Here is a 115,343-nt window from a genome sequence, read left to right on the forward strand (position 1 = left end):
AGTTAGAAATGAGTTAGAAATGAAAGGCGTATGCACAGCCGGACCTAAAGCCATTCAGCTCATAGATGAGCATTTAGCCGCCATCGCAACCCCCATCGGAATTCCTTATACACAACAGATCGAGGAAACACCCTGGCTGCGCTTTGCACTCAATCCATTTCCGGAACTATTTCAACCGGGTTTCGATAATGCCCAGGCAAAAGTAAAGGACGCCTTCTTCCGACAACCTCTTACAGACAAACAGATTGCGACCGCCTTCAAGTATCTTACTGCGAAAGCAAATGTAGGAGGAGGATTAGGCATGGCCACCTATGGAGGCAAAGTGAATACGATTACGCCTGACGCCACCGCATCGGTGCAGCGGGATTGCATTCTTGATGTTGCCTGCAACGCAGGCTGGGGCGACCCAACAGGCGAAGCACCTACTCTTGCCTGGATCCGTGCTTTTTATATGGAACTTTTTGAGGAGTCCGGCGGCGTACCTGTTCCCAATGAACAAACAGATGGCTGCATGATCAATCATCCAGATACGGATCTCGCCAATCCGGAATGGAACAAGTCAGGCGTTCCATGGCATACCCTGTATTACAAAACGAATTATCCACGACTGCAGGACGTGAAACGCAAATGGGATCCGTTGAACATATTTTATCATGCCTTGTCTATACAGGCGGGCGACCAGCAGCAACGATGACTCTTTGTTACTAAAGAACAAATGCTGTACGTTTGCAGCAAGAGAAACTACCGTTTAAATTACCCTCATGTCTTCAATACATATCAGAAGAGCACAGCTTTCAGATGCAAAACAACTAAGTGATTTGATCTGTGAGAATGCCGAAAAACTCCTGAAGCCTCATTATAATAATGAGCAATGGAATATATTTATCAAATACTATTCAGCGCAGGTGTTGAGCGAAAAGATAGCCAGCCAAACGGTATTTTGTGCCGAAAGAGACGGCCAGATAATAGGTACCGCCGCACTTGACGGCGATTTTGTGGTTGGTTTTTATACACGATTACAACATGTCAACCAGGGAATAGGCAAACAATTGATGACCTATCTGGAAACTTATGCGCAAAGTAAAGGCTTATCAACGCTGCAATTGGCGGCATCACCGGAGGGCCTGGCCTTTTATTATAAAAATGGCTGGCAAAAGGTAAAAGACTTTACGATTGAACACTATGGAGTAGGTTTTGCCGAAACATTAATGAGCAAACAAATATTGTAAAGCAGGCATAGATGGTGACAGGCTGAATATCTGTTTTTGACGTTCCTAAAAACATTAACTTCCGGGCCCAAGAGGAGACCTCCTTTAAATTAACGAAAAGCTATTTCTAATATGAGTAGAGCTATACAGCCTGAATCGCAAAACATCACCGACATCACGAACAACAACACCATATTTGTAGTTTGGAAGTTTAAGGAAGATATGGCCATAAAACCAGCCTTCGAAAAGCTCTGTGGCCTGGTCGCCAATCTCAATCATTCCTTTACCATACGGGTACCTGATGCACGTGCGAGTTGTATAATGGCCATTGGATATGAGGCCTGGATAAAGTTATCCTTACCACTCCCCGTCCCGAGAGAACTGAAAAATTTTGAACCGTTGGGAGGCTCAAAACATACAGCTGTGGCAACTCCGGGAGACCTGCACTTTCACTTGCGGTCAACAGATATGTCCGTTTGCTTTGATATGCTCACGGCTATCACTGAGGTGTTATACCCCGTTGCCGATTGTTTGGAAGAAATACATGGATTCAGATATTGGGATGGCCGTTCCATTCTTGGCTTTGTGGATGGCACAGAAAACCCTGTTGGTAATGACCGGCAGCGCTTTGCCCTGGTTGGTGACGAGGATCCCCTTTATAAAGGAGGAAGCTATCTTTTTGTCCAGAAATACCTGCACAATATGAGAGGCTGGACAAAGCTGTCTACCGAAGAACAGGAGAAAGCAATTGGTCGTTATAAAATGAGCGATATTGAGATGCCTGATGATATAAAGCCCGATAACTCGCATAGCGCCTTAGCCAGTCTGGACGATGAACAAGGTAATGAGTTGAAAATACTGAGAGATAACATGCCTTTTGGGAATCCCGCGAAAAATGAAGTGGGCACCTATTTTATTGCGTATGCAAACACATTTGGTACTACCTACAAAATGCTGGAACGTATGTTTATTGGAGTGCCCGCAGGTAATTATGACAGGATACTGGATTTCAGTACCGCACATACCGGTAGTCTCTTCTTTGCTCCGTCAATGGATATACTGGATCAATATACTGCGGATGTCAGCGCGTGATTTTAAAGAGAAACAAAGATAAAGAGTTGCCTCGCGATGCCAGCCTATCATATAACTCAAAAATAGCTTCGGAAGTTTTATTGCGGGCATGACTTGTTTGCCAGGTATTCCAAATACCTCTTCGGCGAACAGCCATGCCCCGCCTTCTTAAGTGCTAACGCTGGTCGTCAATTACTACTTCAAAGAATAATTCACCTGATCTGATTGCTAAAAATCCGATCGCTTTTTCATAGCAATCCCCCGTAAAAAATGAAGAAGAAAAATCAATGCTGTCCTCCATGCTGGGCTGAATACTATGAGCAGTAAGCCAAAATCCATCTATACCTAACAAACATATTTTTTCTTCTTTACACGCCAGCACAAATGCTATTACATTTTCCCTTGAATAGAGATATATCCCTCCTCTTTCTAATGCACTTTCTGTAAATATTCGTTCTGCCTTATTCATGAAATAGATGGGATTACTGATGATGATACCCAATATTCAATTTATCTCCCACACACTGCTATTGTATTTCTAAATTATTATTATTACTTTCAAATTACGAAAATAAAAAAGCGTTATTCCACGTATAAAAAAGACCTTGTATATAATTATCACCAAAATTCCTAACTTTTAATTCATTCATTTTCAATTAAGTTTAGCTAGACTATACTATTCTATACTACGTAGTCTTAAAAATGACAATTATTACATTTAATTAAACTAAACATAACCTGGAGTTAACAGACAAATCCAGATTACGCCCTATCATTGCACTCGATTTCATAAACAGTTGTCTATGTCGATTTGCAGATGCTTCAAACCATAATCATTTTTCTTCTTTGATTCAACAAAGATCTGTGCATTGCACAAAATAGGATTCAGAAAACAACCAACCAGCCCTTCTATGTATAATAATTGGGATGATCGCTGTCATAAGTAATGATATCCGGCTGGCTATACCTTTATTCATTTTCATTTTTCATATTAAGCATCACAAAGTTTTGCCAATGAACATTCGGTTTCTCTTCATGGTAGTTGTATGGCTTTCATGCGTTAGCCTTTCCCGTGCTAATGCGCCATACCATCGTATTTATGACAAGGTTATCCTTCAGGAACCTGTCAAGGGAGTGGTTATAGGCCAGGATGGCACACCGATACCCGGCGCCACAGTCAGATCGCTTTCCACGAAAAAAGTAACGACTACGAATGCACGTGGTGAGTTTACGCTACCCGCATCTCAGGGCGAAAAAATTGTCATCTCATTCATCGGTTACAACCAACAGGAAGTAACGGTCAATGGTACGTCGCTGCGCATTACGCTGGCGACCAGCAACAGCCAGTTGGGTGAGGTTGTAGTGGTAGGTTACGGCAGTCAAACCAAAGCCGATGTAACAGGTGCTTTGACCCAGTTAAAAGCAGATAATATTAAACAAGGTGCCAACATCTCCGTGGACAACCTGCTGCAAGGCCGCGTATCAGGTGTACGCATTGCGCAGTCCAGCGGTGAGCCTGGCGCAGGTGTTGACGTATTTATCCGCGGTGCCGGCTCCATCAGGAGTGGTAGCACACCTCTTTTCGTTGTGGATGGTGTACCATTAAGCAACGATGTGGTAAGCGCAGGTGGCCCTGATTTCGGTTTGGGTAGCTCTGAGCCAAAGAACCCACTGAACTTTCTCAATACAAGCGACATTGAAACTGTTACCGTTTTGAAAGATGCATCCGCAGCATCCATCTACGGTGCCAGGGGCTCCAACGGCGTGGTATTGATCACCACCAAACGTGGTAAAAAAGGAGAAGCCGGTAGCTTGACCTACGATATGTATGTAGGTACCTCGGCTGTGATCAAAAAACTCGATGTACTGAATGCAGACGAATACCGCAAAGCACTGGTGAATCCAGCCTATGATCATGGCGGCAATACTGACTGGCAGGATGTGATCTTCCGCAATGGCTTTGTGCAGAACCACAACCTCTCATTTGCCAAATCTACTGCTAACGGTAGTTTCCTCGCGTCTTTATCCCGCATGGACCAGAATGGGATCGTAGAAAACAGCAGCTTCAAAAGAACTACTGCAAGGGTGAATGCCGAAGAATCCTTCTTTGACGACAAACGCCTCACCGTTAAAATGAACCTGACCGCCAGCAATATTGACGAAACAGGTATACCTAACGGTAACACCGCAGGTTCAGACGGACAGCTGCTTATACATGCGCTGATGGCCAATCCAACAAGATCGCTCCGCGACTCCACCGGTAATTTTACCAACTTCAACATGAATGCCCACTACAATCCGGCTTACCTGTTGAGCATCTATGATGATAAAACCAACACCTTCCGCGTACTGGGTAATATGGAGGCCAGCCTGCGCCTGTTCAAAGGACTGAATTACCGCTTCAACGTTGGTATTGACAAGTCCACTTCAGAGCGTAACACCACTATCTACCCGAACGTAACGGATCGCACGCCCAATGGCGCCTACGTGCAAAACAATCTGAAATCATTAAGCACATTACTGGAACATTACCTCACGTACAACCTGGTTGTTGACAAACACCAGATAGAAGTACTGGGTGGTTTCTCTTACCAGAAGTTCAAATTCGCGGGTACCGCTTTCGGTATGCAGAACATCGCCAAACAAGGACAAGGTGTTCCTCCTGAGTTCAATCCCGGCTACTCAGGAATCCCCACCAACCCTAGCGGATTCGCACAGGAAAATGAGCTGCAATCCTACTTTGGTCGTGTGAACTATAATTACGACAACAAATACCTCCTTACCGCCTCTCTGCGTGCTGATGGTTCTACCCGGTTTGGTGGTGATAACAAGTACGGATACTTCCCATCGTTTGCATTAGGCTGGACCTTGTCGAAGGAAAATTTCATGAAAAAAATTCATGCTATCCGCGACTTGAAACTCCGCGCCAGCTGGGGACAAACAGGTAACCAGGAAGTACCTAACAAGATCACACAGGCCAGCTACTCCTTATCATCCGGTGCCGGCTACTACCTGTACGACAATTACGCACTGGTAAATGGTGTTACCGTAAACCGTACCGCCAACCCTAAACTTAAATGGGAACTGGTAGAACAACTCAACTTCGGACTTGACTTCGACCTTTTCGATGGTAAAGTGTACGGATCATTGGATTACTATAACAAAACCACTAAGGATCCTATCCTGAACATTCCTTCTGAGCCACTCAGCCCTACCACCACGGTGTGGAAGAATGTCGACGCACGCATCATCAACAAAGGCTTCGAATTCATGTTAGGTACGCAGCTGATCAGCACCAGAAATTTATCATGGTCTGCTGACGTGAACGGTGCAACGCTGTCAAACACTATCAAAGACCTTCCGGTGTCTGAGCTTTACTCAGGCAGCATCTCCGGTCCTGGTCTTTCTGGTGTAAATGCCAACATCTACAAGAATGGTTATGCAGCAGGTTCCTTCTTCATGCTGAAGCACCTGGGTTATGACAAGGATGGTAAAGATATTTTTGAAGATAAAACCGGCGATGGCGTTATCAACTCAAACGACAGACAGATCTTCCAGGGCGCTATACCTAAATTCAACTTCGGTCTTAACAGCCAGTTGCGTTATATGAAGTTTGACCTCGCAGTTTCCTTCATCGGCCAAACCGGTGGTTACCTGGTGAATAATACTGCGCTTGATCTGAACATCAACAGCCTGGCCTCCGACCGTAACGTGCTGAAAAAATACTTTGACGCTAAGGCAAATACTTCTAACGCAGTACAACTGTCTTCCCTGTACCTGGAAAAATCGGACTTCATCCGTCTGAATAATCTCCGCCTGGGATACACCCTTACTGTGAAACAATTGCCATGGCTGCAATCATTAAACATCTATGCAAGTGCCCAGAACCTGTTTACCATCACTGGCTATTCAGGATTCGATCCACTGGTGAATACCACCAAGAACGTGGGAGGAAACCAGTCCCTGGGTGTTGATTATGCCACCTATCCAGCTGCTAAAACATACCTGTTAGGTGCAACGGTTAAATTTTAATACATCGAAATATGAGAATCAATTCATCAAGACTATATAAACTAACCTGCGCTTCTCTCCTTGTGGGCCTGATGGGCTGTACCAACCTGCACGAACAGGTGATCGATGAGGTGCTCGGTTCCAACAATTCAAATCCTGAAAATGCAATAGCCGCAGCATACGGTCAATTGGGCGATGCTACGTTTGTAGATCATGGTAACGTGTTTGCATTACAGGAGTATTCAACAGATGAAGCGCTACTCCCCACCCGTGGTAGCGACTGGGGTGATGGTGGTGTTTGGCGTGCCATCCATGAGTTTACCTGGGGCCCCGACAATTCCGTGGTTACCAACACCTGGAATAACCTGAACAATGGTATCACCAAGTCACTGACGGCTATCAGCACCATCAACAGCAAACAGGATTTCACCAACAAAGCCCTGTTCCTGGCAGAAGCGAGAGGGTTACTGGCTTTTTACACCTACCATACACTGGACCTTTTCGGTCAGGCGCCCTACCGCGATCCTAACGTGGTAAATGCACCTTTACAGGTAAGGAAAGCAGCAACTACCATCGATGATCTTATCAAAGAAGTAGAATCACTCATCCCTAACCTGGCCGAATTACGCCAACAGAATACACACAACGGCAGGTTCACCAAACAGGCTGCATACGCATTACTCGCAGATATGTACCTGAACCGCGCGGTGTTCAAGAACCGTACTGCTGCTACCTTCGACTTCAAAGAGAAAGCAGTGGACAACGATGGTTCAGATATGGACAAGGTGATCAAGTATACTTCCCTGCTGATTTCAAACAGCCAATTTCAGCTGGAAAGCAACTTCTTCAAAAATTTTGATATTGATAACAGCGGCAGACCAGAATTGATTTTTGTGGTAACGCAGGTGCTCAATACACTACGCAACGGCGACAACGATTTCGCCTACATGTGCATGGAAAGGAACCAGAAACCTTCTCCTGTTAACCGTGGTACCAACGCATCCTGCATCACTCCCGAGTTTTACGCTACCTGGGATGGCAACCATAGTGATCCCCGTTTTCAGCGCCACTACCAGTATGCTGATGGTACCTGGTTCATGAACGATGGTACAGACGTGAGCGTACCCGGCACTACCTTCGTGTTAAGCGCCAGAACGCTGTCATGGTTCCATTTCAACCGTGGACTCCAGGTAGGCCAGCAATACGGTCCTAACCTGTTGCCTTCCGGTGATTTTGAACGCACTCCTGATGGACGTATCAAAGTGATAAAACTCAACTGTGAAAAAAACACTACCCTGCCAATGGACTTTACACCGGCGCTTAACTTCGCCAACCCAGCCCAGGCCGTTTTCACACAGGCAGAAATCAATCGCGGCGTACGCCCCTTCAAGTTCGAATTCGATCCGGAAAAAGATAATGGTTCCAGCAATGTAGATATCCCGCTTTACCGCCTGGGAGGCATGTATTGCATGCGTGCTGAAGCTTATTTCCGTAACGGTCAGACCGGTCTTGCCCTGGCAGACGTTAACAAGTTACGTACGAGCAGAACACGTGAGGCACTCTATAACAATGCCCCTGGCGTTGCCCTCACTGCCCTGACGGAGCAAACGCTTTACAATGAAACAGGCTACGAGATGTATTGGGAAATGTACAGAAGAAAGGCCGCCATCCGGTTTGGCAAATTCGATGCCGCCGGTACAGCTAAGGCTGCGTCACAACCTTTCCGCCGGATCTTCCCGATCCCGCAGTCTACGTTGGACGCTTCAAAAGCATTTACTCAAAATCCTAACTACTAAGTGTATCTGAAATAAACAACACATTAATAAACAAATACGCCGTCTCGGAAATGAGACGGCGTATTTGCGTTTCAGGAGGGATTATTTTTCAGGATTATGAATATTGTAAAGTAACCAATCCTTTATTGTCTGATGGATGGTAGAAAACGTACAACATTCCACCCATAAATATATGCTTGTGGGTGGGGATAATTTGCCCAAAATATAATCCGGAAATCTGCAGTACAAAATCATAACTGCTGTAATCGAATCTATCCTGGAGCCAGTTGGGCCTACCTCCTATCTTATCTTCTACATCTTCAGAAAACTCATCTTCATCCGTTTCGATATCTTCATTTAATTCCAGCCTTTTAATATCATGAATAGGATATTCAAACTCCTGTCTCGGCGCTGCAGCAAAATGAGCAATGACAGTCCCTGTTTCTCTGCCTCTGGCCATGTCGATGGCGCATTCAATATCATCTTTTGCATAGGGGCAAAATATGGACAGCACCTGGTCTTCCGGGATTACAATATCACATTGCGCCTTCAACAATTGGGAAGATAAGGATGCTACAAATAACATTTTCCTGCTGTGACGATCTATCGGCCATTCTATAGCTTCCGGTAACAAAGCGCTACCACCAATTTTGCTGTGCTCCTGGTCATCTGCATCGCCCTCATATCCGATATAACTTGCCATCTGATTTAATTTAGGTTAACGTCTTTTTTTTATTTACACTAAAACGAATATAATTAATAAACCGTGGCCACCAGACATCCCAATTCTATAATTTCTCTGCTACATATTTTACCAGCTGAAGTACCGCATCCCAACCTTCATTGGCTTCTTTAAACTGGTAATCCGACATTTCATAATTGATTTCCTCTATCGCCGAAACGGTTGTCCCTGCCCCATTTTTTTCAAACCGATACGTTATCACTGAAAGTAATCGATCTTTATCTTTGAGGTCAACCAGGCTATGCTTCAACAATTTTTCCGGTTCCAATTCAAGAATTGTTCCGTTCGTATAAAGGCTGCTTCCTTTTCCTTTCCATCCAAATGAGCTACCAACTTTCCATTTAGAAACATATTCACCCCCCATTTGCCTTGTTATTGCGGGATCCGTAAAAACGCTCCAAACTTTTTTTGTTGATGCGTTGATGTCAATCACCTTTTTAACAACTGGTTTGTCCATAGATGTTATCTGTTTTGTGTTTTTATAACTACTGCGTCAGTCAGAAGCGGTAAAATACTCAACCTAATCTGGCGCAAAATCATTTAAAGTTATGAGATAAATAAGAACGGCCGCCATTACAGCAGCCGTTTTTATTTATTTAGTACTATGAATTTCTCACTGATCTATATCGAATTTCTCTGAGGTTCCACAGAAAAATTAATCATTCTGACTGCATTATTACTGCACTCGCACCTGCAGGCATTTGTCAGATAAACATCCTTTAAACCACCTTTGCCTCTCATGGGGAAAAGTAATTACCACACAGGGTGCAACTGATGACATCCGTGAATCGGCCGAAGGTTTTACCAGATGAAAGGTATCAGCTTACGGGTTTGTTGCTGATATACCTCATAAGTACCAGGGAAAACATCCCTTAGCAATACTTCTTCATCATTTATTTTCAGACACAACGCCAACGTATATATGCAGGTAACTACTATAGCTGCCAGTCCCCCTGTTACCAGGCAGGTGCCTGCCAACGCTGTAAGAAAGCCCGAATAAATAGGATGCCTGACCAGGCGATAAGGCCCCTCTACAATTAACTCATGCCCTTGTTTTGCGGTAACTCCCCCACTCCAGTTCCGGCCCAGTATAGTACGCGACCAGATGCATACGCCAACACCGGCCATACATATCAGGGCACCTATTCCCTGCAACAGGTAATGGGCAGGAATAATACGGCCCGCAAAACCACCATGTACAAATAAGGGGAGATAGAGTAACGTAAAGATGAGCACATACCCAAGTGTGCCCAGGTAACGCTGCCGTGCGGTTCGTCCCTGGATATTTTTTAAGGTTTTATTACGGAGCAGCAACCAGTAGCTACAAAACACTACCCAGCAACAAATAGTCGCCCAGGTGAATATGGTTATATTTTCAGTCATAACAGGGGATCATAAATGGTCATATGAAAATACGGGATATTCCTATAAATGATCTGTTCATTTCATTCAGTCCCCAAATAGTACCGGTTCATCTGGCAACAGAAAGCCGTATATTAGGCCGATATAAATATGTTATGCTATCTCCTAAAATCAAAAGAAACATAACCCGGATCATTCCTTTCGGTGCGATATGGCTGATCTTTGGTATAGTTTATTCTCAGCTCGAAAGGGGGTTGCTTGGCAGGCTGCAATATTATCCTTCTACTGAAAATCCCTATAATTTCACCAGAAACTTTTTTGTTATACCTGTCTTTGCGCTTTTCACTGGGCTATTAATTGGAACGGTTGAAATCCTGTGGTTCAATAAATTTTTTATAAAAGAAAGCTTTAGCAAAAAGATTTTCTGCAAAACAATCATTTACCTGGCAACAACTATATTATTTCTTATTACCATCAATATCATCTCAAGTTGCCTCGAACTGAAGACCACCTTTTTTGACAAGCGGGTTTGGGACAATACCGGGGCATTCTTTTCGGACTACTCGGTTGTTAGTTTTGCCGTGTATATGGCCGCGGTCATTATCGGCTCACAATTTTATACGGAGATGAGCGAAAATATCGGGCAGGTAGTACTATTTAATTTTTTCACCGGTAAGTATCACCGCCCGAAAGAAGAAGAGCGGATTTTTATGTTTTTAGACATGAAATCTTCCACCCGGATAGCCGAACACTTAGGTCATGTCAGGTACTTCGAAATGCTCAAAGCGTATTACGCCGATTTATCAGATCCCATCATTCAATATTCAGGGGAAATCTATCAATATGTAGGCGATGAAATCGTCGTTTCCTGGAATCTAAAAAACGGGCTGAATAACCATAACTGTATCCAATGCTTTTTTGCCATGAAAGCAGCCATCAGTAAGCAAACCGACAGGTATCAGGAGGAATTCGGATTATTACCTGCGTTCAAAGCAGGGTTTCACCTGGGAAAAGTAACCACAGGAGAAATAGGTGTTATAAAAAAGGAAATCATCTTTACGGGTGATGTACTCAATACCACTGCCCGGATACAAGGACTTTGCAATACTTACAAAGTTGATATACTTATTTCTGATAAGCTGATAAAAAAGCTCGACCTCAGTACTGAATTTCAAACTAAATCATTAGGTGAAAATGAGTTAAGAGGAAGAGATGAAAAGGTCGAACTATTTACAATTGGCAGCGCCAACTAAATATAATTTCAACAAAAATTATAAGATACTAATGGAATCCTTTCTTATCGATACGCTTCAACAATTGGTCCCCATCAGTAAAGAAGATAAAGTCATTTATAAAGACCTCTTCCAGGTAAAACATTACAGAAAGGGTGATTTCTTTCTACAAGAAGGGCAGCTGTGTAAATATATGGGCTTAATTGAATCCGGCTTGATGCGTCATTATATCAACCAGGATGGCTGGGAAAGGACTTTTTCGTTTGTGAACGAAAAAAGATTTCTGACTAACTATGAAAGCTTTACAACGCAGACTCCTTCCTCAAGGATAATACAGGCATTAGAAGATACCATTATACACGTTGCCACCTTTGAAAGCTTTGAATATTTCTATGAGCACACGAAATCCGGTGACAAAATCGGACGATTAGTACTGGGAATGGTGCTTATAAAGCTTGAAAAAGAATTGACTTCTTTCTATACCGATACGCCTGAACAACGATACCAGAAATTTATCGAGGAATACCCCGACCTGCAGCAACGCATCTCTCAATACCATATTGCCTCATTTGTAGGTGTAAAGCCACCTTCTCTTAGCCGTATCCGCAAAAGAATTATTGAAAACAGATAATTTCTTCACCGAGGTGAATGGAATTCTATTTTTCTCTTCTGAACTTTGCATTCATAAAAAAATGATCACAATGATTGCAAAATATCTTTGGGAGACAGGTTCATTTATTATTGCGGCCATGGGTATCCTCCACCTTCGGGCTACCCTTTTTACAAATGCCTTGCATCCACGAAATGAAAAACTGATAACGGCAATGGAGGTTTCTCCATTGATTTTAACAGAAAAACTCACCATGTGGAAATCATGGGTCGGCTTCAATGCCACCCATAGTATTGGGGCAATTTTCCTGGGCATCATCAATTTCTACCTGGCATTCAGGTATTTTGAAATTTTGCAGTCAGACTCCTTCTTCTTTTTATTTTCCATTCTTATCATAGCATTTTATGTTTGGGTAGCAAAAAAATACTGGTTTAAAACCGTTCTTATATTACTTTCAATAGTATTAGGCTGCTTTATTACTTCCTCCATATTGACGATCATAAAATGATGCCATAGCGGATACTTTACAGGCCCTCCCCCATAGTGGGCGATTTATATATTATTAAAGCAATCAGGTATGACAGTAGAGCTGGCACTCCAGGACTTTTACAAAAAACACAATTATGGCACAGAAGGCGGAATATATGAGAAATATGCCTGGATAAAATTTGGCTTTTTTTCAATCCCGGTACTCAATGTTGAAAGCAGGCGTAAAAATGTTTATTTACACGATATAAACCATATCGTTACTGGCTACGATACCACCTGGAAAGGCGAAAGTGCTATCTCTGCCTGGGAAATCGCTTCGGGCGGCTGGAAAAATATCTATGTTATCTGGATCATGGCGTTATGGGCCATAGGGCTAGGTGTACTGTTTTATCCAGTGAGCACATTAAAGGCATTTAAACAGGGACTAACGATGAAAAACGCAATGACCTGCGGTTTAACAAAACCCGAAATGTACCAGTTATCTGTGGCCGATTTGCGGAATATATGGAGCAACAAGACAGGCAACAATAGCAATCCGTTCGTTTGGATGACGATTAGTCTTTGTGTGTTTGCGCTACCTTTCATCATTGGAATATTATCTATCTGGATAATTGTGACGTTATTTTGATCCAAAACAAGAAAGCCGCTATTGGTTAGGAGATCCGGGGTTCCCACTTATATCCTATGCTTGCCTCGCCACTTTTTAACACACCAGATTTCTTATTTTTGAAATCGATCACCAACACTTTATCCAGAAATAATACATTGCCCTATGGTACAAAACTCAAACCTTTTGATATATGCCCTAAGGTTATTCAGGAGTTGCCATGGCCGGTTTTTGGGTCAGAAAATAAGCTACTGCTAAATTAGGTATCCAGCACCACCACGCTACAACCATATAGGCAAAGTTACCAAACATGATATGCAGAAAAGGCATCCAGCCTCTTAAAGTAACGGCCGCAAAGCAACAGGCATAGCTATAAATCATCATATTTCTATGTTGTACCACTTGCCTGTTCCTAATGCGGATGTATGCCATTAAAGTGGTATAAAACCAAATAACGCTTAAACTCATAAAGCCCAAAGCTACAGGAAGACCTCCCGTTGCGTAAAAAGCGATATTAAATCCCGCAAGCGAGCTTAATAAAACGGCCATTACATATAACTTGCCGATTCCCCTGTGGAGCTTTATATTTTTGCTTCTGATTTTGGGGCTAAATTGTATCCAGCCGATCAGTATAGCAAGCCCGCCGAAGATGATGTGCACATACAGGCTCAGGTACCAGAAGGGATTAAGAAAAAGCTCATCGGGTTTGGCTTTCAATATACCCGGCATCTCCCCGGCCGAAAAGAACAGAATTGGATAAAGCCCCATAATTACCGACAACACGGCCAATAGTATCCATAACAACTTTTTTACCATCTTATTTTTTTAGTAGCAAAGGAAGCAGGTATTCCTCTTTGGGACGCTCCAAAAGGTAAGATGGTCTCTCTGTACGCAACTTTTGCACGTTCCAAAAGGTAGGTTGGCCCCTTTTACTCACATCTGATGCCCCAATTGTATTTTCTCCTGTTGGCAGAATTCTTTGGGAGACAGGCCCGTTGCCTTTTTGAAATTCCGGTTGAAAGAGGTCTTTGAATTGAATCCCACCTCAAAAGCAAGGGAAAGGAGCGTAAATTTGCCATTTTCGGGCAATACAGCTATCCGCTGAAATTCTTTTACGCGGAAGTCATTGATATAATCGTAAAAATTCCTTTGCTCCATGGAATTAATTACCTGGGACAGGGTATTGCTGTGAACACCCAACCGCCCTGCCAGTCCATCCAGATTTAGTTCGGGGTCTTTAAACAGTTCTTCTGTCTGCATTAACAGTGTCAATTCCTTATGCACTTTTGACATCTGTTCAGGTCCGACCGACGTTTTGATGTATTTGGTTTTTTCACTACCAATGGTTACGCTGCTACAGCCAGGATCAGCGTCATTTTCGTCTTCTTCCGAATCACTGAGCGCTATACTATCAGTACCTATCAATTGACTATTCACCATTCTATTGGTGAATATACCCACTTGTTTTATTCCGAAATATCCAATAAACAGAATGAATAAATCAACCAGCATGAAGGTAGAAATATCATTCCCGAATATAACGGATAGCCATATGGCCCCCATTCCAATCGTGAGGTAAACCAACCAGTTCAGATTGATTTTCTCTGTGTAAGAAAATTGTTTTGAGATATTTATGCTGTGCTTCTTTAATAAAATCAATGATAAGACTACGTAAATAATACCAGAAGGTATAATGGGGAAGCGTATAATTGAAATGAGTTTTTCATATCCAAGCCCATGATGTTGATAAACATTGATTTTATAGGCAAAAGTCCGGATAAAGAAGCCGGATAACAAGAGGTAGGCTATGGTTGCAGGAATAAAATGGATAAACCAGTGCAGCCTTTTATTTCTTTGATCGACTAAAGTAGCAATATACAAATACAAAAAAGGACCATGAATAAGTGGCAATGGAATTTCAATACCCAGAAAATACGGGAATTCAACATACATTCCGGAAATCAGCAGGTGATAGCACAACAAATGGAGAGCAATCAGGGCTAACCATAATGCTAAAATAAAATCAGCGGTTGATTTGYCCCTTTTTGTAAAAAGTAGCAACGCAAGAAATACAGAGATAATTATTCCCGTTATATGAAACATCTTTTTTAAATTTATGCAAACCCACCTTCCATGCCATCGATTAAAAATAGCGCTTTTTGATTAAAGCTGGTTGGAAGCGATTTAAACCAAAAAGGAAAAGGGGCAAACCTTTCTGAAAAAGATTTGTCCCTTATAGTGCCCACCGGAACCCGAACATAAACATCCCTGTAAACAGGTATACGCTCATTGTATTTCCTACTTTGAGCATACCGCTAAAATCTATAGATTGCTATCTAAAACAGGTTTAAAAACCGAAGTAATCCTTCTATTAAGACCTGATCAGGATTTTGCACATCGATTTATTTTAAATTTGTAATTTCAAAAACTACAATGAAAGCACAGCTATTCCTATTGCATTTCGCTGGTGGAAATGTATATTCTTTCCGCTATCTGACGCCACTACTGAAAGGGTTTGATGTTATTCCAGTAGAACTTCCGGGTAGAGGAAAAAGAATGGCGTCGCCCCTGTTGCACGATTTTGGATTAGCTGTGGATGACATATACCAACAGATCAGTACCATGAGGAATGGTACCCCCTTTATCATATTCGGACATAGCCTGGGTGCCTACCTCGCACTGGCTGTTGCACAGCGCCTGGAAAAACACCATCAACCTCCCGCGTTTCTTTTCACCAGCGGCAATGCAGGGCCTGGCATCCGGGAAACGGACGACTGGCATCTGTTGGGAAATGAGGATTTTATTGAAAAACTGACAGCACTCGGTGGCATACCAGAGGAATTTCTCGCTGATAAAGACCTCATGAGTTATTATTTGCCTATCCTCAAAGCGGATTTTGAACTGGCAGAAAAAAATACTTTCGACCCTTTTGTTATAAATGTACCTATCTACGCCATGATGGGAAATCAGGAAGAAAATGCCGGTAAAATCAGCAATTGGCAAAGATTTACCAATGCCCCCTTTTACCACAGCATCTTCGAAGGCGGGCACTTCTTCATTCACGATCATCCGGAAAAAATTGCCGGTATTATCAATGTTTATTGCAATGACCTTACTTCTGCTGCCACATAAATGTTACCTGGAAGAATATGTCCGGCGCAGAGGAAAGCATTCGCATTAAATGCGCATCAATATCTTTATCCGGCAACAGGTACTTATTAGTAACTGCTGTCCGGCATTTTTCCATTAATAGAATTGATAGAGATTATTTTTTTGCCGATAGCATATTTTAGCAGTCCCACGGTTGATTTGATATCCAGTTTCTCTTTCATATCCTGCCTTATTTTTTCTATCGATCGAATGCTGAGGAAAACCTCATTTGCAATTTCCCTGTTACTTTTTTCCTCCCACAATAACTGTAGTACCCTTTTTTCTCTTTCAGTAAGGGAGATTAAATCAGCGGCAGTATAAACCCTTTCATTGTTTTGCTTATTCCAATATAAAGCCTCTGTAAACAATCTGTTACGGTGAATCTTTCCTTCTGACAGTGCCGAGATTGCCTGAAGTAATTCCGCAGGATCATCCATCTTTGAAACATAGCCATGAATACCTATTTCCAGCAATTCGCTGATATGGGCAACATCCATAGATTTTGATAACACAAGAATCTTGACATTGGGATACTCAGTCCGGATGGCTTCCAGCAATTCAAGTGCATTGGGCTGATAAATGAATATATCTATCAACAAAATGTTGATATCAAAATCATTCAGCTTCTTAAAAAGGTCGACCGGTTCTGAAACGTGGAAAACAACATTGATCGTTTCATGCTCTCCGAGATAGTTTTTTAAAATTTTACTCAACAGGGTACGTTCATCAACTAGCGCTAAATTGATGGCTTTTAGTGACATAGGACCTAGAATTATGCGGTTCAAACAAATCCGGTTAACACTTGTATAATCAATATACAAATTAAGATTTAAACTGCAAATATTTTTTACAGTTTTTGAAACCGACGCTTTCTTTACAACCCGCCTGGCCCATCTCCATTCGAATCAACGGCCTTTGACCGATTCTGCACGAGGGGTTTCTTCCATATTTATATTAGTGGGTATTTCATTTTTACTTTTGTTTTGATTCGCTGCTTTTTTCTTAAGCTTTCTGATGTTGCTGATAAACAACATAAAAGCCCGGTTCCATGCAAAATAATCAATGTAAAATTTAATTACCGGGTATAGCAGAACAGAAATTAATTTTTTTGCCCTGAACTCATGTGACTCCTCGGGCGCTTTCCATAATAAATTCAGGCACCAGCCGAGTTGTACTACATAAATAGAAACCAGCAACAGCAGCAGGTAAATACCACCGGCAATGCCGCAAACCACGGCAATAACAGGAAACAAGAGCAGAAATACGAGCGAAGAGAAATCTACAATGGTGATCATACCGATGCGGCTGAATTTCCAGATCTCACTGAAATAATAATTCCTTTCTTTATAGAATGTTTCCAGGTACCCTATGTTCCATCTGATTCTTTGCGTGATCAGCGCCCGGTCGGACAAGGGTGGCCTTGTTAAGGCCAGCACGGTATTGAGGTAAAAGGTTTTATAGCCCATCTTCAACCCTATTAAAGTGGCCTCTCTGTCTTCCCCACTACGGAGCCCGCTGTGTTGCCGATAGATAGCCACCAGCGCCTCACGGCGATAACAACTGCCTGCTCCGGGCATCACCCGTGTGCTTTGCTCTTTCTCATGATAACGGTAAATACTGCGATGCAAAGAATATTCAAGCTGCTGGTAGAGAAAGATATTCCCCGATCCTTCAAAAGGAAGCATCCTGAAATAACACCCCATCAGCACATCATCACTTCTGAAGCCGTCAAATACAGCCGGCAGTTTCTCCAGACCGTTAATATCAGTATCAAAGTCCGACAATACCACAAACTCATGAGAAATAGATAAGGTGGTCAGAAAAAGCGCCCCTACCTTATTGGCATTCGGATATACAGATGCCAGATAAAAAGCACCAGGATTTACAGCCAGGAAAAGGTTCATTTTTTCAAGACTATCATTCGTTGATCCGTCATCAATCAAGATGATATCCAATTGTTCCCGGTGTTTGTCTGCCAGCATTTTAAAATATTCCAGACGCTGCTCAAAATCTTTATCAGCACCCTCATTGTACTGAGGAATAAGCATGGCGATCCTTCGGTCGGTAGCGGGTTCACTCGTCATCCATTCTAATTTGACGGCGCTATTATTTAAAGACTTCATAGAATAAATTATATAATGAATCTTAAGGTTTAGCCAATTGCGGGAAAGATGCCTGCTGCCATAACAGGGGCTTCCAGCCCCTAACGGTGATCAGATCCCGGAAAACCCCTTCCCTGATCGTAAAAAAACCGGGCTTCAGCCAGGAGGAATGCTGATCCCTTCCATACTCTTTCTTCCGGTTTCCGGTGCTTTCAGCACAATTTTGAGCAGGAACAACGGTAGGTATGTTCTGACGGATTTTCAGTGAGGCACTTAAATGGATGTCTTCTCCGGAGTTAAATGTACTTGGCCATATCGCCCAGAAATCGCGTATCCAGCGGGACCGGATAAAGTAGCTGTTACATGCAAAGTCAACAACGGTATCTTCCTCGCAGCAGTTCATTTCTGCCGATTCATTCCCATCTCCTACAAAATATTTCTCCGGATCGGGATACTCTCCCTTCTCTGGCACAAAAATACCTTTGGGGATAATCCTTCCACTGCAACCAATAACAGCATTTAACGCCGCGCACTTCTGGTGGCTCAGTTCAAGCCATCGTTTACCAGGCACAATATCATCATCGATCAGCCACGTATATTCACTGGTTACATGGCTGGCAATACTGAAACGTCCGAAGTACTTTAAATTCTTATCAGACCTGATAAGAAATATGGCGGGAAACCTCTCCCTGAAGCGGTTTACCAACTGAATGATATCAATATGATCTTCATAATGAATGATCCATATTTCAGATGGAAGTGCCGTCTGCAATAATATTGCATCCAGTTGTTCCTCCAGGTAAAGTCTTTTCCAAACAGTGATGATATCAGTTACTGGTAAGCTCTTCATAAGATTATTTAAAAAATAATTCAGGATGCAGCAGGAAATTCTTCCAACAACCCAATCGCCAGCAGCCATTGCATGGCTTCCAGGAACCGTTCTCTCAGCACTTCTTTGACCGCATCCAGGTTTTCCACCTCCAATCCGGCAATAAGCATGTTAATATTCTCCTCGTCCTGCCGCTCTACAAAAGATATTATTATTGCTGCCACTTCATCTACCGTTGCTGGTGTAATGAATTGATCAACATAGAGTCTTCGTATATCCAGCCGTTGAATCTGCACCTGGTTAAAGTTGTCGATACGCATGAAGTACGACAATGAGCCGTATTCGGTGAGCAGCTCCTGCAGCACGGCAGCCGACACCTTTTCTGTCAGGTCAATCACCGGTTCCCGTTTGAGAATAAAAAACCTGTCAGACACCACCAGTCTAAGCGACAGCAATTGGCTGCGGGAAATCTGAAATACTTTATCCACCCGTTGCCCATACAGGATATCATCGTCTACAGGACGGCCCTGCGATTCTCTAAGTCTGTTACCCGCCCTTTCCCGCTCCAGCATTTCCTGCACAAGCGCCCAGTTATTATCTGTATCCGGACGGGCCTTTTTCAAGGTTGTTACAAAGTCCTGTAACTGCGGTGGATAAAGGGGCGGCTCCTGGAGTAAAAAAGTATTCGTTTCCGGTTGAAAATGTTTTTTCAGCAGATTCAGTGTTTCTTTATAATTCTTCTGTACCAGTATCCGGTTTACGATTGGCTGATCAATCTGAACATTCGCATTTATCAGAGAGCCACCGGATAGAGACGACTCTTCCCCACTATGGACACGTGGCAGCATCAGGGAAGGAGATGCACTTTTGTCTGCTATCTTTAGCAAAGCATAACCAATGCCGGCAATCCCCGTAAAAAAGCGCCTGTCAGTTCCGCTGCTTATCATCTGCATGAGCTGCTCTTCAAGTGTGGCACCTATTCTTTTTGCGGCTTGCAGCCAATCAGGATTACCAGAGATGTTGTATGCCTCCCGGAATCCCAACGCATGGCCAGCCATTCCATAGTACAAATTGCTGGGAATATCTTCTGACAATAACACTTCCGGCAATGTCGCCATCCTGTGTTCTTCCGCGGCAACCGGCACTATATTCAATGCAGCGGCATGCATGTTAACGAGCATATCACTGATGTTTCCGAGATTACCCGATGCCACTATACCCACTTTCCTGCTGCCCTCCCTGCTTAAAATACCTTTCGCCAACGACAGTAAAACATTATTGCCGCTATACCTGCCCAATTCGAGGCAACACAGGGCAATCGCCGAACGATCACTCATCCAGACCATCTCCTGATCGTCTTCAAAAAAATCATATGGCCAGTAAACATCCGACTCGCCCATATTGGCCTTATTGATCAGGTCCATTGTGCACTGCGTGATATGTGTCATCAGCCATTCCTCTCTGATCTCCGTATACAGATCGAGGTAAAACAATATCAGACCCGACAATCCATTTACGATCCCTTTGTTATCAAATATTTTCAGGTTGCCGGCATCTTTGTCCCAGTGTTTCTTCACTATTCCGGTACATTTATCCAGCCAGCTCTGCTCCTTTGTTACCCGGTACAACTGAAGATATAAGTAAGGTAATCCTGAGCGTCCGTTTACCAGGCTGTAGTTATTCGATCTATTGCGAAGCGTGTACAGTTCCAGCGCATGCAGATGACGGCTTATATCTGCTAAGATCTGCTGCTCGCCGGTATACCGGTAGAGCTCAAGCGCAAAAAGATGCCATCCCAGGCTACCATAGCCTATGCTGTCGGGTTTTGGGGTATGCCCATGCAAATCCGGAGATATCATTTCTTTATCATCGGCAGAAAAGCGATTGTAGACATACAACAGTTTTTCTGTTATATCAGTATAAACAGACTCCATTTTACTTTTTTTTAGATTTCTGCATCAGCGATTAGCTTATTTATCTTACTATAGTACGCGGGATAATTTTCCCACAACCTCCATTTCAGCGTGGCATAGGACAACAAGTCCCTTTTATAGAAACTCACGCAGTGAACGAGGCCCCTGTTTTGTTCTGCCATATGAAAGTATCCTATGTCAGGTGGCAGGCTAGGTGTTGCCGGAAGCAGATATCCAATATCCACCCCGCAGTGTTTGGCATAGGAATAGAAAATCACCTGCTCACAAACGACGCTGAAGTTTCCGGCATTCTCCCTGATCATACTATCCAGGTCCTTTTTATTATTATCCAGGAAAGAAAATACTTCCCGGACATAATTCTGTATAAACGGGATATTATTACCCCCAAGAATACCAGCGTTGGCAGAAGGTGAAAACCCCTGATCATACAAGGGCTGGAAGTATTCAGGAACATGCGAAAAAGTATCACATACGGCTAGGAAGGATTCAGAATAGCCCTGACCTTTTTCTTCAAGATTCTGCGCTACAAGGGACGCGTTTACGATATCATCCTCAAACGGTTTCCAGATAAACACGTCACTGTCCACGTGTATAAATGGCTCCTGCTGTAAACCATAAGCATATACTTTTCCCATTGTCCACAGGCCGGCATCGAATCTGTTTAATTCATCAAGGGCTACTGTTACCTTGGTGTAGGGAAGATTCAGTTTGTCGATCAGTATTTCTTTACCCCATTCGTCGGTTACCAGCTCCACACTATCATAATATTTCCGCAGTTGCAGGCAGCTAAGCGCCCAGCTGTAGTAATTCAGGCTGCGATGGAGCCAACCGCCATTAAACCGTGCATCTACCAACTGGGAGTTGGATTGCCGGGAAGGTTTAGACCAGAAACTTTGAACTATTTTCATTGAGATTAGAAGTTGATTCAGGTATTTTATTTGCTGTTTTCTCCGCCGTTGCCTCCCTGATGAGCGCCAGGGCCAGGGATTTCGAGGAATCAATAACCGGTATATTTTCCAGTCCCTCTTCCTGAAGGATCAGCGAAAGCTCTGTACATCCCAGAATGATGGCATCAACTGCCTGCCTCCTGAAGAATTGCAACGCCTTTTTCAGTAATGCATTTACTTTAGGGCTGATCTTCACGGAATGGGCTTTAATGCCGAAATCGGGGTCATATATCATCCTGTGAATAACAGTATGCTGAAAGGCTGGATCCGGCATTATTGCTTCAAGACCACATTTCTGCAGCAACTCCTGGTACACGCCCGACTTGTAAGTGCCGTCTGTAGCCATCACCCCAATCCTTCGCGCACCCGGATAATGTTCTTCAATCCGCCTGCATACTTCGGAGATCATGTTTACAAGTTTTATGGGGCTGTTTGTTTTCTGCAATTCGTCAAGTATAACATCATAAATTCTTGAGCAGTGCGCGGTATTGCAGGCTATTCCTATCACACCGGCACCCGCCATTTCCAGCCGGTTGATAACCTTTGCTATAGTGAAGGCGGGATTTACCGGTTCATGTCCTTCCAGGAAAGATGTTCTGTCTACAATATGAGAAGGAAACGACATCAGTATAGTTGACAGATGTTGCTGATCACTCAGCGCTTTGGTATGGTACAGAATACGCTCAAATAAAGCCACACCAGCCTGTGGCCCCATCCCTCCTACTATTCCGATTACATTGTTTTCTTTCATGTTTCCCATGGCAGATTTTTATAGAATTTCCCTGAGCAGATGACGAAGGCAGGCCTCTTGTTCCCACATAAATTTTTCCACGATGTCCGCAGGGATAATAGCATTGTTATACATCATTTTGAGCCGGCAGGCATCCGTATAAACATCAAGGAATACGGCCACCTCCTCGTAAACGGCCGATCCTTCTGTATCGTGGCTCACGATACCGGATCCTCCCCCGGGGCCAATAGCACGTGATGTTTCAGAAACGGTAAAGAAAACCGGTACTGCCCCGCCAAGAGGAATAGCGGATTCATAGTCCAATATTTCGAAAGGGTATACACAATGCTTGGCCAGATGCGACAACTGCCTGTCTATATATTGCAGCCATGCAGCAGGGCTTTTATTCTCCAGTATATCAAAATAACAAACCCCACCGGCTGCCAGCCAGCCAATCACACTTTTAAATATTCCATCTGTTCGCCTGTATGCAGGGATATCAAAAACAAATTTTTCCTGGCCACATAGCTTATGGAAAGCGAGAATAAAACCTGCCAGGAAAACAGAATGAAGATTGCTGTTCCGATTGTTTTTGTATTCAAATACCTGTTTGATAGTTTCGCTGGAATAATCAAAACAGATAGCACCTGCCTGATTAAAACTATATCTCCTGACCACGCTGCCCAGAAAACGCCTATCGTAAAAAGGTAAGCTGAAGACCCTGCGTTTCACCTCCTGTACCTTTCTCAACTGTCGATCCTGATATGTTTTCCACGCTTGCGCATCAATAAAACGGAACCGGGGAAACGCTTCCTTCAACTGCAGCGACCAGTAATGCCGGTGAGCATCGCCCAGAGCAGAGTTCAGCAGCTTCTGTTCAAATGCAACATAGGTCCTGTATTGGGGTTGTTCTGTATCCGAAAGTCCGCTTTCTCCGTACATCAACTGCCCCCATATACGTACGGCATCCGCCTTGAATATCTGAACAGAAATGTTATCAAAAATCAGGTGATGAAATATAAAAACGATGTCAAATTTCTCCCCCGCTGTTTTGAATACGGCGATCCGTAACATCGGTCCGAATTCGAAATTGAAAGGCATATAAGACAGCAACAGCATCTTATTACCTGTAAACAATTCCCTTTCCGCAGGGCTACTCCCGGATAGATCGTAGTAGTTGAAGCCAACATGGAATTTTTCCGGATCATGTATTATTTGTTTCAGGCTGCCTCCGATCACCTGGAGGGTGGTCCTGAAAATTTCGTGGCGCAGTACCAACAGGTCGATGGTTTTCTGGAAAACATCACGATCAAAACTGTCCAGCGAAAAATCGACAGTTATATTCAGTGGATAATGATCTTCTCTGATCTTATACAGCATCCATTCCCGTTTTTGTACAAAACCGGTTTCCAGTATCTCCGTTTTTATTCCTGTTTCCATAAGGTGATTCAGCATTGCTTCAGATATTGAGGTATTGATATGCTACAGTTGCTACAGAATATCCCTGCAGATGATATTTTTTCTTGACCATATGCTGTACTGATGTGTTTCGCCGATAGTGGAATGGCCATGTAAATCCAGTACTGTCTGATGGTATACGCTGAACATGCCTACTTTCCAGAACAGTTCTGTTCCGTCCAGATCCGGTGCCACGTGCTGAATATGATAATGAACAAAAGCACGTTTTCCTGCAGTGGCATATACTTTCATCGACATCAGCAACAGTGCTGTATTCAGGTGATCGTTATGATCATCCGGATTGATGTTATTATCATACTCCGGAAAATTCAGCACAATAGGGCTATCGTCTTTCATACGTCCTGCCTGTAGTTCCCTGTTAATGATATTGTCAAGCAGCCTGCCTATTTCAGAAAAACTGCTAAAGCAATTGAGCCCATCCACGGAATGAATTTGTCCGATACTATTCCCACGCAATTTCGAGAGACTTTGAAAACCATACCGGGCAAAGCCTTCACCATATGGACCGCCGTCGGGTAGTCGCAGAAAATAGATACTGCAATGGGCCGCCTGTGTCCGGAAAATTTTCTTTTTGTTCACCATTATATATCCACCGAGCAACTGCTTTCCTATGTCATGGCTTATTCTGAATTTCAGTGAATTGACAGCCCCCGCTTCGCGGGCACGCCAGTACTTTCTTCCATCTCCTGCATCGCCGGCTGTTGTGTGTATAATTAATGTTCTGCAACCGGGGTCGTTGATATCAATGCTGATATGGGGGTCCATAAATAATTGCCAGTCGTCCTGGTGGGCAACGACATATACAGCCATCCTGTTGTACATGGTGGAATGATTAACAAAAAAAGTAGTGGTTACATTTAGCCGATAACGATCTGCTGCTTTTCAGATAAATAAGCAGAGAGCATTTCGATAGTAGGATATTGATATAAATATTTCAACGRCACAGTAATGCCGAATGCCTCATTCAACTCAGACAGCAGCACCGGCGCAATAAGGGAGTTGCCTCCCAGTTCAAAGAAACTGCTGGTAGTACTGATTTTCTCCTTTTCTATACTTAACACGGTAGACCACATTCCGGTGAGTTTTTCTTCTAGTGTTGTGGCAGGAGCGGTATACGCTTCTGTGGTCACTATCTCCGGTTCTGCCGCCACCTCCTGCCGGTATACCCACTTCTTCAGTCTTTCCTGTAAGTCAGTGGCAGATACCGCAATTCTGGACATCTCTTTTAATTTCAATACAATATTCAACGCTTCCCACAATTCACTGCTGTCGATAACGTTAGTGGGGGTGCCATCAAAATTCAGACCATCGAGATCAACGCATACCCAGTTTAAAAGACGTCCCTTTCTCCTGTAGGCATCGATGTAATAGTCCATAAAAATATTTGCCGGGGCATAGGCACCAAAACCAAGTCCACCTAAAACGACAGCCAATGAAGAGATGATGATACAGAAATCCGGATTTCTGCTTTCCATCAATTCCCTCAGTACCTGTAACCCCGTTATCTTGGGCAAAAATTGTTCATAGAAATCATTTCTCTGCAACTCGGTGAGCGACTGCACTGCATTGCCTCCCACTAATCCGGCGGCATGAATCACGCCATTAACAGGTCCGAACCTTTTCTCCGCCCGGGTCACCGCATTGCGCATGGCAACAGCATCGGCCACATCGCAGGACAGGTACAATACTTCACCACCTTCCTGTTGCAGCGCCTGCAGTTGTTTTACTTTCTTCCTGATTTCTGCGTTGAAGCCATCATCATCCAATATTCCCTCCCACAATTCAGCCGGTGGTATTTCCGTTCGGCCTAACAAGATCACTTTTGCACGCAGGTTTCTCAGCAGATACCCGGAGATGGTGACACCCAGATTCCCGAGGCCGCCGGTAATCAGATAAACGCCTTCTTCCCTGAATCCTCTTCCAGGCATTTCCGGTTCTGCCATCACCGGCTCATAAATCTGTTCCCATCTTTGCCCCTGTCGCAGGCTAATCACTTTACCGGTATTTCCGGTGCATACTTCCTGATAAAGTTGCTGTACATAGGCTACATTCATCTCCTCCATGCAAATGTCTATATGACCGGTTTCGATAAACGGGAACTCCTGCGCAATGATCCGCAACAACCCCAGCGACATAGATTTTACGCCGGATGTTTTGTTACTGCCCAATACAGGATGCAGATCGCTGGTCAGCACAATGATCTTCTTCCTGTCAATTCCTCTCTGCGCATGGTATTGACGGGCTATTTCCAACAAGCCGAAAAAGAAGATGTTACCTGCAGGAATGGAAAATTCATTCACTTGTTTCCTGGTGATTCCCCAGCAATAGATGATACGATGAGGCAGCAATCCGTAGTCAGATAAACTGGAGAATAACTGTCTGTATCCWTCTTCATCATTCGGATTCAGCTCATATAGATGGGAAGATTCTTCCTGGTAGCTGTCTGCCATTCGAACGTAAACAACTTCTCCTTTATCTTCTTTTATTTTTTTGATCAGCCGGTGACTAATTCCGCAGGAGTCGGCAAATATCAGCGTGCATCCACTGCTTCTATGTGCGGTATTTACAGCAGGCAGCGGCAGCAATTTCCAGGTAGGCGTATAAAACCACCGGGAAATGTCCTGCTTCTTCTGCACATAGCTCTTTTGCATCATTCCCGACAACACCTTAAACACATCGACATTAGCCAGATGCTCCGTTTTATCAAAAGAATAGGCAGGCAATGATATTTTCCTGCAGTTGTTATCCTGGTTCAGCGCCTCCCAGTTGGGCTCAATGCCATGCAACCACGACTCTCCAACAGCCTGCAGCAGGTAGCTTACATCGTTTACAGCTTCCTGTGGCGTACGCACCAGGTTAATGACCTTATGTCCTTTCTTCTTGCCGATATGCGACCGTACAAATGTGCTCAGCACTTTTCCTGGCCCCACTTCTATGCATATCATATTTTTTTCTTTCAGAAGGGTATCCAGCCCGCGGGAGAACTGAACCGTATTGCGCAGGTGTTTACCCCAGTACGCAGCATCTGTAATTTCCTTATCCTTTAAAATTCTCCCGGAAAGATTTGAAATAATGGGAATAGTAGAAGGCCGGAGTGTAATTTTTCTTACTTCATTTTCAAATTCCTCCAGCATTTCATCCATCATGGAGGAGTGAAATGCGTGAGAAGTCCGGATGTTCCTTACAGGATGTCCTTCTTCCTTCATACAGGTGGCAAATTCACTGATCGCTTGTTCCGGCCCTGATACCACGCATAATTCCGAGCTGTTCACGGCGGCGAGGGAAATGCCTTTGTGGCTTTTAAGAAATGGCTTGAGATCAGCCTCCGATAAGGAGATGCCCAACATCGCGCCCCGGTCCACCTGCTGCATCAGCTGTCCTCTTCTGATGACCAGCTTCAATGCTTCTGCCAATGAAAAAACGCCTCCTATGCAGGCGGCTACATATTCACCCAGGCTGTGGCCTATCATCAGATCGGGGACAATGCCCCATGACATGATYAGTCTGGCAAGTGCGTACTCTATAACGAACAATGCCGGCTGCGTATACTGTGTATCGTCTATATCGCTCACCGTAGAATCATCAGTACATGAAAACAGGATGTGATACAAATCCCTTTCAAGCTCACTGCTGCATATTTCCAGGCAACGCACTATCTCCGCTCTGAATACGGGTTCATCTTCGTAGAGATCCCGGCACATATCTCTGTATTGGGCGCCCTGTCCGGGAAACATAAATGCTACCGGAGGCTTTACATCCGCAGCAGTGGTATCTGTCAGCGGTTCCGTTTTGATTCCATCCAGCAGCTCCACTGCCTCCGGGATATCTTTACATACCAGCATTTTCCGGTATCTGAAAGCAGCCCTTCCCGTTTGAAGCGTATAGGCGGTATCCGTGAGTGATGTATTTTTGTTGGCCGCCAGGAACTGCCCCAGTTTCCTGATATTTCCTTCCAGTGCTGAAGGACTTTTTGCAGAAAACGGCAATAGGCGGAAACGGCTTTTTTCCGCTTGCGCAGGCGCTGCAACCGGCGCTTCCTCTATGACCATGTGGACATTGGTTCCACCAATACCAAATGAGCTTATTCCCGCCCGCAATGGTCCTGCTTCATTACTCCATTCTTTCAGCACCGTGTTTACATAAAAAGGGCCATTGCTGAAATTGATCTGTGGATTAGGTGTTTTAAAATGGAGGCTGGGAGGAAGTTGTTTATGCTGTAATGATAATACTACTTTTATCAGGCCGGCTACTCCTGCCGCCACATCAAGGTGTCCAATATTTGTTTTGACAGACCCGATAGCGCAATATTTTTCATCACCTTTTCCAAATACATTATTCAGCGCTTCCACCTCCACCGGATCGCCCAGCCGGGTACCGGTACCATGGGTTTCCAGGTAAGTGATTGTTTCTAAAGGTACCCGGGCCATTTTGGTGGCCATTACAATTGCCCCCACCTGTCCGTCAATTCCGGGAGCAGTATATCCCACTTTACCAGCGCCGTCATTATTGATACCTGTGCCTTTGATGACGGCCAGTATATTGTCTTTGTCTTCCAGTGCGTTTTTCAGTCTTTTCAGGACTACGATACCAACGCCTTCACCGCCAACCGTTCCACTTGCCTCCGCATCAAAAGCACGGCAATGGCCATCTGCAGAAAGGATCATGCCTTCACGGTGAATATATCCCCGTTTGGAAAAGTTCCTGATGGATACGCCGCCCGCCAGCGCCATTGAACATTCGCCCAGCAATAAACTGTTGCAGGCCTGGTGAACGGCTACCAGCGAAGTAGAACAGGCCGTATTGAGAAAAACAGAAGGACCACGCAGGTTGAACTGATAAGATATTTTCGAACTGGTATATTGCACATTCGTCAGGAACTCGCTGAAGTATTGGTCAGACAGAAAACGATTGTTGGTCAGGGTGGAATAGTTTTGCCAGTTGACATCAGAAGTCGCGCCGGCAAAAAGTGCTACCCGGCCCTTGTAATTATTGATATTGTATCCGGCATCTTCTATGGCCGCCCATACGCACTGATGCAATACCCGCATCTGTGGATCCATCATGTTTGCTTCATCTGGCCGGTAATCAAAAAATGCTGCATCAAACTGCCCCTTGTTTTTCAAATATGCATTGGCCCGAACATAGTCCGGACGATCAATCAAAGCAGTATCAATTTCTTCTTCCAGAAGTTCTTCCCGGGTAAAATGACTGATAGATTCAACGCCGTTTTTCAGGTTCTCCCAGAATGCCTGTATATCTTCCGCACCGGGGAATTGGCCGGCCATACCGATTATGGCAATTTCATACCCCGTATATTTATTATCCATACCTGGCTGATTTTGGTATTTTATCTGCTTAATAAATTCAGAAAGTCCCCGCGATCTTCAAATTCCTTTTCCATCTCCGACGTTTTTTTATCACCATTTACGATGAAGTCCGCCATTAAAGAAATATTGGATAGCCGGAAGGTATTTGCCACAGAGATATTAACATTCATTGCCTCATTCACCAGTCTGTTTAACTGAATTATTTTTAGTGAATGACCACCCAGATCAAAGAAGTTAGCATAGATGCTGATTTTGTCACTGTTGATATTCAGCACCCGGGACCAGATTTCTACCAGCTTTGACTGTATGTTTGTTTCAGGCTTCGCATAACTGTCGGTGATTTCTACATCTGGTTCCGGCAGCGCTTTTTTGTCCAGCTTACCATTTGGATTCAGCGGCAGGCTTTTTAAATGAACATAATATGCGGGCACCATATGCCCGGGTAATTTGGCTGCCAGGAAGCTTCTCAGTACGGTTACTGGTATCTCCTCTTCTGCTGTATAGTAGGCCGACAAATGCTCATTGCCGTATTTCTTCACCGGCAATACTACCGCATCCTTCACCATAGGGTGACTTGTAAGGTTGTTGGTTATTTCGGACAGCTCAATCCGGAATCCGCGTATCTTCACCTGATCATCATTTCTGCCGGTGAATTCGATACTGCCTTCCGGTAGCCATTTTCCCAGATCTCCTGTACGATAAATCAGCCGCTGCTCATCGAAAGGATTCTTTATAAACTTCTCTGCTGTCAACTGACTGTTGTTCAGGTATCCATTTCCCACGCATACCCCGCCGATATAGATATCTCCAGTTACTCCCACTGGCACTGGTTTCAGATCCCGGTCCAGTATATACAACTGTGTATTATATGCCGCTTTCCCGATCGGGATGCTTTTGGCTTTTTCGAGTTCGTAGTCAGACAGTTCATGCCAGGACACCACATCCGTGCACTCAGTGGGACCATACGAATTAATGATGATGGCATTATAATAAGCCGATTTACGCCAGCCATCCAGTTCCCTGGTATGGATAGGTTCTCCGCCCAGCACCACTTGCCTGAGCGGCTGCAGATTCCGGAAGTGGGAATACTCTTCTTCTTCCAATAGCGGATAAAATGCGCTGGGAGCAAGATTTACTATTGTTACGCCTTCCCTTTTGATTGTTTCGGCAATGGCATTATACTCCAGATGCAATTTTTCAGACAGGCATAAAGGTGCGCCGACTGCCAGCGGAGAGAAAATATTCTTTTGTGCCAGGTCAAAACTTACCGGCGCAAGCAACAACATAACGTCTGCAGGCGTCAGTTTCAACTTATCACGATACCATTCTATCAGATTGGTAAATGAATGATGTCTGATCATGGCTCCTTTGGGAACACCGGTAGAACCAGAAGTATAGATTACGTAGATCAGGTCATCGGGGCCTGTTATTTTCTCCGGATTAAAATCCGGCTGTCCGGCGATAAAATTTCTCTCCGCAATGATGGAAACCAATGGCACCCCGGTATCCCGGCTACTATTTGTCTGTAAGCCTATGATGGCCTTCAATCCGCTGTTGGTCGTCAAGAGCTGTATACGTTCCTCGGGATAGTTTGGGTCGATAGGCACATACGCCGCACCCGCTTTCAGTATCGCCAGGATACTGATAATAAGACTTTCTGTCCTGGGCAGCATCACCCCTATAAGGTCATTTGGTTTTATATCGAGTTTCTCCCTCAGATAATGCGCCAGCTTATTGACAGTTGTGTTTAATGTCTGATAGGAAATCCTGGTTTCTTCACAGATAATAGCTGTATTGGCAGGTGTGCGCAATACCTGTTCTTCAAACAGGTCAATCACTGTTTTGTCTGCAGCATAACTCACTTTTGTATTGTTGAATCCATACAGCACCTGTTCCCTTTCGGCTTCAGACAATATGTCGATATCAGTGATGTTTACAAACGGATTCGCCAATACGGCGTTGATAATACGATGAAAACAGACCATAAATTTTTCGATGGTTCCGGCTTTGAAAATGGAGGTCGCATATTCCAGGCTCAGTTTCATTGTTTCCGTTTGTTCGGTTACCGTTAAGGTAAGATCAAACTTGGCGACACCAGGCTCAAAGCTGCAGGGCTGCAGGGTAAGGCCCGGCATTTCCAGGTAGGCTGGTTCAAAATTATTGTAGGCAAATAATACATCGAACAGCGGATTCCGGCTGGTATCTCTTTCTACTCTCAGTTGCTCCACCAGCTCTTCATAAGGATAGTACTGATGCGCAAAACACTGTAGTGCACGTGCTTTCACAACAGCCAGCAGCTCTTTGAAGCTAAGCGCTCCTTTCACCTCATTTCTCAGCACGAGGGTGTTGGCAAACATACCGAACATATTGGCGAGATCGGGATGCTGACGGCCGGCGGTAACTGATCCGATAACAATATCCTGTTGATTGGAGAGTTTACTGAGCAATACATTGAAGAGCGACAACATCACCATGAACATGGTGGCGCCGTCCTGTTCTGCGATGGTTCTCAATCCCGCAGTTGTTGTTGCATCTATTTCAATAGTCACAGAGCTGCCGCTATATTCCTTAATGAGCGGCCGTGGAAAATCAGCAGGTAATTCAAGGCGGCCGGGCACTTCTATGAACTCATCCACCCAGTATTGTTTATGGGCGGACATGAATTGCTGTTGTGCAGGAGATTGTTGCCACTCCGCAAAATCCTTGTATTGCAAAGGCAATGGTGGCAACACTTCCTCATTGTAGATAGCCATAAAGTCCCTTATCAGTATTCCTGCCGACACCCCATCAGATGCAATATGATGCATGTCTACCACGAGCACATGCTCATCCGGCCCGACGTTGATCAATCCTGCTCTGAACAAGGGAGGTTTATGCAAATCAAAGGGTCTTATAAACTGATGTATTATAGTCTTCACATCGCCATTATCTGCATGCAATTCTTCCAGATCAAAATCCTGTGGCGGTAATACCTGCTGCATTGGCAGGTCGTTTACCATTTCGAAAGCGGTGCGGAATATTTCATGACGGTCCAGTAAGACAGTGAAGGCATTCTTTATCCTTGCTTTGTCCGGTTTACCGGTCAGGGTTACTGCCTGTGGAATATTATAGGCCAGTGATGTTTTGTCGAATTCATACTGGAAGTACAGCCGCCGCTGTGCTGCGGACAGGTGATAGTATTTTTTTTCTGCTGTCCGGGGGATCGGAATATACTTATCGCCTGTAACGCCTTGCAGGAGTTGTAGCAGGGCCTCTTTATTATTTTTCAGCGCATGCAGTAAGTCATCGGTGAGGGCATTAGCCGGGTCATAGATGTCCAGTTGTTCCCCTTGGGCCACCAGCGAAATTCCCAGTTCCTCTACTTTTCTGAGTAGTTCTTCCATTCGTTAAATACTTACTTTGTTATAGTTGTTGTTTGCTTTCTGCGATAATTTCGCTACAAGAATATTCGTTTGTAATTCTTTGATGGTAGGCTTCTCGAAGAAAGTGAGCAGCGGAATCCTGACATCAAATTCTTTTTCAATTCTATGCAATAAGTTGTAGGTACGCAGTGAATGCCCTCCCAATACAAAGAAATTTGCATTGATATCTATTTTGCTGCTGTCAATCCTCAGGATCTCAGACCATATCAATACCAGGCGCTCCTCTGTTTCATTGGAAGCAGCAGCGCCCTGAGCTGATTCCCCGGTCTGTGGCACCGGTAGCGCGTTTATATCTGTTTTTCCGTTGGGCGTCAGTGGTAAACATTCCAGCCTGATGATATAGGCCGGCACCATATAGTCCGGTAATCGCTGCTGCAGATACTGGCGCAGCAGCTTTTCATCGATAGTGTTAAGTGCTGCATAATAGGCAACAAGATATTTTTCGCCATCCTTGTTTCTGGCTATCACCACACTTTCTTTAATGTCGGTATGCCCAGTCAAACAGCTTTCGATTTCCCCTGTTTCTATCCTGTATCCGTTGATTTTTACCTGGCTATCCCTTCTCCCCACAAACGCTATATCACCACCCGGCAACCATTTTCCCAGATCTCCGGTTTTATACATCCGCTCTCCAGGGATATGTGGATTCTCCGGGAAACGCTCTTTTGTAAGAGATATGTTATGGAGATATCCTTCAGCAAGACCAGCGCCTGCTATGAATATTTCACCGATCACTCCTTCCGGAACAGGATGCAGATATTTGTCCAGCAGGTAAATCCGCGTATTGGCAGCCGGCTTTCCTATGGGTACTGTTCTTCCTGTATCCCGATCGATATTGAAGCGATGTATCATGCAGCCTACTGTGGCTTCTGTAGGCCCATACTCATTGTATATCTCTATTTCTCCGTTGAATAACTGATGTATTTCTTTGGTCAGCTGCGTTGTCAGTTCTTCCCCTCCCACGATCAACCGTTTGATCTTACTTTTATAATCCATGTTGTGGAAAAAAGAAGATTCTTTTAACAGTTTCAGATGAGAAGGCGTCAGTTTTACTATGCCTGACTGGTTATCTGACAACACCTGATCAACCGGAAAATGATGGTCGCTCTCCGGGTAAATATGTATGGTGCACCCGGTAATCAAGGGTACAAAAATAGAGGTGATGGTCAGATCGAAAGCAACGGAAGTAAACAATGGGAACGACAGTTTTTCCTGTCGCAGGTATGCGCCGGCGGCCCAGCTGATATAGTTGTTCAGGGCCGCATGCTGTATGCTGACACCTTTGGGCTTACCCGTGGATCCGGATGTGTATATGACATACGCCTTGTCTGTTCCGGCAATATCAACCGCCACCGGGCTTTGATGTGCCTGATCAGTTATGCCTGCTGTCTTGTCTATATTTACAAGGCGGGTACCGGCGGGCAGATCGGAATAATCACCCTTTGTTATCAGCACTTTCAATCCTGCATCCTGTATGATGGCGTTAATCCTGTCTGCCGGATGATGCGGGTCCAGCGGTACATATACTGCTCCTGCCCTTAACACAGCAAATATCGCAGGGATCATCAAATCTCCTCGCTCCAGCAGGATACCGGCTAAATCACCTTTTCCAAGCTGGTATTCCTGCTGCAACCAGACGGTCATTTTATCCATTTGGTACTTCAGTGCTGCGAAGGTGGTGGTGTTACCGTTGCATACGGTTCCTATCCGATGCGGGTGTTCCAATGCCTGCCTTTCAAACTGGTCAACTACCGTTTCTTTTGCCTGGTAAGCCAGCGGCAGGGCATTAAAATTATTTATGTTTCCATTTTTTTCACTGGTGCTGCGGAGCACAATATCCGCCAGTTTTTTATCCGGGTCCTCGGTTACGGCTATTAAGATCTGTTTATAGAAGTCAGTGAAACGGTCAATTGTTTCCGGCTTAAACAATGCTGTAGAGAATTCAACCTCAAAGTTAACATGGTGCTCACTTTCGACGCTTGTAAGCATCAGGTCAAACTTGGATACCTTACTGCTATAAGGATAATACGTCAGTGTAAGGCCGGGGAATTCCATTTCCGGGTTTTTAAATCCATGATGCACATACATGATGTCTATCAGTGGATAGCTGCCGGGATTACGGTCAATTTTCAGTGCATCAATCAGTTCTTCATACTGAAAGTCCTGGTGATCGATACAGGCAAGCGTATTTGTTTTCAGTTCCGCCAAAAAATGTCTGAAGTTCATTCCTCCTTCAGGGCGGTTACGCAGTGGCAGGATATTCACAAACATACCCAGGATATTTTCCATGTCTGAATGGGAACGTCCTGTTACGGGAGTGCCAACCACCACATCTTCCTGGCCACTTAATTTACTTAACAGCACATTATAAACGGCCAGCAGCGTCATGAACAAGGTAGCGCTTTCCGTCCTGGTGAAAGCCCGTAGTACGGCTGTCTGGCCGGAGCTCAGCGAAAAATGTTTTCTGTCGCCCCGGTAGTCTTTAATGGCCGGTCTGCTGAAATCAACCGGCAGATCAAATCCGTTGCTATTATCCGCAAATCTGTCCAGCCAGAATTTTCTTTGCTTTGCTTTGATGTGTTCCTGTTCGCTATTATGCAGCCATTCAGCATAGTCTTTATACTGTAATACCACATCGGGCAGTTGGTTGCCATGATAGAGCTGTATGAAGTCATTGAGCAGCAGCACATGTGACACACCATCCGTCACGATGTGGTGCATATCCACGATGAGTATGTATTCGCTGTCGCTGATCTCTATAAGGCCAACCCTCATCAGGGGAGCGATTGCGAGGTCGAAGGGCCTCACAAATCTCCGTATAATATCGTCTGCTTCCGCTTCGGTCGCCTTATAATGTGCTATTCGAAAATCCACTTCCCGGGATATCACCTGTACAGGATCACCGTTCATCAGGCGGAAGCTGGTACGCAGGTTTTCATGCCTGGCAATCAGCTTTTCGAATACATCCTGCAGTCGCTCCACAGTTATCTCACCTTCTATTTTATTGGTGTGCGGCAGGTTGTAAGCCAGGGAAGACTGATACAATTCGTGTAAAAAGTATTGCCTCTTCTGCGCGGGAGATGTGGCGTAATATTCTTTAGTGGTAACAGGGTGGATACGGTTATTCTGCCTGGCATTAATATACCTGATGATCTCCTGTTTGTTTTCCTTTATCAGGTCAGCAATATCGGGCGTCATTTTCTCTTTACTGAGCATCACTTTGAGCTTATCATCCGATACCTCAAATTTTGCTCCCCTGGAAATTAATTCCTGTATGATCTCATCTGTTGTCATAGCCTGTTGTTCAGCTTTAAAAGATAAAATCTACTTCTGCAGAAAGATTGTCGGATTGCGTTCCGTCCGTAACACCTGAGAAGTCGTTAATGATTATTTCCTTGTTCCGGAATTCCACCAATGCAGGAACCGCATTGGCATGCAGTCTTTTCCATCTGACGTCTGCATCATAAATTTCCTTTTCGGAATAGGGATTAGGGATACCGAGTTTATAACAATGTTCAACAAATCTGTTTACCCTGCGGTAAATTTCTTCCCGAACGGGTTCACATCCCTGCATTTCCCAGGTCTGTACCTGCAGCATTTCCGTATACTCCTCAGGGAAAATGGTTTGTCTTTTATAGGCAGACATCCATTTATCGGAATTAACCTGTCCTGTCAGATAGTAGCCAAAAGGATTAGGCTCGGCTTCCCAGATGAAATCTGCCATTTCTTCAATTACGTCCAACGTCATCTGAAAGTCCTCTTCGGTTTCACCGGGATGGCCCACGATCCAGTAGGTGGTTGTTTTTATGCCTGCCACAGCCAGTGCACGCAGCGAATCTTTGATCTGCTCCACGCTGATTTTTTTGTTCATGATTTCCAATACTCCAGGCGATCCGCTTTCAACACCAAGACGGGCCCTGTATAATCCTCCCTTGCGCCCGGAACCGGTATATCTGTTACCTGCAGATTCTTTCCAGGCAAATCAGCGAGTTGATATATTTTTTTATTGACATCCAGCATGCCCTGAAAATACCTGAGTACCAGCAGATCGCCTTCACCGACAAAAAATTTGTCGATATTTTTTCCTTCTTTCGCCAGCAGTCTTTCAAAATTTGGATTGTTGATCGCCAGCTCCATAGAGAAGGTGCCACCTCCCATAATAGTTTCTATATCAGGATTTATTTTTTTGATTTCCCTGAAGCAGAACACCGAAGAAGCCAGGTTACCACTGAAGACGGAGAGGCCGATGGTAGTAGGTTGATAATCAGCTATCTGTTCCGTTATAAAACTTTTTAGCTGTACAAAACACTCGTCCAGGATTGATATCAGCTGATCAATACTGTTGTCATCAATATCACAGTAATAGTGAAGGCGGATAATCTCCTTTATCAGATTGGAATAATGCTGCCGGTCAGTATAGTTGATGTGTGCCAGCATTTGATTTCTCATCACATCCATACCGATGTTGAAGAAATTACCCTGGTTATAGGCCGGCACCACCGATTTTATTACGGAAAAATAATCTCCGTAAATTTCCCGGAACACAAAATCCATGTTCGCATCATGCGTACGTACGTCAAAGCCGTTTTCCTGCAACAGGGATTTCAACAGGGAAATACCCAGTGGCGGTATAGATGGAGTCCAGAAGGGCAGTGACAACAAAAGTATCCTTTTGTTAGCCGTGCAGTTTTCCGGGGCTGATAACATGCTATCATTTATCATAACAATGATTTCAAGATGGTAACTGGAAAATTAAAAGATGAACTGTTCCTGGTCGTGTAATTGCTGCCTGTGCTGTTCTTCCTCTTCCTGGCTCTTAAGGTCCGCTATATGCGCCGCCAGTTGTTGTATGGAGGATAACCTGAAGAAGCTGGTTATTGATAATTCTATATTGAATTCTTTTTTGATACGCGCGATCATAGTCAGCGCCTTCAGCGAGTCGCCACCTATGTCAAAGAAATCGTCTCCGGCCCCGATGTCAGATTTTCCGAAGAACATTTTCCACAAGTGCATCAGTCTGACTCCGATGCTGTCCGCTGTTGTATACGTATATTCATCACCGTTACGAACGGCCATATCCTGTACAATACGGGGGGACTCCTCTTTTCCGGCTACCTCATTTTTCATGCTAACCCAGCTTTCGATCCTTTTACTCAGATCACTGGCCGCCACCACTATTTGCGAAAGTTGCCGGTTCCTCAATGCATGGCCGGTAGCGTTAATCAGCTCTCCGGTAGTAATCGCTTTTCCGGAAGGTTCATCAAAACCCAGGGCATCAAAGTCCACCGTCATCCAACCTTTCAGCCTTCCTTTGTTACGTTGTGAACGGATATAAAGATCCATGAAGGTATTGGCTGCCGCATAGGCTGAAAAACCAAGACCTCCCAATACAACAGATAGAGAAGAAACCAACAGACAGAAATCGAGCTGCCTGTCTGCAAACACCGTCTCCAGCGCGCGTACTCCTGTAACCTTGGCCGCAAACTGTTCTTCGAAATCAGCTTTTGTCAGTTCACTTAAAGCACTGATGGATTTTCCACGGATGATGCCTGCAGCATGTACAACACCATTCACCTGCCCAAACCTGCTTTCTGCAGCACGCACTGCGGCCGAGAGCGTAGTGGTATCAGCGATATCACAATCTATGTACATGACTGCTCCGGACTCCTGCTGTAACGCAGTGTAGCGATCCAGCATTTCCTTCTCTCCTGCATGGCGGCTTTCTCCACCAGGCAGCGGGCTACGACCCAGCAGCAGAATATTGGCATTAAACGTTTGCAGCAAATATTTTGAAATATGGAAACCAAATGCTCCCAGCCCACCTGTAACCAGGTATACTCCTTCCGGTTTGCACGGCCACCCGGCTTCACCGGGAGTTATCCGCATTTTGTCATACAGTTGTTCCCACTTCCTTCCTCCACGTAAACAAATTACTTTGCCGGTATCATTCATGCTGATCTCACCGAGCAGCATACCGGAATAATCATTCACTTCTTCTGTAAGACTGATATCCAGGTGGCAGGTGTGTATACCGGGATATTCCTGCGCCACTACTTTCAGCAATCCGGCCGACAGTGGCTGTATGCCAGGATCTGCATCCTTTTCAAGTACATCGAATACGTTGTTTGTCAACAACACCAATTGTTTATTCAACGTGCTCCCCTCTGAGAAACATGTTTTTATCAGTTCAATAAAACCATAGAAACATTGCGTGTATTTTTCATCAGAAAAAGCATCCGTTGTATTCCCGGTAATGCTCCATCCATTGATAATCCGCTCCGGCAGCAGGTTATTGCCGGACAACCATGCAAATAGTTCCACGAAACTTTTTGTATCACCCGGATTGACTTCACAGGCTGCAGGCGACAGCTCCCGAAAGGCTGTCCCTCTCCTCACCCAAACGACAGGTACTCCCTGCTCCCGAAGCTTATCCTGCAAATTGTCAACAACACCATCATCATCGGCCAACAATAATACCGGCCCGCTGACTGTATACGCTGTGCACGGGGAAGCCTCACACAGTTTCCATACCGGTGTATAAAACCAATTGAGGAGGTCGGGATCTTTACCTGTCTTTCCTGTTACTGTTCTTTCCTGGATCATTTTATAGGCATCCACAATCACCGGGTATGCCGTTTTCTCAAACGAATAACCAGGAACCGATACTCTTTTCCGTTGTTCATCCCGGTAAAAGGCATTCCAATCGGGGTTAATACCCTGCAACCAGCACTCTCCGATACCTTTCAGCAGGTGTCGCTGATTATTGCCGGTATCATGTGCATGTTTTACCAGCGGAACAACTTTATGATTTTTGGTCCGAAGTGTATTTGACCGAACAAAAGTACTCAACGTGTTTCCGGGACCGACCTCAATAAAACAACAGTTGTTGTTCTCCAGCAAAATTTCCACGCCTTGTCTGAACATCACGGTATTACGCAGGTGGTCTACCCAGTATTTCGGATGAATCACAGTAGCCCAGTCGCCGGTAAGATTTGATATAAAAGGAATTTTTCCCGCTCTTATACTCACTTTTCCTACTTCTTCTGCAAAGGCATCCAGTATTTCATCCATCATATAGGAATGAAATGCGTGCGATGTATGCAATATCCGGCTGTTGTATCCAAGACCGTCCAGCTTTTCCTTGAAGTGCAGTATCTCCTCTTTCACTCCTGACACCACACATAAGGAAGGGCTATTGACGGCTGCCAGCGATATATGGCTATGGCCATTCATCAGTGGGCGCAACTCACTTTCTGCCATAGAAATCCCCAGCATGCCACCAGGCATTACCTGCTGCATAAGTTCTCCTCTCCTGACTACCAGCGCAAGGGAATCTTCCAGAGAAAATACTCCGCTAACGCAGGCAGCTACATATTCTCCGATGCTGTGCCCTATCATGGCATCTGGATGTATTCCCCAGCCCATCAGCAACTGCGACAACGCATATTCCATAATGAACAATGCAGGTTGTGCGAGGGCAGTATTATTTATTCCGGTATCGTTTAATGAATCAGATAATAGCATCGGCCTCAGATCTTTTCCGCATTTGTCTAATACTACAGCCAGGCATTTATCTACTGCTTCCCTAAAAATGCGTTCTCCCTCATACAGGTCATTGAACATGCCGGCGTACTGAGCACCCTGACCGGGGAACATAAAAATTACTATAGGCTTGTTTTTATTTTCAACAGATATGGGGCTGGCAGGCGGATTGTCTGCTAACTGCACCAACATATCTTCTTTGTCTGTACAGACTATCATCCGGCGGTATTCAAGGGGCGTACGACCGCTTTGCAGCGTGTAGGCAATATCTTCCAATCGGGTGGCGCTGTCTTCTTCCAAAAAATTACTGAATCGGGTAATATTTCTTTCCAGTGCTGCACTGGTTTTTCCAGACAGCATAATCAACTGAAAGGGACGACTGTCATGCAACTTTTCTTCTACCGGAGGCTCTTCGAGAATAACATGCGCATTGGTTCCACCAATTCCGAATGAACTAACGCCTGCTCTTAAAGGGTATTTTTCATTATGCCATTCGCTGCACTGATGATTTACATAAAATGGGGTATCCGTGAAATTTATTCTTGGATTGGGGCTCTTAAAATACAGGCTCGCAGGTATTTTCCTGTATTTCATCGCCAGCACGGTTTTTATAAATCCGGCAACGCCGGCTGCCGCATCGAGGTGGCCGATATTACTTTTTACCGAACCCAGTGCGCAATGTCTTTCTGCTGCGGCACCAAAGCTTTTATTAAGTGCTTCCACTTCAATGGGGTCGCCCAGCTCCGTGCCGGTGCCATGTGCTTCAATGTAGCTGATACTTTCGGGCGGCACGCCTGCCATATTGAGTGCTTTTACAATTGCCGCGTGTTGCCCTTCCACACTGGGGGCAGCAAATGACATTTTCCTGTTGCCGTCATTATTGACAGCATATCCACGGACAACGGCATATATATGATCCCTGTCTTTTATCGCATCGGTAAGTCTTTTCAGTACCACCACTCCTCCACCTTCACCGGCAACGGTACCCGCAGCATCTGCGTCAAAGGGTCTGCAATGACCATCCGGAGAGTTAATCATTCCTTCCTGGAACAAGTATCCTCTTTTTGAAAAATTATTTACGGTGATCCCTCCTGCCATAGCCATACTGCATTCTCTCAACAAAAGGCTCATGCAGGCGCGCTGAATGGCCACCAACGAAGTAGAACAGGCGGTATTTACATACACGGAAGGTCCCTGTAAATTGAACAGGTAAGATATCCGGGAACATAAATAAGCAGTATCACGAAGCTGTGAGGCGGTAAAATCATCAACGGCACCCTCTTCATTGGCCAGAAATGTATAATTCTGCCAGTTCAGATCATTAGCCCCACCGGCAAAAAGACCAATCTTCTCTTTATTGCTACGTACGTTATATCCTGCGTCTTCCAGGGCATTCCAGCAGAGTTCATGAAATATTCTTATCTGTGGATTCATCAGCGTTGCTTCTTCCGGCCGGTAACCAAAAAAGTCGGCATCGAAATATCCTTTGTCGCTCATAAAAGAGCTGGCCTTTACATACTTTTTATTTTTCAGGATGTCCGCGTCCTCTCCTTCCTCCAATAAATCTTCATCACTTAAACGGCTGATGGATTCTACTCCATTCACCAGGTTATCCCAGAAATGATGCAGATCGGCAGCGCCTGGAAATCGGCCCGACATACCGATTACAGCTATTTCCATCCCAGTTTGTTTACTCATTGTATTTAGATATTATTATTCAGGAAATCAATGGTTGCTCTCATTTCCTCTACTTCTCCGGCAGCTTCGTCGCTGATGTTCCCGGCATTGTTATTTTCTCCGTTTACAAATGCGATAAAAGATTCGATGGTCGGGTAGTTCAGCATTTCGTTGACGGTTGTTTTCAGGTGAAGCTCCCTGTTGAACATACCGTTTACTCTCACCAGCTTCAGTGAATTCCCTCCCAGTTCGAAGAAACTTTTATTGGTGCTGACGGAAGATGGTTTTCTTCCCAGTACCCGCGCCCATATTTCCGCCAGCTTTTCTTCCAGCTCATTAGCAGGGTCTATCACCGGAACGTCCTTTTTTAGAGGAATCTGTTGTAGTGCTTTTCTGTCTGCTTTCCCGTTTGTTGTAAGCGGCATAACGGACAAATAAATAAAATGAGCAGGAATCATATAAGCGGGAAGCAAATTTCCCAGAAAAGATTTCAACTGCGCTTCTTCTATCATATACTCCGCAACATAACAAGCTATCAGGCAGGTATCGTCTGCAATGTCGCGGGTTATTACGGTGCAGTTACTGATCTGCTGATGGGTAGACAAACAAGCTTCTATTTCACCCAGCTCTATTCTGAAGCCGCTCACTTTCACCTGATGATCGGCTCTTCCGAGATAAACGATATTACCGTCAGGCAGCCATTTTGCCAGATCGCCGGTGCGGTACAAACGTTCGCCATATACCCCGGGATATTCCATAAACAGCTCCTGCGTCAATCCGGCGTTATTGAGATACCCCAACGCCAGTCCATCACCGGCTATATATAACTCTCCCGGCACGCCCACCGGTACGATGTGATTATTTTTGTCAAGTATATACAACCTGGTATTGTCAATTGGCTTACCGATAGGCACCGTCTTCCCTTCATTTCTAAAATCGCATTGATAATAAGATACGTCAACAGTAGCTTCTGTAGGGCCATAGAGGTTCACCAGCGCCGTACCTGCATGTGCATGAAGCGTTTTTGCAAACAACTGCACCTGTTCTGGTTTCAGGGCTTCCCCGCTGGCAAATACCCGCTTTAAACTATGCAGTTTTCCGTAGCTGTCTTCCGCCTGTTTCAGGAATAAGGTGAGCATGGAGGGAACGAAGTGGATACAGGTGATTTTATGATGGTCAATGGCCGTGATGATGGCTTCCGGATCCTTCTCCTCACCCGGGGGCAGTAAACAGAGACTGGCCCCGCAGATTGCCCACCAGCAAAGTTCCCATACAGAAACATCAAACACGACAGGCGTTTTTTGCAGCAGTACATCCGATTCATGAAGTGGATATTTTTTCTGCATCCAGCAAATCCTGTTAACCACGGAGTGATGTGCTATCATCACTCCTTTCGGATGGCCTGTTGAACCAGAAGTATAAATCACGTATGCCAACCCCCTATCATCAGCACTTATGCGATTATATTCTGACTGCATACAACAAATGTATTCCGAACAATTATCAAGACTCACTACTGGTATACTTGCCGGAGCGGACGTAAAAAAGCGGTCACGGGTAATGAGCGCCTTCATACCCGAATCTTCTGCTATAGCGGAGATTCTTGCAGGAGGATAGGATGGATCAACCGGTACATAAGCAGCGCCGGCTTTTAGTACACCGAAAATAACAGGTACCAGCCATTCTTCACGTTCAAGCATGATACCCACCAGGTCACCAGCCACAATTCCTTTCTCTGTTTGCAGATATCCAGCCACCTGAGAAGAGCGATGGTCAAGCTCCCGGTAGGAAATCAGTTTATTGTTTACTCTTAACGCAGTATTATCAGGAGCACGGTTAACCTGCTCCTGAAAAAGATCCATTATTGTTTTGTGCCGGGGATAGCCGGCATCTGTATCATTAAACACTTTCGCAATATGAACCCTCTCTTGTGGAGACGACAATTGAATCGTTGTCAGATTTTTTTCTTTATCGGTGACAAGTTTGTTCAGCCAGTCAAAAAAATCCACCGCCATTTGTGCGATCCTTTCGGAGTCAAATTGTGCAGCATCGCAGCGGATGCTGAGGTCCAGCGCATCTTTCCCGCTGAATACAAAGAGTATATCCGGATGAAAAGAATCGAAAGCGCCGGAGTACTGGACTTCCTCTACCAACAATCCTATTTTGAATAACCGGCGAAATGTTTGCTGCTCCATATGCAGCATACTTTCTATAAGACGTTGCGGGTGATTGAAGTCATTTATCAGGTGCTGTTTCAGGTACTTTATCTGTTCAATAAATGTACTTCCAGCTTCTTCATTCATCCTCACAGGTACAATATGATCCTCTGTTCCGGAAGCCTCCTGCCTGTACACCGGGTTGAAAATAATAACATCCGGAACAGCGGAACAGCGTTGGATAAAAAGACTCAGTGCAGCCAACAGCACAATATGCTGCGCTTTACCGGAAACAGCAAATTTCTTCAGATCCTCCCACGTTTGCTGCGGGGCCTGCGTATTGTAAACTATATAACGGCTGCATTCTTGCAGCTTCAGGATATCCAGGGAGTAGTTGCCTAAATAATCACTGCATTCAAAACCGGCCAGCCTGTTGTCCCAATATTCGCGGGCAACAGCATTTTTATTTGCTTCCAGTAAATTTAAATCCAGCTTCGTTGGACTAAGCATAACAATGAAATTTTTAGCTGACCGCCGGTTGCGACGGAGAGTGGATTTTGGCGTAAACAAAATCGAGCAGCAGGCTGGCTGAATATTCACTACAGGGCAAAGAATCATTCCGTTGTTGTTCTTCTTCTGTCAGGTCCGACAGCAGCAGTAACTCCTTCCGGTTGTTCCTTTCTTTCAGCAACAAACAGTGAACCAATGGGGCGTCCGCCCACCAGAAACTGGCATTTGTATTATTGGCGTATTTTCCGGTGTAGGTAATCAATACAGGCACATCTTTCCGTGCCATCCCCCTGTTCAGGTAATTGTTAAATACGCTGGACGCGCAATGAATCAACCCTGTGCATGGGCCAAATACCAGTTTTGTATAGGGAGAGGCGACAAGGCATATATCCTCTCTGAGGCCGCGGCTTTTTGAAACAATTAGTTTTTTCATACTTGTGGGTCCAAGCCACTCCCCATAAAATTCTTCTTTCCCTATATTATTTTCATCAAAAATCAGGATCCTGATATTATCGATTGTAAGCAGGGCTGAAAGAAATTCGAAATAGGCGTTGATCTTCATCAGCTTGTTCCTGTCGGAAGTAGAATCAAGCATCACCACAAGGTATTCAGCCTCTTTCAACCCCTGTGCCCTTAACCACTGATCTGCCTCCTCCCGTTCTTCCTGACTTACATACAGTTCCCCCATCCGGCTGTTCCTGCAATAGTCCACCAACTCTTTATAAACGGGGAACACAAATCTGCTGTGAACTTCCGGCTCCAGCATAAAATCAGACAATGAATAAATCACCGGATGAAAGCTCCCATTCAGGATGGCCGCTCCATAACGTTCAGTTACATACTGCAGGATAGCCACCTCGTCGTAAGTCACACAGCAGATGACATCATACGCAGTAAAGTCTATATCGTTCCATTCTTCACTAAAAAAAGTATGTACATGCGGGTTATTCTTCAGCAGCGCGTTATAGATTTTTGCGCTATGCTTTTTATTGAAGTTGATGGTAATCATTCCATTATTGAGAAAGGATCTGAAATACCTGATTTTATCAAAACGCACACAGGCATCGCCGATATAGTGAATCCCTTCCTCGTACAGAATAAGTACCTGATTGATCTTATCCTTCTGTATGCTGGCTGCATTTTTCCCGATACGTTCCTGGATTAAGCCGGCTGTATTCATTATAATAATATTTCATGAAGAAGTTTATCCTACCGGATTACCCATCGCTACGAGTATTTTCCGTTCTCCCCTGAAAGACATTCTTCCGTGTGCAAAAAGCATATTATCGAGCAGCAGTACATCATCTGTTTCCCAGGGAAAAACGATCTTCACTTTATCGTAGGCGTTACTGATTTCATGGATCACCCGGTCTTCAATTTCGCTGCCATCGCCATAATAGCTGACAAATGGCAGTTCCTCATCAGGTATTACTTCACGTATATATTCATCAATAAGCGTCTTGCTGTAAAAGAAAGCATGGTTAAACCATACCTTGTTTCCATTAACGGGATGTTGCTGAAATGCGGGCCTTGTCCAGGTTATCCGCAAATGATCCTCTTTCACCCATTCATGTTGCATACCTGATCCTGCCAGCACTTTTTCCAGCTCCTCTCCGGAGTTTACCTGGAAGATTTCCTTCCAGCCGAGTCCGGCGCCATCCATAATGTTACGTACATACTTTACCCCGAGGTGGCCGAATTTTTCAATGGTAGTGGCACTCAACAAGCCAACTACCCTGCGGACATCTGCTATAGGCGTTTCTCCACCTTCCAATGGCGGCGTTTGTGCATAAAAACAGATTCTGTTCGGAAACACAGCAGCATAGGAAGATTCCGTATGCATCTGGATTACCTGGTCGCTGGGATGATCTGTGGAACTGTAAACGTGTCCTACTATCGGATGCCGCGGCGAGGTTCTTTCCTTGTATGCTATCTCTTTATCAAAAAGTCCCGGTAAAATTTCCCGGAATCCATGTACATCTTTTACCGGGAAACCACGGAATAAAACAGCCCCATACTCCGAAAGGGTGTTATCCAGGAATGTTCTGTTCTCCTTCAGCCAGTGAACAAAACTGTCAGCAGCGAGGCAATGTACGATAACAGGGTACAGACCGGGGGCTTCGGGCTTCAACACGGCGTTTCCGTTGACCAATTCTGCCTGTTGCAGTTCTTCCGTTTTATAATCATCAGCGTTCATCGGAAATATTGATTTACAAGTTTCTTAAAAATAGATCTCCTGTAATATGCCAGGTAGGCGTATGATTTATCGGCAGGTGATGAGTTTTTTTATAAACTATAGCCCATCATAAAGCGGGAGTATTTTTTCATAATTACGGTTGGCGATAAATGCTGGTCTTGGTCTTTCTACTTCCGTCAATGTATTGCTGGTACTGTTATAGGTTACCAGGAAAGTATGCCTGTCCCAGGGTGACAGGTTATTGGAAGAGGCATGAAATACATTGCCATGGAAGAACAACACCGAACCGGCGGGTCCCTTAGCCGACACTATTCCTTTCCGTTCCGCCCACCTCGCAATTTCATGCTGCTTCAGGGTGTATTTGAGATCTGCTGTCAGCGCTGTCATATAAAAGGTGCTGGCCTTATAATTCTCAAACCACTCATTGTCGTTATCGCCATTGGGAGCGCTGTTTTCCTCATCGTTTACAGTACCTGTTTTATGAGAACCGGGGATAAGCAGCATAGGCCCGTTAAATTCATTTGTATCACTGAGATAGATCATGGCGGTCAGCACATCCGGCGTTTGCATGCCATCATCATTTTTCCAGAATGTGTAGTCCTGGTGCCATTCCCACCAATCACCGATCATGGCTGATTTGGAATTAATTTTTGTCTGATGTGCATATACGTCTGATCCGATTAGCTGGCTGGATGGGATCACCATCCGTTTCAGGCAGACGATCCTTCTGAAAGTTTCGTTGGTATGATCGGGTGCAAAAAAAGAACGGACAGACCCGTTTTTTTCCAATATACGCCGCGGGCTATCCTCTGCAATTACTTTTATCATCTCCTTGCGGATATGATCTACTTCTCCTGCATTAAACACGTTTTCCAGCAGCAGGTAACCGTTTTCGTGGTATTGTTCTATTTGCGMAACTGTCAGATGCATAAAAAGCAATTTAATTATTGAATGATCAGATATTCCCGGAGCTATATCTTTTCCGTTTTGCTATACTCAAATTCCAATATTCTGCCGTAGTCAAATTTGATTAACCGGTCCGCATATTCATAGTATTCATCGTCGTGCGTAATGGCGATGATGGTTTTTCCCATTGCCCTGAGCTGATGTATCAGCACTTTATAAAAGTAGGCGCGGAAACGCGGGTCCTGCTCTGCCGCCCATTCGTCCAGAATAAGGATATCTCTTTTCTCCATCAGCGAAAATATCAGTGCAAGGCGTTTCTGCTGGCCTTTCGAAAGACTGGCATCGATGGTGCCATTGCTTTTAAAACGGATGAGCTGTTCCATTTCCAGCATTTGGACAAACTTCCCCAGTTCACTGTTGCTGGTACTCAGGTCAAAGTCATCATAGTTCTCGGAGAAAAGATAATTGTTGGTAAATATGGCAGATATTTCCTCCGTATAGGTAGCCAGATCCTGGCTGGTAATAATGTCATCGTTATAATAAACATGTCCCCGTACCGGTGAATACAGCCCCGTAAACAATTTCACGAAAGTGCTCTTGCCGCTGCCATTCCCTCCCGTCACAAATACGATCTCTCCCTTGTTAATAGTGAAATCCACTGGTCCCCAGTTGAAAGTTTTCTCATGTTTAGCGTCAAAGTATTCATATACAACATGGTCAAATTGAATTTTCCTGAACTCCTGCGTCGTCACAGCCGTCACCTCTTCATCAGTTGCCGCAGACGGATCGGGAACATCAATTTCCTTATCAAAATCTTTCAATCTTTTTACAGCGATAAAAGAGCCGGAATAATAGGAAAAGAACACCACCAGCCGGGCAACGGGTCCCATCAGGTAGAGTACAACAATGATAAATGAGGAAATATCGGCGGCATTCATTTTCCATATCATTGGCAAAACAAATAACACCATGCCAAGTACTACATACCAGCTATAGATGCCGATCAGCTCATTGGTTAAATACCTGATGCCGGTTTTGATACTAAGTTGTTTACTATTAAGTCTGTTCTCGCCTATACGTTCAAAAAGCTTATTACTCCGTCGCCGGCTCATTTTAATTTCCTTGAATCCTTCGAGCAGATCATGCAGGTAACGATAATGGATATTCTCCAGATCTCTTATTTTGTTGAGATCCTTCATGATGATTTTGTTTCTCACCACGTAAATGGCTGCCAGTACAACCATCAGCACCAGTATATTTCCGCCGCCCCAGGGAGAAATGAAGAATATGTATACCAGCGAACAAATGATGATAATGGCAGAATTAAAAGCCTGCATAAATGCTTCCGGTAATCCGCTCAATGTCCGGATATCTCCTACTGCAGTGTACAGTTTTTCACTGCCCATCTGCTCTACTTTCTGATAGGAGGCCCGGCGGAGTTTATTGATCAGCAGCATTTCAAATTCAAAAAATACATTTTGTGTCAGCCGGATGATATATCCCTGAAAAACCCTTGAAATAAAAAAAGACAGGAGCACCATTCCGGCAAACAGCATCCAGTTTCTATTGCCGGCCTGCGCCTGGCCACTGCCAATACTGTGGTCGATCAGTGCAAGTATTGCAGTATACAACAGGCTATTGACCCCTCCCAGGAGTAACATAAAAAATATGAAACTCCGGGACCGCTTTTTTAAGATTTTTGACAGATCCATACAGATAGTTGATAAGAAGTGTTAAAAGCAGAATATGCTCAATTGTTTATAATAGTACCGGATCAGATATTGAAACAGCAGGTGTCTCAACACCGGCCTTCAGAATATTTACCAGTGCATCTTTAAACCAGGATACAGTTTCCGCGCGAAAAATATCTGTACTGTATTCGATGTCCATCTTGAGGTACGGACCATCTTCCCAAAAAATAAAACTGAGGTCGAATTTGCTGGCTTTGATGTTCTGCGGAATCTCTTCCACCTGAAGTCCCTCCAGCCGGTTGTCTTCATTCATCAGGGATTCAAAATTATGTACCAGTATCAGTACATCGAACAAGGGGGATCTTTCAAAATCACGCTGCAACTTCAGTTCTTCGATCAGCAAATCAAAAGGATAAGATTGGTGATTAAGACTCTCCAGCACATCTTTATTCACAGATTGTAGTAAATCCAGAAAACTTTCCTGGCCGCTCACCTTTGTTCTCAGCGCCAGGTTATTGGTGTAGAGTCCTACCTGCTCTTCCAGCCCGGGGTGATCACGGCCGGCCACGGCAGTACCCACTACAATGTCTTCCTGTCCGGTATATTTATACAGCAACGTTTTCAGCGCCGTTGTAACCAATACGAAAAGACTTACCCCATAAGTCTTGCTGAACTCCTTCAGGTGGCGCGTCAGGTGTTCATCTATATGTTGTGAGATGGTATCTCCCCGGAAGGATCTTTTTTCGGGCCTTGGAAAATCTGACGGCAGCCCGACCGACTCTGGCAGTTTTTCAAACTTGTTGAGCCAGAAAGTCCGCGCATCGCTGATGACGCCATTTTTCAGCCGGGCATTCTGCCAGGCAGCAAAGTCCTTATACTGTACATGTAAAGATTTGAGTGGATTACTCCTGTTGGCCCGATAAGCATTATAAAGCATCAGYATCTCCCTGATCAATATGGTTACTGACCATCCATCCGAAATAATATGATGCATACTGAGTAGAAAAACATATTGCTCATCCTGCAATTGCATTAGCCGGGTTCTGAACAAAGGACCGTTTTCCAGGTCGAAAGGAATTTTCACTTCCTTGTCTGCAATATCCTGTATGCTGATTGTTTCCTGCCGCAGGTCTTCAAACAGCATATCATAGCTCCCGGTATCCCAGCGCCTCACCACCTGTTTTAGTTCTCCATCTGTTGTCTGGAAAACCGTTCTTAGTATTTCATGTCTTTCTACCACTGTTAGCAGCGCCTTTGCAAAAGCGTCTTTGTCGAGCTGCCCCTGCAGCAGATAAGCACCTGCCATCATGAAAGCATTGTTACCATCGCTCATCTTTTCTGCCAGCCAGTAGTTCTTTTGCAGGAACGACAATTCATAAAACGGCTGTACTCCCAGCGGCTCTATGTTTTTACCATTACTCCTTTTTTTTCTGTCAATTTCCGCTGCGATATTCCGTATGGTTGTCAGTTTCAGGAGGTCTCCCAGTCTGATCCCGGCCTGCAGGCTTCCGTTGATTCTCGTCATTACCTGGATGGCATTGAGACTGTTTCCTCCCAGGCTAATAAAGCTATCAAGTACACTGATACGGTCTGCATGAAATATATCCTTCCATATTTCATGGAGTGTTCTCTCCATATCCGTTGCCGGTGGCTCAAAGTCGGCCGCAGTGGCTACCACCGGATCCGGCAGCGCTTTTTTATCTATCTTGCCGTTGAGTAGCAGCGGCATTTCCTTCAATGAAATAAAGTAGGCAGGAATCATAGATCCGGGAAGGTATAGTTCCAGGTATTCTTTCAATGCTGTTTCATCCAGCGTTTCCTTTCCCACATAATAACATACCAGTTTCTTTTCGCCATTCCGCATTTCCTTTACCAGTACAACTGATTGCGCAATTTTTTCAATGCTCCGCAGATGATATTCTATTTCCTCTATCTCTACGCGGACACCATTTATCTTCACCTGGAAATCCATTCTTCCCACCAGTTCTATATTCCCATCAGGAAGATATCTTCCAAGGTCCCCTGTTTTATATACTATATCTGTGTATTTGTTATGCAGCGGGTTCTGTACAAAAGCCTTTTCATTGAGGGTGGCATCGATATATCCTTTACTCATAAAAGGCGTCATGATATATACCTCTCCCACTACCCCGTTCTTACAAATATTCCCATTGCTGAAAACCATTTCCAGTGTGTTGCTGATAGGTTTACCAACCGGGATATTTACATTCGGCGTTTTCAGCAACTGATTGTAATCGCTGATCCTGTAAAAGAATTTGGCAAGCGTGGTTTCAGTAGGACCATACAGGTTGATAAGCTGTACTGATGCGCCCTTCAACCGATACCAGTTAACGGCATCATAGCCATACAGTGGTTCTCCCGCCAGTAGTATATATTTTAGTGACGGCAGGCAGGAAGACGGATCAGGCAGGCTACTCATTGTTTTTATAAGCGCTCTGAACAATGATGGAACCATATGCACTACCGTTACCGCGGCATCATTCAGCCACTTCAGCAATGCCAGGTGATCTTCTCTGTCTGTGCTGTCCGGCATACATAAGGTACCTCCCGAGCAAAGCGGAAGAAATATATCCCGCAAAGAAGGATCAAATGTGACCGGTGTCAGCTGGCTCACTTTTACCTTGCTACCGTTAATTATTTCGCTCATCTCCCAATGGATAAAGTGGGACAGGCTCACATGCTTTCCCTGTATGCCCTTTGGTACGCCGGTAGATCCTGATGTAAAAAAGATATAGTTGCCATCTTCACCACTGTTCAACAACGGGAGGTTTTCTTCATTATTGATAATTCCCTGGCTTATAAACACCTCATGCAGATAATCATTTTTCCATTCATACACTTTAACCGGAATATCGTTATCAGACAATAACATCAACCATTTCACCGGTGTATTTTCTATGAGGCGCTCCACCAGGGGCAGCAATTTTTCCGAGGTGATTAACACGGATGACTTGCTTTGCTCCAGCATCTGCTGTAAACGATGTAATGGCATATGTGCATCCATTGGCATAAATACGCCTCCTGATTTCAGTATGCCCAGGATGCTCCTGATGTAAAGAGGGTCCGCATCCAGCAATACCGCGGTTACACCTTTAGGGCGTATGATGGTCTGTAATACATGGCCAATTCTGTTGGCCTGTCTGTTCAACCGGTCATAGGTTTCTTTACGTCCACTATGCTCTATGGCAATCGCCTGCGGCGACAGGGCCACCTGCTGTTCAAAAACGCTGTGTACAAATTCCTTATTCATTGTTATCAATCATTAATTGGCGCCAGGGCAGGCAGATAGCATATGCCGCATATCAGGCTATGAAATGATGCGTTAATAAAATTGTATTCGCAGGCAGCGCTTACATATCTCCTATCATCACCGGATTTAAGCGCTGGTATTCCGTCAGTATTTTCTTTTGATCAATATCGTTGAATACCACCTGCACCTGGCTCTCGGTAAGACCTGTGGTACCGGCTATTTCCGCTACCGGCAGCCCATTATTTTTGCCATACAGGCACTGGTCAAGTTTCAGCAAAGGCATGGCGAAATAAAACTCTTCCTGTGTTTGCTCCAGCGAATAGGTATCGGTGGTGGAAGGTGTTGTTTGAATAATATCGGGGATACCCAGGTACTTCGCCATTTCATATACCTGACGTTTGTACAGATGCGCTATAGGCTTCATGTCTGCCGCACCATCACCGTTTTTTACAAAAAATCCAAGTTCATATTCCAGGCGGTTCGGTGTTCCCATTACAACGTAATGGTGTTTGTCGGCATAAAAATATTCCAGCAGCTTACGTACCCTTTGTTTGTTGTTGGTGGCGGCTACAATGGTCCTGAGCACCTCCGCGGGCAGCACGGCCCGTGTTTCCTTTCCTTCGGGAGAAAGGACTACAATTGAAAAAACATTTCCCTGCTCCTCTCCCAGCAAACTTGAATTCACAACTTTGCACTTGTACAATTCCGAGTATTCCGGTATGATTTGTTGAATGGCTTTGTCACGCATGGTATAGCAGGGTGATGCTGCGAGCATGGCCGTGATGTCCTCCTCTATGGTGATAATATCAAGATGCTTCGCTATCAGTGTTGACAAATCGGTGGTGAGCGGAGAGGAATCCCGTTCCGGCATCTGCAGTCCCAATACATTGTCTCTGCCCAGGGCCCGCACAGCGAGTGCCGCCACCACACTGCTGTCTATCCCACCGGAAATCCCCAGTACTGCTCCTGCCCTGTAAAAAGTATAAAATACCTCGTGTTCTATTTCCGCAATAATACGGTCTGCTTCCTTTCCGACATCGAATGTGTAATGCATTTTGGAGAAGTTGATTACGGGAGAAATAATTTATTAAAAAATGTTGCTGATAGGTTGCATCCTCTCTGCAATCATAGTGTCAGTATCGTTTTCATCCAGCCGGCATTTCGGTGTAGTTGCTGCTAACTCAAGTATCTGCAACAACTCTTTTCCTATCGATGCTATGGTATCCGGCATATATAAATCAGTATTGTAAATAATGGTAAGGTGGATGATGCCGTTTTCCTCCACAAAGTAAAATTCCCAGTCATGTTTGCTTACCACGTCCAGCGGAAGATAATCCACGTATAATCCTTCAAACGCCTGCTGCCCATCGTTACGCCCACTTACATTCTGCAACATCACTGCAACATCAAAAAACATGGAGCGGCTAAAATCCCTCTTCATAGAGAGATCAGCAGATAGCATATCCAGCGAATAAAGCTGATGATTATATACTGACAGCGTGGTCTCTTTTACTACTTCCAGCAGGTCTGTAAACAGCGAGGCTTCCGGGAAACGGACACGAACCGGCAATGGATTTATGAATAAGCCCATGAGGTCTTCCAGGTCTTTATGAATTCTTCCCGCCAGGGGAGAACCAATCACCTGATCACGCTGACCCGTTTTGCGGTAAATGAGCGCACATACGGCAGAAAGCAGGACCATAAAAAGCGTGGCTTCCTGTTGCTGCGCAAGCGTTACCAATTGTGCAGCACTATTTTCACTGATCACAAAAGACAATGCTTTTGCATTCGAGGTAAATACTTCAGGACGTACAAAATCAGTAGGCAGTTTTAATGCTGCCGGTGTATCTGCAAACTGCTGCAGCCAGAATTGCCTGTTTTCTTCACCCTTTGCAGCGTGTAATAATTTATTATGCCAGGAAGCAAAATCCCTGTACTGAATTTTCAACTCCGGCAAATCGGCTTTGTCGCCGCTGCGGAAGGCATTGTATAGGGCTGCTACCTCGCGCACCAGGATCTGCATAGACCATTCATCAGAAATTATATGATGCATGACCAGCAGGAAGATATGTTTATCCGGTGCTATTTGCAGTAATGTTCCACGCAGCAACCGGTCATTTTCAAGGTCAAAAGAACGGGCAGCTTCTTCATTTATCAGTGATATAATAAACGGATCATCCGCAGAATATCCCTTGTTGCTGTAGTCGTGGTAACTGATATGGAAATCTGTTTGACCAGCCGCATGCACCCGTTGTTTCGGCACGGCACCATCGGGTATAAAATTAGTACGTAATATTTCATGCCGGCCGATAAAAGCATTGAAAGCCTGTTGAAGGGCATTAAGGTCAGGATGTCCGCTCAGCAGATAAGCGCCTGCCATATTATAGGCATTACTGCCTTCTTCCAGCCGGGCAAGCGTCCATAATCTGTGCTGCCCCCGGGAGGCTTCATGCAGTCCATTGCTGTTGGCGCCTGCGGGGATACTTTTGAACGATGCGGTTTCGGAAACAGCAATCAGGGCCGCCTGTTGTGCTATGGTAGGATGAGCGAATATGTCACCTACTTTTAAATCTACCTGCAGATCGCTGTATATCCTTGATAAAAGCTGAATGGCCAGCAGTGAGTGTCCACCCGAACTGAAAAAGGAAGCCGTTCTGCTGATGCGCTTTAGTCCAAGGATCGACTTCCAGATGGCTGCAATCTTTATCTCTGTTTCTCCTTCCGGCGCCACATATTCACCCGACTCAATAATTGCTTCGGGCAAGGGCAGGGATCTTCTGTCTATTTTTCCATTCAGGTTCAGCGGAAATTCTTCCAACCAGATAAAATGCGCGGGAATAGCATAATCGGCCAGTGAGTGACGGAGAAAATCCCGCAGCATTTCACTAGTGGTCTGCCGGCCTGTATAGTAGGCGATCAGCATTTGTAGATCATCTGTAGTCTTGTGAAATTTAACCACTACCTGTTCAATACCGTCCAGTTGCATCATCGCTTGTTCCACTTCATTCAATTCCAGCCGGATACCGTTTATCTTCACCTGACTATCGAGACGCCCCAGTATTTCAATATTTCTGCCGGGAAGATATCTCCCCATATCTCCTGTTCTGAACACAATATCTTCCCTGTCCGGCAATAGTGGGTTCTGTACAAACACAGTTCCGGTAAGGGCTTCATTCTTATAATATCCTTTTGTTGCAAATGGTGTTTTTATATATACCTCGCCAATCTCTCCTATGCGGCACAAGGCGCCGTCGTTGATGATCGCCACAAGCGTGTTATCGATTGGCACTCCCACATGTACGGGCTGCGATGCCTCTGCTGAAATTTCCCGGATGCGGTGAAAGGTTTTTACCAACGTGGTTTCAGTCGCTCCATACAAATTCACGATTTCCGCGCTCATCCCGGCAGCCTTTCTCCAATCGCTGATATCTTTTGAATATAACACTTCTCCCGCCAGCAAAATATATTTCAGCCTGGGAAGAAGCGCACTGTTATAAGTCCCGGCCTGCAATGTTTTAATAATCACCCTGAACAATGACGGCACACAGTGCACAAGACTAACACCACGCTCATCCATCCACCGGATCAGTAACGGAATATTATTCCTGGTGGCTTCTGAAGGAATACATAAAGTGCCGCCTGCGCACAACGCAGCAAAAATATCTCTCAGCGAGGCATCGAAGGTGATTTTTGTAAGCTGACTGATTTTATGTGCTTCGTTAAGACCGAATTCCCTGATCTCCCATTGAATAAAATGACTAAGACTGATATGACAGCCCAGGATTGGTTTTGCTTCTCCGGAAGAGCCGGAAGTATAGAATATGTAGTTGGCGTCTTCCGGAGAACCTTCATCACTAAATGGCGCATATGTGTCAATATTCACGTCCACAGGTGGCTGGTCGGGTGCTATCCATTCTATAGAAGTAGCCGAAGTCATGTCGCCGGGAATAATAATACCAGGCATCTTTACATCCCACTCACGGATGAAATGCAGCACTTCGTCCAACCAGGGGCGGTGAATGATCAGTATTTCAGGTGCTGAAACAGAGAATATCTGCTGCAGTCTTTTCGCCGGAAATTGCATATCTATCGGCAGATATATGGCCCCTGTCCTGAATATACCCAGCAGTGATGCCACGAGTTCTACAGAGGAGGGCAGTATAACACCGATAATGGTTTCTTTTTTAACGCCTGCTCCGGCCAGAAAACCAGCCAACCGGCCAGATACTGTTTCCAGACCTGCATAAGTAATCTGCCGGCCTTCTTCTTCTACCGCAATAGCCGAAGGCGAAGCGCTGGCGATCACTGAAAATACCCGGTGAACAAATTGTTTATCAACAGTCATTTCAGAGTAAGTTTATTTCGATTGAGATCTTTATTTTTTAAGTGGATTTAATAGTCTGGCATATCGAATACATCCAGGAAAATATTGAATGTAAGTACCACTATCAGCAAATCGGACTCGTAAGGGAGATTGAGTCTGAAACCAGGTTTTCCGTAGATTTTCTTCAGTCGTTCTACTACATCAGCGTCAAAATATCCTTGTCTTTTTATTCTTTCATACGACAGCATGTCCTGTATCCATTCGATATTACCCTGCAGCAGTTGCGGGCTTCCCGGCGCCACAAAGCCAAATTTCTGCCTGTCAATGATGGCTTCCGGCAGGTACTTACCGGCCATTCTCTTCAAAATATATTTTTCCACCAGGTCCTTCATCTTCACATCCGGAGGGATCGTTCTTACAAAGTCTACCACGTTGATATCCAGGAAAGGATATCTTCCTTCTACTGAATTTGCATAGGCCACACGGTCGCAGTGATCCGCAATCAGGTGGTCAGATAACCGCAGCTTCAGATCCAGGTAAGATCTCTTATGAAAAACATGCCTGTTGGCAACCCTGGTTTTGTCGATGACGGTTTTCGTCAGACAATCAAAATCAGCATATACCGTATTTACACGCTGGCTGTACAGCATTTGTTTGGATTCTTTCAGCTCATGCTGATTCAGTTCGTAAAAAAAATCCGGTTCTCCGTATAATTCCTGCCTGATCTGCTCTTCCAGCAACTCTTCCAGCCCCTTCACTTCTCCCCCGTTAATTCTTTGTTTATCAAATCTGTATCCGACGTATCCGCCGAAAAACTCATCGGCGCCTTCGCCGGAGAGAATTACCTTTATGCCATTCCGGTTCACAGACTTCGATAATTGCAGGGAGCAGGTATTATAGGTTTCTTTCAGCGGACTTTCCGCAAAAAATACCGCCTCCCTCAACCCTTTCTCTATATCCATATAATTAAAAGGGATTTCATGATGAATAGAATTTAAACGTTCACTCATCATCCTTTGAAATCTTCTTTCATCAATTTGTTTATCCGATAGCTCCGGGAACATAATTGAAAAAGAGTGATAGGAAATATCAGGATTTATTTTCTTCATGATGGCCCCGATAAGAGAAGAGTCCAGACCACCGCTGAGATAAAATCCCACGGGAACATCCGCCTGCAGGCGAAGTCTTACCGACTGAAATAATAACTCTTCGAGCTGTTCCACATAATACTGCTCTGAATGGCTTTCATAGTGGTGCGCCTCTTCAGGATAATCAAGGTCCCAATATTTTTTAACCTGTATTGCTTCATTTCGGATATGAAGAGAATGTCCCGGCGGCAGGCATTCGATACCTTTGAACATGGTAACAGGACTTACCATACCGGGAAATGAAAATACCTGATCCAGCCCGGTAAGGTTTACTTGTTTAACTGCCAGCGGATGCGCCAGGATGGCTTTTATTTCGGAGCCAAATATCAGTGTATTCTTGAAAATGCCGTAAAACAATGGACAGATACCAAACTGATCTCTTACAAGAAAAAGGCTGTTGTCCCGTTTGTCGAATATGGCGAAGGCAAACTGCCCATTCAGTTTATGGAGAAACTCCCTTTTATACTCCGCATACAGATGTACGATAACTTCTACATCGCATAAGGTGGTGAATCGGTAACCCTTTTGCTGCAATTCAGTCCGCAATTCCCTGTAGTTGAATATTTCACCGTTGCAGATCAGCACCACCGCTCCATCTTCACTGTAAAATGGTTGCTTTCCGTTAGCCACGTCAATGATACTCAGTCTGCGCATACCGAATCCGAACCTGTCATCGGTAACGATAACCGCATCATCGGGTCCGCGATGAGCCAGCGCATCTGTCATACCTTGCAACACGTTCCGTTCCACCTGACGGGGCGAGCCAATATTGTATACTCCTGTTATTCCGCACATAGTTGCTTTAGTATAGCTGTTATTTAAAAAGATTTATCAATGGGCGCATTAAAATCTTCGAGCACATCTGCTTCCTTCATTTCCGGTATAGCAGCGTCAATCACGTCAAACAAACTGTTTACATCGTGTTCATTAAAACGAAGTATATGCTGCCTGTGATCGTATTCCAGGTCTGCTGATACTCCATCGTGGCCGCTATCTGTCAGTATTTTCCGTAGCCTGCTGAGGAACAGGGTCGCATCCTTGTTGTTTTTCAGGGCTGTCAGCTTTTCACAGGAACAGCGCATCAGGGTAACATTATATTTCCGGATCAACTTCGTATCATATAGTTTTCTTAGTTCGTTCAGATAGGGAAGCGCTGCCAGAATTTCTTTATCAGGGAGACCAAAATCAATGAGACAAGCAATTTCATCTACTCCATATCCTTTTAATTTCCTGATAAGATGATGTGTTTTTTCAGGCGTTCCCAGTAAAGCAGCTTTCTCAAAAAAACGTTCAAATGCAAATTCCACCAGCTGTTCCAGCAGTTCTGCCGGCATTTCTTCTTCAACGGTACCATATCTGCCCACAACATCCTTTTTCTCCCTGTTCTGTACATTACTGCCAGACATGGCTTCTATCAGGTGAACCGAAGACCGGATATAGTCCATCAGGAATGGTTTTACTTTTTCTTTTACCGCATCATTGTCAGCACCAAGAAATGTATGCGCCATTACTGACACAATACGGGATGCGGGGTCAAAGCCATTCAATTCGAGAGAATCCCGGTATGCCCTGATCTTTCCTATCAGTTCATCCGTATCCTGCCAAAGCAGATGTGTAAGGATATTGGCACCAATCTTCCCGGCATCCACAAAAGATTCTGTTTTTCCTGATACCGTCATCCAAACCGGCAGCTCAGCCTGCACCGGCTTGGGAAAAATTTCAATCTCCACTGGTGTTTTCAATCCATTCAACATGGCACGGTGCTCCCCTTTCCAGAAGCTTTTCACTTCGGCTATCTGTTCCAGCATGTATTCATGCCGCTTATCATATCTGTCAGGAAAAAAAACAAAGTCGTTGCACTGCCATCCGGAAGCAAAAGAAACAGCTGCTCTTCCGTTTGATAAATTGTCTACCACAGACCAGTCTTCTGCAATTCTGACTGCATGATGCAGCGGAGACACGATACTCCCCGAGCGCAGTTGAATACGACTGGTAACCATTGCCAACGCAGCGCTTAATACAGAGGGGTTCGGGAAAAGTCCACCGAACTGGTTAAAATGTCTTTCAGGCGTCCATACACAACTGAAGCCATGCTCATCTGCAAATTTTACGGAGTCTATCAGCAACTTGTATTTATTTCTTTCCGTAACGCCTTCGTTATGGCTACCGAAATAAAACAGACCAAACTGCATCCCAAAGCTGACGGCGGTGGGTACCCACTGATCCATAGGACGTTGGTCTGCTGTAGCATGTAATACCACCGTGATGCCATTGTACCAGGCCCAGAGCACTTCTGGTATCCGGGTATATAATTCTTCTTCAAAAATCAACAATACATCGCTTGGCTTTACCTCGTAAAGTTCATCGTACTGATAAAAGGTTTTCTCCAGTAAGTCGGCCGAAATTTCTTTCCGCGTTAAACTGCCGTCTGTAGCGGCATGGCAGAGCATCAACGGCAGAGCATTCCACGTCGTTCTGCCGGAAGTATCATTTCCCTCAACTGTTTCCGGTAAACTATCTACACAATACAGCTTATGGGTGGCACTACATTTATGTGCCAGGGGAGTTTCCACTATACAAAACGCGGGATCAAGCGTATCGAACAGCTGATTCAACTGCTGTTCGGTATATCCGGGAGGAACTGGTATAACAGTACAGTTGCCCGATATTACCGCATGGACCATAACAATGGCCAGCAACGGATCTTCTGCGAGAACAGCTATACGAGTTCCAGGCGCAGGTTTACAGGCATCAGAAAATTGCAGGAACAACTGTTGACTGGCGCTCCGGCATCTGTCAAATGTAATATGATCATCTCCGGCGCAAAGGAAGGTACTGCGCAGATGCTGACTGAATGTATCTTTTAACACAGCGGACTATTTAAATGAATGATCTGTATCATTTACTGAAAATATAATTGCCTTGTCTGCCTTCATTGTTATATCGGAACTCAGAAGGGAAAAAATGCGACTTTTCGGTGAATCCGAAATTGGCGAGATAGCTGGATATACCTACAGCAGATTCTTCATAGGTTTCCACAAGGATATGCTGAAGACTGCCTGACAACAGTGTGTTTGCCGCGCCGGACAACACCAGTCTTTCTACTCCATCCACATCAATTTTGAGGTGGGTAGATGGTTCTCCTGATGCGGCAAAATGATCAATGGTGGTAACAACGCATCCCGATACATGAGAAGGTGCTGTCATACACTCATACGTATTTTCTGCCTTCCCGGCGAAAAAACCTGATGAATTGAATGTATTAAACCCAACAAAATCAGATACCGCCATGTGATAGGAAACAACCGAATCGTACAGCTTATTGGCTTGAATATTCATGCACAGCCGGTAGTAATTGACAGGGTCAGGTTCAAAGGAAACAACCTTAATCTTTTTGCCCAATTTCGCGCATACAGCGAGAAAAAACCAAGACAGGCGCCGATATCATACAATACTGCTCCGTCATCAATGGTGTTTTCCAGCCATGCCACAGTATCTGTTTCCGGCAGTCCATCATCTTTGGCCAATTGCCACAGCTCATATGTATTAGACACCTTCATCAAAAAATCGGCGTGGGAAGTGCTGAAACTGAGTGGCGATTCGTACTGTATTTCTTCCGACAGATACGATGCCGAAAAATCGAGTTTCAACCGGAAGGTAACGGGAAGCCCTCCCAGCAGTCTGCGCATGTATTCATTGAAACGGGCCGAACTCTGCACGCTTTCCTGCAGACCGGCAGCGTCAAAACGGGACTCCCTGATGGCCGCTTCAAAAGTGCTGATGTGTATAGAAGAAACCAGTCCGAAAAAAATCCTTGTCTTATAATCAAACGGTACCCCCTTTTTAACACAATCCAAAGCAGTATATATAATGCTGATAAAATTCCTGACATCCGCAATTGTTTCATTGATCATGATGGGATCACCGATGCAGCTGGACAGGCCATCCGGGCTAAGGTCAAATTGACGGAGATAGGCGGGCAGCATTTTCATTTCCTCCACACTAACCGCCAGCAGCTGCTCACTTGCAAACACCTGCAGATCCTTTTTTTCTATCGTTTCAAAGTTTTTTACTTTATTTATAAATGAATGAATGTTGTTCATAATCCGGCGTTGATAAGGTTTTCAAAAGCTATTTCTTCTTCACTGCGGCTCATCTGAATGGAAGCCACCGTTTGTGCGCCGTTAGTGGTCAAAGCGTTCATGATTAACAACAAATCATTGAACAGGCGGTCGATAGTTTCCGGCAGAAACAGATCCGTATTATATTCCATCAGCAATTGCAATGTTTCTTCCGTTTCCTTGAATATAAAAGTCAGGTCGAATTTGGCGGGGCCGCCTGGCAGCGTATATTCTTCTACCCGGATATCTCCCGCAATGGTATCATCCACTCCATTCCTGCTTATATTCTGCAGCAACAGAAAAGTATCAAAAAGGGGTAACCTGCCAGCGTTAGCCGGTATTTTCAGGTCGGCCACCAGGTCATCTATCGGGTAAAGCTGGTATTGCTGGGCATCCCAGAAATTTTCCTTTATGTTGTCCAGCAAATCTGTGAAGCTGTCGGTACTTTCAAAGGTTGTCCGGAGCGCCAGTGTGTTCAGGTACAAACCAACCTGGTTTTCGAAATCCTCGTTTACTCTTCCCGCCACATCGGTACCGATAGTAATATCCCGCTGGCCGGAATATTTATACAACAATACCACCACGCAACCCAGCAGCGATACGAATAAGCTGGCCGACTTTTCCTGTGCCACCCGGCGTAGTGCCGCAGTTAACTCGCCATTGATAGAAAAGGCCGATGTATTGCCCTGGAAGGTGCGGATCGCAGGTCTCGGAAAATCCGTTGGCATATTCAATTGCAGGCGTTCACCATCAAACACTTTCAACCAGTATGCCCGCATTTGCTGCAAACTATCGCCGGATAATTTCCGTTGCAGCCAGGCTGCATAGTCTTTGTACTGCGTGTGCAGTGGCGCCAGGGGATTCCGGTACCTGTTGCTGAAGGCATTGTACAACTGCAGCAATTCATTTTTAATAATTTCTACAGACCAGCCATCCGCGATGATATGATGAACTGCAATCGTGTAAATAAATTCATCCGGATTTATCCGCAGCAGTCTGACGCTGAATGGCGGACGCTCTCCGATATCAAATGCAGTTCTGTGGTTACCATTCAATATGGCAATAACTTCCGCTGTTTTACCCGGATCGGCAGTAAGGTCATTATATACTGCATCACAGGAAGCAGGATCAAAAGGCTGTATCACCTGTTGCACGCCAGTACCCGACTTCACAAAGATGGTACGCAATATCTCATGCCTTTCTACCAGTGCGTGTACTGACTTAATAAAAGCAGCTGTATCGAGCTTGCCCCTGATGAAATAAACACCGTAAATGATAAAGGCGGTCTGGTCTTTTTGAATCTGATCCAGCATCCACATTCTTTTCTGGGCTGGTGACAGTTCGTACGCAGGTAATATGCCGGTGGGCGTAAGTTCTTCCCATTTCTCCCTGCTCGCACGCTGCATTTCGTCCACCTGTTTTCTGATAGTAGGATTATCAAATATCTTTTTTACGCTGAAGCTTACGTCAAATTCCCGGCGGATACGGGATATCACCCTTACGGCGTCCAGGGAATGTGCACCTAGCTCAAACAGATTTCCATCAACGGGGATATCTTTACGTCCGGTGACTTCCTGCCATAGTTCTTTCAATCTGGCTTCTGCTCTGTTAGCAGGAATTTTCTGCGCGCCAGATTTCTTCTCGCTCACATAGGATGGATCGGGTAATTTTTCTCTGTCGGTTTTACCATTAGGCGTGCGGGGAAATTCTTCTATCTGCAGCAGGGAAGCAGGCACCATATAAGCTGGAAGCGATTGTGTAAGATATTCCAACAGGTGTTCCCTGTTTAATTCATTTCCCGCCACATAGTAGGCAACTATCTGCATTTCACCATTGATGGTCATAGCGTATACCTCCGCCCCCCCGATACCGGGGTAAGTGGTGATTAGTTGACGGATCTCTTCCGGATATACGTAACGACCTCTGATCTTTACTTCTGACCCTCCCGGGCCAAGATATACAACAGATCCATCCTGCAGGGATTTTCCCCAGTCACCGGTCAGACCATATGTTCCTGCCGTATCCGTTTCTCCGATAGCTATTTTTCCTACTATGCCCGGCGGCAGTATATTGTTTTGATCATCGAGTATATATACAGCAGTAGTTGCGGGAGGCTTGTTATGTTCCTTTTTGGCGGTAAGTGTCAGATCGCTGATGCTACAGTCGGGATTCCCCACTATCTGCTGTGCGATGCTGATAAAAGAACTGCCGGCCTGACGGATTTCTTCCGGGTCATATACCAGCCGGTTGAACTGGAGTACAATTTTTAAAGCATCGCCGGGATGTATAATAACATTCAGGTCATAGTTTGTTTGCTCAAACACTTCCTCTTCCCCTATCTGAACAGCTATCTCCGCAAGCTTATCTTCTCCCTGGCTATCAGTTGTCGGGAAGTTTTCAAAAACCATAATATGGTCAACCAATTCCTGCTTCATGGAACTGGCCGCCTGAATATCAGCCAGCGAGAAATAGTGATGCGGTTCGCTTTCAAATGACCTTTCCTGAACACGGCTCAGCAGATCAGAGAAGCGCTCGTTGGGGGAATATTGTATACGTACCGGAACCGTATTGATAAAAAGCCCGATCATTTTTTCAATACCGGGGATGCCTGCGGGTCTGCCAGATACCACACTACCAAATACCACATCATTGCAACGACTATATTTAGATAACAGTATGGCCCATATTGCCTGGCAGACGGTATACACTGTCAGCCGGCTGGTAGCTGCTACAGCGGTAAACCGCTGCGTTGTTTCCTGATCAAGTGCACATGTAATTTCTTCTCTTTCATACACGGTTTCACTTCCACCTCCATGGTACCGGCGTGGTAAAGAAGCAGGAGAATCGAATCCCTGCAGGTATTCATTCCAGTATTGTCCGGAGCGTACGCTGTCCTGTTCCTGCAACCAGGAGATATATCTGCCGAAAGGTACGGGCGTGTCCAATACATACGGCCGGTTGTGCAGGAAAGCGTCGTATATCTCATAAAATTCCCCGATGATGATGTTGGTACACCAGCCATCCATTAAAATATGATGATGACTCCAGATGAACTCATATTCCGATACGTCTGTTTTAAGCAATGATATCCGCATAAGCGGCCCCTTTACCAGGTCAAATCCCATCTCCCGGTCAGTACGTTTATAATCAGCTATTGCTGTCGGTAAGCGGGATGCGTTCTCACCGGATAAATCAACATAAGTAAATCCGATTTCACGCTCGCGGAGAATCACCTGCAGTGGCCGGGGTTGATTCTCGTGGATGAAAGCGGCCCTCAATACATCATGCCGGCGTGAAAGCTCCTGTACACTTTTCTGTACTACTGCTACATCAAGACTTACCCTGAGGCGATATGACTTCTGCTTGAAGTAAGTGGCTGTTGTTCCATGCAGCAGTGCATGAAAAAGCATCCCCTGCTGCATAGGTGTCAGTGAGTAAATATCCTGGATGTTGTTTTTCGCGGTCATGGCCGGCTGTTTTAATTGAAAAGCTCATTAATGGTATCCAGCGTTTCCATTGACAACCCTTTGTAGGTAAGGTCGCTGGGCGTCAATTCGGTGGCTGTTCTGCCAGTACAATAGGCCACCATCTGTTGCAGACAGCTTTGGTAAGTGGTCATGAATAATTTCATGGTGGCTGATTCATATCGTTGCTGAGGGTAGATGACTGTCATCTGTAGTTCGTTGGTAACGACAATCCCGGTGATTTCAAGTTCAAAATCCCTCTCATCATCCGGATCACTGAGGAAACCTTCATCACCTTCCACCCTGAAAAAGGAGTTATCCAGGTCAGTTGCAAACTGTCCCAGGTAATTGAAACATATTTGTGGCTGCTGTGTAAAATGCATATCGCTTTTATTTGCCGGATCGGTAAGATACCTGAGTACGCCGTATCCCATTCCTTTGTCGGGGACTGCTCTCATCTGTTCCTTTACGGCCTTGATAATATGCCCCATGTCCAGCCCGGAGTCAACGGTAATCAACAGCGGATACAAGCTGGTAAACCATCCCACACTTCTTGATATATCCACATCTTCCCATTGGTGTTCGCGGCCATGTGATTCCATTGCCAGCAATACTTCGGCGCGGCCAAATACTTTTGCCATGGCAATAACAAGTGATGTCACGAGGATTTCAGTGATCTCTGTATTGAATGCTTTGTTGGCTTGTGTAAGTAGTTGTTGCGTTTCGCCTGCGCTTAAATTGAAAGAAAGGCGGGTTGCCGTTCTTCCGGTATTTATTCCTGACGGGTGATCAGTCGCAAAGGCGGAAATGGCATTTTCTTCCTGCGAACGCCAGAATGCTTTCTGTTCCAGTAGTTTCCGGCCGTTGCTGTATTCCTGTAATTTTCCGGCCCAATGTTTATAAGAATCTGTCTTTGCCGGAAGTGTCAGTACAGCTCCGGTTTTATACTGTTGATACAGGCTGTTTATATCTTCAAATAATATGCGCCAGGAGATGCCATCGATCACCAGGTGATGTATCACGATTACCAGTACGCTGCGTGATGCCAACAGGAATAGTCCCGGTTTCATCAGCGGTCCGTTTTCCAGATCTATGCCTGCCTGCAACTGTTCAATACTTTCCTGCAACTGCTCTTCCGGGTTAACCACGGAACGCAGATCCTGAAAGTGCATATCCAGTGGCATACTGACAAGGTTATTGAATGAAGTCACCCTGGTTTCATTCACTGCAAAAACCAGCCGGAGTGCATCGTGATGCGCCTGTATTTTTGAGAAGATGGCTTTCATCATCTCCACATCCGCCCCCATATCCAGTTGCAGTACCACCGCCTGATTATAGTGATGCCGCTGTTTTCTCGGCAGTTCGAAAAACCAGTGCTGCACAGGCGTAAGAGGTACTTTTCCCGTTACAGGGGCATTGTCTGCCACCCTGGTCGTTTTCTTCAGTATAGTGGCGAGATCACTGATATAAGGATACTGGAGAATATTACGCAGCTCCAGTTTATAACCAGCTACCTGCAGGCGTGAAAGAATCTGTATAGCTTTGATGGAGTCTCCTCCCATTTCAAAGAAATCATCGTAGATGCCGATTTCCTCCCTGTTAAAGACTGTTTTCCAGATACCTGCCAGCAGGATCTCCTTATCGTTACGGGGCTCCTGATGCCCTTTATTATCCTGTTTACCTGTGCGTAGTGCCGCCAACGCTTTCCGATCGGTTTTTCCGTTAGGCGTCAGGGGTAGTTTATTTGTTGCTGTGAATTGTGCCGGCACCATATAACCGGGTAGTTTATCCAGCAAAAAAGAACGCAGTTCGTCGGTAACTGTGCCGTCTTTCATTACGCAGTAAGCGCTGATAAAGGGACTGCCATCGGGTCCTTTTTCCAGGATAACGGCATTTTCAGTTACAGCCGGATGTTTCAGCAATACCTTTTCTATTTCACCCAGCTCAATACGATATCCTCTTAATTTAATCTGGTTATCGGTACGGCCGATGATCTCCAGGTTACCGTTCTGCCATCTTCCGATATCTCCCGTGCGATACAACAGCCCGGGTGAAAGTTTCCGGAACGGATCCGGAACAAACCGCTCCCGGGTCAGCTCTTCCCTGTAAAGATATCCTGCCGCCACCCCTTCGCCTCCTATATATATTTCTCCGGGAATGCCTTCCGGTACAAGATTCATGTGCATATCCAGCACGTAAATGAGCGTATTGGCTACCGGCCGGCCGGCATTAACCGGTTCATGCGGAGCAAGCCGCGCAACCGTTGACCAGATAGTTGTTTCCGTAGGTCCGTATACGTTATACACTGTTGCATTTGTGCCGGCGTGAAGGTCACGCAATAGTTCTTCCGGCAAGGCTTCGCCGCCGGCAATTATTTTCTTCAGTGATTGTAGAAATAACCTGGAATTATTATCCGCCCACAGATTTTTCAATAAGGAGGGAGTGGTTTGAAGTACCGTGATGGCAGGCTTGTTGGTATCCTGACTACCTCCGCTATAGTTTTCCTTAAAGATGGCAAGCGTTTTTAATCCCTCCATTATTTTATCATGCGCTATTCCAAAATCTATCAGGCAGGCTATTTCTGTCACACCCACAGCAGCAAGCTGCTGTACAATGCTGTCGCAGGAATCGGGCGTACCCAGCAATGCAGCGGTTTGCCAATAACGGTCAAATGCCAGTTGCGCTACTTCTTTCCACCATTCACTGGTTTCTTCTTTACTCTCCTGATCCCTGTTAAGGGTGGCGGTGATACGTTGCCGGAGATCAGCATTGGATAACAGGTATTCTTTGAAAGGCGCTTCCACCTCACGTCTTACCTGTTCCATATCTTCTCCCAGGAAGGTATGCAGCATGATAGAAATACGGGCTTTTTCCACAGAATGCCCATTGTCTGCCAACGCCTGTTTATAGAGACGGATGTTCTTATCCAGCTCTTCCAGGTCCTGCCCGAGAAAATGCGTAAGAATATTGGCGCCGATTTCTCCTGCACGCTTGAAGGTATCAGCGCTTCCCGAACTTGTTAGCCAGACTGGTATATCTGTTTGCACAGGCGCGGGGAATATCTTTATAGCAATCTCTTTACCCAGCCCGTTTTTCCTGTGCAGAAGTCCTCCCTTCCAAAGTGTCTTAAACGCTTCGATCTGCGTATACATCTGTGCTTTCCGGTCTGCAAACGCTTCAGGGTTAAACACAAAATCATCCGCATGCCAACCGTAGGTCATAGACAGAGATACCCTTCCTCCTGATATATTATCTACTACTGCCCATTCTTCGGCAGCACGCACTACATCATGCAAAGGCAGGACAAGACTTCCTGCGCGGATATTCAGATGATGCGTTTTTGCTGCAATAGCCGCGCTGATCACAGCAGGGTTGGGAAAGATTCCTCCAAACTGGTGGAAATGTCTTTCAGGCGTCCATACTGCTTCAAAGCCGTTGTTATCGGCAAATTCCACGGCATCAAACAATAACCGGTATTTATCTTCTGCCTGTTCCTGGTAACTGGCAAAGAAGAAAAGACTGAATTCCATCCGGATTTTATCGCTGCTCTTCAGGAAAATATTGAAGTCCTCTACCTGACGTATCTCCTTTTTTATCACAATGCCGGTTCCCCTGCACAGTGTCCAGAAAAGTTCCAGTATGGATATATCAAAAGAGATAGACGTTATAGCCAGCAATGTATCACCGGCATCCAGTCCCAGTGATGCATCCATGGCCGTGAAAAAATTCATGAGATTGAAATGCCGGACCATCACACCTTTGGGCGTGCCGGTGGAACCCGAAGTATAAATCACGTAGGCTGCATCTTCCGGCGCTGCACCTCCTGAAATATCAGCCGTATCAAATGACTGTAATTGTCCATCAATATTTTCAGGTGAGATAACAACCGCCGCAATGCCTGACAGCAGCGGTTCCTGGTCCGTCAACAACAAAGCACAACGGCTGTCTTCCAGTATAAACCGGATCCTGTCTGCAGGATACTCCGGATCTACCGGCACCCAGGCAGCGCCGGCCTTCACAATGCCCAACACACCGGTTATCATCAGTACTGACCGATCTGTCATCAATGCCACCAGGTCACCTTTGCCTATTCCCTTCTGTTGAAGCAAACGGGCAATACGGTTTGACTGTTTATTTATTTGTTCATAGGTAAATGTTTCCGCTCCGTCCCATACAGCTACCTTATCGGAACAGGCGGCCGCCATTTTTTCAAAAAGTTCTTTTATAGTAATGTCCCGCGGATATGTTACCTCCGTCTTATTCAATACTTCAATCAATCTTCGCTGCTCCTCTTCACCCATGTATGAAATACGATGGATGGATACACTGTCATTCTCAATACCAGCCTTCATCATCGCCACAAAATGACGGGAAAGTCTTTCTATATAAGCATCGCTGAAAAGATCGCGGCTGAATTCAATATTTGCCTGCAATTCTCCCGCATATTCATAACAATAAAATGCAAGATCATACTTGTTACTCCGGCTGTTCAGTGTAAAGGGCTGTATTACGGCGTTGCCCAGGCCGGACAGGTCACTGTTTTCTATAGATGTATTGTCAAAAGACAGCAGGATATCGAACAGCGGCGACCTGCTGATATCGCGGTCAGGATTAAGCTGATTCACCAACATATCAAAAGGATACGCCTGGTGCGCAAAAGCCGACAATGTGGTTTCTCTTGTTTTTTCGAGCAACTGCGCATAGTTGTCATTTTCACCGATATGTGTACGGAGCGCCAGCAAATTCAGGTAGAATCCCACCTGCCCTGCAAGCTCATCGAGCTCTCTTCCGGCAACAGGTACGCCTATTACAAAGTCGTTCTGCCCGGTATATCTATATAGCAAGGCATCGAGCGTTGTCAGCAGCACCATAAACACTGTTGCGCTCTTTTTCTCAGCATATGCTTTCAATTGCGCAGTAGTCGCTGCATCTATCACCAGCTGAAAAGCGCCGCCCTTACCCGACCTCACCGCCGGACGCGGATAGCTGGCTGGTATATCCAACACAGGCAAATCGTCAGCGAACTGCTCCAGCCAGTATGCTTTATGCACGGCATGACTTTCCAGTTGCAACTGCTGATGCTGCCATGCAGCGTAATCTTTGTATTGAACAGATAAGGACTGCCAGGGAATCTCCCGGTTATCTATCAGGCATTCGTAGCATTCCCGGACTTCATTCATCAATATCCGTAAAGACCATCCGTCCGAAATAATATGATGCATGGTACATGCAAACAAGTGCTCGTTGTCCGACAAACGCGCCATACGCACCCTCAGCAATGGGCCGGTCGATAGATTAAAAGGCGTTATTGCGCTACCTTCTATCCATCGTCTTACCGGTGAGTTTTCATCACCGGGATTTTCTTCTCCCTCAAATGCTATGTATTCCCAGTCCATCCGATCTTCGGAGAAGGGATGAATAACCTGCACCGGTTCATCCTTATCCGTGGAAAAGGTGGTACGCAAACTATCATGCCTGGAAATGATTTCGGCGAAAGTTTGTTTTAATATTTCCGGTTGCAGTGCTCCATGGATGGTATAGGCCACCGTCATGTTATAGGCGCCGGTCTGTCCATCTAGCTGATCCAGCACCCATAACCGCTTCTGGGCAGGAGAAAGCGGATATACATCGCTTTTCTCCACGGCAACTATAGGTCGATAGCCGCTTTTTCCGAGTGTAGATATATATGCCGACAGCTCTCGGATAGTTGGATTACTCAGGTATTCCCTCAATGACATTTTCACATGTAATTCCTTATATATCCTGGATATAATGCGGATAGCCCTGATGGAATGCCCTCCAAGTTCAAAAAAGTTATCGTTGATGCCGATCCTCTTTTCTTCCATTACTTCCTGCCACATCTTTGTAAGCTGCCATTCCAGCAATGTATGTGGAGGCTGATACAACGATTTACGGCTGTAGTATGTAGCAGGATCTGGCAATGCGCTATAGTCTACCTTACCATTGCTTGTAAGCGGAAACGCGTCCAGCCGGACATAGTAGCCCGGAATCATATACACCGGGAGATAACGTTTTAGAAAGGAGATAATATCCCCATCATCCGGTACAGCAGGCCCTGCATAGTAAGCCGTCAGGCGGGAGCGATCAGCGCCCGTAGCCACCACTGTTACCTGTTTGATTCCCTCAAAGCGCAGCAACACTTCTTCGATTTCAGCGGGTTCAATGCGATATCCCCGGATTTTCAGTTGCCGGTCGATACGACCTATATAGTCAATGTCCCCCGTTTCCAGCCACCTGCCTGCATCTCCCGTTTTGTACAAACGCGTGCCGGGCCGGAAAGGATTCTCTCTGAATTTTCCGTTGTCTGCATCCGTTGCATTCAAATATCCATGCGCAAGCACCTCTCCCCCGATACAGATCTCCCCTGTTACACCTACAGGCAGCAGTTGCATAGATTCATCCACTATGTATATATCAGCATTTACAATAGGATGTCCGATTGTTATCTTCTCATCTGCTGATTTTATTTCTTTTACAATACAACCTACCGTGGCTTCCGTAGGGCCGTATTCATTGAATATGCGGAGTTGCGGGTTCAGTTTTCTAAGCAGCCCAACCTGTTCCCCGGTAAGTGCTTCCCCTCCTACAATGGCCAACGCTACATCCGTTGACAGGATACCGCAGCTACTCAACATACTGATATGTGAGGGCGTTAACTTCACCGTATGAATGCCTGACCCGGGGCGGAATATAGTAGTCAGCGCATCCGACATTTCCGCTGCTTCAACAATTACAATGGCACTGCCACGCAATAGTGGCGAAAAAATACTGGTCAGCGTCAGATCAAACGATAAGGACGTGAAAAATGCAAATGGCTGACCGGCTGCATTCTCAAAGTAGTACCGGTTAGCCCAGTTCACATAGTTGGAGAAACTGCGTACGCCAACCCTAACGCCTTTGGGCTTGCCCGTTGTGCCCGAAGTATAAATTATATAAGCAACATCATCATCACTATACACCTGACCAACGGTATCCACAGGTGATTGCTTTATCAGTGCCCATTGATCCGGCAGTGATATCCCGCGGAGATGTGCTATATCAAAATCATTGAACAATGAAGCGTCTGTTGCCAGCCACACAACAGCGCCACTATCCTCCACAATATATTTCACCCTGTCGGCCGGATAATTAAATTCCAATGGAATGAATGCCGCCCTTGCCTTTAGTATGCCGAGTATACCGATAACGGTCCATTCAGACCTACCCATTAACAATCCTACATGATCTCCGGGTCGGACTCCCTGTTCATGAATAAGATAATATGCCAGTTGATCTGACATTTCATGTATGTCCCTGTAGCTGAGCACTCCACCGGCAAATATCAGCGCCGGCTCATCAGCATAGCGTCCCGCCTGCTCACGCAGCATAGGTACAAGGGCTTCTATTGGCTCCTGCTGCACTGCAAAGTTGAGCTTTTCCATCATCAACGTACGTTCTTCGCCGGAGAGAATACTGACGAGGCCAACTGCCTGATCGGGATCTGCCAGCACATTACTGACAAATGCCAGCAACTGATTGCGGAGGATAGCTACTGCAGTAGATGTAATATGGTTTTCATCAAAATACCAGTTGATATACAACCCTTTTTCATATATCTGTGCAAATGCTTTTACAACAAAATTTTCATTTTTGACCAACAACTGTCCAATCTCAAAATTAACCTCCTGTGTTTTTATTTTTTCACGGCAGTCGAGATATTCATAGCCCGCGTAATAGGCGGGCCTGTCTTCGTTTGTAGTAATCACCGGATCAAATCCTTCCTTCCAGGTGAGTATGCTTCCATACAGCTCTCTGGATCCGGCGAGCAATGTTGTAAACGTTGCGCCTTCTGCCACCGGAAGATGAAAAGGCAATGTCCTGGACATATTTCCGATACCAGACAACAGGGGCGCATAATCCCGCTCATTTATCACATATCCGAAATGAATTGCGCCGCGGGTATACCGATGAAGTAACCCGGCGAAACAAGCAGCTAAAAATGACTCCGTATTACATGCATGCCTTTCGCAAAACTGCAGGATCTGTTCGTTCAATCCTGCGTCCACAGCCGATTCCATTACCTGTATATTCGGTGCTGCCGCGGATATTCTCCCGTAGGGAAATATTTCGGAAGAAAACAAAGCAACGTCGTGTTCTTTCCAGAACGCACGTCCCTCCTCTTCCGGCATGTCCAATAGTTCCTGCTGCCATGTTGCAAATTGCCCATATTGCAGGGAGATATCGCTTACGTCTTCATCTGCGTATAGTCGTGCGAGTTCTGAAACGATATTCAGGAGGGAAACGCTGTCTGTTGCCAGCAGCGGAAGACGAAGGGTCAGTTGGTGCTGTTGGGCAGATTCCTCCTGCAGTTCCGCCTGTAATACCTGCATATGTTGCAGATAACCCGGTTGGAAGGGTTCTACTACCTGGATGGGATAGGCATTGTTATCCTGAACACGGTACACGGTGCGCAGTATTTCATGTCGTTCCACCAGTTTATCCAGGCAGCGCATGAATTTCGTAGTATCGAGCGAGCCTTCAATGCTGACGGTACACTGTCCATAATAATCGCCACCGCTGCGCATAAGCTGGAAGGACCGCTTTTGCTGCGGAGACAACGCATAAGTTTGATTAGATTGCTCCATATTGATCTCTGAAGTATTTATCACGCTATGGTTTGTTACAGCGTGATCATGATTTCATTAAACGCTGCAGATTGCGTAAGCGGACATGTTCCCTCGCCGTTTCCTGTCCATTTAATTTACGCGAGGCATAGGAGGTGGCTATATCTCCCATTTGCTGATGGGGATGCCGTAATATATTGTTCAGGACAAAAATTAGGTCTTCTGCCAGCGAAGCCACGGTAGATTCTCTGAATATATCCTTATTGTATTCAAAGTAGCATTCAAGATGCTGTTGCAATAGCACCGCCTTTAAGCAAATATCACTTTTCACCGATCGGTGGCCGGTATCCAGTTCCGACAGTTGCGTACCATCTTCCAGTTGAATCGATGCAACATCGAACAGCGAATCAATATTGTAAAAATGGAATCCTGCATCGAAAAGTGGATTACGGCTGCGGTCCACCGGAGCATTGATGTCGGTTACAATACTATCAAAAGGATACAGTTGCCGTGCATAAGCCTCCATCGCAACATGCTTGACTGTTGACAACAATTGTTCAAAGGTATTTTCGTTGTTAAACCTGACCAGCAGCGGAAGCGTGTTGACGAAAAAGCCAACCATATCCTCCCATTCCCTTTTCTCCCTTCCGGCTACGGTAATACCAACTACTATTTCCTGCTGACCCGTACGGATATAAAGAAGCATATAGAACGCAGCAAGCAATATATCGGAAACCGTTACTTCGCACTGCATACTCATTTCCCGGAGTTGTGCTACCATATCCTGATCAACGGCAAACGCATACATCGCAGCATTAAATGTTTGTTTCGGAGGACGGGGGAAATCTGCCGGTAGCTGCACCGGCGCCACCGGCCTGCTGAACTGATTTTTCCAGTACCTGCTGTACCCTTCATGGTGCTGCGAAAGATGTTCACTCAGCCAGGCAACATAATCCCTGTATTGCAGCGTAGTCAAAGGCAACAGCGGATCTGTTTTCTTTAAACCTGCATTATACAATAATATTATCTCTTTAAATATGATCTCCATCGACCAACCATCGCATACAATATGATGCATAATAAAAGACAGCACATGTTCATCATTGCCGGTACGATAAAGGCTAAACCGGAGCAATGGTCCCGTTTTCAGGTCGAAAGGCACCGCGCTTTCTTCCTGTAATATTTTCGCCAGCGCTGCCTCCGGATTATCAGATGATTCTGGTTCTATCGCATCCAGACTGAAGCTAAAATATGCTGCTGGTTTTATTTCCTGTTTCAGTTCTCCGTCAACAAAGGCAAAAGTCGTACGGGCACTTTCATGCCTGTTGATCACTTCCAATAATGCGTTTTGCAGTATACTGGTGTTGAGTGGTCCTTTTAACCGGTAGGCCACCGGAATATTGTATACATCGCCTGCTTCCTGCTGTTGATGCTGCAGCCATAATCTGAGCTGGCCGTTTGATACATCATAGTATTGTTGTTCCCCGGTTCTGGTAACTGTTGCGGTATTTCCTTCCGACAATGTTAGTATTAATTCCGCCTGTTGCTGAATAGTAGGATGACTAAAGATATCCATAATTTTCAGCGCTGCACCCAATTCAACGGAGATACGGGAAGCCAGTTGAACAGCCCTCAGCGAGTGGCCTCCTACCTGAAAAAAAGAAATATCCCTGCTCATCTTGTTCATCCCCAGTATGCCGGTCCATATTTTTTCAAGCGCTACTTCGGTATCATTGACAGGTGCCTTAAACTCCAGGTCGTTCATCAAAAAACCTTTATTGAGGGTTAACGAACGCCGGTCTATTTTTCCATTGGAAGTAAGCGGAAATTCCTTCATCTGAATAAGATATCCAGGAAGAATATTCCTGTTCAACAATGTTTCAAGATGGGCTCTCAATTCATCTCTGCCAACGTTTGCGCCGGTATAGTAACAGATGATCTCCTGTTGATTATCACTGTTCTTATGTGCTTTAACGACTGCTTGTTCAATACCCTCTTTCTTTAATACCGCCTGCTCTATTTCACTTAACTCTACTCTTACCCCGTTTACCTTTATCATATCATCAAGACGCCCAAGTACTTCTATCCGTTTATCTTTCAGATAGCGTCCCTGATCTCCGGTCTTATACACAATATCCTCTCTGTCCGCCACCAGCGGATTCTGAACAAACACCTGTTTTGTCAGTGATTCATTACCGTAATAACCTTTTGATACAAATGGTGTTTTGATGTAGATTTCTCCGATTTCCCCCGGCCGGCAGATATTTTTCCCGTTTAATATTACTACAGAAGTATTGTCAATAGGTTTGCCCACAGGCAATATTGTAGCGGTGTCCCCGCTTACTTCCCCTATCCGTTCAAACACTTTTATCAGCGTTGTTTCCGTAGCTCCGTACAGGTTAACCAACGCCGTATTTTCTCCCGCCAGCCCGCGCCACTGCAATACATCACGTGCGTAGAGCACCTCACCTGCCAGCAAAATATATTTGAGATCCGGGAAATTATATCCGGTACCGCTGGTTTTCTGCATTTCCTTTGTAATCGCTCTGAACAGGGAAGGAACACAATGTATCAGGCTTATTTTTTCAGATATGATCCACTGAATCAGTTGATGTAGCTGCTGTCTTGTTGCTTCCGGCGGAATACAAAGCACTCCTCCGGAACAAAGCGGCGTGAGTATATCCCGCAGGGAGGCATCGAAGGTAATCTGCGTAAGCTGGCTCACCCTGTGCCTGCTGTCGATCCCAAATTCCTTTATTTCCCAATGAATGAAATGACTCAGGCTTTCCTGTTTTCCGAGTATAGCTTTAGGATGACCGGATGACCCGGATGTATAGAATATATAGTTTCCATCTTCTCCGCTGGAAATCAGTTCAGGATTATCTGCACGCAGCATTCCGGTATCAATTATCATCGGGTGATATTCCTCATTCAGGCGATGCTGCACCGTAAAGCCGTACGATTCATCCATCACCACCAGGTAGTCCACCCAGGTACCTATCCTGTTCTGCAGCTCGCATACGCGTTTTTCAGCTTCCTGCTGCACGATCAGCACCGGCGGAAAAGAGCTGTCAAATATCTGCCTGAATCTTACATCGGAAAAGTCGTTGGATAACGGAAGATATATGACGCCTGCCTTGAAAACTGCCAGCATAGACATTACCTGTTCGATACCAGGGTCCATCAGTACACCGGTGATTTTATCTCCGTGCCAGGAAATACTTCTTAAGAAATGAGCGAGCCTGTTGGCAGCTATGTTCAGCTCCCCGTAAGTTATTTCGCTGGTGCCTTTTCGGATACCAATATTATCAGGATACGCTTTGGCTCTTTCTTCGAAAACCGTATGTATTATTTTTTTGTCCATAGGTCGATGATTAAAAATAATAAGACAGCAGACACACCACTATTGCATGAAAGCCCTCGCATCCACATCTGCGTCTGCATCAGCATGAAAACGGATATCAGACAACAGCACCTGGTCATTGCTGATCAGTTGAGAGATCAGTTGGAGCAGGTCTTCTTTCAGTTCAATGATGGTTTCTTTTTTAAACAGGTCTGTATTGTACTCTATTACAATCGTTACCATTCCGTTTTTAAATACAAATCTGAACAGCAGATCAAATACGGCGGCAATTGTTTGTGGAGCTATCACTTCAACAGGGAATTTCGCTAATTGTAACAGGTCGTCGTCTACCTCCTCCATGACTACCATTACATCGAACAACGGAGAGCGGCTGGGATTTCTTTCCAATCCGAGGTCGGCCACCAGCTTAACAAAAGGATATCCCTGGTGTACAAATGCTTCCAGCATCGCTTCCCTCATACTCAATAAAATATTTTTCAGACTGTCGTTTCTGCTGCACCTTGTCCTAATGGCCAGTTTGTTTACATAATAACCTACCTGCTCTTCCAGGTCGTAATGATCCCTGCCTGCCACAGGAGTTCCCAGCACAATATCTTCCTGCCCTGTGTACCGCATCAGCAAAGCATTTACAACACCCGACAACGTCATGAATACAGAGCTCCTTATCCGGCGTCCTATGTTGACCAATGCCAGGGTATGAGCAGCGTCCAGGTGCAGCATTTCCATGCTACCGGAAAAACTTTTCACCGCAGGACGGGGATAGTCAGTGAGCAATTCCAGCACCGGCACATCCTCACCAAACTGATCGAGCCAGTAATCGCCGCTTTTATTCCAGGCACCGGCAGCAAACAGTTTGTTCTGCCATCCGGCATAATCTTTATAATGTATCCGTAACGGCGGTAAAGTGTATTCATCATCCCGTGCAATGGCATCATATGCGGTGACCATATCTTTGAACAGCACAGCAGTTGACCATTGATCAGAGATAATATGATGAATAGTAAAGATAAAAACGAAGGAATCATCCGCTGTCTGCAGCAGCCGCGCGCTCAGCAGCGGCCCTTTCTCCAGGTCAAACGCCTGCAACTGTTCCTGCATGATCAACGTTTCCAGATCCTGCGCTGCATTGTCACGTGTTCTCCAGTCTTCCGGATGCAATACAATTCCGCTTTCTGCATATGAGTGTACCTTTTGCCATGGCTTATCATCCTTCGTAAAAAAGGTAGTCCTCAATATTTCATGTCGTTTCACCACCTCAATAAATGCGCGGCAGAACAACTCCGGATTAAAGTCATTCCCGAATCTATAAGCAGATGACATATTATGCGCGGAAGTCAGATTCTTTTCATACCGGTCCAATATCCAGAAATCCTGTTGTGCAAAAGACAGTTCATACGCATCTGCAGCCAATGCGGCTGGAATAACGGGGCTGTTTTCCTCCGGCAGATGCGCAATATGCTGCTCCAGTTTACGGATAGTGGGATAGGCAAACACAGACCGTAAATCCGGTTTTTTATTCAGCCTGTAATGTATTCTGGTAACAACAGCTGTTGCATTCAGCGAATGTCCACCAAGGTCAAAAAAGTTGTCATCAGGATGCACGGGGCCGCAACGAAGTACTTCATCCCAGATCATCGCCAGCTTCTGTTGCTGCCTGCTAACCGGTTCATTATTTATAACAGCCACCACTGATGCACTTTCCTGTTCCCGGATTAATAACGCAGTATCCACCTTTCCATTTGGCGTAAGAGGGAAAGTGTCGAGACATACCAGCCTCGAAGGCAGCATATAATCCGGCAGGTAAACGGCGAGATAATTTTTCAACGCCGCAGCATTATATTCTTCACTCCCACGGAACTCCTGCTTTAATATGTAAAAAGCCAGCAGTACATATTCCCCCCGGCTGTTTTTGTCCGTGAGCACAATCGCTTCTTTTACTGCCTCATGTTTTAACAGTAATATTTCTGTCTCAGCCGGCTCAATACGATGGCCTCTGATCTTTATCTGTTTATCTTTTCTGCCCGTGAAGATGATATTGCCGTCATCCAGCCAGTAACCAATATCGCCCGAACGATATACCGGTATCTCCCTGCCATGAACATGTATGTTAACAAATCTTTCTTTGGTCATTGACAAAAGACGGAGATAACCGGGAGCCAGATTATCTCCTCCGATGTGTATCTCTCCCGGTACGCCAACAGGCACCGGCTGTACATCCGCATCAAGAATATGTATATCTGAATTGAAAATCGGCTTGCCTATCGGTGGCCTCAACATCAGGTCCGGACGCGCCGGATCTGCCAGATAGGCTGTAACTACATGGGTTTCGGATGGCCCGTAAAAATTGTGCAGATAAATATGCGGATACTTTTTCAACACACTCTTTAATCCCGCGCCTACCAGCAATTGTTCACCAGTGGAAATAATATGTTTTACCAGCCCAAATCCATTGTCATCTACCTGACTGAAGAACTGACTCAGCACTGAAAACGGGAAAGAAATAATCTCAATACCCTGTTGTGTGATATAATCCTTCAACACAGGGAAGTTCAACCGCATATTTTCCGGGATAAGAAAAATTTTCCCTCCGGAAGAAAGACTGAAAAAAACATCGTGATAGGATGCATCGAAACTGAAAGAGGCGTATTGCAGCAGTGACAGCCCCCATCCCAACTGCGAGCCATAAAGGTCCCACAGCGTGAGGTTGAACATCATGCGGAACGTTTGTAATACTCCTTTTGGATTACCGGTTGAACCGGAAGTATATACGATATAACAAAGATCTTCAGGTACAAAAGGTACCGCCGGTTCAGTTGTATCATAACCTACCAGATCCACCGCGTCAATATCAATCACGGTGCCCGTATAGCCTGCCGCTTTTCCGGCAAGACCAGCTTCCAGGAGAAGCAGCTTAGGCGCGGCATCCTGTATGATATAGGCTACTCTGGCCTCCGGAAGTGTATGGTCAATATTTACGAAGCAGGCCCCTGTTTTAGATATAGCCAATAACGTGATGACCGATTTCTCCGAACGGTCAAGCATAATGCCGATTATATCCGGCGCTTTTACCGACCAGGTATGTATCAGGTAGTGCGACAACCGGTTAACAGCATCATTCAGCTCCATGAAGGAAAACTGTCTTTCCCTGCAGACCAGCGCTATCGCATCCGGCGTTTTATTTACCTGATCCGTCAGAAGCGTCAACAACGTATGGCCCTCCGGATATCGGAAGTGTGTATTATTAAAAGCCCGGAGCATTTCCTGCTCCTGCAGACTGATATAAGAAAGATGACGTATAGGCGTAGTACCCCCCGTGAGCACAACGGAGATCAGTTGTTGGAAATTATCGCCCATCCGCTTTATTCTCGCGGCAGTAAACAGGTTGGTATTATATTCAATGGTAACGGATAATTTTTCAGCAGACTGTATAAAAATAAAGGTCAGATCAAATTGTGTTACGGATACTGGTACCGGATATTTCTCTATCAATAATCCATCAGGAGCATGGATCACTCCACCGGTTTCTTCTTCCTGCAGAAAAACCATCATCACATCAAACAGCGGTGCCCTCCCCTGATTATACTGTATGGGCACTTCTTCCAGCAAGCGTCCGAAGGAATAATCACGATGCATCAGTCCATTCACCACAATTTCTTTAACGGCAGTCAGTAGCTGTCCGAAAGAATGATCTTTGTCGATCTGACATCTGAGAGGAAGCATATTTATATACAGCCCGATCTGATCCGCTAACTGATGATGGTTTCGTTCATCCACCGGCGTTCCGATTACTATGTCCTGCTGGCCGGTATATTTGTGAAGCAGCGTTACCAATGCGGATAACAGGGTAACGAAGAGTGTAGTATCGTTTTTATGTGCCTGCTGTTTTAAGGAGCTGTATTGGCCATCTGTGAGGGCAAAATGCAGACTGTCTCCGTTAAATGTTTTTGTAGCCGGTCTGGGAAAATCTGTCGGTAATTCCAGCACCGGAACGCCTTTCTCAAACTGACGCATCCAGTACGTTTTTGCGTCCTGCCAGTCAGCAGTAAGATCTGCTTTGTTTTTCCAGGTGGTAAAATCCCGGTATTGCAACTGCATTGGCGGCAACGGGTCAGCAATATTATTCTTACCCGCCTCGTAAAAGACAAGCAGTTCCCGGATGAAAATTTTCATAGACCAGGCATCCGAAATAATATGATGCATCGACAACAACAAGACGTATTTTTCCTTGTTTCGCTGTAGCAGTTTCGCCCTCAGCAATGGTCCTGCTTCCAGGTCGAAAGGCGTTTTTGTTTCCTTCTCCATGATCTCCAGGATCACCTTCTCGCTGTCGGGATCATTACTAAGATCCTGATATTCCAGGCCACTTACCTGCTGTAATATTTTTTGTACCAGGCGTCCGTTTATCTGAACAAAAACAGTACGCAGACTTTCATGCCGGGCTGCTATCAGCCGCAGGCTTCTTTCCAGCACCTGTTTGTCAAGAGCACCACTGATATCGAGCCTCCAGGTCATATTGGATCCCAGGTATCCTTTCTCAAACTGATCTATTACCCATAAACGTTGCTGCGCTGCAGATACATCGTAATAATCACTGTCCGGCACATGCAGTATTCCGTCCTCTTCCGCCTGCTCATTACCCTGGATAAGGCCGGCCATTTCTGTCAGGACCGGCTGCAGGAATATATCCTTAAATTCCAGTTTCACACCAAATGCCGCCAGAATGCCGGCAACTAGCCGCATAGCCTTGAGGGAATCTCCCCCCAGCGTAAAGAAGTTATCGTACAATGCAGGAAGCGGGTATCCCAACACTTCTCTCCATATCCCCGCAAGTTGCTGTTCCGTTGCAGACAAGGGCATAGCAAATGATGCATCGTAACCCGTCTGTACATTGTCTGTAGCCGGCATCGCGTTCCTGTCAATTTTTCCATTGGCGGTTGCAGGAAATGCGCTCATCGGAACTACAACAGCAGGTATTTCGTAGTAAGGCAATATATGCTGAAGACTGCGGAGCAGATCCGCCGGTTTGTTTTCGTGAGTAAAAATAACATAAGCCACAAGGAACTTCTCCCCGTTCTGATTTTCTCGTGCCAGCACTACTGCATCTTTTACGTTATGCTGCCGGCATATGGCCGCTTCCACTTCTGCAAGTTCCACACGATATCCCCTGATCTTTACCTGCGTATCGCTTCTTCCCAGGAACTGTATCGTACCATTGTCCTGCCATCTTCCTATATCTCCTGTTTTGAACAACAAAGCGCCGGCATGAAATGGATGCTTAATAAAACGAAGCATATCTTCTCCGGGATTTACATATCCTCTTGCCAGCCCGGCGCCGCCGAGATAAATTTCGCCGGGCATGCCGGCAGGTACCGGCTGCAGCCGATCGTCCAGGAGATATACTTCCCGGTTCACCACTGGTCGGCCAATACTGTATACATCTCCTGTTTCATTTATTTTTCCATAAGTAGCACAGATAGTACATTCTGTAGGTCCATATGTATTATAGATTTCCAGCGCCGGAAAATCAAGAAGATGACTAATATAGGAGGGCTTTAATTCATCGCCTCCGCTGATGAGTACCCTGAGCCCTTCCAGCCGCCGGCTTTCCTTGTTCAGTTCATTTATCACCAACGGCGTTGTTGACAACACCGTTGCTTTGTGATCTTTTATTGCTGTAAAGATTCCTTCTATATCCCGGCCCCCGTTTTTCAATATGGTCACCGATGATCCGCTGCATATTGCCGGGAAAATTTCTTCAATAGAAGTATCAAAAGACAGGGATGCTTGCTGAATCACATTATCTTCCGGAACAAGGGAAAAATAGGCAGCAAATGTCTGCACATAATCCATCATCGCATGATGTGTGATCATCACGCCTTTAGGCTGACCTGTTGACCCGGAGGTGTACATAATATACGCCAGATCATCCGGCGTATTCCAATGTGGAAGATTATGGGTTTCCTCTTCTATATCATTCCTACACCCTTCATTCAGCAGGATTATCTCCAGGTTGGTTGTCTTTCCCGTGTAAGCAGCAACATCACTGACAACGATCGCCTTTACATTGGCATCTGCTGCCATAAACGCTATTCTTTCAGCGGGCAAATCTGGGTCCATCGGCACATAAGCTGCTCCGGACTTCAACACTGCCAGCAAAGCCACTATCATTTGCTCATTACGGGGTAACAGCACCCCTATTCTGTCTTCGCTGGAGATATTCAGCCGCTGCCGGAGATATCGTGCCAACCTGTTACTTTGGCGATTCAACACATCATAGGAAAGTTGTTTTCCTTCAAATATAATGGCAGGGCGATCGCCAAATGCAGCCACCGCTGTTTCAAAAAACTGCTGAACACATGCATAGGGAGGGGCCGCAACAACAGGCCCACGGGACATATCCAGCATTCGAACTGCTTCTTCCGGCTCCAGCATATTCACCTGCCCTACCGGTAGCGCAGGCGCATCCATCATCTCTTCCAGCAACTTTACAAACCGGTTACCCATCGTGGTTATAAATCCGTCTGTAAACAATCCTGAATTATAGCGGATACTCAATTGCAGAGAATGATGTTTTTCCCGGAACTCCAGCTCCAGATCCACCATACTGGAATGAACAGTTGTTTTTACCGGGCTGATTTTCAGATCTGCATAACTGTGTTCGAAAGAAAAACCATGTTCAAAATTCTGGAATAATACCAGCACATCAAAAAGTGAAGGAGACCCTATAGGCGGTCTTATGCCCGGCTCTTCTGCCAGGTATTCAAAGGGATATTCGCTATGCTCAAAAGCACCGAGTACGGTATGTTTTACTTTATCTGTCAGCTTTTCAAAAGAATCTTCACTATCGGAAGCCGTTCTCAATATGATCGTATTGATATACAAACCGATATTATCCAGCAGATCCTCATGTGTTCTTCCGGAAACATCGGTACCGAAAAGCATATCTTTTCGCCCGGTATATTTTCTGAACAACACATGCAGCGCAGCAATCAATGTTATAAACAGGGAAACATTTCTCTGATGACTGTAGGTATATATTTTCTCTGTCAAAGACGGGGACAACCCCAATAATATTGACCGGCCGCAATATGTTTGCGGTTGTGCAGCAGGTGTACCAGAGAGCCTGAGCAATGGAGGCGCAGCCAGCAGCACATTTCTCCAGTATGATTTTTGTATCTCCGCTACGGGTAATTGCATTCTCTGTTGCTGCCATGCGCAAAAATCCCTGTACTGGCTTTTAACTTCATTCAATTCAGGTGGAAGTCCTGCATGATAACAGTCATATAGTGAGAGAAATTCTTTTCTGAAAATTCCGATCGACCATCCATCACAAACCATATGATGGATGATAAACAGGAAAACATACCGGTCGGTTCCCATCCTGAAAAGAACACCGCGGAGCAAGGGGCCAGCCGCCAGGTCAAATGCATGCTGTACCTGCCATTTTATTTCTTCCTGCAATGCTTCTTCTTTTGAAACAGCCAGTTGAAGATCCCGTTCAATAAGTGCAAACCTGACTTCTCCTGCTGCATGTATTTTTTGCAACAATCCCTCCGGAGTCAAGTGAAAAGTAGTCCGTAAACTTTCATGACGGTCTATGATGGTATCAAAAGCTTTTGTGAGCGCATTCCTGTCGGGTGTACCTATCATCTCATCGGCATTATACAGATGCAGGAAACCCTGGTTTTCCGGTAACTGCTGCATAAACCAGAACTTCTTCTGGAGTGCTGCCGTTTCATAAAATGCCTGATTATCGACACGCGGCAGCGGCAGCAAATCCGGAACGCCGTTTGCCTGTATCGCAACTGCCAAACCGGCTACAGTAGGATATTCAAAGAGATCACTTAAACTTACACGCAGATGAAGCGCCTTTTGCAAACGAAGCACCAGCAGGTTGGCCTTTAAACTGTTAAGGCCATACTCAAACAGATTATCAGTTACCAGAAGTGTATGATCCGGAAATAAAACCTGTGCCAGCGGCAATATCCTGTCTTCCGTAGCAGCCCCTTCATGGATGTCTATATGATCATGCGCCTGTAATGCAGCTATTTCACTCAACAACGCATCATATGTGCCACTTTCATATTCTTCCACAAATTTATGATGCTGTATTTTTCCGCTGGTGGTCTTGAATATTTTTCTGACAGGGATAATTTTACCGGCATCGATCCCCAACTGGTGAAGCAGCTTTGTGCGGACCTTATTTATCAATGGCAGCAGGTTAGGCAACGCATCTTTATACAGCAGGAAAACGAGCAGCTCATCCCTGCTCTCTGTGGCATGTCTCAAGCTGCAGGCTACTACTTTGCCCGGGCCAATTTCTTCAATTTCCTGCACTACCCTTTCTATGTCCTGCGGGTAATAATTTTGCCCGTTGATGATAATGATATTTTTGATCCTGCCCGTAACAACGAGTCTGCCGTTGTTCATAAAACCCAGGTCGCCTGTTTTCAGCCATCCGTCCGAAGTAAATACAGCCGTAGTTGCGGGCTGATTATGATAATATCCGCTGGTTACATTGTCGCCTTTGATCTGAATTTCACCAATCACATGATCTTCCGCATCTCTTTCCTTTTCATAGCGGATTCTTACACGGCAGGCATCAATAGGTTTTCCTACTTCTACAAACGTAACTGCATCAGCTTCCGCTGCCTGCCTTACTTTGTCGCCTGCCTTCAGCGAGGTTCTGTCAAGAAAATATCCTTTCACCGGATCGCCGGGTTCTGGCAATGTCACTGCTACAGAAGCTTCTGCCAGTCCGTATCCGGGGTATATAGCAGTCGACTTCAATCCATACTTTTCCAGGGAAGCGCTGAATTCATCGCAGATACCAAGCAAAATTGGTTCTGCTCCGTTGTAAATAATCCGTACTGCCGACAGGTCCCAGTTGTATCGTTCCTGTTTATTCATCGCCTGTAGCAGGTACTGGTAGCCGAAGTTCGGCGAGTACAACAGAGATATCCTATGCTGATGAGCTTTTTCAAGCCATAACAAAGGTCTGCGTATAAATAAACTAACCGGCATGATATACTGATCAATACCCGCTCTTACCCCTGTAAGATGCGCACAGATCATTCCCATATCATGCGTCAGCGGCATCCAGCTCAGCAAACGATCCGAGGTGGTGATACCTGAGCGGCTCATTATATCGGTGGTATTCGCAACAAGATTATCGTGCGTTAACGTCACCCCCTTAGGAGTACCAGTTGAGCCGGAGGAGAATTGAATATAGGCAAGATCACTGCCGGTGATGGCAGGGAGTTCCGGTATCACATTCACTGCTTCCAACTCTTTGAATGGGATGGACTTCTGCTGAATTTGCAGCAGACCTTCCCCTTTGTGCTCACTGGCAGACAAAACCTTTACCAGTCTTTCCATGCCTGTATCATGTACCAACAGCGGGTTTGTCAGTGTTTCCCATACCTGCGACAGCTTGATGTAATGCTCATCTGCAGTACCCACTGACAATGGAACAGGAACCGCCTTTATGAGCACACTTGCCCAGAAAAGCGTTAGCAGAGATTTGTTATCAGCAACCAGGAAAACAATTTCGTCGCCCGGAACCACTCCACGCTCCTGCAAAGCACCTGCCAGCCTGAATGCCGCCTTATGTACATCAGCATAGGATAGAAAATCTTCCGCAGAAGAACTATCAATGAACATGATTCCCCTACCCGGCACTGATGCCGCCTGCACTAATAGCTGAACCAAGGTATCCATGAAAAGATCAGTTTATTTATTTAAAACGGATGCCGGTATGCTGTGTCGCCACATGCCGGATGCCACCCCATTTTGCGAGAGAAGCGATGATTGCTTTAACATTCTTACTCAGAAAACCATAATTGATATTTTCCAGTACATCTTTCGGCGTATCCAGATAAATATCCCTTGTTTCCCCTCCATCACCGATGAAAATTGCTTTGTATCCTGCCTGCCAGAAACTTCCGTGATCGCCGGAACTCATAGTGGGCGTTAATGTTCCATTATCAGGTGTGGTCAGTGTAATACAATTGAGCGCGGAAACATAATCAGTAGCATTGTGCTGAAAGTCGGCTGCCAGGTAATTGGAACTGTCATTGGTGATACTTACCAGGAAATTTCCTTTAGCACCACCGTCCTTGATTTGCTTACATGCATCAGGAAAGAGTACATCAAATCCTTCCGGGATGATCTGACTACCGGGATCATCAGAATAAAAGCCGATCATGTCCAGGTTAATAACTCCAGCCAACTGCTCGCGGGATTGAAGTATTCCGTTTACATAAGTACGGCTCCCGATACAYCCGTTTTCTTCCATGTCAAATGCGATGAACCTGATGTTATGGCTAAACTGGTATTTAGATAGCACGTTCAACACCTCCAGCATTCCGGCAACGCCCGAACCATTATCATCTGCAGCCGGACTACCGGGAGCTCCGTCATAATGGGCGCAGAGTACATACGTATGTGCCTGGTTATCTAATCCCTGTTGATCCCCCAGAATATTATATCCCTTTATGCTGTCAGATGTCAATAACGGTTGTGTTTTCAGTGAGAGCCCGCTGCCAAGAAATCTTGCCTTGAGCAGGGTTCTTACCTGATCCAGATGCGATCTGCCTACCGCACTATGCATATCACGCATACCATAGATGGCCTGAAGATCATTCTTCAAATGCTGCGTATCCACCTGATTAACGAGGTGAGATATATCTACTGTCTGCAGATCATCAGCCACCAGTGTGATCGTATATTGTCCGATCTCCCTGCCGGGAATACGAAATTTCCACCATACACTTTTGTCTTTTCCCCTGCAAACAGGGTATCCTATATCTCCCCTGATATCACCCGCATCCACCTGTACCCTTTCTCCTGAACTGTTGGTGACAATACAGGTTACTTTCAACGAGTCATTATCTTCATCGGACACGGAATAATGTATGCTGACGGTATGTGATCCAGTATCTGCAACAGCAGTAATATTATTCAGCACAGGCAGCCTGTTCTGGGCTACTATATTTGCATTCAGCAATAGTAACAGGCATAGGATAGACATAGTCCGGAGACTTATGCACACTTTGACTTTCATATGTGTAAAGGTTCAAGCTGCGAAACAGGCGCAAGGGAATGTCGTCCTGTATGTGTGTATACAGGAAAATATGTTATTGGAAAAAAAGGGTCAGTTTTCCTTCAGATTTTTAAGTGGGTTGACAAGGGCGGCCTTGACGGCTTTATACCCCACTGACGCCCAGGCGATAAACATTGAAATGACTATTGCAAGTACAAACAATCCTATGCCCGGTGTTATGTGAAAAGCATAATTCTCGAGCCAGCGATGCATAAAATACCATGCAATGGGAACCGAGATGAAAAATGCTACCACGATGAGGATAGTGAATTCTTTGGAGAATAAAAATACGATGTGACTGGCAGATGCCCCCAGCGCCTTACGGATGCCTACTTCCTTCGCACGTTGTACTACTACAAACGACACAAGGCTATATAATCCAAGGCAGGAAATAAATATGGCTACACAGGCAAAAATCTTATATAATGTGGACAGTTGTTGTTCCTGCTTGTAATAACTGGCAATGCTTTCATCCAGGAAACGATATTCGTACACATAGTCCGGATATGTTTCCTTCCATGTCCGTTCTATTTTAGGTAGTACGTTGCTTAACTTCGAGGGGTCCACTTTGATGTTTACGGTCTGATAGGTTTGTTTCCAGGTTCCCAGAATTACCGGATACAACTGGCTATGCAGAGAAGCTACGTTAAAATCCTTCACTACGCCGGAGATGGTTCCCGTCTTCCCTTCGCCGGGGATCTCCACAACTGCGCCTATGGCCTTTTGGGGATCACTGATGCCCACCTTCTTCAGAAAGGTTTCATTTACAACCAGATCTTTAACCGTATCGCTGGCGAAATAAAAACGCCCGGCTAGCAACTTGAGTCCGTAGGTTTGCGGATACTCTACATCCGCCCATTTTAAATTAACACCCAGGTTATTCTGTTGTACGTGATTAAATTTAATATCACTGTTCCAGTCATTGTTATCAACCGGACTGCCGTAGCTGAAGCTTACTTTTTGAACGCCAGACATCTGTCTCAGCTGATTACCCAGTACATCGATTCTTGAAATGCCTGCACTGTCGCCGGGAATGCGGGTGATCACAATCGCCTCTTTGTTGAATCCCATAGGGCTGGACCTGAAATAGTCCATCTGCCCGATAATAATCAAAACGCAGATAATAAGTGCCTGTGATATAGTAAACTGCAACACCACCAAAACACGCCGTAACATGTTGGCGCCGCTACTTTTGACGTTCACTTTATTCCTGATCGCTGCGATGGGTTTAAATCCGGACAAAACCACCGCAGGATAAAATCCTGCCAAAAAGGTAGTACCAATGATAATCGCTATCAGCATCAAAATCACTTCCGGTGCGGCGATAAAGTCATGTCCGATAGCGGTATCCAGTAAACGGTTGAGGAAAGGAAGGGTAAATTCGCAGACAATGACAGCAAACAGCGTAGCGAAGAACACCAGCATACCTGTTTCGCCCACAAACTGTATTAATAACTGTGCCCTGGAACTGCCTAACACTTTACGGACACCCACTTCTTTCGAGCGGTTAATTGCCTGTGCAGTGGCAAGGTTGACAAAATTAACGCAGGCAATCACCAATACAAACAACCCGATCAGACTCAATGCAAGGATAAGGTTTTTGCTGAAAGGATGATTATTGAATGTATTATACCTGGTGTCAAAATGCATATCTTTCAATGGCAGCAGCATCATTCCCTCATTGCGGTTCTCTATCGGTTTATATCGCTGTACGATATCATCCAGCCTTTTATTGAATTGGTTTTCCGATATATTTTTATCCAATGACACAAAACAATAGTGCTGTGCGAATACGCTCGTCCAATCTGTAAGACGGGGATTGATAGGGGTATTCCGGAGGGTGATGTAAGAGATGACCACTTTCAGCGGGAAATCGGTATTGGCGGGAGGATTATCGAGAATACCGGAGACACGCAGCGTTAAGGTATTGTCCAGTTTGAGGAGTCTGCCAACAGCAGACTGCCAGTTACCAAAGTATTTCTCTGCCACTGAACGCGTAAGCACCACCGTGTTGGGTTCCTTCAATGCGGATGCTTTATCTCCCGACAGCCATTTGAAATCAAATAATTCAAAGAATTCTGGTTCTGCGTAAAGTATACCACTTTCTTCTTTGAACTTCTGTGCAACCGATGCATCGTTCAGGTTGTTCAATACATTAATCTGACCATTGCCTCCAAGGCTTAAAATAGAGGCCACCTTTACCATATCTCCGTATTCCTGCCGGAGCGTAGGCCCCGTTGGGAATGAAACCCCGGACTCGTAGTTGAGGCCATTAGGTGTTTTAAACACCGATACTACCCTGTAGATATGATCTCTGTTGCTATGGAAATTATCGAAGCTGCTTACGAACCTGATTACGAGAAAAGTGAGCAAACAAACAGTTATACCAACGGTGAGCCCAAAGATGTTGATGAGCGCATGTTCCTTATTGCCAAACAGGTTACGGAAGGTAATTCTAAGATAGTTTTTAACCATTACTTCAGTTATTTTATATCGTTTCGCAGGATAGATTAACCTTTATCGACTTGGAATTATATGCCAAAAAAGCAACAGACTGATAATAAACAACTTAAGTTCTTTCGCGAGATGTCTGATTGTCCGGAAATGAACAGTAAGTGTCTGGTTTTGATACATCCGGCAAGCAGCTTTTTATTCATCTGCAAAATCAAAAACAATGTCATCTTCCATCTGTGCCCGGACCTTGCTGTTGCCGCTGATAGTGGTTATCAACGGTCCTTTTGTACCAGCAGCAATCGCCACTGTCAGCAATTTAAAGTTTTCCGCCAACAATTGAGCATCTTCGCGGGTAAAATACAATGACGCATATTCCAGCCTGAATAAATAATTGCGCTCCATTTCGTTTACAATCAGGGATAGCGGATACTTGGATGTAGTACTATCCAAAACTACAGGCGGAAAATCATTGCCTGTATAAGCATCATTGACAACATTGTAATTCTGAAAGGCAAATAGCGCACTGAACAGACTCTTAACCGGCGTTTCCCTCGATTTGTTTAGCTCATCCATAATACTGACCAGGTCATAGTGCTGGTGACTATTTGCCTGTACCAACAGTTGATGCAGCTCCCTAACAAAGCTACTGAAGGACATATGAATATTTAACTGGTAACGCACTGCCAGTGTTTTCACAAACATTCCGACCACATGCTCGATTTCATACTGAGATCTTCCGGACACGGCAAGGCCTACTGTAAGATCTTTCTGACCAGTTAACTGTGACAGATATACGAAAAAAACAGCGTAGAGAACGGAAGACCTGGTAATGGTTTCTCCGCTACATTCCGCTGCAATTGCATCTATAATATGGCGCTCAATCTCAAAATCAATACTTCCCCCCTCATAACTTACCTCTTTAATATGCTTACTGACGGAAGGCAACGCCAGCACAGGCAATTCACCTTCAAACATATTCAGCCAGAATTTCATTGACCGGAGATACTCACTGGTAGCTGTAAACTGATGCTCCCACTCAGCATAATCTTTATACTGAAAAGCCGTGGCAGCTAGTTCCCTTCCCTGATACAACTGCATAAACTCATTGCCGAGAATGAATTCAGAAATGCCGTCGCAAATGATATGATGAATATCTATCAGCAGTATACGGGTGCCATTGCGCATCAATAATACCGATGCCCTGAAAAGGGGAGGCTCGCTCAAATCAAATGGCCTGACAGCCGCTGAAATAGTTTGCTGTAAATCGCCTTCTTCCGTCTCCGTTTCCGACAGGGAAAAATCTACCTGCYCCGCTATCACCTGACACAGGTTGCCGTTTTCAATTTTAAATCCGGTCCTCAAACTTTCGTGACGTGCAATAAGTTGTTTCAAAACGGACTCAATTTTAAAGCGGTCATATACGCCTGCAATTTCCCATGCCATCGGCATATTATACACGGTGCTCGATTTGTCGAGCTGACAACTGTAATATATTCTTTCCTGCCCCTGTGATAAGTTATAGAAAGCTGTTTCACTTGCCGGATTTATCCGGAATACATTATCACTGCAAACTTCCGCTATCAAAACAGCCTGTTTGCGGATGGTAAGATGACCGAACAGTTGGGCCAGTGTTATCCTTATAGTAAACCTGTTGTAAATCCGTCCTATCAGCCGCATCATGCTTAACGAATTTCCTCCTTTGCTCTGAAAGCTATCATCAATGGAAATAGGATAGTCTCCCAATAGCTCCTGCCAGATTTCGAGCAGTTGTTCCTGCAACTCATTCTCAGGGGCAATAATATTTCCCTCAGCAATCTGCCTGATCAGCGATTTATGATCAATTTTACCATTGCTCAGCAACGGGAATACACTTGTTTCTATGACTTTAGAAGGAATCATATATGACGGCAAATGCTTCTCCAGGTACATTCCGATCATAGGAAGAATGGAAAATCCGGGAGGTAGTTCCGGATCCCTTATAATAAAGGCCACCAGGGTATCCTCTCCGTTATCTCCCGTAATTTTTGAGCATACCACACTACTGACATACTTTGACATCAGCAAGGCATTTTCAATTTCTGAAAGCTCTACCCTGATACCTCTTAATTTAACCTGGTTATCTCCCCGGCCCAACAGATCTATCATCCCATTCGGCAGTTTCCTGGCCTTATCTCCCGTTTTAAAAGCCATGGCTTGTAGGGATGCAGCCGGCAGCTTCACAAACAACTCTTTCGTTAGCTTTGAATTATTCAGATACCCTTTCGAAATATAATCCGAAACAATGTACAAATCACCGATTACCATTGTACCACAGGCCTTCAGTCCCTCGTTCACGATGATAAGTTCTGTATCACTGATAGGTCTCCCGATGGGTATCCTTTCACTTTGTGTATCGCTGAAGTTGATTTCATAATAAGCTCTGATCATGGTTGTTTCCGTTGCACCATACAGGTTGAACAGCCTTATACGGCCTTCAAAAGTTTCAAACCATGATTTCAGTTCTGCAGGTATAATTCTTTCCCCCGACAAAAACACATACTCCAGGCTCCGGAAATGCTGTTGCGTCAAATCCCTGCTGTTAAAAATCCTGAAGATACTGGGCACACAATGGATCATCGTTATACGCTGCTCATCAATCCAGTGAACCATTTTCTCAGGTGTAAAAAAATCATCCTGTGCCGGTGGAATACATACCGTACCACCGGAAAGTAAAGGCACAAATACATCTCTCAGAAATGCGTCAAAATAGGGACTGATAAACTGACTACATCTGGAAGTACTATCTATGCCAAAGGCAGTGATTTCCCATTGCAGGAATTGCAACAAGCTACTGTTCTTTCCGATGATCCCTTTCGGCTGTCCTGTTGTTCCCGATGTAAAATAGATATAGAGGGAATCATCCTCCCGGTATTCGGGATATTGCAGATGCAAATCATCGGTTTCCGGTGGTTGCTCCAAAATATGTTCAAAGCTGTAGCGTTTCAGGGTCGGCATTGCATTAAACGCCGTTTTCAATTCGTGTTTTCGGCTTGAAATGACAAGCCGGCATTTCAGTTCACGGAGGATCGCAACAAGGCGCTTATCAGGCAGGGAAGCATCAATAGGCACAAAGACACAGCCCGCATTGGCTACACCAGTGATGCAGGTAATCAGGTCGGCCCTGTCATCTATCATGATACCGATAATACTTTCCCTTACTACTTCCTGTGACTGCAGAAATCGTGTTACCTTGTTGGCAGCCGACAACAGTCCGGAATAGGAAACCAGCCTTCCGTTGTCCTCGATGGCTATATGCTGGCTATGCCTCTGCAGACTGGCAGTAAGCTCCTTTTGGAAAATCTTTTGCATGTTCCTTCCCTGTTTGTATTGATGCAAATACACTGATTAAATACACTGTATTATGCAGGCATTAATTGTTCAGCAGGTAACGAAATGAGAATATTTCTCTGTAAGAGAGATACTCTCACCAGCAGTTTCTTCTTTTCATTTACTTCCACCATCTCACAATTCAGTCCGGTTAAAGCTCCTTCACGGATGACCACCTTTTGTCCCGGCTGAAAATATTCCTGGGTAACTTCTACGCTGTTCGCTTGTGTGGTGACCAGTTTTAAGTCATTGACAATAGAATCGCTGACGCGTGAAATTTCCTTTTTTGTTTTTACATAAAATAAGGACCCGTCAGCATCGATTCCGCCGTAATAGCTCTCTAAATTTTTCAGGTGAATAAAAACATAAGAGGGGAAAAGTGGCTCTTCAACATATTTTTTCCTGTCATGCCATGTCCGTAGTTTTTTGGTAAATGGCAAATAGGCTTCAATGTTCATTCTGGTTAACTGTAAAAAGACTTTTTTTTCATAACGTGGCTTCGTATAAATGAGGTACCATCCCGTTGGGAAATTCTTCATGGGCTAAGCATTTAGGACTAGAAAAGGATTCGGGTTTCGCCAAAGCAAAGCTACCGCTACAGTTAGTAACAATAACTACTACCGTTTAATAATACCAGATGAACCGCGAAAGGCATTGAACAACTACCGGGTGACACAACTCTTCTTAAAGTGTAACAGCAACATACTGGATAGGGCCTTTCATTTATCGTGACTACCAAGTTAATTTAAGTTGATTAATTATTTATAGGTATTGCCGCAGTTATTATTACGGCTTTTACGATAAACCAGATCTGTTTTATCAGTAAACAGCTATTCCGGCACTTCTTTATTGTTGTGCCTGGTTCCCTTGCTGCAGTGAGGCTTCAGTGGGATGCCTGGAAAAACGCACGATGGTAAGATGCTATAATATGCCGCAGCATATATTGGAAAACATATGCTATAGATTGATAAAAGTGAAAGCAGCCGACCAGGGAGAATTTTGATGATGCTTTGCCGGGAAATCAATTTAAAAAACTGTGGGAGACACTGCATTGGCTTACCATGGCCGGCCGAAATAAGAGCAAAACTAAGGCAGTTTGGAAATCTGGCGAAGATGTAGATATCCTAAACCTACTACCGCCTTCTTTAGTTCCGGGCTATGGAACAAGCTGATATCACCAGGAGCGGTATGCTGAAAATCACTTCCCTCCATAATACCAATCAATTCAAATACTTTTCCGTCATTACGGGGTATCAGTATGGAATCAACATCCGGAAAGGCAAATGGTGCAAGGCCCACAAACACACCAGCAATTTTTTGCTGATGGCTTTCCACCAGGTAACTGGAAATTTCATCCGCTCTGAGGTCTTCCGGCTTTAATGCCCTTAATCGCATCAGGCGCCGCACATCTTCTGCTTTAAGCGCAGGGCGCTTAAAATCCCCCTCATATAACTGAGCATATTTCTGGTAATACGATTTTTTTAACTGATACATCACTTCATTCATATTATATCCAATCTCCTGGTCAGTATATGCTATATGATATTCATTGGGCGGAATAAAACGGTGTTCGCCAAAGTAACGCCAGTCTGCATCAAATTTGTACTTCCCGTCTATTATATCAAAAGCCAATGCATCCAGTCTGGTATACTTTGTATGATAAGCCCCGGTATGTTCTCCTACTCTTTCATTGTATATTTCCTTCACCGAAACAAAATGAAGCCACTCATCCCTGTCAGGGTGCAGGTATCTCAGGTTAATGGAGGCGAGGGGCAGAAAATATTTTCTATGCAATGCTATCTCATCATAAAAAACATCTTCATATTCCGGGAAGAGTTTTATATAGTCTGTCATTAAATTATCTGTTTAATCTTACTCTTGGATAATGTATTCCCTTTGCGCCAGGCCACCAACAATACCCAGACCGTTAATGATATTATTGAAAACAATTACCTTTTCTGACAAGGGATCATCATTCTTTTCACGGGCCATAAACGCTGTGAACAGGTAGGTATAACTGCTATAAGTGAGTGTTGATACTTCTACTATGATTTTGTCCCTGGGATCATACCAGTATGTAAGGAAACTGAACCGGCGGCTGTGGCCATCGAACCAAACATCGTCTGTATAAAACTCCGTACGGTCTTTGTTGTTGAACAGCCCATCCTTGGGATCACCTGACGCAAATCTATGCGGCCACTTAGCGTAGTGCCCCTGATAATCTTTAGACAGAGCGTAGATCCTGATACGGTAATAATTCTTTTCCCCCTTTTTATCGTGCAGTTCCACTGTTACATTCCCTTTGATCTGGGAACCGACGGCAATTTGCTTTACGGTGATTTCGCCCGTTGCTACCCCTTCCGGCACAAAGTCGCTGCCTTCCACTTCCGGGAAACCCGGAATAGCAGCAACAATACGATATGTTGACCCTGCCCTCGCGGTAACAGTGCTTTTATAGTAAGTATATAGTCCTTTCACAACCGTATCCATGTTTTCCTTAAATACCCCATTTTCATATAGTTTTACAACCGCATTTTTTATTTCGGGAAATATCCCCCCCTTTCCGATGTGCCCGGACATTGTTAAATGTGCCAGCATCAGACTATCGCTACTCATCAGTAAATTGAGTACCGGCTTATTTGCTTCATCCGGTATGTCTATTGTTATTTTCTTTTTACAACTGCATACAACCAGTATCAGCAGTAGAAATAATGTTGATTTCATTTTTTTAAAATTTCAGGCTATAAGAGAAACTGGGCATAAAAGGAACAAGGTTAGCTGCTGTCAGGTTAGCTCTGGGGCGTTCATTGTCATAATTGTCCAGATAATAAAAGAAAGGATTAAAGCGATTATAAACATTGAGTATGCTGATATTCCAGGTACGTGTCATCCCATTTTTTTTATACCTGATGAAATTGATACCCAGGTCCAGCCGGTGGTAGGCCATAATACGTGCGTTATTGCGTATATTAATGCGTTCGTTCGAAGGATACATCCTGTAATGATCTGTGTGTTCAGCAGCAGGCGCGTCCAAACCTTCATAGGAGGCTACCGGAATGGTGAAAGGTGCGGCGCTCTGATAAGTCCAGGAGCCGGAAAGTTCAATGCCTCTACGTAACTTATAAACGCTCACGATATGTAAGTCATGACGACGATCATATTTATATGGGAACACCTTTCCGTAGTTCACCTCGGGAATAACGCGATTAGCCCAGGCAAGTGTGTACCCTACCCATCCTGTAAGTCTGCCGCTTTTCTTCTGCAATAGCAATTCCAGCCCATATGATTCTCCCTCGCCTGCAGCCACCTGGCTCTGCCAGGTATCCCCCCTGCTGCTGGTAAGATAGTCTGCACCTTCCTTATACTCAATCACGTTCCGCATACGTTTGTAATACCCTTCTGCTGAAAATTCAAACTTGTTTCCGAAAACATTCCGGGCTATACCAAGGGCATACTGGTCTGCGTCCTGGGGCTTCACCTTATCTGTTGCAGGCACCCACAGATCGGTAGGAAGTGAGATAGAGTTGTTGGCCAACAAATGCACGTATTGTGTCATGCGGGAGTAGGAGGCCTTGAGCGCCCAGTTGCCAGGCATGAGGTAGCGCACATTCAGGCGAGGCTGCAGCGAACTATAAAAACGTCCTTCTACGAGAAAAGTACTGAAATGTATTCCGGCATTCACTTTCAGGCGCCGGGAAAGTTCCCAGTCATCTTCTGCATAGAAGTCCATTTCACCGGCATGAATATCACGATTATTGTTCACGGAATCCACTGTTACCTCCTTACTTTGTGTCTGTCTTGTTCGCAGCGCGCCGGGAGTGAAAATACGGTACATGTAAGCAACACCTGCTTTAACGGAATGCGCAGATTTCGGATGATATTCGAAATCTGTCTTAACCCCATAATCCCTGATACCGGAATTAAGCTGCTGATAATCAGTAAAGGCGTTTTGGTTAGTTTGTCCTTCCTGGTAAAAACGAGACTTGAAATGATAATCACTGCCAATCAGCATCACATTGGAAAATAATTTTGGAGAATACACATGGTTCCATCGGATAGTGCCTGCGAGGTTTCCAGTATTTGCACTAAGGTCGGAGACGTAATAATTATCTTCATAACGACTTTGGAATCGGTATCGTGTATTCATCATGTCGCTCCCATTATAAAAGCTCAGGTATAACTTATCCTTATCTGAGAATTTATGATGCAATTTCGCGTTGATATCGTAGAAATGTAGTCTGAACCTCTCAATTTCATCCTCCTTTCCGTTGAGATAAGCCTTAGCCGCCAGATCGGGATAAGATCTGCGGCCAGAGATCAGGAAAGTTGTTTTCCCTTTTCTGATAGGCCCTTCCAGCGAAGCCTCCGCAGAGAGCAGCCCAATGGAAAAATCACCATGTATTTTATTCATGTCGCCATCTTTGGTAGACACGTCCACCACGGATGACAACCGGCCGCCATAACGCGCCGGAAACGCCCCTTTATAGAGTGTTACATCTTTAAGTACATTGGTATTGAATGTAGAAAAAAGACCCATCAGGTGCATCGGATTATAGAGCGGGGCCCCGTCCAGTAAAATGAGGTTCTGATCAGGCGTTCCGCCACGTACCAGCAATGCGCTGGTAGCTTCCGTTCCCTGTTTCACACCTGGCAACAGTTGCAGGGTCTTAAACAAATCCGCTTCCCCCAGCAGGCGTGGCACGGCCTGTACAGCCGCCGCCGATAAATTAATGCGGCTCATCTGGGACGATGCTTCAATCTGTTCAGCACGCCCACCCCGTATGGTTACCTGCTCCAGCTGACGATTGAGCACCTTCAGCCTGAAATTGATCCCTGCACTACCCTGCGTCGCCACTACCGTATCAAGGCGCTGATAACCAAGATAAGACAGTTGTACCCGGAAAGAATCCTCCGGCAGGGTGATGCTGTAAAATCCATACGCATTGGTGATGGTACCTGCCTGGTATTCCGGTACGGCCAGCGAAACACCGATCAGCCGCTCTCCCGAAATGGCGTCTTCCACGTATCCGCTTAGTGTATGCTCAGGTTTCGGCACCGGACCAATAATGATGTGGTCTCCTTTACGTTTAAACATGAGGGAGGTGCCTTTCAACAGGTCCCTGCAGATAGTTTCCAGCGGCGCCTCTTTATAGGTATGTGCTTCCAAGCTAATCCCCTTCACCCTTGTATACTCATAGGAGAAATGGATATCGCTTTGTTGCTCCAGCAATTTAAGCGCGGCTTCCAGCGATGTGGCCGGAATATTTATAGTAAGCTTTAATACACTTTGCTGACCGGTAGCAATCAGACTGCATGCTAAGAACAGAACGGTTAATAATCGTTGCATGACGTTATTCGTTTTTTAAAAAGCATAGTACTCCCCTGCCGCATTTACGGCTGCTTAAACGGGGCAATGTGGTGATTGAATGATTATTGTTGTACGCCGGTAATTGTTACCCGGCCATCGTGGAGCGTATAAGTCATGCCGCTCAAATCCTTCAGCATTTCCAGCACCTCATCCAGTGAAGCTTTGTCGGTTATCCGGAGATTGAAACGGTAAGACGACATCATAGCAGTATCATAGGCTACCCGGACCTGGTAACGGTTCTGCAGTATGCGGGCCACTTCCCCGAACGAAACATGCTGCAAAAGAAGGCTTCCCTGGCGCCAGTCGTCCACCTGCTCATCAAGGCGTGTAGCCGTATGCGTGGCCAGTTGATATACGATCTGCTGGCCTGCCTCCAGCACACCCAATACATGATTACTGTCTGATACCTGCACCATGCCCGTGCCTACATACACTTCTATATCCTGTAATCCATGATAAGCTTTCACACTAAACTCAGTGCCCAGTACTTTCGCAACTATGCCGGAAGCTGTGCTGACAGTAAAAGGATGCGAAGCAGCAGGCGCCACTGCAAAGTAAGCGAGACCATCTATCATTTGCACTTCCCTGCTTTTTTTCCCGAAATGGCTGGCATAACGCAGCCTGGAGCCAGGCGCCAGCCACATATCAGAACCATCCGGCAGCTTCATCCGGAGAATATTCCTGCCTGCAGGAGCACTGACTTCTGTATACGATACCGCTGCCGGCTTTCCCCTGAACAGGTACAACAGGCTACCTGTGGTGATCAGCACTAGTATGGCTGCTGCAGCACGCCAATACACGCGCCGGACAGGCGTTTTCACTGGTATTATATGCAATGGCTCCGCACTTATTGCAGTTTTCTCCTCCTGAATAACTCCGAAAATGCCTGTTTTCAACGATTCCTTCATAGCCAGCTTCTCTGATTCATCATGAAATACATGACCTTCGGCAGGGAATGAGGCATACCATCTTTCCAATATAGCTCGTTCCTCCGGCGTACAAATGCCAAGAGCGTGCTTTTCAAGCAGTAGGTCGATGGTATGTTGATCAGGATGACTCATATGCTGTTGTTTAATAGACAATCCTCAAATTCCGGAAGTACTATGTTGAAGAAAAAAAATTAATCTAAAAAGAAATTACCCAGCCCTTCCCTCAATTTTTTGAGCGCAGTGGAAAGCTGGTTCTTAACCGTTTGTTCTGACAATGTGTGCTTTTCGGCGATTTCACGGATAGAGAGACCATTATCCCGACTATCAATAAACAGCTGCCGCATCTTTTCCGGGAGTCTTTGCAACTCGCGACGATAGCTGGCCTGCAGATCAGCACCTGCGATAGTTTCTTCTGTGGAATGAGTAATTTCCGGTAATTCCCGACCTGCCAGTTGCCGGTATTTCTCCCTGGCCTGCTCCGATTTGAGATAATTCAGCACCTTAAACCTCACGGCTGCACGAAGATAAGCCCCTATAGATTCGGTGATCTGTATCTGTTCTCTTTTCTGCCAACAGTAAATAAATACCTCCTGCACAATGTCTTTGGCGGCGGCTTTGTCGTACAAACGCCAGTAGGCACTTTCGTACAGGGGTTCCCAGTATTGTTCATATATCTCTCCATAAGCTTGCAGGTTGCCCTCCCGGACAAGCTGCCACAATTTGGTATCCGGAGTTTGGTGCAGAATAGGTGTTGACATGTAAGGACGATAAAATCAGCGGCGAAGTTAGTAAAACACTTGTTAAAGAGTCGCCAATTCGGAGACAACACGCTTATTACCATCTCCATACTTTTTATCTAAAAGAAAACCCATTAACCTGTATATATAATTCCTTAAACTCTTCAGGAAATGAAAAACCAATTTCTACCCCAACAATTAAATGAGCAGATGCCGCAGGAATTTGTAATTTATTTATATGGTAAGAAATTACCCCTCTTTTAAATTTCCCCTTTAACATTATTGATGCCATCATATTCCGTAGCTGAGCTATTCCGTTAGCTACACCTTGTTTTCACAAACGATTTGAATATAAATTAAGCAATTGTTGGTATTATTTTACCTGGGATAGAAATTTGCCACCTGCGATATTATTTATTCTATAACTTCCTGATACTGCTCTATAAAAACGCGGGGCGATGATGCAACCTACAAATCCGGCATTCAGACGAGATACATGTATCACAAGAATGCCATTATCAGCCATAACAGTACATTCAAACCAGACGAATAAATTATCAACTTTTGAACCGGAGGTGTCAATTTTTTAAATAAGAATGCAAACGTTTGCACATAGCTATGACCAACATCTATTCACGTTAAAAAACCACATTATGAAAGAAACTTCTGAACGCTGTAAAACGACAGCAAATTCAGGTAGCTGCTGCTACCGCCTTACATCATTTTATGTCCTGATAGCAAACACCCAAAAAATCGTTCTATGAGAAGAATAGTGAAAACAAGTATTGCAATCACACTGATTCTTTGTGCTGTATTTGCCCGGTCTTACGGGCAAAATAATACCGGCAGTGTGAATGGTATCGTTACCGATCAGGGAGGAACACCGCTTCCCGGCGCCACCGTTGAAGCTTCAGCCAACGGCAAACGCGTGAATATCGCCATCTCTGACAGCATCGGAAAATTCGCATTTAAAAATTTACCGGCCGCCAGCTACGCCTTCAATGTGAGCATGATTGGCTATGATGCAAAATCATTTACAGGATATAAAATCGTTCCTGGCCATAATTCAACATTGTCCTTTACATTATCTTCTACAGTAAGTGAACTGAGTAGCGTGGTAGTCATCGGATACGGTACCAGAAAAAGACAGGATGTTACCGGATCTGTAGCCAAAGCGGACCTGCAGATACAAAAACAATCTCCCAATGCAAACGTCATGTCTTCATTGAGAGGTACAGTTCCGGGTCTGACGGTAGGCCAGGTTACAAGAGCAGGCAGTGATCCTACATTGATGGTGCGGGGCCGGAACTCCATTTCCGGCACCACTTCCCCATTGATTGTGGTAGATGGGCTCATCTATAGAGGATCACTCACCTCCATCAACCCCTCCGACATCGCCAGCATCGACCTTTTGAAAGATGCCAGTGCTGCCGCTGTATATGGCTCCCAGGCATCAAATGGTGTGGTGCTGGTCACCACCAAAAGCGGCGCAAGCGGCATCGATAAACTCACCGTCGATTACAGTGGCTCTTATTCCATACAGGAGATGACCAAAAAAAATATGAGACCGGCATCCGGAGCCCAGTATATAGAGAAACTAGGGGATTGGTACCTGTCTGAAAGCCGCGACCCAAACGACATGACGAAGATGAATCCTAACTGGGACCCTACTACGAAAATGCCGGGCATCGAAGGCGACAATTACAAAAACGGCTATGAAGCCAACTGGTGGGACTTAATGACCAATAGCAGTCCCAGAATCCAGAACCATAACATAGGTCTCAGCGGACGGTCAAAGAAGATCCGGTTCTATCTGGGCTATGGTTATTTTGACCAGTTGAATCTCATTAAAAATGATAATTACAAAAGGAACAGTATACGGCTCAACGTGGAAGCCAAACCCGCCGACTGGCTGACAGTAGGCGCTCAAACAGGACTCTCCATTAATGATTATAGTGGTGTTTCTCCCACTTTTTCCGACATCATGCAACTGAAGCCATTTAACCTGCCCTTTGATCCAAAAACCGGTCAAATGCTGGAGTTTTATGCGCAAACAACTACGCCCACCGCGTTAGAAGTACTCAAAAGATCCAGGGACTTCGACCGGAATCTGAACATAATAGGAAATTTCTTCGTCAGCGTCGACATTCCACATGTGAAAGGACTGAACTATCGTGTCAACTTCGGGAACAATTATATCTATACCAACCGGTTTAATTATAATGCCCCTTCTGTTGAAGCTACCGCCTATAAGACCTACATGACGGACTACTTCCTTACACTGGATAACATCCTTACCTATAAGAGGGACTTTGGAAAACACGGCGTAGACCTGACCCTATTATATGGTGCAGAAAAAAACATACACGATGGAACCAGCACCTCCGCCGGCGGTATCACCAATGGGGTGTTATCCTACAACAGACTCGATGTGGGAGATCCCGCGCGGCTTACCGTGTCAAACGATCTGGCTACACTGCCCTGGCAGGAACAGGCACTTTACCAGATGGCCAGGCTCTCCTATTCGTTCGACAAAAAATATATCTTAACCGGTACCGTCAGAAGAGATGGTTTTTCCGGCTTCTCCGCCCAAAACAAATGGGCCACATTCCCATCTATTGCTTTTGCATGGCGCGTAAAAGAAGAACAATTTCTTAAAGCTGTTGGCTTTATCGACGACCTGAAATTAAGACTGTCTTACGGCTCTACCGGTAACAGGACCGTGGGCCGGTATCAAACACTTTCCCAGATGAGCGTTGGATTAGCGAATGGTTATTTATACGGCAGCTCAGGCGGCGCACAACTGGGCTCTTATTTAAATCAGTTGCCCAATTCCGGCCTGCGCTGGGAAACCACCCATTCCTTTAACACCGGCGTGGACTTCTCATTTTTCAACAATCGGCTTTTCGGTTCACTTGACTTGTATTTCTCTAACTCAGAAAACCTCCTGAATTCGAGAGCCACTCCTACCATCACCGGCTTCAACAGCTTCCTGATCAATATCGGGAAAATTCAGAACAGAGGACAGGAGCTGAACATCACAGGCGTACCGGTTAGCAACAAAAACTTTAAATGGGAAGTAACGGCTAATTTCTTCCGGAATCGGAACAAAGTACTGGATATAGACGGCACCAAAAATGACCTGATCAATGGCGCCGATCCTATCTTAAGCTACTTCATCGGTCAGCCATACGGCGTGGTATACGACTATAAAATCACCGGTATGTACCAGCTGGGAGAACAAGTACCTGCCAGCCTTGCCGCACAGGGCTTCAAAGCCGGTCAATATAAAATTGACGACAGAAACGGTGACGGGCAAATCACGCCGGCAGATAAACAAATACTGGGCAGACTTGATCCCTCCTACAGTCTGGGTATTTCCAACAGCTTCCAATACAAAGCATTCCAGTTAAAATTCTTTATCAATACCATTCAGGGTGGCAAAAACGGATACCAGGGAGCACCGGGTATCATGCTGCTGAATCCGGACAATATCAGGAACAACAACGGCTTTGTTTACGACTATTGGACACCCAACAACCCCAACTCACGCTACAGGAGCATCGCTGCCTATGTAGCCACGCTGGGGGAAAATTTTGGTCCTTATACATCCCGGAGCTTTATCCGTCTCCAGGATATTACCCTTACCTACATGCTGCCGGAAGGGATATTAAACAGGTTAAAAGTAGTGAAGGCGGCGAGTATATATGTGAATGCACAAAACCTTCTGACCATCACCAAATGGGACGGATGGGACCCGGAATCCAATCCTCCGGCCAGTCAACGATCCTCACTTGGATTGAGAATACCTGGAGGCCTCGGCCTGGATCAGAATGGCTACCCCGTGATGAAGAGCTTTTCACTGGGCGTAAACGTGACATTTTAATGCTTTCACCCGTAAACCTTAAGACATGAAAAAAAGATTCATCATATTATACCTGCTTGGCATCAGCACGGCATTTTCTTCCTGCAGCAAGAGCTTCCTGGATGAAGATCCGCTATCTATCTATACACCAGAAAATTCGTTGCAAACATCGACTCAGTATCAGCAGGCTACCAACAACCTGTACAACGGTGTCAGGAACATTTACATGGGCAATATCAACCTGGATACCTATTTCGGTATGTACTACGCTACCGACTTTGCCTATAACGCTACCGATTATGATCCTGCCGCAAAGTTAAATGCCTATAAGGCTACCATGGTGCCCAGCTATTTTATTCCGCAGGGTATCTGGACGGCATATTACAAGATCATCACCAATGCGAACCTGATCATCAGCCAACTGAATAAATCTACCCAGCTGAGTGATGCCGATAAAAAAAGTTTCCTCGGCCAGGCACTGTTCTTCAGGGCCTATTCTTACAACGTACTGGGCAACCTGTTCGGTGGCGTACCTATTGAATTGAATGAACTTTCAGGTCCGCGGTATGATTATGTACGCGCCAGCAGAGACGCAGTATACCAGCAATGTAAAAAGGATCTGCAACAGGCTATCAGCTTATTGTCCGACATTAACCAGGTACCTGATGGTACGGTGAACAAACAAATCGCCAAACATATCCTTACGGAAGTACTCATCTCCTTAAAGGATTATGATGGCGCCATTACAAGTGCATCTGAGGTAATCAACTTTCCCGGCTTATCACTGGTGAACGGCCGGTTTGGCAAACGGGCCAATTTGCCGGGCGATGCCTATCGGGATTTGTTTGAATACAACAATCAGAACTACAGCACCGGTAATCATGAAGGACTACTGGTGTTACAAACCACGCTGAACAACTCCGCATCCGTAGGCGATCAAACCGCCTGGGCAGTAGTTCCCAGTTTAACGGGCGTTAGAATTGTGGAGTCCACCACTAAAACTAAGATGTCTATCCTTTTCAATGCCAAGTTCGTGGACAGCGTTTCTTCCAACGGCATCGGCTGGATACGGCCTACCTCCCACTTTTTCTACGAGATATGGACACCCGGTGATATCCGCAATTCTTCCTATAATATCGTCAGGGATATCCGGATATCTGGTGTACCTGCTACTTCTCCTGATTACGGTAAATGGTATGTAAAAGATGGTTATAAGGACAAAGTACAACCGGCGGACTTCAGGGATACCATCCGTAACTTTTATCCGGTTATCAGGAAAACGTCTCCCTCGGCTGGTGACTTCGTGTCTGCTGCCGGTCCTGCAATTCTTACTAATGTGACCAATCCGTTTGGTGGACTTTTGTTGAATGGTGCATCCCGGTTGTTTATGCAGAAATATATGGTCCGTCTGGCAGAAACCTATCTGTTAAGGGCGGAAGCCTATCTCGGGAAAAACGACAAACAGAAAGCGACAGATGATATAAATGTGTTGCGGAACAGGGCACAAACCACTCCGGCCTCCGTTACAGAAATGAATATGGATTACATCCTGGATGAACGCCTGCGGGAATTGTACATGGAAGAGTTCCGGGCGGTAACCCTTACCCGGTTAGGGCTGTTGTACGATCGTGATAAAAGATACAATCCGAAGTCGGGCCTCACAATCGAAGCATACCATAACCTCTGGCCGATACCTGCTACTGAAATAACACAAAATACAGGAGCTGTATTGGAACAGAATAAGGGATACTAGAAATATACGCTTCATCGATCTACAAAAGGATACACTAAATTTAAAAAGTTAGTGTATCCTTTTTTGTATCCCTTCAGATATGTTTGATGTAGTTTACCATTATATTCCAAAAGCCGAAAGCCGCAGACACTCCCAATAAAAAGTCATTTAAAAAATGTTTATTATTATTTGATTACTGCTGTCATGCCAATTCATTTACCTATTTTAGCTTTGCTTTCGTTGCGTTTTTGTAGTTCCATCAATTTGCGAAAAATGTCCGTTGACCCGAAATTCTCAATTCTAAATAAATAATATATGAAAAAGGAAAATCAGAAAAAACTGCAATTAGGAAAGATCCAAATCGCTGCACTAAGCAATGATGGCCAAAGCCACCAAAAGATTCGTGATTCATGGACTTTTGGATCATGCTGGCCTTTGCATTGCAACCCTGTTCCCACTACTGATTTAGAGAGAGGTAAACCCTGAGGTTTCCATGAAGGCTTAAAAGTGACTCCCCTGGCAAACATCATTTTATTTGAGAAATTGACGTTGAAATTTGTAAAATAAAATGATGTTTGCCATCTGCCGCTGAGGAAATTACCTGTTACGACATCGTAATCTCATTATCCTTTAACCGTTGATAGATCTGTTGTAACATACGGCTCTTAAATGCTTCGTCCTGGTGTACATTCTGAATCCATACCTGTAGCTTCAGCGCTACGCTGCTATCATTAATACTCTTCACCAGTAATTCAGGTGCTACTTTGCCGATAATGGCATCCGAACCGGACACCTCTTCCAGGATAATTTCTTTCGCCAGTGGCAACGCTGTGGAAGGAGCAATGGTGAATAAGAGTTCTGTCCGTATATGATTATTGCTGAGTGTCCAGTTAATCAGTTTGGAAGATAACAGATCACCATTAGGTACGATGACTTCTGCACCTTCTGTGGTCACCATTCTGCTGGATCGGATGCCAATGTCTTTTACCCGGCCTTTCTGTCCGGCTACTTCTACAAAGTCGCCAATCTTCAGCGGACGTTCAAAGATGAGGATCACGCCAGAAACGAGGTTGTTCACAATATTCTGTAACCCTAAACCAATACCTACACCCAGGGCACCGAGTACCACGGTAATCTTATCTATCGGTAAACCGGAAGCCGCAATGGCAATCAGAAAACCTGCTACCAGCACCAGCAGGCGTAGCAGTAGCAATCGGGAACTTTTCTCTTTTACTTCACCCACCAGGTCTTCATCTGTCTCTCCAAAAAAATAACCGATATACTTCTGGAAAAGATTGGAAACTAACAGAATCACAAAGAACAACAGAATATTGCCCAGCGTAAAAGAAGTATTACCAATAATTCTGGGTGCAGTGATCAAGCTACTGATACCACTATATAATTCATTGTAGATATTCAGATTGGTGGTAAACACCATCAGCCATAATACCACCATTAGTACTACCAGCACTTTGTGTAGTCCCGGGCGCACCTTTTCAAAATCAAACCGGGCAGTAATGCCGCCTGCTATCCGGCTGTTCTGCATCTGGAGGTAAAAGGCTTCTTCCATGATCTGCATAAACACCGTGAGGCCAATGATTTGCAATAAACCGGCGATCGCAGCAGTACTATATACCTGCGCTATACTTAAACGGCCATACAGGTTGAACAGCGCCGCCAGTACATTCAAAACAATGAAGATCATAGACACAATTCTAACAAGCCTTCCGGCAGATAAATTTTTGTAAATGCGGAAATAAATAAAGAAACCGGTTACTACGGACAAACCATTCAGTGCCAGCATCCATATCCGGACACGCACATCAGGCACAACAACTGCCGCCGTTGCCGTCGTTAGCAGGTACAATACAAAAATGGCGATCCAGTAAACAAACATCCGGCGTTCCCACTTGCGCCAGAACAAGATGGTCAGTAAAAACAGTAAAAAGGACTGTAACGAATCTATATAAGCCGATGGTGCATGCAGGTCAAAGAAAGAGGCGATATTAAGAATGATCACCAGTGTGCCTGAAAAAGGAAGCGCCCGCAGATACTTTATATTGGGCGGTTGCAACAATTCGCTTCTGCCGGCCTTTTTTATTCTTCTGAATTGTTTATTTACCCGGAAGAAAAATACCAGCCCGATCAACAACATCCAAAACCAGGTATCGGAATGCGTGCGGGTATAATAATTCAGTATTTTCCCTAGTCCTTCAAATGATTTGGAAGATTGCTGGGACAGCGTAGCAGCGGAAGAATCAGTACGGCTTTTATCCTCCCACAGGTAATTATATTCTTTCCCGAAAGATTTGACACTAAAAATCCGCAACTGTTCATTGACCTTATTCTCCAGTTCCAGCGCTTTAAAATAACTGCCGGAAATACCCGCCTGCAATACGGTAATCTTATCCAAATGCTGTTYGGTGGCTTTCTGTGCCTCATCCCATTTGCCTTTTAATTCTTTTAATTCAGGCAGGTAAAAATTCCGGAAAGTAGTGTCTGCTTTGATTTGCTTTACAAAGGAATCTCTGGTAAAGGCCACCATCTCTGCATTCATTCTCACAAGTTCCTTGTTGTAGTCGAACAACCGGGAGCGCCAGTCATCCAGATGTTCCCGCATATCTGCCAGTAATACGTGGAACATTTGCAGGTTGCGGATATTTAAAACTTTATTGTACAGCTTCAGGTTATCTTCAATGGTTTGCAGATTAGATTTTATTTCGGGGAGTTCTCCCTCCATACCGCGCGTATCAAATCCCCGGGAGGAGATATCATTGATGCGGTTCAGGGTGTTGTGGAGCTCCTCCATCCGTATCAATAGACTGTCGGCACTCAGCTTCACCGGGCCGGGTATAGCTGCAGCAACGGTGTCTTTTGTGGATTGTGCGTTGGCCACGTTTCCCAAAAAATTAAAACTGCACAGGAATACAAGTAATACTGGTATCCTCCTCGTGCATGTACCATGCATTGATTTTGTCATGTGTGTATAGGAAATAATGTCCCATTCAGAAAACATACGCCCTGACGGGAAAGTTAAACAAGCATTAAAAGAGGTGACGGGTTATGGGGAGCAATAAAAAGAAGTGCAAACATAATAATATTTTTTCAATTGTATATTCTTTTATTTTATCTGAAGGAAATATAGCAAATAGGGGTGCCTACATCTGATTATGGCAATAAAGATCGCTACTTATATGGCCACCTCCAATACGTAGATAATGACAATGCAAAAGCAGATAAGTTTCTACACGATCTACTAAATTCTATGCATTTTCATCATGACGCACCATAAAATGGACAAAGCAAAAAACCTGCAACCAATGCAGTTTTTTGCTTTGTCCAGTGATCACCTTTGAACTATATCAAAGGATTATAAAGTGCCGATTTCAGGATAATAAAGGTATAGGATCTTTTTTGTATCCTTTTGGATTAACTCTTTTTAATTGGATTTGTAAGAACTTAAACACCCTGATACGAAAACCATTTGCTAATTCAGTGTAGAATACGCTTATTTACTTTACATTGAATAAGCTGTAACGTATACATATTTTAAACACACCACACACCCTTTCTGTCGTTGATTGATTGTATATAAGGAGCAGAAACATCCTGATTTGAGTCTTATGTAAAAGAAAAACAAAGACTCAGGGTAATTAATTAAACTTAGCCAACAAGCTGCGAAACGTCGAATTAAATGGCTTCAGGTTTTACAGTCGATAGTATAGCCGCCAGTCTGTTCACAAATTCTTTATATCTAATTTCATGTTGAAAGAAGAAAATGCTAACGCGATTTGACAAATCCTCCAAGTCAATATAAAGCACCTCATCTTCGCTCTCGATCAAATCTAAAATATCTGTATTGAAAAGATCCTGAAACTCTGGATTATCTTTTATTTCCTTAAAATATTGTTCAATACAAATCAATATCGGCGTCCGCAGATGGAGCGCATTAAACTGTTTACCGATTACCCACATAATACTTTCAAAGTCATGATGACCATGTAATCCTCTTCCTCTGGGAGCGAGACACAAAGCCAATGGATCCCCATATTTTATGCTCTGAAATATGCAACCGTATGCAGCAGAGGCTATTGTTGATGCAGGATGTTCTAAAAGTGTCTTTTCATCAGAATTTTTGTGTTTTGTTCCACCTTCATAATCGTAATTCTGATTTTTTGTTTCCACTCGCTTGATCACTAAATGTTCTGTACCTTTTCCACCGTACCACTTCTGATTGTATTGCTGTGCAACAAAATGCCCCAATTCATGCCAAAAAACACGCACTTTTTGATAAAATCCACTATACATATAGGCAATATAGATCATTTTATCATATACAAAAAATATTATGTATATTTAAAACATAGTTGGCTTTATTAGAATAAAATAAAAAGTCCTGTGAAATTATTTTGGAATATTTTCAAAAATAAAAAAGTGACAACCAATTTAACCAATGTAGATGGCGCAGCCCCACATACTGACAATGTAATCAGCCCGATAGAAGAGCCAATCCTAAATCATCTGAATATGAAAACAACAGGCGCATTGTTGCTCACCGGTGATTGGGGAAGCGGTAAAACGTACCATATAAAAAAGCATATTTTCCCATTAATTGAGAAAGAAACTAAATTTATTCCGATAATTATTTCTTTATATGGTGAGACTGATAAAACAAACATTGCGCAAAAAGTACTCTTCGCATATTTGGATAACAAGGGAAAGAATACAAAACTTAATACTAGTGCCATTGTTAAAGGTCTTAAACAATTCTCCGACGCAGCTACATTCTTAAAGAAATATATTGACATTGAAAAGCTAATTCTGGGAACTGGAGATAATGTATTTCGACTGATTTCGCATGACAATCTTTTAATTTGTTTTGATGATATTGAGAGAATGAGTGAAAAAGTAAATGTCGACGATTTCCTCGGCATCATCAATGATTTAGTAGAGAATAGAGGATGTAAAGTTCTGTTAATTGCTAATGAAGCTGAAATTAAAAATGGCATAACATTTAAGGAAAAAACCGTAGAAAAAACAATCCATTTTATTCCTAACCTAAATGAGATTTTTGACAGTATTATTTCAGAGTATCAAGCCGGTTTTTTCAAGACATACTTAATAAGTAACAAAGAATCATTCATTCAAACTCTTACCGCAAAAACTGATGACGACTATCTCAACAAAGAGTTAACAAAATCATTCTCAAATATTAGAACTTTAAAATTTGCACTAGAACATTTTAAAATATCTTTCAATTTACTCGCAAATGAAAGAGAAATCTCCGCCCTTCTCTCTATGCAGTTGAAAAACATTTGGTTATTCACATTATCTATATCAATCGAGTTTAGAAAGGCCAACAATATTAGTTTAACAGAAAGAAAAAACCTAAACAATCAAACATCTACAATTGTCAACTTTGACTTTGGAAAACCTAATTTACAAAACCAATATAAAAGTGCTAATATTGAAGAGGTTGACAGTGAATGGAGATACTCCGAAAACTTTAAGAAAATGTATTACAATAGGTTGTCCGAGTCTTACATTTACTACGAAGAAATATACAATCTAATTACATCAGGTAAGAAAATAATTGCAAATACATTTAAACACTTTGTGGATGAAAGCTTTAGGGTCAAAGAAGGCAAAGTTAATCCAGCCCATCAAATATTAAACACATTACTTCATCAGGGATATTGGAGCCAATCAAATGAAAGTTTTGCCCAAATGCTACACCAACTACTAATCTACTGTGAGAACGGTAAATTAGAGGATATTGTCTCATACTTGAATGCTGGAGTCTATTTGATAGGCTTTAGTGAAATAATTGGAGTAGATAAAAGTATTATTACTAATAAAATTAAATCTGGACTTGACATTTTTTTGCCTAGTGTAAATATTAACGAATTGGCAAAATCGCAGTTTGAAATGGTTCAAAGCAATTTCACAGGGGAACATATTAATCCTATTGTTGAACATATCAAAACCCAAATTAAAAAAATAGATGAGGACAAAGCAGCTAAAGAAGCAGAAAATTTTCAGTCTCTATTTGAAATAGATCTAGTTTCATTCGTAAAGGAATTCCTTCCTAACAAATACGATATCCGATCACCTAGCAAACCCCTATTCCATAAGCTACAAAAAGAGGCTGTTAAGATTGGTATAAAAAATGCAACGCCCGAAGGAGTGATGAACTTAGCATCACTGCTAAAGATCAGATATTTAGATACAGGGTTTAGTGAATATTTAACAGAAGAATTAAAATTTCTAAATGCCCTAGAAGAAGGTATTTCAGAAATGAATTTCTCAGAAAAGACCCTTTCAAATCATCTGGTCAGTAGTCAACTAAATCCAGTAATAATTGAATCTAAAAAGAAATTGCAGGCTTATATTGTAAGTGTAGATGAAAGTTAGTCAATCAGTACTTTCTCTATCTTAGGCTACAAATTTAACTCTACCCAACATACGGAAAGACCAAACTGATAAAATGATATCTGGATACTATTCATTGAAAAATTCTTTTCCTGAGTGTAAAGATTTACTCAAGCGCCTGGGCTGGATAAGAGGCTAAAAATTCAGATTACGTAATAACGGCACAAGAAGAATCAAGCGCCGTTATTGTTGGTATTAAACAAAAAAGAGTTATTTTTTTGACGTAAGAGTTGCTATCACAGAAATAAATTCATCTTTAATGTCTTTCCCAATCTCCCGGATCTTATCTCTTTCGGCATTGCTTAGAGCGGGAATGGACCGGCCCTCAATAACTTTATCCCTTCCCCTCACCTTTCGATAAAAGGTGGGAACACTGAAATTGCATTCTTCACACACCCGGTCTCTGAAATGCTGCGCTATACTGGTAAATTCAGTATGAAGCTTAAATAATACGTTCTCATTTTTTAACCGTTCCATGGATTAATATTTAATGGTGATTAACAAGCCGTCCAATCTTTGTTAGTTCTTCAATATTTAAAGAATAAACAGTCTGGAAGAAAAATTTAAAATGGTTAGCTGCAAACTCTGTCACCTCCGCGTCCATCATGCGCTTTTCTATGTTTAAGAGTATTTCAGTGTATTCATCAATTGTCTCGTTCAACTCCCTTAGCTCCACTGATGAGGCAAATTCTTCCAGCTGATCCAAAGGCTCGACCAATTCTGTAATCAGCTTTCCGTTAAGATCAGTCACACTATCCCTGATTAAGGCATCCTTTACCGTGAATATAGCCTCCCCACACCTGAGGAAAAATTGGGTAAACATCATAAAATGGTCTCGTTGGTCCGAGGTCCAATTATCGGCTTCCTCACTAGCGATAACTCTACTTAGAGAATACCAGCAAAGGTTAGCAAAGCCGTTTTTTGTACTGTAGGGCGTGATGTCACATAATGTACCTAATAAACTTTCCATAACATTTCAATTTTAAAGAATGATTAAAAGTGCTACTTGTCTTAATTCCATACAATTCCCATCTCGGCCTTTTCGACCGATTATCTATAATTATTGCTAATGTGAACGGATACTATAATCAGGGGTAACAATTACAGCAAGGAACATCAATGGCTATATTAAAAATGCCATAGGCATGGCTTACTTGCAGTATGCTACCCGCGCGCTTTGGAGAGGCCGAATAGATCTTACAAGCAAGCCCACGCCTATGGCATGAGCATTGCTGCACTACATTCTGGCCTCTCCAAAGCACGCAGAAAATGTAGCTATCAATGCAGAAAATTTGATCTGCAAATTATATTATGCGATGCATTAATCCAAATGC

General features: G+C 44.6%; 63 protein-coding genes. 14 read left to right on the forward strand and 49 right to left on the reverse strand.

Annotated features, from left to right (window positions below; all coding sequences use genetic code 11):
- The 3 genes from AC1DP6_RS23770 to AC1DP6_RS23780 all read left to right on the forward strand — a co-directional run.
- Positions 1-694 (forward strand): BBE domain-containing protein (locus tag AC1DP6_RS23770; protein ID WP_477057064.1); only part of this gene is annotated, 694 nt, incomplete at its 5' end.
- A 67-nt stretch (positions 695-761) separates the two neighbouring features.
- Entirely contained in the window at positions 762-1,229 is a 468-nt protein-coding gene (locus AC1DP6_RS23775) for a GNAT family N-acetyltransferase (RefSeq protein ID WP_477057065.1), read from the forward strand.
- A gap of 111 nt (positions 1,230-1,340) precedes the next feature.
- Positions 1,341-2,300 (forward strand): Dyp-type peroxidase, encoded by a 960-nt coding sequence (locus AC1DP6_RS23780; protein ID WP_477057066.1) that lies wholly within the window; start codon positions 1,341-1,343, stop codon positions 2,298-2,300.
- 154 nt (positions 2,301-2,454) lie between these two features.
- On the opposite strand, the gene AC1DP6_RS23785 is transcribed toward AC1DP6_RS23780, so the two are convergent.
- Complete coding sequence (locus AC1DP6_RS23785) at positions 2,455-2,748, reverse strand: hypothetical protein (RefSeq protein WP_477057067.1); 294 nt, start codon at positions 2,746-2,748, stop codon at positions 2,455-2,457.
- Positions 2,749-3,293: 545 nt separating this feature from the next.
- Here AC1DP6_RS23785 and AC1DP6_RS23790 point away from each other — a divergent pair.
- Positions 3,294-6,311: a SusC/RagA family TonB-linked outer membrane protein gene (locus tag AC1DP6_RS23790; RefSeq protein WP_477057068.1), complete on the forward strand. Its 3,018-nt coding sequence runs from the start codon at positions 3,294-3,296 to the stop codon at positions 6,309-6,311.
- An 11-nt stretch (positions 6,312-6,322) separates the two neighbouring features.
- Complete coding sequence (locus AC1DP6_RS23795) at positions 6,323-8,086, forward strand: RagB/SusD family nutrient uptake outer membrane protein (RefSeq protein ID WP_477057069.1); 1,764 nt, start codon at positions 6,323-6,325, stop codon at positions 8,084-8,086.
- 94 nt (positions 8,087-8,180) lie between these two features.
- On the opposite strand, the gene AC1DP6_RS23800 is transcribed toward AC1DP6_RS23795, so the two are convergent.
- The 3 genes from AC1DP6_RS23800 to AC1DP6_RS23810 form a co-directional block, all read right to left on the reverse strand.
- Positions 8,181-8,768 (reverse strand): DUF1963 domain-containing protein, encoded by a 588-nt coding sequence (locus AC1DP6_RS23800; protein WP_477057070.1) that lies wholly within the window; start codon positions 8,766-8,768, stop codon positions 8,181-8,183.
- Between the two features lie 85 nt (positions 8,769-8,853).
- Positions 8,854-9,264, reverse strand: coding sequence for an SRPBCC family protein (locus AC1DP6_RS23805; RefSeq protein WP_477057071.1), 411 nt, complete (start codon positions 9,262-9,264; stop codon positions 8,854-8,856).
- Positions 9,265-9,608: 344 nt separating this feature from the next.
- A complete protein-coding gene (locus tag AC1DP6_RS23810; protein WP_477057072.1) occupies positions 9,609-10,190 on the reverse strand; it encodes a methyltransferase family protein in 582 nt (193 codons plus the stop codon).
- Positions 10,191-10,795: 605 nt separating this feature from the next.
- On the opposite strand from AC1DP6_RS23810, the gene AC1DP6_RS23815 reads away from it, so the two are divergent.
- The 4 genes from AC1DP6_RS23815 to AC1DP6_RS23830 all read left to right on the forward strand — a co-directional run bounded on the left by AC1DP6_RS23815 (position 10,796) and on the right by AC1DP6_RS23830 (position 13,128).
- Positions 10,796-11,422 carry an adenylate/guanylate cyclase domain-containing protein gene (locus AC1DP6_RS23815; RefSeq protein ID WP_477057073.1) on the forward strand — a complete coding sequence of 209 codons (627 nt, stop codon included), beginning with the start codon at positions 10,796-10,798 and terminating at the stop codon, positions 11,420-11,422.
- A gap of 31 nt (positions 11,423-11,453) precedes the next feature.
- On the forward strand, positions 11,454-12,032 hold the full coding sequence (locus AC1DP6_RS23820) for a Crp/Fnr family transcriptional regulator (RefSeq protein ID WP_477057074.1): 579 nt from the start codon (positions 11,454-11,456) through the stop codon (positions 12,030-12,032).
- Positions 12,033-12,102: 70 nt separating this feature from the next.
- Positions 12,103-12,519 carry an LIC_13387 family protein gene (locus AC1DP6_RS23825; protein ID WP_477057075.1) on the forward strand — a complete coding sequence of 139 codons (417 nt, stop codon included), beginning with the start codon at positions 12,103-12,105 and terminating at the stop codon, positions 12,517-12,519.
- 69 nt (positions 12,520-12,588) lie between these two features.
- Positions 12,589-13,128, forward strand: a complete 540-nt coding sequence (locus tag AC1DP6_RS23830; protein ID WP_477057076.1) for a hypothetical protein — start codon at positions 12,589-12,591, stop codon at positions 13,126-13,128.
- A 183-nt stretch (positions 13,129-13,311) separates the two neighbouring features.
- Here AC1DP6_RS23830 and AC1DP6_RS23835 read toward each other — a convergent pair whose 3' ends face one another.
- Together AC1DP6_RS23835 and AC1DP6_RS23840 are read right to left on the reverse strand one after the other, a co-directional pair.
- Positions 13,312-13,887, reverse strand: coding sequence for a DUF2306 domain-containing protein (locus AC1DP6_RS23835; protein ID WP_477057077.1), 576 nt, complete (start codon positions 13,885-13,887; stop codon positions 13,312-13,314).
- Between the two features lie 153 nt (positions 13,888-14,040).
- Positions 14,041-14,619 (reverse strand): helix-turn-helix domain-containing protein, encoded by a 579-nt coding sequence (locus AC1DP6_RS23840; RefSeq protein ID WP_477057078.1) that lies wholly within the window; start codon positions 14,617-14,619, stop codon positions 14,041-14,043.
- Between the two features lie 921 nt (positions 14,620-15,540).
- On the opposite strand from AC1DP6_RS23840, the gene AC1DP6_RS23845 reads away from it, so the two are divergent.
- Positions 15,541-16,239, forward strand: a complete 699-nt coding sequence (locus AC1DP6_RS23845; protein WP_477057079.1) for a thioesterase II family protein — start codon at positions 15,541-15,543, stop codon at positions 16,237-16,239.
- Positions 16,240-16,325: 86 nt separating this feature from the next.
- On the opposite strand, the gene AC1DP6_RS23850 is transcribed toward AC1DP6_RS23845, so the two are convergent.
- The 40 genes from AC1DP6_RS23850 to AC1DP6_RS24045 form a co-directional block, all read right to left on the reverse strand.
- Complete coding sequence (locus AC1DP6_RS23850) at positions 16,326-17,018, reverse strand: response regulator (RefSeq protein WP_477057080.1); 693 nt, start codon at positions 17,016-17,018, stop codon at positions 16,326-16,328.
- 144 nt (positions 17,019-17,162) lie between these two features.
- Positions 17,163-18,380, reverse strand: coding sequence for a glycosyltransferase family 2 protein (locus AC1DP6_RS23855; protein ID WP_477057081.1), 1,218 nt, complete (start codon positions 18,378-18,380; stop codon positions 17,163-17,165).
- A 22-nt stretch (positions 18,381-18,402) separates the two neighbouring features.
- Entirely contained in the window at positions 18,403-19,209 is an 807-nt protein-coding gene (locus AC1DP6_RS23860; RefSeq protein ID WP_477057082.1) for a glycosyltransferase family 2 protein, read from the reverse strand.
- Positions 19,210-19,229: 20 nt separating this feature from the next.
- Positions 19,230-21,122 carry a lanthionine synthetase LanC family protein gene (locus AC1DP6_RS23865; protein ID WP_477057083.1) on the reverse strand — a complete coding sequence of 631 codons (1,893 nt, stop codon included), beginning with the start codon at positions 21,120-21,122 and terminating at the stop codon, positions 19,230-19,232.
- A gap of 11 nt (positions 21,123-21,133) precedes the next feature.
- Positions 21,134-22,030, reverse strand: coding sequence for a DUF6734 family protein (locus AC1DP6_RS23870; RefSeq protein ID WP_477057084.1), 897 nt, complete (start codon positions 22,028-22,030; stop codon positions 21,134-21,136).
- Entirely contained in the window at positions 22,002-22,820 is an 819-nt protein-coding gene (locus AC1DP6_RS23875; RefSeq protein ID WP_477057085.1) for an aspartate/glutamate racemase family protein, read from the reverse strand. The genes AC1DP6_RS23870 and AC1DP6_RS23875 overlap by 29 nt, the downstream gene beginning before the upstream one ends.
- An 18-nt stretch (positions 22,821-22,838) precedes the next feature.
- Positions 22,839-24,254 (reverse strand): condensation domain-containing protein, encoded by a 1,416-nt coding sequence (locus tag AC1DP6_RS23880; RefSeq protein ID WP_477057086.1) that lies wholly within the window; start codon positions 24,252-24,254, stop codon positions 22,839-22,841.
- A 36-nt stretch (positions 24,255-24,290) separates the two neighbouring features.
- On the reverse strand, positions 24,291-25,100 hold the full coding sequence (locus AC1DP6_RS23885) for a hypothetical protein (RefSeq protein ID WP_477057087.1): 810 nt from the start codon (positions 25,098-25,100) through the stop codon (positions 24,291-24,293).
- A 35-nt stretch (positions 25,101-25,135) separates the two neighbouring features.
- Positions 25,136-29,605, reverse strand: a complete 4,470-nt coding sequence (locus AC1DP6_RS23890; RefSeq protein WP_477057088.1) for an SDR family NAD(P)-dependent oxidoreductase — start codon at positions 29,603-29,605, stop codon at positions 25,136-25,138.
- 20 nt (positions 29,606-29,625) lie between these two features.
- On the reverse strand, positions 29,626-32,988 hold the full coding sequence (locus AC1DP6_RS23895; protein WP_477057089.1) for a non-ribosomal peptide synthetase: 3,363 nt from the start codon (positions 32,986-32,988) through the stop codon (positions 29,626-29,628).
- Between the two features lie 3 nt (positions 32,989-32,991).
- Entirely contained in the window at positions 32,992-36,321 is a 3,330-nt protein-coding gene (locus tag AC1DP6_RS23900) for a non-ribosomal peptide synthetase (RefSeq protein ID WP_477057090.1), read from the reverse strand.
- Between the two features lie 16 nt (positions 36,322-36,337).
- The gene (locus AC1DP6_RS23905; RefSeq protein WP_477057091.1) at positions 36,338-36,898 is read right to left on the reverse strand and encodes a hypothetical protein; all 561 of its coding nucleotides are present in this window, start codon (positions 36,896-36,898) and stop codon (positions 36,338-36,340) included.
- A complete protein-coding gene (locus tag AC1DP6_RS23910) occupies positions 36,895-37,734 on the reverse strand; it encodes a hypothetical protein (RefSeq protein ID WP_477057092.1) in 840 nt (279 codons plus the stop codon). The genes AC1DP6_RS23905 and AC1DP6_RS23910 overlap by 4 nt, the downstream gene beginning before the upstream one ends.
- Positions 37,735-37,779: 45 nt before the next feature.
- A complete protein-coding gene (locus tag AC1DP6_RS23915; protein WP_477057093.1) occupies positions 37,780-42,267 on the reverse strand; it encodes an SDR family NAD(P)-dependent oxidoreductase in 4,488 nt (1,495 codons plus the stop codon).
- A gap of 5 nt (positions 42,268-42,272) precedes the next feature.
- Positions 42,273-44,912, reverse strand: coding sequence for a non-ribosomal peptide synthetase (locus AC1DP6_RS23920; RefSeq protein ID WP_477057094.1), 2,640 nt, complete (start codon positions 44,910-44,912; stop codon positions 42,273-42,275).
- A 13-nt stretch (positions 44,913-44,925) separates the two neighbouring features.
- Positions 44,926-46,092 carry a hypothetical protein gene (locus tag AC1DP6_RS23925; protein ID WP_477057095.1) on the reverse strand — a complete coding sequence of 389 codons (1,167 nt, stop codon included), beginning with the start codon at positions 46,090-46,092 and terminating at the stop codon, positions 44,926-44,928.
- Between the two features lie 24 nt (positions 46,093-46,116).
- On the reverse strand, positions 46,117-47,109 hold the full coding sequence (locus tag AC1DP6_RS23930; RefSeq protein WP_477057096.1) for a TauD/TfdA family dioxygenase: 993 nt from the start codon (positions 47,107-47,109) through the stop codon (positions 46,117-46,119).
- 96 nt (positions 47,110-47,205) lie between these two features.
- Positions 47,206-48,039: a phytanoyl-CoA dioxygenase family protein gene (locus tag AC1DP6_RS23935; RefSeq protein WP_477057097.1), complete on the reverse strand. Its 834-nt coding sequence runs from the start codon at positions 48,037-48,039 to the stop codon at positions 47,206-47,208.
- A gap of 41 nt (positions 48,040-48,080) precedes the next feature.
- A complete protein-coding gene (locus tag AC1DP6_RS23940; RefSeq protein ID WP_477057098.1) occupies positions 48,081-49,727 on the reverse strand; it encodes a cyclic peptide export ABC transporter in 1,647 nt (548 codons plus the stop codon).
- A 46-nt stretch (positions 49,728-49,773) separates the two neighbouring features.
- Positions 49,774-52,977, reverse strand: coding sequence for an amino acid adenylation domain-containing protein (locus tag AC1DP6_RS23945; protein WP_477057099.1), 3,204 nt, complete (start codon positions 52,975-52,977; stop codon positions 49,774-49,776).
- A gap of 100 nt (positions 52,978-53,077) precedes the next feature.
- Positions 53,078-54,031 carry an NAD(+) synthase gene (nadE, locus tag AC1DP6_RS23950; RefSeq protein WP_477057100.1) on the reverse strand — a complete coding sequence of 318 codons (954 nt, stop codon included), beginning with the start codon at positions 54,029-54,031 and terminating at the stop codon, positions 53,078-53,080.
- Between the two features lie 33 nt (positions 54,032-54,064).
- Positions 54,065-57,322, reverse strand: a complete 3,258-nt coding sequence (locus tag AC1DP6_RS23955; RefSeq protein ID WP_477057101.1) for a condensation domain-containing protein — start codon at positions 57,320-57,322, stop codon at positions 54,065-54,067.
- A 47-nt stretch (positions 57,323-57,369) separates the two neighbouring features.
- Positions 57,370-59,244, reverse strand: coding sequence for an asparagine synthase (glutamine-hydrolyzing) (gene asnB, locus AC1DP6_RS23960; RefSeq protein WP_477057102.1), 1,875 nt, complete (start codon positions 59,242-59,244; stop codon positions 57,370-57,372).
- A 23-nt stretch (positions 59,245-59,267) separates the two neighbouring features.
- Positions 59,268-61,319 (reverse strand): MupA/Atu3671 family FMN-dependent luciferase-like monooxygenase, encoded by a 2,052-nt coding sequence (locus AC1DP6_RS23965; RefSeq protein ID WP_477057103.1) that lies wholly within the window; start codon positions 61,317-61,319, stop codon positions 59,268-59,270.
- A 28-nt stretch (positions 61,320-61,347) separates the two neighbouring features.
- A complete protein-coding gene (locus tag AC1DP6_RS23970; protein ID WP_477057104.1) occupies positions 61,348-61,851 on the reverse strand; it encodes an FkbM family methyltransferase in 504 nt (167 codons plus the stop codon).
- Positions 61,785-62,552 carry a hypothetical protein gene (locus AC1DP6_RS23975; RefSeq protein WP_477057105.1) on the reverse strand — a complete coding sequence of 256 codons (768 nt, stop codon included), beginning with the start codon at positions 62,550-62,552 and terminating at the stop codon, positions 61,785-61,787. The genes AC1DP6_RS23970 and AC1DP6_RS23975 overlap by 67 nt, the downstream gene beginning before the upstream one ends.
- Positions 62,549-66,037 carry a condensation domain-containing protein gene (locus AC1DP6_RS23980; RefSeq protein ID WP_477057106.1) on the reverse strand — a complete coding sequence of 1,163 codons (3,489 nt, stop codon included), beginning with the start codon at positions 66,035-66,037 and terminating at the stop codon, positions 62,549-62,551. The genes AC1DP6_RS23975 and AC1DP6_RS23980 overlap by 4 nt, the downstream gene beginning before the upstream one ends.
- Before the next feature lie 11 nt (positions 66,038-66,048).
- Complete coding sequence (locus AC1DP6_RS23985) at positions 66,049-74,679, reverse strand: amino acid adenylation domain-containing protein (RefSeq protein WP_477057107.1); 8,631 nt, start codon at positions 74,677-74,679, stop codon at positions 66,049-66,051.
- Positions 74,680-74,725: 46 nt separating this feature from the next.
- The gene (locus AC1DP6_RS23990) at positions 74,726-78,022 is read right to left on the reverse strand and encodes an amino acid adenylation domain-containing protein (protein ID WP_477057108.1); all 3,297 of its coding nucleotides are present in this window, start codon (positions 78,020-78,022) and stop codon (positions 74,726-74,728) included.
- A 39-nt stretch (positions 78,023-78,061) separates the two neighbouring features.
- A complete protein-coding gene (locus AC1DP6_RS23995) occupies positions 78,062-87,742 on the reverse strand; it encodes an amino acid adenylation domain-containing protein (protein WP_477057109.1) in 9,681 nt (3,226 codons plus the stop codon).
- Between the two features lie 16 nt (positions 87,743-87,758).
- Positions 87,759-89,054: a M20/M25/M40 family metallo-hydrolase gene (locus AC1DP6_RS24000; RefSeq protein ID WP_477057110.1), complete on the reverse strand. Its 1,296-nt coding sequence runs from the start codon at positions 89,052-89,054 to the stop codon at positions 87,759-87,761.
- Positions 89,055-89,177: 123 nt separating this feature from the next.
- Complete coding sequence (locus tag AC1DP6_RS24005) at positions 89,178-91,601, reverse strand: ABC transporter permease (protein WP_477057111.1); 2,424 nt, start codon at positions 91,599-91,601, stop codon at positions 89,178-89,180.
- 174 nt (positions 91,602-91,775) lie between these two features.
- Positions 91,776-94,928 (reverse strand): amino acid adenylation domain-containing protein, encoded by a 3,153-nt coding sequence (locus tag AC1DP6_RS24010; RefSeq protein ID WP_477057112.1) that lies wholly within the window; start codon positions 94,926-94,928, stop codon positions 91,776-91,778.
- A 50-nt stretch (positions 94,929-94,978) separates the two neighbouring features.
- Complete coding sequence (locus AC1DP6_RS24015; protein WP_477057113.1) at positions 94,979-95,485, reverse strand: UpxY family transcription antiterminator; 507 nt, start codon at positions 95,483-95,485, stop codon at positions 94,979-94,981.
- A 547-nt stretch (positions 95,486-96,032) separates the two neighbouring features.
- Entirely contained in the window at positions 96,033-96,800 is a 768-nt protein-coding gene (locus AC1DP6_RS24020; protein WP_477057114.1) for a hypothetical protein, read from the reverse strand.
- 18 nt (positions 96,801-96,818) lie between these two features.
- Positions 96,819-97,670, reverse strand: a complete 852-nt coding sequence (locus AC1DP6_RS24025; RefSeq protein WP_477057115.1) for a DUF4249 domain-containing protein — start codon at positions 97,668-97,670, stop codon at positions 96,819-96,821.
- Between the two features lie 4 nt (positions 97,671-97,674).
- A complete protein-coding gene (locus tag AC1DP6_RS24030; protein ID WP_477057116.1) occupies positions 97,675-100,293 on the reverse strand; it encodes a TonB-dependent receptor in 2,619 nt (872 codons plus the stop codon).
- A gap of 83 nt (positions 100,294-100,376) precedes the next feature.
- Positions 100,377-101,375, reverse strand: a complete 999-nt coding sequence (locus tag AC1DP6_RS24035; protein WP_477057117.1) for a FecR domain-containing protein — start codon at positions 101,373-101,375, stop codon at positions 100,377-100,379.
- A 59-nt stretch (positions 101,376-101,434) separates the two neighbouring features.
- Positions 101,435-102,001 carry an RNA polymerase sigma factor gene (locus AC1DP6_RS24040; RefSeq protein WP_477057118.1) on the reverse strand — a complete coding sequence of 189 codons (567 nt, stop codon included), beginning with the start codon at positions 101,999-102,001 and terminating at the stop codon, positions 101,435-101,437.
- Between the two features lie 94 nt (positions 102,002-102,095).
- Positions 102,096-102,275, reverse strand: a complete 180-nt coding sequence (locus AC1DP6_RS24045) for an SMI1/KNR4 family protein (protein WP_477057119.1) — start codon at positions 102,273-102,275, stop codon at positions 102,096-102,098.
- A 465-nt stretch (positions 102,276-102,740) separates the two neighbouring features.
- Between AC1DP6_RS24045 and AC1DP6_RS24050 the strand changes: the two genes are divergently transcribed.
- From AC1DP6_RS24050 to AC1DP6_RS24060, 3 genes are all read left to right on the forward strand, one after another.
- Positions 102,741-105,866, forward strand: coding sequence for a SusC/RagA family TonB-linked outer membrane protein (locus tag AC1DP6_RS24050; RefSeq protein WP_477057120.1), 3,126 nt, complete (start codon positions 102,741-102,743; stop codon positions 105,864-105,866).
- A gap of 25 nt (positions 105,867-105,891) precedes the next feature.
- Complete coding sequence (locus AC1DP6_RS24055) at positions 105,892-107,598, forward strand: RagB/SusD family nutrient uptake outer membrane protein (protein ID WP_477057121.1); 1,707 nt, start codon at positions 105,892-105,894, stop codon at positions 107,596-107,598.
- 294 nt (positions 107,599-107,892) lie between these two features.
- Positions 107,893-108,063, forward strand: coding sequence for a hypothetical protein (locus AC1DP6_RS24060; protein ID WP_477057122.1), 171 nt, complete (start codon positions 107,893-107,895; stop codon positions 108,061-108,063).
- 118 nt (positions 108,064-108,181) lie between these two features.
- On the opposite strand, the gene AC1DP6_RS24065 is transcribed toward AC1DP6_RS24060, so the two are convergent.
- Together AC1DP6_RS24065 and AC1DP6_RS24070 are read right to left on the reverse strand one after the other, a co-directional pair.
- Positions 108,182-110,473 (reverse strand): mechanosensitive ion channel family protein, encoded by a 2,292-nt coding sequence (locus AC1DP6_RS24065; RefSeq protein ID WP_477057123.1) that lies wholly within the window; start codon positions 110,471-110,473, stop codon positions 108,182-108,184.
- A 794-nt stretch (positions 110,474-111,267) separates the two neighbouring features.
- Positions 111,268-111,885 (reverse strand): hypothetical protein, encoded by a 618-nt coding sequence (locus AC1DP6_RS24070; protein ID WP_477057124.1) that lies wholly within the window; start codon positions 111,883-111,885, stop codon positions 111,268-111,270.
- 90 nt (positions 111,886-111,975) lie between these two features.
- Between AC1DP6_RS24070 and AC1DP6_RS24075 the strand changes: the two genes are divergently transcribed.
- On the forward strand, positions 111,976-113,991 hold the full coding sequence (locus AC1DP6_RS24075) for a hypothetical protein (protein WP_477057125.1): 2,016 nt from the start codon (positions 111,976-111,978) through the stop codon (positions 113,989-113,991).
- A gap of 505 nt (positions 113,992-114,496) precedes the next feature.
- Here AC1DP6_RS24075 and AC1DP6_RS24080 read toward each other — a convergent pair.
- The gene (locus AC1DP6_RS24080) at positions 114,497-114,979 is read right to left on the reverse strand and encodes a hypothetical protein (protein WP_477057126.1); all 483 of its coding nucleotides are present in this window, start codon (positions 114,977-114,979) and stop codon (positions 114,497-114,499) included.
- Between the last annotated feature and the right edge of the window lie 364 nt (positions 114,980-115,343).

It is taken from the genome of Chitinophaga sp. 01L420 (assembly GCF_056399985.1).

What these genes read in the sequence shown, in the direction of transcription:
- AC1DP6_RS23840 (WP_477057078.1), bottom strand. Translation starts at nt 14,619, where the DNA reads ATGCTGGTTGATTTATTCATTCTGTTTATTGGATATTTCGGAATAAAA.
- AC1DP6_RS23910 (WP_477057092.1), bottom strand. Translation starts at nt 37,734, where the DNA reads ATGTTATCAGCCCCGGAAAACTGCACGGCTAACAAAAGGATACTTTTG.
- AC1DP6_RS23900 (WP_477057090.1), bottom strand. Translation starts at nt 36,321, where the DNA reads ATGACAACAGATGAGATCATACAGGAATTAATTTCCAGGGGAGCAAAA.
- AC1DP6_RS23855 (WP_477057081.1), bottom strand. Translation starts at nt 18,380, where the DNA reads ATGAAGTCTTTAAATAATAGCGCCGTCAAATTAGAATGGATGACGAGT.
- AC1DP6_RS23865 (WP_477057083.1), bottom strand. Translation starts at nt 21,122, where the DNA reads ATGGAGTCTGTTTATACTGATATAACAGAAAAACTGTTGTATGTCTAC.
- AC1DP6_RS24060 (WP_477057122.1), top strand. Translation starts at nt 107,893, where the DNA reads ATGAAAAAGGAAAATCAGAAAAAACTGCAATTAGGAAAGATCCAAATC.
- AC1DP6_RS23990 (WP_477057108.1), bottom strand. Translation starts at nt 78,022, where the DNA reads ATGGACAAAAAAATAATACATACGGTTTTCGAAGAAAGAGCCAAAGCG.
- AC1DP6_RS24045 (WP_477057119.1), bottom strand. Translation starts at nt 102,275, where the DNA reads ATGATGGCATCAATAATGTTAAAGGGGAAATTTAAAAGAGGGGTAATT.
- AC1DP6_RS23815 (WP_477057073.1), top strand. Translation starts at nt 10,796, where the DNA reads ATGAGCGAAAATATCGGGCAGGTAGTACTATTTAATTTTTTCACCGGT.
- AC1DP6_RS23940 (WP_477057098.1), bottom strand. Translation starts at nt 49,727, where the DNA reads ATGGATCTGTCAAAAATCTTAAAAAAGCGGTCCCGGAGTTTCATATTT.
- AC1DP6_RS23830 (WP_477057076.1), top strand. Translation starts at nt 12,589, where the DNA reads ATGACAGTAGAGCTGGCACTCCAGGACTTTTACAAAAAACACAATTAT.
- AC1DP6_RS24015 (WP_477057113.1), bottom strand. Translation starts at nt 95,485, where the DNA reads ATGAAGAATTTCCCAACGGGATGGTACCTCATTTATACGAAGCCACGT.
- AC1DP6_RS23895 (WP_477057089.1), bottom strand. Translation starts at nt 32,988, where the DNA reads ATGGAAGAACTACTCAGAAAAGTAGAGGAACTGGGAATTTCGCTGGTG.
- AC1DP6_RS23995 (WP_477057109.1), bottom strand. Translation starts at nt 87,742, where the DNA reads ATGGATACCTTGGTTCAGCTATTAGTGCAGGCGGCATCAGTGCCGGGT.
- AC1DP6_RS23860 (WP_477057082.1), bottom strand. Translation starts at nt 19,209, where the DNA reads ATGAAGAGCTTACCAGTAACTGATATCATCACTGTTTGGAAAAGACTT.
- AC1DP6_RS24020 (WP_477057114.1), bottom strand. Translation starts at nt 96,800, where the DNA reads ATGACAGACTATATAAAACTCTTCCCGGAATATGAAGATGTTTTTTAT.
- AC1DP6_RS23885 (WP_477057087.1), bottom strand. Translation starts at nt 25,100, where the DNA reads ATGTACAACAGGATGGCTGTATATGTCGTTGCCCACCAGGACGACTGG.
- AC1DP6_RS23875 (WP_477057085.1), bottom strand. Translation starts at nt 22,820, where the DNA reads ATGAAAGAAAACAATGTAATCGGAATAGTAGGAGGGATGGGGCCACAG.
- AC1DP6_RS24080 (WP_477057126.1), bottom strand. Translation starts at nt 114,979, where the DNA reads ATGGAAAGTTTATTAGGTACATTATGTGACATCACGCCCTACAGTACA.
- AC1DP6_RS23820 (WP_477057074.1), top strand. Translation starts at nt 11,454, where the DNA reads ATGGAATCCTTTCTTATCGATACGCTTCAACAATTGGTCCCCATCAGT.
- AC1DP6_RS23775 (WP_477057065.1), top strand. Translation starts at nt 762, where the DNA reads ATGTCTTCAATACATATCAGAAGAGCACAGCTTTCAGATGCAAAACAA.
- AC1DP6_RS23795 (WP_477057069.1), top strand. Translation starts at nt 6,323, where the DNA reads ATGAGAATCAATTCATCAAGACTATATAAACTAACCTGCGCTTCTCTC.
- AC1DP6_RS23985 (WP_477057107.1), bottom strand. Translation starts at nt 74,679, where the DNA reads ATGGAGCAATCTAATCAAACTTATGCGTTGTCTCCGCAGCAAAAGCGG.
- AC1DP6_RS23780 (WP_477057066.1), top strand. Translation starts at nt 1,341, where the DNA reads ATGAGTAGAGCTATACAGCCTGAATCGCAAAACATCACCGACATCACG.
- AC1DP6_RS23850 (WP_477057080.1), bottom strand. Translation starts at nt 17,018, where the DNA reads ATGTCACTAAAAGCCATCAATTTAGCGCTAGTTGATGAACGTACCCTG.
- AC1DP6_RS23785 (WP_477057067.1), bottom strand. Translation starts at nt 2,748, where the DNA reads ATGAATAAGGCAGAACGAATATTTACAGAAAGTGCATTAGAAAGAGGA.
- AC1DP6_RS23810 (WP_477057072.1), bottom strand. Translation starts at nt 10,190, where the DNA reads ATGACTGAAAATATAACCATATTCACCTGGGCGACTATTTGTTGCTGG.
- AC1DP6_RS23975 (WP_477057105.1), bottom strand. Translation starts at nt 62,552, where the DNA reads ATGAACAACATTCATTCATTTATAAATAAAGTAAAAAACTTTGAAACG.
- AC1DP6_RS23925 (WP_477057095.1), bottom strand. Translation starts at nt 46,092, where the DNA reads ATGAATACAGCCGGCTTAATCCAGGAACGTATCGGGAAAAATGCAGCC.
- AC1DP6_RS23790 (WP_477057068.1), top strand. Translation starts at nt 3,294, where the DNA reads ATGAACATTCGGTTTCTCTTCATGGTAGTTGTATGGCTTTCATGCGTT.
- AC1DP6_RS23825 (WP_477057075.1), top strand. Translation starts at nt 12,103, where the DNA reads ATGATTGCAAAATATCTTTGGGAGACAGGTTCATTTATTATTGCGGCC.
- AC1DP6_RS23905 (WP_477057091.1), bottom strand. Translation starts at nt 36,898, where the DNA reads ATGAACAAAAAAATCAGCGTGGAGCAGATCAAAGATTCGCTGCGTGCA.
- AC1DP6_RS24070 (WP_477057124.1), bottom strand. Translation starts at nt 111,885, where the DNA reads ATGTATAGTGGATTTTATCAAAAAGTGCGTGTTTTTTGGCATGAATTG.
- AC1DP6_RS24025 (WP_477057115.1), bottom strand. Translation starts at nt 97,670, where the DNA reads ATGAAATCAACATTATTTCTACTGCTGATACTGGTTGTATGCAGTTGT.
- AC1DP6_RS24050 (WP_477057120.1), top strand. Translation starts at nt 102,741, where the DNA reads ATGAGAAGAATAGTGAAAACAAGTATTGCAATCACACTGATTCTTTGT.
- asnB (WP_477057102.1), bottom strand. Translation starts at nt 59,244, where the DNA reads ATGTGCGGAATAACAGGAGTATACAATATTGGCTCGCCCCGTCAGGTG.
- AC1DP6_RS24005 (WP_477057111.1), bottom strand. Translation starts at nt 91,601, where the DNA reads ATGGTTAAAAACTATCTTAGAATTACCTTCCGTAACCTGTTTGGCAAT.
- AC1DP6_RS23980 (WP_477057106.1), bottom strand. Translation starts at nt 66,037, where the DNA reads ATGACCGCGAAAAACAACATCCAGGATATTTACTCACTGACACCTATG.
- AC1DP6_RS23805 (WP_477057071.1), bottom strand. Translation starts at nt 9,264, where the DNA reads ATGGACAAACCAGTTGTTAAAAAGGTGATTGACATCAACGCATCAACA.
- AC1DP6_RS23955 (WP_477057101.1), bottom strand. Translation starts at nt 57,322, where the DNA reads ATGACTGTTGATAAACAATTTGTTCACCGGGTATTTTCAGTGATCGCC.
- AC1DP6_RS23800 (WP_477057070.1), bottom strand. Translation starts at nt 8,768, where the DNA reads ATGGCAAGTTATATCGGATATGAGGGCGATGCAGATGACCAGGAGCAC.
- AC1DP6_RS23880 (WP_477057086.1), bottom strand. Translation starts at nt 24,254, where the DNA reads ATGCTGAATCACCTTATGGAAACAGGAATAAAAACGGAGATACTGGAA.
- AC1DP6_RS23845 (WP_477057079.1), top strand. Translation starts at nt 15,541, where the DNA reads ATGAAAGCACAGCTATTCCTATTGCATTTCGCTGGTGGAAATGTATAT.
- AC1DP6_RS24055 (WP_477057121.1), top strand. Translation starts at nt 105,892, where the DNA reads ATGAAAAAAAGATTCATCATATTATACCTGCTTGGCATCAGCACGGCA.
- AC1DP6_RS23920 (WP_477057094.1), bottom strand. Translation starts at nt 44,912, where the DNA reads ATGCTTAGTCCAACGAAGCTGGATTTAAATTTACTGGAAGCAAATAAA.
- AC1DP6_RS23930 (WP_477057096.1), bottom strand. Translation starts at nt 47,109, where the DNA reads ATGAACGCTGATGATTATAAAACGGAAGAACTGCAACAGGCAGAATTG.
- AC1DP6_RS23870 (WP_477057084.1), bottom strand. Translation starts at nt 22,030, where the DNA reads ATGAAAATAGTTCAAAGTTTCTGGTCTAAACCTTCCCGGCAATCCAAC.
- AC1DP6_RS24035 (WP_477057117.1), bottom strand. Translation starts at nt 101,375, where the DNA reads ATGAGTCATCCTGATCAACATACCATCGACCTACTGCTTGAAAAGCAC.
- AC1DP6_RS23915 (WP_477057093.1), bottom strand. Translation starts at nt 42,267, where the DNA reads ATGAGTAAACAAACTGGGATGGAAATAGCTGTAATCGGTATGTCGGGC.
- nadE (WP_477057100.1), bottom strand. Translation starts at nt 54,031, where the DNA reads ATGCATTACACATTCGATGTCGGAAAGGAAGCAGACCGTATTATTGCG.
- AC1DP6_RS24040 (WP_477057118.1), bottom strand. Translation starts at nt 102,001, where the DNA reads ATGTCAACACCTATTCTGCACCAAACTCCGGATACCAAATTGTGGCAG.
- AC1DP6_RS24030 (WP_477057116.1), bottom strand. Translation starts at nt 100,293, where the DNA reads ATGCAACGATTATTAACCGTTCTGTTCTTAGCATGCAGTCTGATTGCT.